We start from the raw sequence: 115,343 nt of genomic DNA, 5'->3' as shown, positions 1-115,343 counted from the left end.
TAAGGGCTGTTTTGTCCGGGTTCAGTCAGTGTACCGCGAGTTTCGCGGATTTGGTCGGCGCTTTGGTCATCCACATAGGCTTTCCCCTTTTGGATCAGCAGAATGGCGCGTTTGTACATTTCTTCAAAATAATTGGAAGCATAATGTTTTTCTTCCCATTCATAACCAAGCCACTTCACATCCTCCTGAATGGAGTTCACGTATTCCGTGTCTTCCTTCGCCGGATTGGTATCGTCGAAGCGCAGGTTCGTGCGTCCTCCGAATTCATCTCCCAGTGAGAAATTGATCCAGATGGCTTTGGCATGCCCAATGTGCAAATATCCGTTTGGTTCAGGCGGAAAGCGTGTAACAACCTCCTTTACCTTACCCGTTCGTAGGTCCTCTTCAATGACACTTTTAATAAAATTGGGGGGAGTGATCGGCTTCTCCACGCTAATCAACCTTTCTTCCGTATAATCTGTGTAAAACCTGTTCCCTTAAATATACCCTTTCACAACACATAACTCAATAAAATGAAAATCCATATACTCTCTACAGCAAAAAAAGGTGCAAGTTATGAAAAAGAGTTAACATTTTCGGTTAATAAATTCGTTATATTGTATATATCTTTTAATTTGTCCGGAAAAGGAGACCCACCCGTGTTAAAGCTGCTTATCGTAATCCTGCTGTCTATGCTGTTGTCCTCTTCCGTGATGACACCTGCACATCCTTCATCAAGCCCGATGACCCGTCCTGTGCAATCTCGTCCGTTAGCTGTCGCTCCGGAAGACTCATCCGTGAATTTATACGCTGTGAATCCGTCACAAGGACTTTTCCATTCAGCCGTGCTGGAAATCGGTCCGCAACGCCACACATTTGGATGGTCAGGTTCGGCAGATATCTCCACCGCACCACAGTTATATTACAAGGATGTTAACGGGGATGGTGTCCGTGAAGCCGTCGTAATCATTACACGTGCCTCGGGAACAGGGATCGAATTGCAGGAACTGCATATTGTTAACGCACAGACGATGGAGGAGTACGTGGTCGAATCAGCGGCAGAAGCCGTGTCCCGTCGCGTACAGAGCGTCGTGGAGCTGCGTGACCACAACCAGCAGGTGCATATCGCTGTCACGATTGACGGTGCCACCACATACAAGATGAATCCAAAAACGTCAGCGTTTTACGATGATCCTTCCCAATTTACGAAGCAGCTTGATTTCAGCTCTGTCGTGATGTACGATGCCGAACAGTCCTCTCTAAGAGCCGTCGTATCGGGCAGTGTATCGCCTACCGAATTTGTAGGTGATTTGAAGCTGAAGTATGTATACGAGCATGGGCGGTTCCAGGTGGGACCTATAGAATTTGAAGCTTCCTCTCCATTTTGACGACTTTCGCAGAATAAGGTAGCATGAGATTACATGCTAGACTGGCTGGTTTAGCGATTTTCCGAGTGAAAGAGGGGATCAATCATGTTTACATACGCATTGGACGAACGCACAGTCCTTCGGCCGCTCACCAAGGAGCATGTGCAGCCTCTGTTTGAGCTGATCGAAATGTCCCGTGACCGCTTGCGTCAATGGCTTCCATGGGTAGACTCTACCACGGAAATCAGCCACACTGAGCAGTTCGTACAGAGCGCCCTGAAACAAGCCGCAGAGAATGGCAGCCTGACCGCCGGCATCTGGATGGACAACGAGCTTGCTGGCATTATCAGCTACCATGGGATGAATTGGACTCACCGTTCGGTCAGCATTGGATACTGGCTTGGACACGGTTACGAAGGACAAGGCCTCATGACCAGCGCCTGCCGCGTATTCGTCGAATATGCATTGATGGAGCTGGATTTGCACCGGGTCGAAATCCGCTGCGCAACCACGAACCGCCGCAGTCGCGGTATTCCGGAACGTCTGGGCTTTGTGCTCGAAGGCATTGTACGTGAAGCAGAATTGCTGCCTGACGGCTACATGAACCACGCTGTGTACGGTATGCTCCAAAAGGAATGGAAACAGCTTCGATAACATTCCACCATACAAACAGCGCCGCAGTCTATAGAGTCTGCGGCGCTGTTTATTATGAGCAGGACATGAAAAACAAATGTTGCTGCTCGCGGCCTCCGGCCTATTTTAAGAAATAAGCCATTAACACATCATCCACAAATTGGCCTGCGATGTAAAACTCCTCATGCAGACGCCCTTCGATCGCGAAACCGCATTTTTCATAGAACATAAGGGCTTCCGTGTTACAGGAGAGTACCCGCAAACTTAATTTGCGTATGCCCTCAGCGGCAGCAATGTCCTTCATGGAGTTCATAAGCGCCGTTCCAATACCTTTACGATGATAATCGGGATGTACGGCTATATTGATTTCCAGCACATGGCGATTACTAGCCAACAGTGTTGGAGAACGAAATCCGACATACCCGCAGAGCACCCCCTGCTCAATGGCGACCAGTTGGGAACCCGGAGGCGAATTGCGTAAAAACTCCCCGCGCGACTTCCATGACAGTGAAGCAGGGGCCGTTCGTTCATTCCATACTAATTCATCCAGGGCAATCAGATCAGGAGCATCCTTCATCTCCGAATGACGTATCGTCAGGGGTTGACTTGTAAACAATTCCTTTCAATCCTTCCTGTGAAGGCTTTCATGAAGCAATAACTGTAGCTATCCGTCACTTATTGTACCATAATCACGGCTCATTACTGAACTTTTATTGGGACTTAAGAACTGGGAGTATCCACCTTGGTAGCGGCTTCGAAAACATCCAAATCATGCCGGGAACGGTTCAACCAGCTATGCAGGACAAAAAACAAAATCGACAACACCGCTACGCCTATGGCCAGCCAAAGTGCGGGCGGTAAACCACCGAAATCATACAGCCTTCCCATAATATAAGGCCCCAGTACCCGTCCGGCTGCGCCAATGCCCCCCACAAGTCCGATGTAAAAGGGCGCTCCTCGGCCTCCGTGATCAGACAGAAATGCCGGAACTGCAGGTGCAATCAGCATTTCTCCCAGTGTAGCCAGGACCATAGCGAATATCATCCCCGCATAGTTCTGCGTACCCAACATGATAATATAAGCCACCAGGTAAAATCCTCCGGCCCATGTCATTTGGGCTGAAGCATGCCGGGCATACAGACGTTTTATCCAGAAAATAATCGGCTGTGCAGCAAAAATAAGAATACCATTCAACGTCCACAAAAGCCCGTACATCGTTTTAGGCAAGCCCTGCTCGATAATAAATGGAGATACTCCCGTATTCCAGATGGAATTGCCAAACCATAAAAAAAGCGACCCCAGGCCAACAAACAGATACAGTCTGGTATCACGAAAAAGCAGCCCCGCCGATGATTCCTCTCTTTTCCTCACTGACTTGCTGAGATGAACTTCCCCCTCTTCCCGATCCACCCTGCTAAGATAGGACCAGAAAAATCCGGCAAATACCGCCGAGGTTACCCCGTTCATCACAAAGCTGAGCTGATAGGAAAGATCCGCCAGAACGCCGCTCAATCCCGTCCCTAAGGCCACTCCGATATTATTGGCGACATAAATAATATTAAACAGCTCACCCCGACGGTCAGCGAAACGAAAACCTACAAAGGCCTGAATGGCAGGCACAGATACCACATTAAAAAAGCCGATAAAGCCCATCATGATGACAAACGCAACCCAATGCCCACTGGTAAATGGAAGCGTGAGGAGTCCCAGCGCGTTCATAGCCAGTGAACCGACGATCAGTTTCTTGGCTCCAATACGGTGATACAGGGCTCCTCCCAGCACCTGACCAAAAATTCCACCCAGGGACTGCACTAAAATCGCAATCCCCGCATCTCCCATGCTGCGGTTCAGCTCGTCAAACACGTACATGCTGACCAGCGGCCACATCAGGGAGCTTCCGGCGGAATTAATCAGGCTGGCGACGAGAAATACTTTTACTTCTCTCGGATAAGATTCCAACCATTTCATATCTTTTATTTCTCCTTTAACATCTGACGCCATAAAAGGCATAAGCTCATTGACGCTTCACATTCACCACCGTTGAAAAGAAAGTTGCCCCCTGTCCCATATCTGACAATCGATCAGAGGTTAATGCATTGGCACGCTGTCTGTGCCCCTTGCCTTTCCACCATAGCCCTTGGCTAATCACTGTACCGGGCAGCATCAGATCGGTAACTTTGGCTTTCAGCTCATACGTTCCCCGATCATTCCATACGGTAACCAGATCCCCATCCACGATGTCTCTGGTCTGAGCATCCTCCGGGTGAATCTGCAGCAAAGGCTCCCGCTCCAATCGCTGATGCTTGGGCAAATTGGCGAAGGTGGAATTGAGAAAATTATGATTTGGCGGCGAAACAAACATCAGTGGAAACCGCTCATCCGCTAGCGGTCGCTGCTCTCCGTCATAGCCTTCGATCAGCGGCACATACGTAGGCATCGCGGGCAGACCCATTTGCTTCATCCGTTCCGAATACAGCTCAATCTTGCCCGAGGGCGTAGTTAGACGATCCAGATAAGCAGCTTTGGGCGACATATCCAGCTTTACAAAAGGCGACTCTTTTAAAGCTTCTAAAGTAACACCATTAAGATAAGGATTCGTTGGGTTATCCAGCGCGCCCACGATCATGTCTTCCTCACTTTCCGTAAATGCAGCTTCATCAAAGCCCATGGCTCGTCCGAGCAGACTAAACAGCTCATAGTTGCTTTTACTTTCTCCGAGCGGAGCAATGACTGGCCTCTGCATCTGGACATAGTGATGCCAGTAGGATTTGTACAGGTCTGTACCTTCAAAAGAAGACGCCGCAGGCAGCACAATATCCGCATAGCGGGCCGTATCGGTCAGGAACAGGTCATGCACGACCGTGAATAGATCCTCCCGTTCAAACCCCTGTGTCACCCGTTCCGTATTCGGTGCTACGACCACCGGATTGCTGCAATATACAAACAGCGCCTTGATTGGCGCATCCTTTTGCAGCAATGCTTCTCCGATCCGGTTCATGTTGATCACCCGGGCATCCGGGTTCCGGCGCAGATCCGGACGCTCCAGATTGGCGCTGTTAAATTTGGCATAAGCGCCATTGGAGCGCGATGCGCCTCCTCCGTGCTTCAGCCATTGTCCGGTGAGCGCGGGCAGGCATGTTACCGCGCGTACATTCATGCCGCCGTTATCATGATGCTGGAGCCCGTTGCCGATATTGATATATGCCGCTCGCGCCTGCCCGTACATCTCCGCCAGGCGAATGATATCCGCTACAGGTACACCCGTGATACGCGCAACCCGCTCCGGGGTGTACGCCTTAACATGCTCGCGTAGTTCCTCATGGCCTACCGTGTAGCGGCGTAAAAATTCATCGTCCGTTAGCCCTTGCTCGAACAGCACGTTCATTATTCCCAACGCGAGCGCCGTATCCGTTCCCGGGTATAAAGGAATGAACCAATCCGCCCATTGCGCCGTCCGGTTACGGTGAACATCAATAACAACCACCTTGGCGCCTTTTTTACGCGCCTTCTCGGCCAATACTACCTGATGCATGTTCGTGCTGATGACATTTCCACCCCATACAATAATCAGGTCTGCATCCTCTGTGTCCTCCGGGCTGGTGCCCCCTTTAAAACCCATGACAGATGCCCAGCCTTCATTCCCGGCTACGCTGCAAATCGTCTGATCCAGCTGGCTAGAGCCCAGCGCATTGAAAAAACGGCGATCCATTCCGTCCACACTCAATACGCCCATATTGCCATAAAAGCTGTAGGGGAGTATGGATTCCGGGCCGTCCGTACGAATCAGCTCCTTGAACCGACCCGTAATGGTATCGACTGCCTCTTCCCAGCTAATTCGTTCAAATTTCCCTGCTCCTTTGGGGCCTACACGCTTCAGCGGATAGAGCACACGCTCAGGGTCATATACCCGCTCCGTCATATTGCGAACTTTATTACAAATAGCCCCTTTTGTTATAGGATGATCCGGGTTGCCAGTTACCTTGACAATTTTTCCATTTTCCTTGTGAAGCAGGAGCCCGCACGTATCTGGGCAATCTAGCGGACACACAGCCGGAAAAATACCATCGGCCTGCTCCGTCATCTGCTGCCCCCTTTGTAAGTCTAGTTGAAGCGTAGCCTCAGAAGGCGCGCTGTTGCGATAGTCCATGATGTTGATGCTCCTTTCCGTTACCGTTTCCAAAAATTACACTGTACTTATCATATCTACAGCTATGAGCTATGGCAAGAGAAGGATTTTGCCAAGCAGCTTCCGACCGAAAGAGCCAAAAAATCCGCCTGCTGCATAGAGCAAAACGGATTTTCGAAAAAATCACAATTATTTTTTATAGCCTGTTTCATCATTGCTTACCAAGGGTAAAAGAGATCAAGGCATTATGGACGAGAGCACACTCATCCTCCATGCCAAATCATGGACCACTCCCAAACAAATCCGCCATGACAGGTTTCGTTCCCCCGGACCTGTCATGGCGGATTTGTTTTGTTCGATTCTGTCAACAGTAACTAATCAAGCGCGATCACTCAACGGATTGGGAGCAACCGAAGAAGTAGTCTGAGTTCCGCTCACTGGATGTGCATCGGAATGCGGCTTTTTCAAATAGGCTAACCAGTAAGCCCCAGCCACAAACAGGCTTCCTCCAACCAAATTCCCCAGCCAGACCGGAATAAAATTCATGATATAATCTGCCCATGAAAAATGGCCTGCAAAGATAGCCGCCGGAATGAGAAACATATTGGCCACAACGTGCTGAAAGCCGATAGCAACAAAGGCCATGGTAGGGAACCAAATCCCCATAATTTTTCCACCTATTGAATCCGTGCTATATGCCAGCCATACAGCCAGCGCTACCAGCCAGTTACATCCGATACCAGATATAAACGATTGCAAAAAGCTATCATGCAGCTTATGACCTGCCATATCCACTACTTTGTCCAAATAAGGGCCCGCTTCTGTCAGACCCAGCACATGGCCGAAGAAAAATGCAACAAATAACGCACCGACAAAATTACTGAGCGTAATAATGACCAGATTACGAAGCATGGCGCCAGTCTTAATCCGTCCTGCCCATCTCGCCAAAGGGACAGCCATCATATTGCCGGTCAGCAATTCTCCGCCGGCGATCAATACTAATACCAGTCCTACAGGGAACACAGCGGCTCCTATAAAGGTAGCAATACTCCCCCATTCCTTAGGTGCGCTTGCAATAACACGTATATCCAGCAAAAACCCGAGTGCAATGAATGCGCCTGCCAAAAATCCCAATACCACTGACACAGTCCACGGGTTGTTCGCTTTGGCTACTCCTGTTTCCACCGTCTTTTCGGCAATTTGCCCCGGTTTATAGCTTGCCATATGTTCCCGCTCCTTTAACATCTTTTTACTCTTATATTCTTCTTTTCATATTTTATTTAAAATCAGTGATTAAGTTTGTGAAAAAAATCACTTTTGTGGTTATTAAAAAAAACAGCCCTTGGATCAAGGACTGTTTTTCGTGTATTAATGCGTCTACCGCGCCACTAAGCACTTATAATTAATTATATTCTTCCTTTTCAACTGCTCCCAAGAACCAAAGAACTCCACCGAGACCGATTGCCGCCACAACTACAAGAAAAAGGATATAAAACAAACCCATTATCTACTCCCCCTAATCCTTATGCTCTCTATATTGTACTATAAGGATTCGTTCATACGTCGCAGATTGTTGACAAACTTATGAACAATGTCACAGACAAATCGAATTATACGGTAACTGGTTTTCGTTCAGTTAGCGAAGGCAATGCTTGCAATCCGGCTGCATTCAGGAAATTCCAAGGCTTGTTATAATGCGGCTGGAAGAAGAAATCGACAAAGGCCAGTTGGTCAATGGTCATATGATTTTGAATGGCCACAGATAGAGTGTTAATGGATTGTGTCAAATCCACCTTCGACATAATTTGAGCCCCAACAATTCTCCGTGTCTCCCGCTCATATACAACTTTCAGCAGCACCTTTTCAGAGGTTGGCATAAATTCAGGGCGATAGCTGTCCTCAATGGTTACAGCCTCGACACTCATTCCTTCGTCTACTGCCGCCGCTTCCGTCAGACCCGTTCCTGCAATATTGTCTTCATAAATTTTAATACCCGAGGTTCCTTGAGTTCCCATGTAGGCAATTGTCGGCTGTACCAGATTGCGTGCCACCAGCGTACCCATACGAACCGCGTTCGTCGCCAGTGGGATATAAGCCGTTTTGCCTGTTGGGTTGTAGCGAATTGCACAGCTGTCGCCTGCTGCAAACACGTCCGGGCAGCTGCTTTGCATATAATTGTCCACGATGATTGCACCGTTCGGCAGCATATCCACCTGACCTTTGAGCAAGTCTGTTTGAGGACGGAAGCCAATGCAGAGAATAACAAGCTCTGTTTCGTATTCTCCTTGGGAGGTCACGACTTTGCTCACCTTGCCATTCGTTCCCTCAAATCGACTCACGGTTTCACCCAGTACCAGCTTGATGCCGTGTTCTTTCAGAGAATTTTCAATCCGGTCTGTATACTCGTGGTCCAAATATTTATTCAATATACGATCAGCGCTGTCGATCAGCGTTACGTTTTTACCGTTCATTTGGAAAGCTTCCACCAGCTCAACACCGATGTATCCGGCTCCGACAACTGTGATGTTCTGCACGTGCTTGGCTTTCTCAATAATTTCGTTCGAATGATTATAGTTTTTACAGAGCAAAATATGATCAAGCTCAATGCCTTCCAGCTTCGGAATAATAGGCCAAGAGCCTGTCGTCACAATCAATTTATCAAATGTGTCCGTAAATTCTTCACCTGTTTGGAGATTACGTGCACGCAGCGTTTTGCTGGCTGTATCTACACTCGTCACATCATGAAGCATCTTGGTCACTACACCCATGTCAGCCAGCTGATCCGGGGATGAATAAAACAATCCGTGCGGATCCTTGACGACACCACCTACATACAGTGCAATACCACAAGATAAAAACGAAATATTATCATTGCGCTCGTAAACGGTAATTTCGGCATCTGGATAACATTTGGCTGTGTTGACAATTGCTGCCGTGCCTGCGTGTGTACATCCGATAACTGCTACTTTCATGTTGAATTCCTCCTTGGTGTGTGGGCATAATTGTATAATTATTGTGAATTGTTTCACGTTATCAGGTTGCCTTTTGTGATTTATTTCACTTCATGCACTCATTATAATGTGATCTTTTTCACATTACAATAGCTTTTTATGATATTCACAATTTGTCCACAATTAAAAAACAAGGATAGACAAAGCCTGTCATTTGATAAACGTCTCTTTTGCTTCATGTAGTTTTCCCTGTATGACTCTGATTATGCCCTTCAACCAGACTTTCAAAGAAGCAGCGGCCATCCAGCGAATGTGAAATACAGACAGCAAAAAAAGGCCCGTTTCCCGGAGAAATGCCGGAAATCAGACCCTTTTTTTAGACATATACTTTGGAATTAAAGCAAAGCTATCATAGCAATTGCTCAATGACCGTCTTCATGGCCTCTGGTGATTCCTTAGGCTCAAACCGGGCCACAGGCACGCCCTCACGGTTCACTATGAATTTCGTAAAATTCCATTGAATCGTACCATCTTCCTGCTCTCCAGGCTGCTGCTTCTTCAAATATTCAAACAGAGGCGCTGTATCTGGACCGTTGACATCCACTTTGGCGAATACCGGAAACGTAACTCCGTAATTCAGTTGGCAAAATTCAGCCGCTTCCTCGCTGCTGCCCGGCTCCTGACCGCCAAATTGGTTACAAGGGAAGCCTAATACAACCAAGCCCTGATCTTTATATTCGTCATAAAGCTTTTGCAGCTCCCCATATTGCGGAGTAAGTCCGCATTTGCTGGCAGTATTCGCAATAACCAGCACCTTGCCGGTGTAGGTGTCCAAAGGAACCTCCTGATTCGCTGGTGTAACGGCATGATGAGAATAGACAGACATACAGCATCCTCCTTAGTATCGCGTGGTTTAGGTTTCATAACCTATTTTACCCAAAACGTAACGGACATGCCAACATCCTATCCTCATAGGGCTTACCGTGATGTCAACACTTCGCGTCTACGCTCTTCACGCTCCGAAGCCGACATTCTTGGACAAGCATAACAATACCGCTGGCCTCCACCTGTCTTGTAATATTGGCAGCAGGACGGTTTCATGTACGTATTTTCACCGGGGCGGTAAGGATTGTCCAGTTCAACGAGACGAACGGTAAACGGGTTTCTTTTACGTCCGAATACCTCTCCCTCCAGCTCCCGCGTCACATAATCAAAATCTTGTTCAAAACGCTTCACATCCTGCGAATCGGTCAACATGGGCTGTATTCTGTCCTTAAAATACAACAAAGTCAACGGAATTTGTCCCCACATCTGTCCCATGGATACGCCTCCTGCCGCAGCCAATGCCTCCAATATGGGCCGCAGCTGCAAGCTGTAAAAGTCACGAAGCGCTTGCTGCGCTTGTTCGGATGAATGTTTCTCTCCGTCCTGTCGCGCATTATCCAGCTCTGTTGGGTCGATGACCTGCAAGCTAATAGAAGGGGAATTTCCTTCACAACAAATATGGATTCTGAGATTGGAAATGGACAGATCTAGCCTACGTTCACACAAGGACACCATAAAATGCTGGGCAAACACAAGACCACGCAACTGGTTCACCAAATACACAGCTGCGGTCAAAAGGTCTTCAGCTTGCAGAAGCTCACCATAATACTCCAATACTGAACGAGCCTTCTCCGGTTCAAGCCATTCTGCCACTGGCCCGGAATACACTGCATCTGCCGGCGTGTCTGTCACTATTTTCGCCAATTGCTCCAGCTGATCGTAATCCAGTGGTCTCATCTTGTGTCCCCTTTAGCCTCTTGCTGCAACCTTTGGTCTAGCTTCACGTCGCTCTCCAACAGAACCCGCCGACTGCTTCTCTTCCAAATTCATGTCCTTCACAGCCTGGCTTACCGTTGGCTGTCCAGCCAGAGCATACGGAAGACAGAGCGGTACACCCGTACGGGGGTCTGTTACGATATCCGCTTCAATGCCAAATACCTCACGCAGCACATCTGGGGACATAACCTCGGTTGGAGCTCCTACCGCCTCGGCCTTCCCTTTTTTGATCGCAATCATATGCTGAGCATACCGGGCCGCATGGTTCAAATCATGAACGACCATAACAATGGTGCGTTCTGCCGAAGTATTCAAATACTCTAGCAAATGCAGCACTTCCAGTTGATGCGCCATATCTAAAAACGTAGTCGGCTCATCGAGAAATAAAATATCCGTATCCTGCGCGAGTGCCATAGCAATCCATGCACGCTGACGCTGACCGCCGGAAAGCTGATCAATCGGGCGGTCGTGGAACTCGCTCATTCCCGTTACCTGAATCGCCCACTCTACCATTTTGCGGTCGTCGGCTTTCATGGAGCCAAAACCTTTTTGATAGGGAAAACGTCCGTAAGATACCAGTTCCGTCACGGTCAATCCTTCCGGTGCAGTCGGATTTTGCGGCAAAATAGCCAACTGCTTAGCCACCTCCCGGGTGGATTGCTTATGAATGGATTTACCGTCAAGCAGAACACTACCGCCTTTAGGATTCATGATGCGAGCCATCGTTTTCAGAATAGTGGACTTGCCGGAGCCATTTGCGCCCACCAATGCGGTGATTTTCCCTTGCGGTATTTCCACGTTCAGATCCTCTACAATCAACCGATCTTCATAAGCAATATCCAGATTTGCCGTTTTCAGACGAAACATTTGGAATCATCCCTTTCCCTTATCCAATATATAGCCACGGGCTTAACGCACGACATTCATCAAAACTTCATTCTATCTTTATATAATAAAGATATTGATAATCATTATCAAGTGTTAAGTGGCATATTCCCTTTAACATACGATTCAGATCACTAAATATGCCCTTAAAATAAGTGAATTTGAGGTTACATCTTTCAGTTAAAACCAATTTCCTCATAATTTAACTCCAATACTCAAATCTGCATCCTGAATATGTTGCATGTTTAAAGGCCTATTTGACTAATCACCCAATGAAGAATGTACTTTGGCACCTCACTTCTCCTTAATTGTCCTTTTAAGAGCTTTCGTCATAAAACAGGAGCCGCGCTGATCGCAACGGCTCCTGCTTTATTTCAATACATCTAATCTAATAATTAATGTTTATCAACTCTAAAGGCAACCCCAACAGGTTTAGACACCATCACATAACCTAAGAAGGAATCCCCCCACGGGTATGGATCATAAACTCCTAGTCTATGTTTCTCGTATCGTGGAAAAGCACTAATAACCCATCTTTCTCCCTTAGGAACTTTCACAGAGTATTCATCAGATAGCGAAAAACCCTGACTCAGACTAAATCCCATGCTGGCTTCTATTGCTTCAGCAGAACCCGAAATCGATCCCTCTACTTGGGCTGTGATTGAAGATGATACTGTAAGTTTTGCATCGCCAGGTCCATAATAAGTACTTACACGAAGTGCATTATTAGTATCAACCCAATAACCTTTATTTTCGTTAGTTTTAACGATTGGACCAATCCCCCATGACTGTGGGCTAACAATATCTTTTTTACCTTTTTCTTGCGTTAGATTATCATAATTGACATAATAGTAATAAACATCCTCCCCAACATTACTACTTGAGCCTGTATATTTGTATACTTGCCCATGGGTAGATGTTATTTCGTCCGTTTTTTCCCAGTTCCCTATTTCGGCTTGTATACTAGAAGATAACGGATTTGGTGCTTCACTTGCAGAAGCAAGGGCACCGTATGGGAGTAATAGCGCAGTCATTGCTGCCAATATTGCGGTTTTTGTCATTACTTTGAATGGTTTCATATTTTCTTAATTCTCCTTTTCCAAAAATAATTTTAGGGTGGTTGTCATTATGAGTAAATTCGAAAAAAAACTAATTAAGTATTTGTCGTACGGATTTGTGGTAGGTATATATTATTCCTTCATCAAAGGCCCAACACACTCATCTACAGTGAATGGTACAACTAAGTTCTTTACGTTACCTGCATCTGATTTTATTTTTGGTGCATTATCAACCTCATTTCTAGTAAGTCTTATTTTTGGATTTTTGTATTTTTTAGTGTTTTTGGCCAATAGAAGGAATAAATAAATTTTACCTCTATATTCCTAACTTGTTTATTACCTGTTTTTATCATTTTTTATACGTATACTTCCAAATGCAAAGAAGCCGTGCTGGTCGCAACGGCTCTCTTTTACTTTATTTCCCCTGAAGTTTTATATAGAGCCCCAGTTCTCTCCGGCTCCCGCCTAATGGCATCAAGACTGTACAGAAGACAGCCCAAATGCTTCAGCCATAAGACGTATCGACTTCAGCTTGGCGTCAAAATCGTGAATGATGCTCGCGACCATGACCTCTTGTGCATGATAGTCCTTGCTTAATTGCTCAATTTGACGCTTTACCTGATCGGGCGAACCAACCACCATACGCTTGCGATTTTCGCGAATACGCATCCGATCATATGGGGTATATGGATACACCAAGGCCTTTTCGACGGAAGGTGTTCCAGCCGAGCGCATGCCCTGCTCCAGCAGCACCAGGGACAAGTCCATGCTGGAAGCCAAACGGTTCGCTTCCTCTTCCGTATCCGCACAGATCGCAAATATAGCGACAAGTGAACGCGGCTGGTCACTATGCCGGGAAGGCTGGAAGCTCTCCTGATATCCCTTCATAGCTCCGGTGCCGCCTTCCCCGTTAATAAACTGGGCAAACGCAAAGCCCACGCCACGCTCGGCGGCCAGACCTGCACTATCACCGCTGGAGCCAAGCAGCCACATTTCCGGTGCTGTCTCTACGAGTGGCATCGCTTGTAAAGAGCCAAAGCGATGCTGGTTGCCTGTGCTGTCATGCAAATAGGCTAGCAGATCATCCAACTGCTCAGGGTACAGATCAACGCCGCCCCTCATTTTTCCTTCCTGCAAGGCTCTGGTAGCAATCGGCATCCCTCCCGGCGCTCGTCCGAGACCCAAATCAATGCGTCCCGGATACAGGCCCTCCAGTACCCGAAAATTTTCCGCTACTTTATAAGCACTGTAATGCGGTAGCATCACACCGCCCGATCCCACTCGAATCGTCCGGGTACGAGCGGCCAGATGCGAGATCAATACCTCCGGGCTGGAGCCAGCAAGATTAGAGGCAGCATGGTGCTCTGACACCCAAAAGCGATGATAACCCAAGCGCTCCGCCTCTATAGCAAGCTCAGCGGTCTTTTGTAATGCTTGCGCATGCGTCATGCCTTCCGATACCGGAGATTGGTCAAGAATGCTGAGTTTTATCATAAAAGTCTGACCTTTCTGTTGTGGAATAAGAATAGGCATTAATTATAGCACGCGAAGCCACAGTTACCCAAGAGGGATCAACATCGATTTCATACCGCAAAATATATTTTGGACTAAAAATTGGAAATATCTACTTTTCGTAGAGACTCGACTTCACTTGATCTGCTTCATAAAGATGCGAGCGCTTTTTAAAGAAACTGAACAGATGTGTAACGATTACTTTCAAGACCGCATAGCCTGGAACCGCCAGAATGATCCCTACTATGCCAAACAAATTGCCTGCTGTCAAAATAACAAAGATGATCGTGATCGGATGTACTCGAAGAGATTTGCCCATAATTTGCGGAGAAATAAATTTACCTTCAACGAGCTGAACAACCGTCCATACAATAACCATCTTGAGCAGCATTACCGGAGAGGTGACCAGAGCTACAATTAATGCAGGCGTAATGGCAATTACAGGCCCCAAGTAGGGAACAACGCTCGTAAAGGATGCAATGACTGCCAGCGTCAGAGAGTAGTCCAGCCCAATGATCAGATAACCGATATACAGCAGCGCCCCGATACAGAAGCTAACAATAATTTGTCCACGAATATACGAGCTGACCTGATGGTTCATTTCGGTCATAATGCGATCTGTCTCTTTACGAAACATTGGCGGGAACATCTTCAGGACCGACTGTGGCAGCTTGCGTCCATCTTTCAGCAAATAGAACAAAATAAATGGAACCGTAGCAATCGCAAGCACGGTTTCCGTGACTACTCCTACAAAGTTCCCTACACCTGTCCAGGCATTATTAATGAAGGCAGATAACTTTTCAGAAGCTTTGGAGGCCAGTTCAGACGGATTGATTTGAACCGTGTTCAGGAACTGGTTCACAAAGTCACTGCCAATTAATTTTTCAAACTGCACTTGTACTTGCTGGCTATATGCAGGCACATTTTGGATAAGGCCCTGTATTTGATCACGGATCACAGGTATCACCGATGTAATCACAACAGCAATAATCCCTATGATGAGCAAATACAGCACAATAATGGAGTAGATTCGCTTTACCTTATTGCGCTCCAGTACATCAATCAGTGGATTGAACAGATAGTACAGCACGCCGGACAAAATGACGGGAAGAATGATCGTTTTCAGCAGCACCATGACAGGGGTAAAAATGTATGAAATTTTGGTGAGCACCAGGATATTCAAGCCGATGAGCAGCAATACCAGCAGGAATAACACAAACTTGTTGTTCAAAAAGAACTTTTTGAATCGGTCTTTCCATGCCGGAGTCGTTTCCACATGACATTCTCCTTCTCTTAGGCAAATAAGTGTTCTATTTTCTTAATAGTTAAGATATATCTTTGCAACAAAATATACAAGTTTATACCCTCTATAAACACAAAAGCAAACAAAGCTGTACGAAAGCGTACGAACCTCGTTTGCTTTGGATGGTTATGGAGTATCATTTGTCGTGGTGACAGAATCTGTTGGCATGGCCGCAAGCTTGTTTTCCTGTTCAAAAAGATTTTGTATGAATCGCTTGAGCTTGCTTTCGTCCACCCCTAGTACCTGCGCCCCCTTGATTGTTTCCCCACGCACCAGCTCATTGGGTGGGATTTGCTGTTTGGCTATCGTTTTTGCGTCGATATTAAAACCTAATGAGGCCAGTTGCAGCATTTCCGTAGTACTCAGATTCGTTTCAATATAAGGAGAAATGCTATTTAAAATACTCGGTAGCTTAATCAATGACGAGGTCGACTGGATTTTGCCGCCCAGCTCGGTTATGAATTTACGCTGCCGTTCGGTCCGCGTAAAGTCGGAGGTTGCATCATGACGGAAGCGAACATATTGCAGGGCTGTTTTGCCGTCCATGTGCTGCATTCCCTTTTTCAGATCAATATCGAACTGGTGTTTATCCGCTTTGGACGTATAATGCATGTCTTTTTCAACATCTAAATCAATACCGCCCACAGCATCAACCAGCGCAATAAAGCCATTAAAATCAGTGTACACGTAGTATTGAATCGGTATGCCCAGCAGGTTGCTTACGGTCTGTCTGGTCAGATCCGGACCACCGTAGGAAAAGGCAGCATTCAATCGGCTTTTCCCATGTCCGGGAATATCGACGTACGTATCACGCAAAATCGACATCAGCGTAGCCTTCTTCGTGACTGGATCAACAGAAGCGACCATCACGGAGTCAGAGCGCCCTGAATCCTCCCCACGTGAATCGCCACCCAGCAGCAATATATTTACTCTCTCTGTTCCATCCCACTCCGGTGGGAGCGACACATCTACAGGTTGTACATTGGCTTGGCTTTCTGTTTGCGGATTGAATTTTGAATCCTGTCCGGAAGCGACCGAAATTTGATTCGTAAAATGATATATAGAGTAAGCATAATATCCACCCACTATAAGAACTACCGCAGCCACAGAAAGGCCTAACCATTTTAAAAATTTTCGCATATTTTCGGGTAACCTCGCTTTTATTCATCATTGTTCGGCTTTTAAAAGCATACCCTTCCTGCAAGTTGGCTGTCAATTAAGCCTATCTGTGCAAGCCTACCGAGAGGTCTGTCAAGTGGTCGTTGCTCGTGTGTCTGTTAAGACTTATTTCCAGGGTCTTTCTGCGTCAAGTTCTCAGCTTTGAGGTCGTCCGGATACCATGGATTCAAATGGACGAGCACCTCATACACTCTCGGTTCCTGCTTCATGACAGCCCGCTTGATCAGCCGGATAATATCGTGTCCCTGCTGAATCGTCAAAGTAGCATCCACTGAAGCGCGGATATCCACAATAATGTAATGGCCGTGTTCACGGGCACGGATACGGTCGATACGTTGAACCTCGGCTACACCAAGTGCGGCCGCGGCGTAGCTTTCGATTTCCTCAGGTGCAATGGCCTTCTCCATAAGTACGTCTATGGACTCACGGCCCATTTCCCACGCCAATTTCAGGACCAGCAATGCCACGACAAAGCCCGCAATCGGATCACCGTAGGATAAAATCGGAATACTCCAGTGCTCACCAATCAAACCGAGGCCGATCCCCAGCACAGCAGCCCCTGAGGCATACACATCAGCCAAATGATCCTTTGCCGTCGCAATGAGACCCTGACTATTCGCCGCTCTCCCGATACGAATCGTGTAAATATACAGCCACTGCTTCCAGAGCAGGGAGATGACTGCCGCCGCCAATGCTAATATATGCTCCTGCGGCATCGGCTCGAACAGCGCCGCAATGGAATGATAGCCGATGAATATGCCGGCCCCGAACAAGATGACTGCCACCACACTCGCACCGATCACTTCTGCCTTGCCGTGACCGTAAGGATGATCCTCATCCGGTGGCTGACTGGATATGCGCATCGCTCCCAACGCCGTTGCAGAGGCAATCACATCCCCGGCGTTATGCACACCGTCAGCCACCAGCACCTTACTGTTGAACATGAGTCCTGCAATGATTTTAATGCCGGTTAATAGGATGTTGCTAATCAGGCTGATCCATGCCGAGAACATGGCGCGCTTGCCCATATCCTGTTCCTGCATCATGTATAACCCCTCCATCATTTTCTTTAACAAGGTACTTCATTGCACGCGCTTCTGTTATTTCAAAGCAGCTCTGCTGCTTATTCCATCCTATGATACAGCCGCTTCAGATGGCATGAATGAAGATTACAATAGCCCCGGAAGATGAGCCTCTCCGGGGCTATTATGATAACCATAGCTGAGCATTCTATGAGAACGCTCCTGTATTATCTATCTGGACCGTCCACGACGGCCTCCCTGTCCTTGACCACCACGCGGACCGCCTTTGGCTTGTCCACCACGGCCTCCTTGCCCTCCGCGTGCGGAACCGCCGCTGCTGCGGTCGTATCCGCCGCGTTCGCTGCCTTGCCCTGCCGAGCGACCCCGGCCTCCGCGTGCGGAACCGCCGCTGCTGCGGTCGTATCCGCCACGGTCGCTGCTTTGCCCTGCCGAGCGACCCCGGCCTCCGCGTGCCGAACTGCCGCTGCTGCGGTCGTATCCGCCGCGTTCGCTGCTACTGCGGCTGGAGCGGCGCTCGCCGCCTGCACCGTCACGGCGGCCCGCCTGTTCACGGCCGCTGCCCCGGCGCCCGCCGCCGGAATCACCGCCGCCGAAGGAACGGCGGTCGTTTCTGCCCGAGCGGCGTTCTCCACCCTGCCGCTCAGATGTATCGGGAGCAGGTCTACGCTGCCCCCCGCCTTCACTGCTGGTGAATGTGACACCAGCCACCTTCTGGATGTTCCGAAGCTCTGGAACATCCCTCGGCGTGGCGAGCGTCACCGCCACACCTTTGCCTCCGGCACGGCCGGTACGCCCGATGCGGTGGATATAGCTTTCGGCATCCTGCGGCATATCATAGTTGAAGACATGTGTGACGCCTTCTACATCCAGGCCGCGTGCAGCAACATCGGTCGCTACGAGCAATTGAAGCTTCGCTTCACGGAACGCCTTCATCACCTGCTCACGCTTGTTCTGGGATAAATCTCCGTGAAGCTCACCGCTTGCGAAGCCCATCTCCTGCAGCTCCTCGTTCAGCTTGGCGGCACGGCGCTTCGTACGGCAAAAAATAACCGCCAAATACGGGCGGTCCGTATTCAGCATATCCACCAATGCCCGTTGCTTGCCTCGGTCTGTTGTTTGCACAACTACCTGACGGATTTGGCTTACCGGAACGGAAGAAGCAGATTTCACTTTGACATCTATCGGTTCATTCATATAGACACGAGCCAGCTTGCGGATGCCGGCTGGCATCGTTGCGGAGAAGAGCATCGTTTGTCTCCGATAAGGGACCTCCTGAAGAATCGTCTCTACATCGTTCAAAAAGCCCATGTGCAGCATTTGGTCAGCTTCATCCAGCACCAGCATTTTGACGCCGCCCAAATCCAGTGTGCCACGTCTCAGATGATCCAGCAGTCGTCCGGGTGTACCAATAATCAGTTGTGCGCCGCCTTTCAGCTTACGGAGCTGACGCTCTACATCCTGTCCTCCGTAAACAGCCAGTAATGATAAATTCGGCTCAATCGCCGCCAATCGTTTCGCTTCCTCCGTAATCTGGAGTGCCAGTTCACGCGTAGGCGCAATTACAAGTGCCTGCGGATAACGCTTTTCCAAATTCATTTTCTGTAAAATCGGCAGTAAAAACGCAAGCGTTTTACCTGTTCCTGTATGTGCCTCGGCAATAACATCCTGATCTTGCATCAACAGCGGAATCGATTCCTGCTGTACCGGGGTGGGCGCTGTAATTCCCTGCTCTTTCAAGACGTCTACCCAATGCTGCTCTACGCCTAATGCTGCAAAATTCTTCAAGTGGTATTCACTTCCCTTATCTGTATTCAATATGTGTCACGTAAAATAGGTTTCATGTGCCATATGACATCGATCGTTCCATAGTTCAGAATTCCCATTTTTGTATCGGAGCTCATTCTCCCCTTTTCAGGAAGGGAGCTTATCCGTTATCGTTGAATCTGTTCCTGTAACCAACATACGGCCGCAAGGCGGCTCAGGCCGTTCCATTTATGACTTTCCTAGTATACGCGAAGTTGAACAGGTTTCCAAACGATTTTAACGAACCATCCCAAAGTCAATGCAAAAGATGAATTCAATCTTCATGTCATATATTATGGTAAGAGAACGGGCAATTCATGAATAAAGGATGGATGTCCGTGGTTACACCAATACACCCTCAGGAGGTTGCAGCATATGCGTATTCAAGTTCAAAGCGTTAAAAAAACAAATAACGATTATCTTATTCAGTATCAAGCCGGAGGAGCGTTGCCGTTCGTTCCCCATGATATTGTTCTGATTCATGGCAAACAGTATTTTATTGGCACGATATTGAAGGTGGAGCCGGAACAGGCCCTTGTACGTATCAATCCACAATATGAAAACCAACTGACAGGCTCCATCGGGCTGGAGCTGGCCTTCTCTCCAACGGTTTCTATTCAGGGAGCGGATAGCATTGTAGAAAAACTGGGCTACTTTCCTCCCTTTCATTATGACCGAATTACGGCTGCCAATATGACGAAAGACCAGATTACACTAACGATTGAGCTATCCCCCGCTACCGTGCTGGTCCCCAAATCTCCGGATCTGGAGCCTTCGTCTGAGGCACCTGTCACCCCGGAGACTCCTGCCAAGGACGTTCCCCGTTACGCAGTAACTTTTACATTTCTGGAAACCAAAGAGCATGTATTAACTCCGGTAGAAGCAGAAAATATCATTTTGCAGCTTGATTTCCGTTATGAAGAAGCAGATATGGTCGTCGATATTGATGCATTATCAGGACTATCAGGCAGCTTTCTGTGCAGAGGCATCCGTGCGGAGATTGCGGAACTCAATGAATAGACAGGGGGCCCGCGAACTGCTGCTCACGCCTGATGAAGACTACGAGCTTGTTCGGAAGCAGATCTGGTGCTAGCTTTTGGAGCTAATTTCGTAGTGATGTATACATATTAATCAAGAAGCGGCCTTTGCACTGCTGTGCGCGCATAAAGATCAGCCTTTTGCACGACATGCCCTGGAGCAATTGCTGCAACATGAGGAATTCGGCGTATCGGCCAAACGGGAGCTGTCCACATAATCGACCATCAAAGGAGAATCACCCTACTTATGCGTGTAAAAATATTTATATTCATATTTATTATCGGAATTTTATGTGTGCCTGCCTATTTCATTATGAGAAGCTTTGGGTTATTTCAAGATGAGAAGGTGCTTGTACATTACAAGCTCGCCGTTGAGGTAAAGGGTAAAAAGTACGACGCCTGGCCTTTAATCAGCAGCTTTACCGCTATAGATAAAAAAGGAGACGATCGCCAGCTCTACTATCGGGTGGAGGACCCTGGCATAGAGTACCTGTTTCAGCTAGCCTATGGACAATATGAACTCAGACCCTCCAAGGAAAATCCTTTTCTGGATGGAGAAGTCCACTACACCATGGATCATCCCGAATATGTTCGTGAGGAAAAGCAGTATGAGAACGCAAATGACTACACGGTGTTAACCCATTTTTACAATCAACAGGAGCAAATGATCTACACCTACAACCCTGAAGCCAAACTCGACAAGGCATACGTTCGTTCCATCATCACCGCAGGGATGACTCGCACCACCGGTAGATCAAGTAGTACGGTGGAGGATAACTATATCAATATCAGCAAGCTATTCAAGGACAAGCTGGGAGTACATGTGAAGGTAGACGTGGATGAGGACAATAAAATCGTCACCCTGGCCATGACATGATCTCACAAACTTAGATTTATGGAGCAGTTCGATCGATTAAGAGACTTCTAACGAAGATTACTCAATGAGCAGAAGGAAGGGCTTACTGATGGCAGAAACACATGATCCTAAATGGGGACCCGCTTATTTGGAAGGATGGGTTGTACCCGAAAATCCGGAGGCATGGACCGAACAGGTATGGACAGGCAAACTCCGTTCACAGGCTGGACAAACGAAATTTCACATTTTTTATTATGGAGAGCTCATGGACGAGCTGATCACCGTAACCGAATTTGCACCGCAGCTCGTGATTGCAGAGGATGCAGCGACAGGCGAACAGATCGTGATTTTTGATGGAACCCGGCATGGTTACGATGCATTGTTGTGCGAAACATATACAGAGCAGCAGCAGAACCATCGTACTCCCCTGTTGCCTTATCTGGACGAAGATGGCGAGGATACCTTCGAGGTAAGCGTGACCGCTTTTTATAATGTTGATTGGGATGACGAGTTTTCAGACGATGTGGATGAGAATGGACAGCTGGAGCTGATCAACGGCGAACGATGCGATTTTGAAGAGGCGAAGCGAAACGGCTTTGATGCGATCAGTATTACGATTACCAGCGCTAAAGGTTTACAAACAGAGATCCTTCAGGAAGAACTGGCCTGACGATGATGTTCTAAAGAATCAAAAAAAAGCTGCGGCTACCGATTCTTCAGTAGATGCAGCTTTTTTATTTGGATTTGACATACAAGGCAGTTCAAAAGAAATCTCTACACTCTTTCTGCTACTTTTTTCTTCCGTAACATAACAAATATGTAGCCTCCTACTCCTCCTAAAACAGATGGAATTAACCACCCTAAACCTACATCATACAACGGAAGAAACTGGGTGAAAAAGTCATTAATTACTTTGATTTTTATTTCAGCAGCATTCAAGCCATCAAACAGACTAATGATAAAGGTTAATATCAAACTGCCTTGATATACTTCTGACTTTCCTTTAAATACGGGATGTAAAAACGTTAAAAATATTAGAGCAATAGTAATAGGATATATTGTCATTAATACTGGTATTGAAACCTTAATGAGCTGTGTTAAACCTATGTTGGCTACAAGGGTACTAAATACAGATAACATGACAGCTATTCTTTTATAAGAAATGTTCGGAAACAATCCATGGAAAAAGGTAGAGCAGGCAGTAATAAGCCCCACGCTTGTCGTTAAACACGCTACTGTAATCATTAAGCCTAATAGAATTGAACCGTAAGATCCAAAATAATAGGATGAAGCCTTAGCTAACACCTCAGCCCCATTTTCTAAAACCCCCAATTTTTCAACGCTGGAAGCTCCCATATATGAAAGAGACGTATAGATAAAAGCCAAGAGTATAACCGCAACAGTTATTGCCTTGACACAAATGATCATCAACTCTTTTTTAGTAGTAACTCCTCTTTCCTTAATGGCATCCACAATGATAATGCCAAAAATAAAGGCTGCAAGAGCATCCAATGTTAAATAACCCTCCTGGAAGCCTTTGAAAAAGACATGTGATGTATAACCCTCAACAGGTTCTTGAAATTTTCCAATCGGGTGAATAAGAGCTACTATTACAAGTAATCCAATGAATGTCAATTTAATGGGCGTTAAAACCTTGCCGATTACATCAATAATTTTTGTGGGGTTAAGTGATAACAAGCATGCAACCGCAAAAAAAAGGATCGTAAATACAAAAAGTGCCACAGGATTTGCATTGTTTGAAAAAAACGGTTTTACTCCGATTTCAAATGACACGCTACCGGTTCTAGGCATAGCGAAAAAAGGGCCGATGGCTAGATAAAGAATCGTTGTAAAGACATTACCGAATACGGGATGTACACGACTCGCTAAAGATTGCAAATTGCTTTTACCCGAAAACGCAAAGGCTGCGACGGCTAGCAAGGGTAAGCCAACTCCGGTAACCAGGAAACCCGCATTGGCTATCCATACATTCTTTCCGGCCATTTGACCAAGCATAGATGGAAAGATTAGATTCCCTGCGCCAAAAAATAAGGCAAATAGCATTGATCCTATAATGATAATAAAAGACAAAGAAACGTTTTTCGACATAATAAATCCTCCAACCATGAAATCACATGTAATAGGGCCTAGTTATAATCCATTCCTGTAATTGCTGAAATGCACGCTAATTTGCAGATAATCAATCAGGAGTCGAAAAATATAAACCCTACTCATTATATTTTTTCGTCTTCTAATATTCAATATATTACATAAAGATGTGTCAAAGGATGATGGGGTGCATCCGCAGTTGAAAACTATTCTTCGTTGAACATGTTTCGCACGATGAAGCTGGAGGATACGTATTCGCTGGATACCTGCTGCGAGCCTCCTTGCAGCACGTTGTGCCCAAAAAAGATAAACGCCGCATTGAGGCCGTACTTGAGCAGCTTGCAGATCTGGAGCTCGGTTAAACTTGTGGAACCGACATATGAGGACTCGCATGTACAGTGATATAAGGAGACGAGAGTTAGCCGCTTCGTCAGCGGCTCAGCCCTCGGAAAAAAGTATCTATAGTGAATGAAATCAATTCATCATTCGATCTTGTCACAGGAAGCTCAAAATTCAGGAGCAAGGAAGTCAATCCGTGCAGCATACTCCATACGGATCTGGCGATCAGGCGCTCATCTCCCTGAATGATGCTGCCTTCCTCCATAGCGGCTTGGAGTCCGGCTTCAAGCAACTCAAAGCCTTTAAAGCGGCCACTGTCAATAAGGCTGACCGGGCTTACGGACTCAAGGTCGCTGATGAACAGGATATTGTAATATTCCGGGTTGGCCATTCCAAAACGAACATAAGCATCAGATACCGTTTTCAGCCTATCCATGGCATTCAATCCCGCTGCCTCTGCTTCCTCCAGGCGCTGCTGGAGTGCCTGCAGAAACAAGGCATTTCCTTCTAGCAGCAGTTCACGCACAACAGCTTCCTTATTGGCAAAATAATGATAAATAGTCGTTGGTGAATATTCGATTTGATCCGCAATCTTGCGCATAGAGACTTCGGCGTACCCTTGGTTCAGGAACAGCGACCGGGCAGCCTCGATTATTTTTCGGCGGATCTCATTGCTTTCACGTTCTCGGCGTTTGATATGTTTCATGAGTAAATGTATTGTTCCTTTCTGCCTGCCCCAATTTGGCGGCGATACGATCAGCTTCCATTATACCCGAGCTCATAGACCCTTGAAACCCGCCCCCGGGCTGTGTCCAGGCTCCTACCAATGACAGACGATCCACAACGGATTTATGCTTCAGCCTTTTTATGCCTGACTGTCGGACCGTTTGCGCGTAACCATAGACAGCCCCGCCGGGATTGGCGGTATAGCGCTGCATCGTCCGCGGTGTGCCTAGCTCCGCCACCACCACTTTGCTGCCAAAACCCGGATACAGCTGTTCAAGGCGCTCCAATATCTGGCGTGTTACGGTTTCCTTTTTAGCTTTATATTCGGGACGTGTTGCAGGCCAGTTCTCCAATCTGTCCAAAAATGTAACTGCAATAACGCCTTTACCCGGTTCATTAAGTGTGGGGTCCATAGCGTTATAATTGGTAAGCATCCAGTTGCCTTTGGTATATTGGCCGCTCATCATGAATTCATAATCGGTCTCCGAATCCGGTACATCATTCAGAATTAAGTCTTCTTCGGTAATACCAAGCTCGTGAGGCTCGCATGATAGCCCGAGATACAACTGGGTAAGAGACGTCCCGGTCTCCAGCCTGCTGACAGCCTCCAGCTCACGACGGGCAGCAGCATGGTGCTCCAGCAGACGACCATAGGTATGGTGAGGACTGATCCCGGACACAATCCAATTAGCTTCATAGGCATCCCCTTTTTTCAGACGGACACCGACTGCTTTACCGCCTTCGAGCATAATTTCAGATACCTGACTACGCAGGTGTACCTCTCCACCGGCTGACTGAATCGCAGCCACCAGTGCATTGGATAAAGCCTGTGCGCCTCCTTGAATATAATACGTTCCCTCCAGATGATAGCCGATCCAGGGAGTAAAAAAGTACAAAGCCGAAAGCCGCTTCGGGGGCAAGCCATAATAAGGCCAAAGTGCGGTGAAAAATTCCGTAAATCGGTCAGACAGCCCAAACTGGCTTACAGCCTCCCAGGTGGTCATTTGCGTCCAGCGGAAGAAGGTTCCTGCTTTGAGCAGACCCGCTGCCTTACGCCAGCGACCGGGGGAAGAGGAAGAAAAGGCGGAGAAGCCTGCCCCAAAACGACGAATGCCTGCAAACAGCTTGTCGATAGCTGTCTGCTCAGCAGGGAACATGTCTTTGAGGAGCTGCACATAGTCCTGCATATCGGATGGGATATCAATGATCTGCCCTTCCCAACGAATCGAGTAAGGGTGCTTTTTGCGGAGAGGCACAATTCGCTGGTCCGCATTGCAGCCCTTTAACATCTGCCCGAAGCTCCCTTCCTCAAGTCCACCTACACCATGCAGAGATACATCAAAGGTATACCCCTTTCTTGTAAATTCAGTTGCAAACCCGCCAGCCAGCGTATGACTTTCAAAAACAGCGGTCCGGTAACCGAGCGCGGACAATCGCGCTGCACAGGACAAGCCTCCTAGTCCAGCGCCGATGACGATAACATCATATTTACTCATGGTTTCATCCCCTTTTTTAACATCGTTATTTTAATTAACACCGTTAACTCAAGAGGATTATATACCACAACATTCCTTTTGGGAAGAAGCTTTAGCTCCTTTTTATCATCCAGGATTTGGTCACTCCTTCGTTGCAAAAGTTGAATTTATTTAAAAAAACATCCAAAATTGTAGCGCTTTCACTTGTCAGATTTCAATGAAGATGCTATCCTTCAAGTGGGATTGTTACTGAAAAGGCAAAACCCGAGTACATTAGTGTTGTGTACCCGGAGTTTGCCTTTTTTTCATTTTATATGCATGCACCAAGATACAGACAAACATCCCAAACATGTAGTAAGCGCTTTCGAAAAATAACACCAAAGGAGATTAATCTCATGCAAAGAAGACGTTTCGCCCTTGTTCTACTATCTTTTGTGTTCCTGCTTACGATCTTTTACCCATCCTCCAGCTCTGCCGCAGCAGCAGCCGATGTTCCAGCGCCACAGGCTACCCTGCTTACTCAGGTACAGCCTCTGGGTGAGGTCGTATCTGCCGTTGTACTGAAATACAGCACCAATATTGACGGAGCATCCTTGTCCACTTCCAGCTTTCAGGTTCAATCTGTACTCAATGATGTATACACAGACAGAACCGTGACTGGTGTATATACCAATGATACCGGAGCCATCACCAACCGCAGTACCCATGGCAAATATGTCGTGATCGAGCTGGATACACAGGATAAAAATGCAAGCACCCTTACTTACGATGCAACAAGTGGTGTCAACCGCATCAATCCGTTGAATTATTACATTAGCCAAAAGAAAGATATTGCTACTCAAAAGAAAACAGTCGTTCCTGCTTCTGTGCAAACTGTAAAAGCAACTAATAAAGTGACACCCATTGTAGACGATTTCAAAAAAAACACCTTTGAAAATAAAAACGGCTACAAGCTGAACTACTTTACGTTTGAGCCTAAAGTAGAGCCTGGCAAAACCTACCCGCTGGTTGTATTCCTGCACGGAAACGGCGAACGCGGTGACGGAAACGGAGTCAACCTGCTGGCGAATGCCGGTGCTGTCACTTGGGCTTCTCCTGAGCAGCAAGCCAAACACCCATCCTTCGTAATCGCTCCACAAAGCCCGATTGACCTGGAGCATAAATTCATTTGGGCGGATGAGCCACGCAACAGCGTTGTAGCCGATTTGGTACGTGAAACGGCGTTAAAATATCCGATCGACACGAACCGAATCTATATCGTTGGTATTTCTCAAGGAGCTATGGGTACGTGGAGATTGCTGGAAAAAGATCTTGATCTGTTCGCCGCAGGTGTGCCGATTGCCGGTTTGACCAACTATGAAAAAGCCGTCAACATGTATGCGCCTGTTGATCCTAAACACGTCGAAGTACTGAAAAACGTTCCGATTTGGGCCTTCCATGCTGCAGACGATACTAGCGTAAGTCCTAAAAACTCGCAGGAAATGGTAGCTGCCATTAAAGCGCAAAACGGAAACCTCATTCATTTTACTGAATACGAGGCAGGAATGATCAAACCTGTAGGACACTTCTCCTGGGTTCCCGCTTTGCAAAATCAGGATATGATTGAATGGCTGTTTGCACAAAAGAAATAAATTTACAGGCCTGTTGATTAACCACTAAATGGTAGAAGAAGAGTCGTTCAGCAGAAAATAAAGAATTAGACTGAAAAATAAAGTGTTAGACTGACCTTGGTGTTAAGCTAACGGGCAGGTTAGTTTAAAAACAGCATTTAAAACTTGAAAAGTTAGCCTTATAGAAAAAGAAGCCTGAACTATGTTTCAGGCTTCTTCTACTGGTTTAAAAGTCAGCTCCTATGGAGACTGATTTCGAATCCTCAATTTGTTGTAGTAACTTGGTAAATTTATTGACAGCAATATGATATGCGTCAGAGCCGAGTAGTAAACGTTGTGGAGGATTGGGGGATTCTACAACGTTAATGATCGCACTCGCCAGCTTTTTTGGGTCTCCGGGTTCTTTTCCATGATTTACTCCATTCACAAAGTCGGAGACGAGAGGTTTATATTCCTCGATCGAAGATGTTGTTCTTGCTGCAGAACGGCCCGACCAATCCGTACGGAAACCACTTGGTTCGATCAAAGTAACGCGGATATTGAAAGGCTCTACTTCTTGAGCAAGCCCCTCAGAGACACCTTCAACTGCATATTTGGATGCGTTATAATAACCAACGCCAGGAGATGAAGCTAACCCGCCGATGGAGGAAATATTGATAATATGCCCAGAACGTTGGCTTCGCATTTGTGGTAAAACAGCATTCGTCATATGCATGAGGCCCCAAAAGTTGATTTCAAACATTTTGCGAGTTTCTTCTTCGACCGATTCTTCAACAGAGCCGAAATACCCAATACCCGCGTTGTTCACCAGAACGTCAATTCCACCAAACTTTTCTACTGCAGAAGTGAGGGCTTTTTCAATCTGATCGTTCTTAGTGACATCCAATTCAAGAGCTAAAGCATTTGGAGCATCGCCGACAAGATCAGAGATAGAATTAATATTTCGTGCAGTTACAACTACACTATATCCGGCTTTGATGGTTGCTTCCGCAAGCTCCCTGCCGAAACCAGTGGAGCATCCAGTAATAAACCAAACGTTTTTTTTGTTCATTTTGTTTTCTCCTTGTTTTAAATTTTTGATTACAAAGAGAACTATGAACGTTAGAGTAATATCTAAGTCAACTACTTATTTTTATGGTTCTAATTCCTTTATTAATTTAGCAGGAATTCCTCCAACAACACAGTTATCAGGAATGTCCTTTGTAACAACTGCCCCGGCAGCAATAACAACATTGTTTCCTATCGTGACTCCAGGAAGAATTACACAGTTGGCCCCAATCCATACGTCATTACCTATTTTCACGGGTTTTATTATCGACAGTTTTTCCCTTCTGCCTTTAACAGTCATAGGGTGGTTAACAGTAGAGATTGTGCTGTTCGGACCAATCATACAATAATCCCCAATTACAACTTCTCCAACATCAAGAATCGTAACGTTATAGTTGGAAAGGAAGTCCTCTCCCACATGGATGTTCTTTCCGACATCACAACGGAATGGCGCTTGCATATAAACATGGTTTTTACAAGAACCAAACAATTCTTTAATAGCTCTTTTCTGCTCTTCAAGATTTGAAGGATCTATCTCATTAAATTTATTACATAATCGAGTTGCATTCTCTTTTCTAGAAGCCACCTCGGGGTCAAGGAAACAAAATGGTTCACCAGCAAGAAGCTTTTCCATTTCTGATTTCAAATTTATACCTCCTATCAGTCATCTGTCGTGTAATATTAATACTTAGAGTAGACTCTAAGTCAATGGGAATTATGATGTGTGTAACATTTTGACTTAGAGATAACTCTAAGGTGTACTATTAACTAATATCTTCATTGCAGAGGGGGAGTATTCTTTGGGATACACAATCGGTGAAGTCGCCAATAAAATGGGGGTATCAGCCTATACATTACGCTTTTATGATAAGGAGGGGCTTTTACCCTTTGTTGATCGAAATAAATCGGGGAACAGGGACTTTAAAGAAAGTGATTTTGAATGGCTTGCTGTTATCACTTGTCTAAAAAACAGTGGGATGCCGGTAAAAAAAATCAGACAGTTTATTGATATGAGTATGGAGGGGGACGCTACATTACGACAAAGGCTCGAAGTATTTGAAAATCATAAAAAAACGGTTAATGATAAAATCTCTGAGCTCAATAAATACATGGAAAAAATAGATTATAAAATATGGTATTATCAAACGGCTATTGATGCTGGATCAGAAGCAATACATTCTCAGCAACCTTGTAAACTGGTTGAAGATTAACTAGAGAAGTATAGATCTTTCAGTTTAAGCAATTCAACTAACGGAGATGCTCGTCAATTTAGGAGTGCTAAACAGCTTGTTGCCTACGCAGGTCTTGATCCAAGTGTCTACAGTTCAGGTAAGTATACGGCCTCTAGAAATCGGATAACGAAGCGAGGATCCGAAAGACTTCGAAGAGCTCTATATTCAGCTGTTCAATGCGGACTACGTGGTGGAAAAAAATATCATATTAAGGGATTTAATATGATATGAAAAGAGGGCAAGCCCTACAAGGTGGTTGTGATTGCTTGCGCCAACAAGCTACTCCATCACGTTTACGCCATCCTTAAGAAAGACCAACCCTACCACATTTAATTCCCATAATTATCCATAATTCTTCACGCCAATGAAGGATTATTTGTTGTACTCAAAAAACAGTATATCAGTTTTTAAAATATTTTCCACACTGTAGCTTGACAACTATTAGCTGGTTTTCGAGTCCTAGTCTGCCGCTGTCTTCATTTTGCATGGTCAGTCTAATACTTAATTCTAGAAAGCTAACAGAATTTCACTTACAGGCTATATTACCTTTACTGCTTTCATCGACCTGCAGCGTCTTTATTGCCCTGCATTACACACATCATTACGCTTCATTTGCTCAAGTCTTCCTTCTTGCAACAAGCAGCATAATGAATGAAATTAAGACAATGGCAATCGTCCACGCCCAGGCCATCGTCTGATTCCCCGCATCGACAGCTACATAGATTGCCGTAGGCACCGTCTGTGTCTTATTCGGAATGTTCCCGGCAATCATCAGCGTCGCTCCAAACTCGCCAAGCGACCGTGCGAAGCCCAGTATCGCGGCGGTCAGCAGTGAAGGATAGGATAGCGGCAGCGTAATGTAGCGAAACACCTGCCATTCGCCAGCCCCTGCCGATCTGGCCGAGTCCTCCAGCGAGCGGTCCACCGCATCAAATGCCGTCTTCATTGTCTGATACACGAGCGGGAATGCCACCACGATAGACGCCAGCACCGCCGCCCACCAGGAGAAGATGACTGACGCGTGGAACAGCCATTCGATCCATTGCCCTAACCAGCTTCTGCGTCCCAGAATGACCAGTAGCAGGAACCCGACTACCGTCGGAGGCAGCACCAATGGAAGCATGAAGATGGTCTCCAGCACCAGCTTTCCACGTATGCGGCTTCGCTTTATCCAGCGGGCTGCCAGTACCCCCAGGACCAGTACGATCACACAGGACAGCGAAGCGACCTGCAGGGATAACTGTACCGGAGGCCAAAATTCCGCCCAGTTCACAGCAGTCAACGACTATTCCGCCTTACGGAAACCGTACTTTTCCATCACCTGGAGCGCAGGCTCGGTTTGCAAATAATCGTAGAATTGACGTGCATCCTCCTGATGACTGGTGGCAGCTACCAGTCCGAGAGGATAGGTAATCGGAGAATGAAGCTTGGAGTCCACTGTTAACGCAATGCTTGTATCCTTCGTGGAGAGTGCATCCGTCTTATATACGAAGCCTGCATCCGCATTACCTGTTGCTACGTACTGCAGCACCTGTCGCACATCCTTGGCTTGTACCAGCTTGGGCTCCAATTCACCCCACAGCTTTTGATTCGTTAACGCTTCCTGTGCATATTTCCCTGCAGGCACACTGTCCGGAATGCCAATCGCGACGGTCTTGATGTCTTTTCCCTTCAGGTCATCCAGTTTCTTGATCGCCACACCATCCTTAGCAGGAACGACTAATACCAGATCATTCGCGAGCAACGTGCTGCTCTTCTTGACAAGGGCTTTCTCCTCAAGCGCCTTCATGCTGGAGGTAGATGCAGAGATAAAGACGTCTGCGGGGGCTCCTTGCTCAATCTGACGCTGAAGTGCACCGGAGGCGCCGAAGTTAAAGTTCAGCTTCACATTTGGGTGCTCCTGCTCATATCCGGTCTTGATCTCATTCAGGGCGTCTGTCAGGCTTGCCGCTGCAGAGATCGTCAACTCCACCTGCTGCTGGTCCGGTGCCTTCGTGCCTGCTGTATTCTCCGTTGTTGCTTGTGCTACTGGTGCCGCCTCCTTTACAGGAGCTGCGGGCGCAGCACTCTGGGAACCGCAAGCAACTAACACCACTAGTGCCCATATAGCTACTAGACTTCCAATCGTAGACTTGATTCTTCTCAAATTCCATCCCCCGTTCAATCATATTTAGTTATAATTAGATATAACTTATATAAATTCATATCTCATTATAGCTATGAAGGTAATCCTTGTAAACCACCAAAGAGCCGTTGGCAAGTATCACTTATGCCTGTTTAGAAGCTTGATGTTCCTGACTTTTTCGCCAGCCTCTGTTATGCCGGATGATTTGGTGTACAATAGATGAGACACTGTGCATAATACATCACAGAAATTGTCACATTCCAATCATACTGTTATTAATGGAGGTCTATTATGAATTCTCCTGTATCCTATACGACTGAGGAAATAGCCAAGCTACTGAAGATATCCAAGCTGACCGTCTATGATCTGATCAAAAAAGGAGAGATCCCCTCGTACCGGGTAGGTAAGCAAATGCGGGTGGATGCCAGTGATCTCGAAGCTTACAAGCAGCGCTCCAAAAGTCAACTGCTGAAGCACGATCCATCACCCACGCCCATATCCGTGACGATCCCGCCACATTCGCTATCAGGCGGTTCGACGCAGAATTCCAGTACAGCAGTCATTACTGGCCAGGACATCAGCCTCGACATTCTCGTCAAGCATCTGGAAAGCCAACAGATGTCCATTCGCCCGCTCCGCTCATATGTGGGTAGTCTGGACAGCCTCATCTCTATGTACCAGGGCAAAGCAGACATCGTCAGTACGCATCTGTGGGACGGCGACAGCGGTGAGTATAATTTGCCTTATATTCGCAAAATCCTGAGCGGCTTCTCGTACCTCGTCATCCGTCTGTTATCCCGGCAAGCAGGGCTGTATGTTCAGACAGGGAATCCTCATGGCTTGCAGGACTGGAAGGACTTGGCGCTTCCGGGGCTGCGTTTGGCCAATCGCGAGAAAGGCTCCGGCGCACGCATCCTGCTCGACGAGCAGCTCCGTCTTCATCACATAGACCGCACTGCCTTGCTCGGATATGAAGACGAATCGACGCATCATATGGCTGTGGCAGGCAAGGTCGCCTCCGGCGAAGCCGATGTTGGTATCGGAATCGAGAAGGCCGCCAGTATTGTGGGGTCCGTGCAGTTTATTCCACTCATTCAGGAGCAATACGATATCGTCATGCTGCGCACATCAGAGCGACAGGAATTGATTGATCATATATTACAGATTCTTCATTCGGACAGCTTCCGGCGGGAACTGGGAGCCATTCAGGGATATGACCTTTCTGAGACAGGAAAGATCTTGCTAGAGACATAGTCCGAAGTACAAAACAACGCTCAGGAACAATCTTCCTGAGCGTTGGAGTCTATTATGGAATTAAATGTCGCTGTTAATGCTCAACGACTAAAACTAAAGCACCAGATTGGTTCAAAACCCGTCTGGCGCTTTTTTATAGCATCCAAAAAAAAGGCACCTGCCTTCCTGTGTTCACCATCAGGAGAGCAAGTGCAAAATTAAAACGAGGAGACTAAAAATTTGACACTGGTATTGCCATTTGCAGTTAACTTGGAAGCTCTAACTCGCGCGCTTCGTAGCTTTGATTGTTCTCAAAGCTCGTCTACGCATGACTTTGTTGGGACTGCTGAGTTGTCTTCGGACAGCTGCCACATCTGCTTTCGCCATGTGTACATACTCGCCCTATTCACTTAGGCTCATATTGGGAGTCTGTGCCTAAAGACTTAAATGATTATGATTCTCATTATCATTTAAGATTATATAATTAAATCTACTAGGATGCAAGAGTTTTTGGGGAAATATATGCCTTTATTACGGCGGTGTTCATTTCACCCTTTTACGCTTCTGTGTTACATTATATAAGTAAGACGAGAACATAAATTCGAAACAGAATTTACGTTCGCTATTTTTCATAGTCCTTTATTCCGAACTAAATCAAAGTCTATATCTTCCCGACATGTGTTCCATAACAATTCATCTGTAAGAAAACTTAATGCATCCATGTTGCGCAATCGTTCGACCAACTCGGTAATCACATCTATGTCCTCACGTTGTACATGTCTGGCAAGAGTGATGCCGCCTGTATCGCCGTCAACATATAGATGCGAATGATGTCTTTCCTTTTTTACATGTCGAAGAGTAAGCACGCTATTGTCGATCACATGACGTAACGGTCCTTGATCAGATAGCCTTCAAAAAGCTCATACATATGCGGAAGATCACAGGGACCAAGAATAAGGCTGACTTTTTCAAAATTACTTCTGTTCATTAGAATTTAGCTCCCTCTTATGATTTTAATTATTCACAGCAAAAAACTAACAGCTATTCACTTAAAAACTCGGGAATTTAAACCACGAGTATTACTCGTGTAGTTTTATTTTATTGCTACTGGAGTAAAACTTTGATAGATTTTATGATTTTCTTGCACTATGAAACAAAAGGAGAATCTAAATTATGGAGATTCAAAATAGATATCATTTTAAACTTGGTGATATTTTAGAAGAACTTGATATTTCCCGCAATAAACTGGCCGTAGAAGCAAAAATACGTCCGGCTACTGTAATAGATATGGTAAATGGCAAAACCAAAAGACTTGAACTGGAAACACTAGTCCATATACTTGATGCTTTGAATAGATTTGCCCGCCAGCGTAGATTTACTAGGACTATTACTCTTGCTGATATTGTAGAATATATACCTGAAGATGAGGCCCATGAATATTAATTCTGCATAGAGAGTAGCGTTATTTTCAATCAGCCTATACAAAGCAAAAAGACCCAACTGTTTGGCAGTCTGGGTCTTTTTGCTTTAAAGGAATCCATTATGCAAATATATAGATTTACAGCACTTAGAACTTAATTGCACTTTAAAATGACGTAATTAATTCACTTTGCCGCCCTCTACGACTAATTGATCCGTAAAGCCTTCTCCGTAAACGGAGGTCAGTGTGTCCTTATAGGCTTGATGCACGAAGTTTTCCTTGCCCAGTGTAGCCAGCTCATTGTTGATCCAGTCCAACAGCTCCTTATTTCCCTTCGCTACTGCGGGTGCAATCGTATCTTGACCACCAAAGGAAGGGATGGTTACCGTGAAGCCGGGGTTGGCCTTTGCCCAAGCGATCAGCTCTGTATTATCGTTGGCAATGGCGACGCCGCGTTTGTCCTTGAGGGCTGAGAAGATTTCTGTGTATTGATCGAATTTGAGCAGCTTGATGTCGGGATAATTTTTCGTAAAATAGGTTTCAGCCGTCGTTCCCTTGGCAACAATCAGCTTTTGATCCGAATTCCGCAATTGGTCTATCGTGGTGATTGGAGCGCTGTCGGGTGATACAATGCCAAAGGATAATTTCATATACGGGTTGGTAAAATCGACTTTTTCTTTACGCTCATCCGTTACAGTAAAATTAGCCATGATGATATCTACCTTGTTGGATTCCAAATAGGCGACCCGGCTGGCGGCATCCACCAGTACAAATTCCACCTTGGACTCGTCGCCCAAGAGATCTTTGGCAAACCGCTTCGCAATGTAGACGTCAAAGCCTTGATTCTTCCCTTCCGAATCCACGTAGCCAAAAGGCGGCTTATCCGCGAATACACCGATTCGAATCTTGCCATTCTTTTTAATGTCCTCAATCGAAGCAAATTTAGCCGAGCCTGAACTACCGTTGGTATCGCCGCCTCCTGCACATCCCGTCAAACCGACGAGCAGCAAGCTCAAAGCCAGTAATAACGTCGTGAACTTCATTCCTTTTCTCATCTGTATTCATCCCCCTGTTTTATTGGCATTTTGCATAATCCATCATCCGATTCCTCGTTCATGTGGTTTCGTACTGAAATATATCCAGAAAGTGCTGAGCACGCTCTGTTTGCGGTTGGGTAAAAAATTGCTGCGGGGTAGTCATTTCACATATCTGCCCTTGATCCATAAAAACGATACGATCTCCTACCGACTTGGCAAAGCCCATTTCATGCGTCACGATAATCATAGTCATGCCCTGTTGGGCCAGCTCTCGCATGACATCCAGCACCTCTCTGACCATTTCCGGGTCCAAGGATGCGGTGACCTCGTCAAAGAGCATAATTTCGGGGTTCATACACAGGGCGCGCACAATCGCAATCCGCTGCTTTTGCCCGCCTGATAATTGCCTTGGATACGCATCTTTGCGATCCAGCAGACCTACTCGCTCCAATAGCTGCTCCGCTTGCTCAAGTGCCTCCTGCTTGTTTCTTCGCTGAACTTTAAGCGGGCCAAGCAATATATTTTCCAAGACCGTCATATGCGGAAATAGCTCGTAGTTCTGGAACACCATGCCGATATGCTGCCGCACCTCACGCCAATTCACTTTTTTATCCGTCAGGTCCTGTCCTCTATAACGGATATCCCCACCCTGGACTGGCTCCAGACCATTGAGACATCGGAGAAGCGTGCTTTTTCCACATCCCGAAGGACCTAGAATAACCACGACTTCCCCTTGCGTTACGTCCAGATTAATCTGTTGCAGCACTTTTCGATCCCCGAAGCTTTTGTGCAGCCCTCGAATTTCCAGTAAAACCTCCACAGCCTCTCCCATGACACCCACCCCATCCTGCTAATTTTGCCATCTGCGTTCAAATCTTTTGGAAAGTCTGGATAACGGATAGCATACGAGAAAATACAATATGAAAATAAAGCCGTACACCCAAAAGGATGCCGAAGGCGCTTTGATTACACCAAGCTCAATAATCTGCTGCCCGACCTTGACCACTTCCACTACACCGATCAGCACTACTAATGACGTTGTTTTGATCATCCGTGTCGCCAGATTAATAGAACCCGGAAGCATTCGGCGCACCGCCTGGGGAATGAGCACATGACGGTATAATTGCCCATAGGTCAGCCCCAATGCCTGCCCGGATTCCACCTGATGCTTGGGCAGTGATTCCAGCGCACCACGAACGATGTCGCCAATCTCCGCCGCTCCCCACAGGCTGAATACGATAATGGCCGTTAATTCCCCGCTGATATTCACATTCAGCAAAGGAGTAAATCCAAAATACACGACATATAACCACACCAAAATCGGAATAATGCGAAATGTCTCCAAATAGAATCTCAGCACAAACCGAATCGGCCTTGATTTTAAGGTGCGCAGCAGCCCCATCAGGATGCCTAATAGAGTACCGATCATAATTGAAATAAACGCAATCTCCAGCGTAACGAGCAATCCCCCTAATAGACGCTCCAAATTGGAACCTTCAAAAAGCACATTAATCCCCGAACTCAGCATATCGCACCTTCCTTTCCACCCACGTCAGCAGCATCGACAAAGGTAAAAGCAGAACGAGATATGCCAGTACCAGCAGAATCAGCGATTCTGCCGTTTTGTAGTACATGCCGATCAGGTCTTTTGCCACATTCATCAGATCTAATAACGCAATGGCGCCAACAATGGATGTCTCCTTAAGCAGAAAAATCGCATTCGCTCCCAAGGACGGAATACTGATGGCAAAAGCCTGTGGCAAAATAACATATCTCGCCAGTTGTATCTTGGACAGTCCGAGACTCAGCCCGGATTCCGTCTGATTTTTGCTCACCGCTTCAATTCCACCACGGAACGCCTCGGCCATATAACCCCCACCCAAAAAGGTCATGCCCACAATGGCACACGTCATTTCGCTCATATGCAGACCTATTTTCGTAAACCCGTAATACAGAAAATACAACTGTACAAGCAGCGGTGTATTTCGGGAAAGCTCAATATAAGCTGCGATGATGCCGCTGATTCCCCTCACCTTGTAATACAGTACGATGCTGCACAGCAAACCGACGACGAGTGAAAACAGAATGGCAAAAAAGGCGATCTTCAACGTCAGCCACATGGCTTCTCCATATAACGGCAGGCTCTCTACAATAAACTCCCAGTCTAAGTTCATATGTGTATACCTTTCAATTTTCAATTATTCCTATGTATTTGCTATGCTTAACAACAATGATTGTATTCCTGCCCAATTATTACGTCAATACTCCGACGAAAATTTGTCATATTTATCTATGATTTAGGAATAAAATTATTGTTTTCTTTCAGAAATAAATAAAAAAAGCCCAAAATGGATAAATTCCAATTCAGGCTTTGATTTATGCTATACGATTCATCACACAAGCGGCTCTGTAACCAAGGGACCGCCGAGCTTCTCTACAATCAAACGGCTCTCCTCATTCAGCCCCCGCAGGGTGATGGATTTGCCGGATTTCGTGTATTTTTGCAACACCTTGCCAATGGCAGTAACCGCCGAGTGATCCCAAATATGCGAATGGCTAAAGTCCACCACAACATGCTTTGGATCATCTGCAGGTTCAAAATGATCGACAAAATGAGTGGTTGAAGCGAAAAACATCGGACCCGCAACATGGTACACCTTTTCATCGCTATCCTCTGTCACACTGATGCGGATTTTAGCCATTTTCCAGCCAAAATGCAATGCACTTAGCAGTACGCCTGCGATCACGCCCTTGGACAAATCATGCGTAGCCACCACGATGATCACCGTCATAACCATAATAAACGTGTCTGCCTTGGGTACCTTGGCAATATTTCGGAGTGCATTCCAGTCCACAGTCCCGATACATACCATGAACATGACGCCCACCAATGCGCCCATTGGCACTTCTTTTACAACCCCACCAAGCACTAACAGCAAAAAGGCCAAAAACACCCCAGCCGTGAAAGTGGACAAACGTCCTCTGCCGCCCGAGCTAACATTAATGACCGATTGCCCGATCATCGCACAACCGCCCATACCGCCAAAAAAGCCATTTATAAAGTTGGCAATCCCTTGCCCGCGAGCTTCCTGGTTTTTATCGCTTTTCGTCTCGGTCATTTCATCCAGAATACTGGCTGTCAGCAGAGACTCCAGCAATCCGACCAATGCCATCGTAAAGGAATACGGCAGTAAAATCCATAAAGTATGCCACGACCACTCAATTTGAGGCAAATGGAATGAAGGCAAGGAGCTGGTTAGCGTACCGATATCTCCTACGGTTTTCACATTCAATCCAAATACATACGTAATGATCGTCATAATGATAATGGCCGTCAATGGAGCAGGAATGCTTTTTGTGAATTTTGGTAAAATATACACAATGAGCAGCGTACCCGCTACCATCACATACATGATCCAGTTCGCTCCATGAAAATGGGTAAGCTGGGCCATAAAGACGAGGATCGCCAGTGCATTCACAAACCCGGTCATGACCGGCTGCGAAATAAAGCTGATAAAACGGCCTATTTTCAAAACACCCAGCAGCACCTGAATAATCCCTGCCAAAATGGTAGCTGCAAACAAATACTCCACGCCATGATCCTTCACCAAGCCGACCACCAGTACTGCTACCGCCCCGGTTGCTGCCGAGATCATCGCCGGGCGGCCGCCTGCAAAGGAAATGACAATGGCCATGGAGATGGAGGCGTACAGTCCGACCATGGGATTGACACCCGCTATGATCGAGAAGGCAATGGCCTCTGGAATCAGCGCCAGCGCCACGGTCATGCCCGCAAGTATATCGGCCCGGATATTACCGAACCATTGTTGTCTAAGATTCATACCGTCTCGTTCCAGCCTCCTATATTCACGGAGAGCAGCATATTTACCCGCAACCCGATGTCATTCGGGCATCCGTCCAGCGACCAATCGCAAAGACTCTCCTTCATTCAGCTCGTCTCTCTCAAACGAACCCGTCCGTTATATTCAGTCCATCATTATAACGTAAGGGATTCACGGAAACGAATTGGGTAAAAGGCTGTCTACGCAAAGAAACCACTTATTTTCTTGAAATATCACCTGTTTTCTTCATATATTTCGTTTTCTTATATTTAAAATTTTCGCAATTCCTGCACCAGCTCAGATAAGGCTTCATTTATATCAGGTTCGGAATTGTGCCGGAGCATATTTTCAAAGTCAGGGAGAGCCCGCTTTAACAGCTGATAGCTATAATCATAGTAGCTCCAAAATGCCATAGGATCATAGCCCCGTGCTTCCTCCTCTTCCCACTCCAGTTCATCTTCTTCGGGATCGCTGTTTTCAGGCCATAGATATTTTTCGTCCAATAGCATGGTCAGGGCTTCTACAGACTGCTGTGAATCGGCTTGTTCCTGTACCATCTCCAGCGCTCCGACGACCACATGATACAATTCCAGTTCACTCAGCGTAATACGTTCCGGCCCTCTCGTCTGTATATTGCGCAATAAGAAAAGCAACACCCACGGCGTAACTTGCCATAATGTACCTTGATGCTCAATCAGATTAGCGATTGCTGCATACTCCCCACCGGATATCAATTGCGGCAACTCCGTGCCCCTACCATAAGGAGTAGTCAGGCGGTGCCACGGCACATCTGTTATTTGGAGATGATGGATTGAAGTGGTATTGATCTTATAGGTATCCATGGCTCATCCTTTCCGGCAAGTATCTAAAATCTCCCTGATTTAAAGATAGAATACAATAAAAAGGCAACCATCAAGAGCGCCACGACAAAACCAATTTCAATAGCAGGCACATTCCACAGCACCGTCGCCTGGTGGTTCAACGATGAACCAATAATCAGGCCAACCATAATAATGCTGAACGCTAACAGTACAATGCTGAATGACAGGCGATTGCTGATCTGATCCAGCCTGCGCAGGAGCATTTCCAGCTCTGGTACGGTGACCTCCAGCTTGAGCTTGCCTTTGCTGATAATGGAGGCCAAATGCCGCGCCTGTCCAGGCAGCTCCATGAGCGTCTCCACCAGTTCGGTCGCACCGCCCAGCAGCTTGCCCCGAATGCGGCGACCACTGAAACGTTCCTTCAGCAGCTTGTTGCCGAAAGGCTCCGCCAATGCGATGATGCTGAGATCGGAGTCAAGCAATTCAACGACTCCCTCCAATGTCAGCAACGCCTTGCCCAGCAGCAGAACATCTGACGGCAGACCGATTCGATGGCGCTGTGCTGCACCAAACAGGTCGTTCAGAGCATCGCCAATGCTGACCTGTGAGAAAGGAACATCCGCGTAATCTTCGCGCATCTTGTCCAGATCGGCACGCAGCGCATTCAAATCGGTGGCCGGTTCGACCAGGCCCAGCCGTTCGATGGCCCGCACCATGGCATCGGTGTTTTTGCGCATCAATGCAATAATGAGGGAGGCCAGATGATTCCTCATCTCTTCACTTAGTCGCCCGGTCATGCCAAAGTCGAGGTAAGCGAGACGGCCATTTTTCAGGACAAGCAAATTCCCGGGATGAGGATCGGCATGAAAAAAGCCCTCTATAAAAATCTGATGCAGCATGCTGTTCACCAACTGCTGCGCCAGTTCTTTCAAGTTATATCCACGGCGTAACAACTCTTCGCGACTACCCAAATGGGTTCCTTCCAGAAACTCCATGGTCAGTATGCGGGAAGAGGTATGATCCCAATATATTTTCGGAATATAGATATGTGGGTCCTGCTCAAATTGGAGCGCGATCTTCTCTGTATTACGGGCCTCATGGTTGTAGTCCAGCTCCTGAATGAGCGATTTCCCCAGTTCCTCTACCATTTGGCGAAGCTGGTAACGCTCCACCCATTCCCAACGCTTGGCTGCCATTGCGGTCAATTCCCGCAAAATGTCCAAATCTCGTCGGATGATGCGGTTAACGCCTGGACGCTGGATTTTAATGGCGACCATCTCACCGCTGTGCAGCTTGCCCAGATGCACCTGTCCAATCGAAGCAGCAGCCAGCGGAACATCGTCAAAACGAGCCAGTATGCCCTCCAATGACGTGCCCAGCTCCTGCTCCAAAATGCCTCGCGCCATTTCAGGCGAAAAAGGCGGCACCTGATCCTGAAGCTTGACCAGCTCACGGATAATCGTCTCCGGCAGCAGGTCGGCACGCGTGCTTGCCAACTGCCCAAGCTTGATGAATGCAGGCCCCAGGTCCTCCAGCACCAGTCGTATCCGTTCACCCAGCGTTTTGGACTCGGGAGCTTCTCTCGTCAGCCATTTGCGTGGCAGTGACAGCAGCTGGAACAGGCCCATTTCTTCCACCATATAGCCAAAGCCATGACGCGCCAGCGCCATGGCAATTTCCCGGTAACGACCGGCATGCTTCATACGAACTGCCATTTAATCCAGCCGATTCGCTTCTTCGGCATCGCTCGAACCCGTAAGCGCAGCCTTTTCTTTTTCCAATTCTGCTACCTGTTTTTCCAATAATGCCACACGTTGCTCCAAACTTGCGACATCATTTTGGGTAGGTACTTCCAGCTCCTGCAAAATGCGGCTAATCTGCTCGCGGATCAGCGTTTTGAATTGGCTCTGTTCCTCTGCACCCCGTTCGATCAGACGATCGATCAGAGCTTTCGATTCTGAGGGCGCAAGTTCTCCCCGGCTTACAAGATCCTCGACGGCTTTTTCCACCTTTTCTTTGCTGACAATAGTGAGGCCCCATCCCAATGAGATGGCTTTTTTGAACAAATCGCTCATGATATATCCTCCCCTACCTGTGATTACCTATAGTATAACCTGAAAAGGGGAGCCGCATAAAGTTTGCAGCTCCCCTTCTCCTAAGAACGGTATTCGTTATATTTAACCCGGAAAACGTCCGGCCCACTTGGCAGCCTGAAGCAGCAGCTTGCGGTATCCCTCGTGCTGGAAGCTTGGCTGATTATGTCCAGGCATCAAGTAGACGACCCGACCCAAACCATAGGACAATGACCATGCTGCTGGCCACCACTGGCCCTCATACTCGTATTCCATCAACAGTGTTTTTTCTGTGAATGGGTCAAAATCAAAACGATACGGCTCCTCCTGGATCTCGAACGGTTCAATTCCTTCCATGATCGGGTGATCCGGCTCGGTTACCTTGAAGGAAAGCGGCCCCGCAGCCGGATGCCGCTGAAAACGTGCTCCCATCAGCTGTGCAATTTCATACCGTCCTTGCAGCGTAATTCCATTATGCAGCACAAGCAATCCGCCTCCGCCGCTGACGTAGGACAGCAGTCCTGCCGTTTGTTGAGGCGACAAAACCTCTTTGCGACTATCGCAGTACGAAATACATAGATCGAATGAGGCCAAATTTTCCTTGAGCAGCATCTTACGATTTTCGCTGCATTGTACCGTCATCCAATCTTGTAAAATATGGCTAATCTCTTCGTCCACCCCTTGCAGCGGGTGAAACTCCGGGTACGAATAATCTCCTAATAGCAATGCTTTTCTTCTGTCCATACTAATCCTCCTTGCCGGGCTTGTATATAAGGACTCTAAAGGCGTGCCCTGTGTCATTTATTTTGTTTGTGTGGTCAAATCGCGCTACAAATTTCGTTTGGCCCTCATCCATTTCACATAACAACGCCATCATTGTCCGAAGCTACAGCATATATAAATAATTCTACAGACCGCCTATGAAATCCTTTAGCAGAGGATTATAACATATACGTTCACTCGGAATAAACTTATTTTAAATTTATAAATATGAACGATGGCGATTCGGCCCGTTTATGGTATACTCGTAAGAAAAAAAGTGCTGTATTCTTTTCAAAAATGAAGCACTTTTTGTAAAATGTATGCTTGCGGTTGTAGAATTAATAAGCTTTGCTTCAAACTTATACGTTCTATAAATTTTAAAAACCGGGGAGGTTGCATGAATGAAAAGGACTGGAATGACCCGGCCCTTGGACAGCTTGGGACGAATTGTGCTTCCGAAAGAGTTGCGCATGACGATGGAGATTGACATCGGCGATCCATTAGAGTTTTTTATTGAAGACCAGACACTCATGCTCCGTAAGTACAAATCAACCAATTGCGTTTTTTGCGGTGCGGTTGATACCAACACCTATTTTAAAGATCAGTTTATTTGCGATGAATGTGCAGCCTCAATGAAAACGGAAGATTTGATTCCAGTCACGACGGCTGAAACCAATTCGCCTCCACTAAAGCAAAATATGCATATCAAAAAAATTTATCAGCGCACAGACGTTATTTTGGAGAAAATGAGAGAACTGATGGAGGAGCATCCCGCATCTTCACAAAAACAACTCGCCTCCATGCTTGGCGTGAGCCAGGGAAGAATTTCCCAACTGAAAAAGCTCATGTAGACAAGTCGTCAAAAAAGTAATGAATGCGCTTCCGTTACATGTAAGGTATATCCTGTCCACGTTTAAAAAAGCCGGGTCCTCAAAGGGACTCGGCTTTTGTTTGCGTTACGGCTGCAGTGAAGGGTTGGTTGCAAATCACTGACCATAAGCCCTGCATTTCTCCACCCAGCGTGCTGCCGCTTTAGGAAGAGAGGCCAGATGTATATGGGTGTAGGCTGCCAAAAGGTTCCCTTGCGCGTAGCCCTCGCTCTGGAGTCCACGCATCCCCTTGGTCTGATAGGCATAGGGGTAGGGAGTGGACGATTCATCGTAGGCCATCACCGAATAATGAAATTCATGGCCCCGAATTGTCTCTCCAGCCTCCAGCAACAGGCAATCCTGCAATGCGGTCGCTTCCCGATATCCCAATGCGGCCCGCTTCTCCTGCATTCGGACATCGGACGGAATGACTCCAGCCATGCGATGAACGCTGCCAGCACGATCCGTAAGTGTCCGCGCCAGCACCATGTAACCGCCACATTCAGCAAATATGGGCATATCCTGGCGTACTGCGCTGCGGATATCCTCCAAAAAGCCTGTATTGGCAGCGATAGCTGCGGCAAACTCCTCAGGAAAGCCGCCTCCCAGATATAGGCCACTGGCGTGCTGAGGAACGCGCTCTCCCGCCAGTGGACTAAAATAGGCAATTTCTGCTCCCGACTGACGCAGCAAGTCCAGATTCTCCGGGTAGTAGAAATTGAACGCCGCATCTTTGGCGACGGCAATGACGGGGCGCTCCCCGGTCGCGACCTGCGAGCCTTCCGCTGGAAGCCGATCCGGGGCAAATAATGGCTGCGCGGGCAGAGACAACGGCGGAGCCGAATCCGCCAATGCCCGCAGCGCCTCCAGATCGGTGCCCGCGCGGATCAACTCTGCCGCACGCTGGAAAAGCGGCTCCAGCTCGCCGCGTTCCACAGCAGGCACCAGACCCAGATGACGCTCGGGTATGTCCAGCCCGTCATCGCGCTTTAGCCAGCCGAGCACGGGGATACCGCACTCCTGCTCAATCGCCTTCCTGACGATGCTGTAATGCCCCTGGCTTCCGCAGCGATTTACGATCACGCCCGCAATGCGCAGCTTGGGCTCCAGGCGCTGAAAGCCGAGCACAATAGCGGCCGCGCTGCGTGCCATGCTGCGCACGTCGACAACCAGCAATACAGGGCTGTCAGTCAGCATGGCGATTTCGGCGGTCGACCCGGTATTGCTGAGCGGGTCCTTGCCGTCATACAAGCCCATGACGCCTTCAATCACGGAAATATCCGCCCCTTCGGAAGCACGGATAAAGGTTTCACGTACCGTATCCGCTGAGGTCATCCAGGAATCGAGATTACGGGAAGGCGTTCCGGTCGCGGCCGTATGATAGGTCGGATCAATATAATCCGGCCCGCACTTAAAACCCTGCACGCGCAGGCCGCTGTCGGCGAATGCCTTCATTAGCCCGAGGGTGACGGTCGTTTTGCCCGCACCGCTGCCCGTGCCGGCAACAACAATACGACTTCTGAGCGCTGTGGCAGACGGATCAGGCTGTACGGCCTGCTTCATGACGTCAGTCATAGGCAACCCGGGCTACGGACAGCGTCATATTGCCGCTTTTTTTCTTCTCCAGCAGCCAATGGTCTGCACCGGAAGACAACAGGGCTGAAGGCTCGCTAACTCCATATGCGCCGGTGTATTTGAAGACCGTTTCCGATGGATTGGGAAGCTGCACCGTGTTCAGCTCTGACGGGGTGTACGTCACCAGTTCCCAGCCGTATTTGGCGCAGAGGGCGAGCAGGCCCTCTTCATCCTTTTTCAAATCGATGGTGGCAATATTCCGCACGCTTTTTACAGACAAACGCAGCTCTTGCAAGGTGCCGAGTACGCCAGCCTCCAGTTCCTCCACATCCGTACCCCGATTACAGCCTATGCCAAGCACCAGGCTTTTGGGACGGTACAACACGCCGTTCGAAAGGAAACGCTCCTCTTCTTCCGGCTCCAGCAAACGGTCGCTAACGACCAACGCGGCGTTAAAGGGCTCTCGTGCTGCTTCTGCCATCGAAGAATATACCTTGATATGTGCAGGTACAGGCTTGTCGTAACGCCACCAGTTTCGTTCACCCGTCTCTTGTATGAGCGCGACAGGCTCCTCGTTCACCACAGCCGCACTTACTGGAGTGGCCTTGTCGAAGCTGTCGACCACCCAGCCCAATTCCCGACCCAACATGTCCACCGGAATCGTGCCCTGTACGTCCGATGCGGTTGTAATCACTGCACGTGCGCCCAGCACAGCAGCCACATGGCGGGTCAATTCATTGGCGCCGCCCAAATGGCCGGACAGTACGCTAATGACATGCTCTCCGCGATCATCAATGACGACTACAGCCGGGTCTACCTTTTTATCCACCAAAATCGGCGCAATCATGCGAACCACCGCACCGAGGGAAATAATTAAAATAATACCGTTATATTGTTTAAATAAATCCGGCAAAATCAGCTTGACCGAGCCTTCGAACAGTTGAATGCCGCGCTCCTGCTCGTCCCCTCGCTCAAACTTGGACATGTAATACACATCGGTGCCGGGAAAGCTGGCTCCCAAATGACGTGCCATTTCCACTCCATGCTTCGTGATCGCCACAGCGGCAAATGGATTACCCACCCGGCTTCACTCCCTTTCGGTAGCCATGGGTGAACGACTTGTCATACAGCTTGGAACGATGCGCATCCTTGTCCACCAGGCCCGGGTCGAGTGCCCAACCTGCCAAAATCATGGCATGCATCGTGATGCCCGCTGCACGCAGATCGGCTGGCAATTGGGCAAGCGTCGTGCGTACAATTTTCTGGTCCGGCCAGGTAGCGCGCTGCACAACCGCTACAGGAGTATCCTCGCTCCAGCCTGCCGCCAGAAACTCGGCAACCACCTTCTTCGCCAGCGTTGCGCTGAGAAATAGGGCCACTGTACAGTGATGGGATGCCAGGTCACGCAGCTTTTCCCGGTCCGGTACAGGTGTACGGCCTTCGGCTCGCGTCAGAATAACCGTCTGCGTCAGGTCAGGCACGGTCAGCTCTGCGCCCAGCACGGCCGCAGAAGCAAAGACCGAGCTGACACCCGGTATGATTTCGTAGGCGACTCCGCGCTGCTTCAGCAGCACCATTTGCTCCAGAATCGCACCGTACACTGCCGGATCACCTGTATGTACGCGGGCTACACTCCGTCCAGCCTGCACGGCCTCGCTCATAATCTCGACCTGCCGCTCCAGATCCATGCCCGAGCTTTGCAGTACCTGCGCCTCCGGCTTGGCTGTCGCAATCAACTCGTCGTTCACGAGTGAATCCGTGTACAATACAACATCGGCTGTGCGCAGAATTCGGGAGCCCTTTACCGTAATCAGCTCCGGATCGCCTGGCCCCGCTCCTACGATATATACTTTTGGCTCCAACGTCATTTGCTCACCACCATCAAACTCAAATATTCAAGCTCCTGTCCGCGCAGCTCTTGTGCATTACGCCACACCATTTCGTATGGAGACGTGACCTTGGTGATCACAGATGCACGATCCCCAAGATTGAGCTCATCCAGCACATCCAGAATCAAATCCAAGACCTTGGCAACCTTGATAAACACGACCGTATCGTGATTTTCAATCGCCCGTTTCATCGCTTCCCTGTCCTCCGTAGCCGGTATAATACCGACCTGCTGATCTCCGTCCGCCAAAGGCAATTCCAACGCTGCTGCCGCTCCCAACACGGATGAAATCCCTGGAATAGATACAATCGGCACCTCGGGATGGAGATCCTTCATAAGCCGCGCCAAGTGAATAAAGGTACTGTACAGATTGGGGTCTCCCTCTGTGACAAAGGCTACATCCTTGCCTTCACGCAGCGCTTCCCAGCAGGCAACCACTGTTTTGTTCCACTCCCGCTCCAGTACAACCGGGTCCTTGGTCATTGGGAAAATCAGCCCCAGCATCTCTTTCTCTTCCGGGTTTACGTACAATTCCACGATCTCATGGGCGTATGACTTGCCTCCCCGGCGCTTCTTCGGATAAGCCACAACTGCACATTCCTGAATCATGCGGTACGCCTTGACTGTAATCAGCTCGGGATCACCCGGCCCCACGCCTACGCCGTAAAGTGTTCCTGTTGCCGCCGTATTCATGCTGTCTCTCTCCCCCTCTTGATTTACCAGCTTTAACCCTCTGCTATTTCGTCAGTTACGTCCGCCGAAGGCTGTCCGGTAATGACGTATATCGGATTCAGTCCGTCAAAACGCGTCATATTTAAAATGGGCTTGCTGCGTGCCGTCTGCAGCAGTGTTACCGAAGTCTCCAGCCCTGCTGCCTGCATCGCCTTCATGCCATCATGCAATGTCTCAACGGTGGCGGCATTGACCACGATTCTTCCATCCGTGCGCAGACGGGAAGCGCACAGCCGAATCAGCTCTGCCAGTTCTCCCCCACTCCCGCCGATAAACACCGCATCCGGGTCCGGCAGTTCGTCCAGTCCGGCAGGCGCTTTGGCATGAATAACCAGAAAATCGGTGCGGAATTTGATTTTGTTTGCTTCCACATTCGCCAAATCGCCTTCATTTTTCTCAATGGCAAATACTTGCCCGTACTTGGCCAGCCGTGCACACTCCACAGCCACAGAGCCGGAGCCTGCCCCAATGTCCCATACGATGCTTCGCTCGGTCAGACGCAGCTCGGACAAGCTGAATACGCGTACTTCGCGTTTTGTGATCAGCCCTTTTTCCGGCTTGCGTTGATGAAATTCGGCATCCTCGAAGCCGAAGCCCCGACGAGGTGCTGGTACATCCGCGTCCTTGCGACGGCGCAAAATGACCACATTTAACGGTTGGAACACGCCCTGCGCCATTTCCTCCAGCGTATAATGCCGATACGTCTCGTCCGGTCCGCCCAAATGCTCGCCGACAAAGGCATCATATTCTGTCATGCCAAAATGCAACAGATAAGCGGCAACTGCGGCGGGATGATTGCGGTCATCTGTCAATAAAGCGACCTTATTCTGTCCGTCGATCCGCTGCGCCAGTCCGGTCATCGGACGACCGTGTACGCTTTCCAGCACTGCATCCTGCCAGCTTTCTCCCAGACGGGCAAACGCAAGCTGAACCGAGCTAAGATGCGGCATAATGTCCAGATGCTCGGCCCCCAGCTTGGTAGATAAATACCCTGCGATGCCAAAAAAAAGCGGATCGCCTGACGCGAGCACGACAATATCCTTGTCCTCACGCAAGCGTCCCAGTTCTTCCACTACGGCGGAAAAGCCGCTCTTTAAAGTTCGTTTTTCCCCTGTGGCTGCCTTGAAAAAGGCTAGCTGGCGCTCTCCACCAACCAGCAGGTCCGCACGCTCGATTCGCTCCAGCGTCTCCTGCGACAAACCTGCCGCTCCATTTTCACCGATGCCAATGACACGGATCACTCTACTCACCGACTCTCGCCCTCCCCAGTACGTTTCCTTTCAGCGTTACCAGTACCATTTCTACGACAATTCCACCGCCTGCATGCTCCAGACAATGCTGACATCCATAGATGCACAGCTTTTCAAAAAAGCTCAGCGCATTAGCCTCGGTCATCATATCAGCCACCTGCGTCGCGGTATTGGCTTCTGCCACTGCCGCTGCAAGCGACTCGTCCACACCTGCTTCGCGAGCGACCTTAGCTAGAAAGCCAAAGTCCACCGGGGCACTCTTGGAGTGAACCATCATGACGCCTTGAGCGACCTTGGACAGCTTGCCGGGCATGCCGACGAGAATAATCTTCTTCATTCCCAGTCGTTTGCCATGCTTGACTGCAAAGCCGACAAAGTCGCCCATCTGAATAAAGGCTTCTTCCGTCAGCTGATCGTACATTTGCATGGCATATTTTTCACTGCTGCCGCCTGTGGTCAGGACAATTTCCTGGCAGTTCATCGCTTGCGCAACCGATATGGCCTGCACGACACTGGCTTTATAAGCCGATGTGGAAAACGGAACCACCACACCGCGTGTACCCAATATGGAAATACCACCCAGAATGCCAAGCCGCCCGTTCAGCGTTTTCTTGGCGATTTCTTCGCCGTCCGGTACGCTGATGACGACACGGACGCCTTTGGCCGATCCGTGCTCCTCCAACACGCCTGTGACGGCCTCTGCAATCATCCGGCGCGGCACGGGATTGATTGCTGCTTCCCCGACGGGTACAGGCAGACCGGGCTTCGTTACCCGCCCCACGCCGATGCCGCCGTCCAGCTCAACGCCCGGCTCCTCGCGCCAGCTAACGGACGCGGTAATTCGCGCCTGATGCGTGGCATCCGGGTCATCGCCACCGTCCTTGATCGTCGTACAGGAAGCTTCGTCCGCGTTCAGCACAGGCTCGATCAGCTCAAACGCATGATCGAAGCCCGCTGGCAGCGATATCACCGCTTCCTTCGACGGAATGCCCGTGATGAGCATTTGCACCGCTCCTTTGGCTACTGCAGCTGCACAGGCTCCAGTCGTAAAGCCTGACCGCATCGGCTTGTCCGGCGCGGGAGCTTCACCGCTTTTCATCCGTTTGGGTCTGTCGGCGGACGCCGCTTCCTTTTCCATACCTATTCCTCCTTAACCTCTTCTACTGATCATGATCATGTTCCAATTCATTTCATGATACAGCAAACGGACAACCGCAGCTAGCGGACAGCCATTAAGGAGATCGCATTCAGTGCCGCTACAACAATCGTACTGCCGCCCTTGCGCCCAATATTCGTAATGAACGGAATATCGAGCTTGCGCAGCTCATCCTTCGACTCTGCTGCAGACACGAAGCCAACGGGCATCCCGATCACCAGTCCAGGCTTGGCCGCTCCTTCCTTGACCAAACGAATCAGCTCCAGCAGCGCAGTCGGCGCATTACCAATCGCATAGATGCCGCCTTCGCTAGCCTGAATCGCTTTGCGCATCGAAATAATGGCACGTGTCGTATTCAGCCTTTTCGCTTCTTCGATCACATCGGGGTCGGAAATATACACATGCACGTCCCCACCGAACTGACGGATACGATCCTTGCTGACCCCCGCTTGAATCATTTGCACATCGGCCACGACCTGCTGGCCTGCACGAATCGCTGCAATTCCGGCTTCAATCGCTTTCGGATGAAACACCATGCTACGGCCCAGCTCAAAATCAGCGGATGCGTGAATAACGCGCTGTACGACCGGATATTGCTCGGCTGTAAAAGGATGCTCGCCCAGCTCTTCTGTGATCATCTCGAAGCTTTTGCCCTCAATCTCCTGCGGTTGTACCGTTAACGGTTTAAAATCGGTTTTAAAATCCATCGTCTCTACCGCTCCTTATGAAAGATTAGAAAATTAAATTAGCTTAGAACATGAAAGTTACCTGTTGTTCCACTACGCAGTCGGATGGTGCTGCAAAAAACTGCGTATTTTAAGATAGCTATATTTTAAATACACGCCAGAAATCGCTCTGAATTTATCGGATTGACTAGGATCGACCAGCTCTCCATTGGATCATAGAGTCACGTCTTAGAGTGCAGGTCTCTATTCGGCAGTACGCAGGGCGTCAATCACTCCGTCAAAATAATCAAACACCGTACCAAATTCCACTTCCGGTCTGGAAATCAAAATGACATGAATGCCCAGTTCCAGTGCAGATTGCACCTTTTCATCTACAGCCCCTGTACGGCCACTTTCCTTGGTCACCATCACAGTTGTGCCAAAGTGCTTGTACAAGGCCTCGTTCATCTCGCGGGAGAAAGGTCCCTGAATGGCGATAATATTTTTTTGCTCCAGCCCGAGCTCGCTGCATTTCTCCATATTGTCCAGGCGCGGCAGCATACGTGCAACCAGACGAATATCCGGTTCTCCAAGCAAATGCCTGGTGAATGTACCGAGCGTCTTGCCGCCTGTTGTAAGCATGATGGAGCCTTTGAGCCGCTTCGCCTCCAGTGCAGCTTCCTCATAGGACGGTACAATGTGAAGCAACGGATGATTGTCGTACACCAGCCCCGCCCGCTCGTAGCGAATATAAGGTACTCCAGACTCGCGAGCGGCTGCCATGGCGTTCGCATGTGCTTCTTCTGCAAAAGGATGACTGGCATCCACGATGGCTTGCATGCCCAGTTCTCGAACCACTGCTGCCATTTCATCGGCTGTCATTCGACCTGTACGTACGTCCAGACCCACTTCGGACAAGCTGGCTGCTGCACTTTCCGTTACGACAGAGGTCAGCACCTTGAAGCCGTTAGCACGGATTTGCAGCGCTAATTCCCGCGCATCGCTCGTTCCACAAAGCATGAAAATCATGAGCCCTTCACCTGCCCGCTGCCAGCAATTCCGCTGCTGTCCACCACAGACGGCGTATGTGAATAATCGTGGTGGTGTTCATGATCATGGTCATTATGGCTGTGCGCATGAGCATGATCATGCTCGTGCCCGTGGTCATGTGAGTGTCCCTCATGGTGGTGATCGTGTCCATGGTCATGTCCATGATGATCATGATCGTGGTTATGTCCATGATGATCATGATCGTGGTTATGTCCATGATGATCATGGTGGTGATGGTGATCATGTCCGTGATCATGGTCATGATCGTGATGGTGGTGGTGATGCTCCTGCGCCTCCAAGCGGAACTGGCAGTTGTCGCAATTCGCAGCAACCTTGCCGAACAAGCCTTCATTCGCCCGCTCCAGCACCAGCTCGACCAGTTGCGGATGGAAACCAAAATACCCCCCGATTTCAACCTGCAATTCAGGATGAGCCTCGGCAAATTCCTCGGTCATTTCTCCGATGCGTTTAATCAGCACCCCCGTGAACAGAAAATATGGAAGTACGATAATTTTTTTGGCTCCCAATCGTACACAGCGTTCCAGGCCATCCGGGAAAGAAGGCTGCGTCACACCGATAAAGCAGCTCTCGACCCAGGTATAAGAAAGCTTCTCCCACAGTATGCGGCAGATTTTGAAGAAATCGCTGTTGGCATCGGGATCGCTGCTCCCGCGTCCCAATACGAGCACCGCCGTTTCTTCGTCCGTTGCCTCGCCGGATGCCTCTGCAGCGCTATTCATTCCCGCCGGAACTGCAACCGGACGAGCTTCTTTCAAACGGCTTAGCAGGATGCTAACGATTTTTTCGTGAACGCCAATCGGACGTCCATATACAAATTCCACTTGCGGATATTTCGCTTTCGCTCGGTCAATTGCCATCGGAATATCAATTTTGGCGTGCACTGCTGCGAACAAAATAATCGGCACAAGAACGACACGTGTCGCCCCTTTCTCCACACACGCCTGTACCCCTTCAGCAATACTGGGGCGTGCCAGCTCCAGGAAACAGGTTTCTACACACGTCCCCGGTACGCGAGCTGCTACCGCCTGCGCAAATTCCAACAGCTCCTCGTTCCCCTCCGGGTCCCGGCTTCCATGTCCAACCAACAATATTGCATTCACTGCTGTTTTTTCCTCCTCATGATAGGGATAGCCTGCATGACGCCCTATTTTATATATATGCTTGTGTCCGACTCATTAGGCTTCTGGTCCACTAATCACCACAAACCGCATTCACTTCTACCGTTGCAGGTGCATCTTCATGGTGGAAGCCAGCAACAACACCTACACGTTTGAAAAATTTATGAAAACGCTCGTTCGGATGCCCTTTTTCCTTGTACTCAGCGATGATATTTTCGACGACGTCTGTAATCTGTTCCCCCGGAATCCCTTCCGCTACAGGCTGGGCGGCATGAGCATTGCGGCCGAACTTTTTGCCGCCGAGGAAGAGATCGTATCCGCCCTTGCGGTAGACGATGCCGATATCCTCCAGCACCGCTCCATAGCAAGCCATACCGCAGCCGTTCAAAGCAATGCTGGTTTCTTTGGGTGCCTGCAATCCACCAAGCACAACCTGCAGATGCTCAGCCACAGGCACAGCGTCATCCTTCTCCATGTTGCAGAAGTCGCACGCCTTCACCTTAAATACGTCGCCAATGGGCATGACGATTAATCGCTCATCCCGCAACCGTCCAACCAGTTCCTCAGGATCTGCGCACGGTACGCGCAGCACGATCTGATGATCCGGCGTATACTCCAGCTCGCCATCATCCCCTGCTATCTCCGCGAGCAGGGCCATCTGGCGAGCGGTGAACTTTTTGTTTCCCACGCCAGGGGAAACACCCACCTCGAACAGCGCCGGCTTGCCAAAGCCGCCCGTCGCTGTCCCGGCCGCAGCCCCAGCTCCGGCCATGGCTGTCGCCCCATGGGCGCCCGCGGCGGGCGCTTGCCCGCTCCAGCGCGTGTTGGCTTCGCCCGGCAGCCTGCCGCCCACAGCGAGGCGGCCCAACGCCTCGGCTGCCAGCGATGCCGGGGCCGCCCCGGCTTGCGCCGCAGACGGCGCGGCCTGCACGGCAGCTACCGCTTGCGGGCGGGCCTGCGTGGCAACCGCAGCGGCAGCACCGCTCGCGGAAGGTCCGGGCGCGGCTGGAGCTGCGCCAGCCTGCGGCGCATTCAGCGCGCGATCCTCTTGCGCGCCCAGCGACCACGGCTCCGCTTCCGTGCGGAGCCGCTGATGCGGTTTGAGCGCCTGCTCGCTCGCATCGAGCGTATACTTGCGCTGATATCCACGCGGCGTTACAATCAGGCCGTCATATACCATCGTCGAGGTATTGCCGATGATTACGGTCGTCAGCATCCCGATGTCATGGTTCAGCATATCCTCCAGTGTCGTCACAATCACCTGCTGACGTTCACGGTAAGCACTCTTAACCAGTCCAACCGGAGTCTGCGGATCACGATAGCGCAGCAGAATGGACTGCGTTTCAACAATTTGGCGTGTACGCCGACCACTGCGCGGATTGTATAATGCGATGACAAAATCCGCCGAAGCTGCGGCTTCCACACGCTTCACAATCGTTTCCCACGGGGTCAGATGATCACTCAGGCTGATCGTGCAGGCATCATGCATAACTGGCGCACCCAGCAATGAAGCGCAGGATTGAATGGCCGAGATTCCCGGCACGACTTCTACCTCAACCCCGTCCTCACGGCGCCAGCCCTTTTGCATCAGCACTTCATACACCAGCCCGGCCATACCATACACACCTGCGTCTCCACTGGAAATCACGGCTACCTTTTTGCCCATCTCTGCCTGTCGAACCGCCTCCTGTGCACGGCTCACTTCCTCTGTCATCCCTGTGCGTACAATCTCTTGTCCGTTCAACAACGGACGGATCAGATCCACGTAAGTGTTATAGCCGATAATGACCTCACTCTCGGCCAGCGCATCCAATGCCCGTTTTGTGATATGTTCCATATCTCCCGGTCCAAATCCGATCACCAGCAATTTTCCTAATGGACTCATCGTGTTCCTCCTCCTGTATCTCAAAAAACCCCCATCCTGCCCGGATGGGGTTCCCATGTACGCATCTTCTCACCAGACAAACAGATGCAAGCAGACATTTTTTGTCTCCCTCCATCCTGCTGTTGTTTTCCATCCGTCCGCTTACGCTTCAAACGCTTCTGAACATTCATGTCCACGTAAAGCTGCAACCAACATGGAAAAGCAACCTGTGCCTGGTTCCTGATTTCGTACACCCATCCTCTCCGCGAAGGTTATCGGTGCATACAGATCAAGGTAGGTCTCCTGACTTGGCATCAATAGATCTTTTCGTCTTCCCCGTTTTTCGCGAGTGACAACTTGAAAAAATCCTCTTCCTTACAGTGGCGGGACCGCTCGGGATTTGCACCCGATTCCCTGTTACCCTTTGCTTAGTCGCAAAGGCACCTTGTCTATCCGCTATTTGATTATGGGTCTTATCATAACCTTGCCTCAATCAGTTGTGCAAGCACGAAAAACGCTTTATTTCAAGTTCTCCGCCTTATTTTTTAGCATATGCATCAATTCATCCGGGTCCGCAGAGATGCTCAGCAGTGATGGATGCTCAGCCCCGGTAAAACCCTCCTGCACACTATGACGCACCATTTCCACCAACGGGTCAAAATATCCGCTCACATTCAGCAGACCAATTGGCTTGCGATGAATGCCGATTTGCGCCCAGCACAGCACCTCGAACAGTTCCTCAAAGGTCCCCAGACCGCCCGGAAGGGCAATAAACGCATCGGCCATGTCGCTCATTGCCGCTTTGCGTTCATGCATATTGGCAACCTCTATAAATTCGGTAACCCCTCGATGAATAATTTCCGCATCAAATAACAGAGTTGGCATGATGCCGGTGACCTGGCCACCGCCCGCCAGCATTCCATTTGCCACCTCGCCCATCAGCCCCCTGCTGGAGCCTCCGTAGACCAGGCGGACATGATGTCGGGCCATAGCCTCTCCCAGCTTGCCTGCCGCCTCAAGATATACCGATGAATGTCCAGGCCTGGACCCGGCAAATACACAAATAGAATTCACAAACGCTCAGCTCCTGTCCTAGTAGCATGCATCGAAAACGTATTCATTATATGAGATAAATATTTTCGCTATAACAAAAAATACTGACGCTGCATGTTCAACAAAAAAAGATAAAGGCCTCGTAGACCCTTATCTTTATTTTACGCTTGATCACATATCAGTGACCATTCACAACTTCCAGACCGAAGCCATGCGCCGAAGCGCTATGCTCAAAATATTTCCCCAGCTCGACCATCATCGCGCCCATACGCTCTTCTACCGGAAAGACGATTCGTTCAATTCCTTCCTCCAGCATGGACTGTGCGGTCACTTTGCCTACCGACACGGCAATAACATCCTGGCGGAAAGCCTCCAGCAAATCGTCCATACGGTTCTGTGCTCTGGCATATTGACACAAAAAGCGGATTTGCGGGCCACTGGTAAACGTAACTGCATCAACTTTGCGATTCAAGACATCTGCCAGCAATGCTTGCAAATTCGCTTCCTCGGGTGGAATATGCTTATAAGGAAGCACCTGCCGAGTTACAGCCCCCTGCTCGTCCAGCCATTTCACCAACCGCGGGGCCGGATCACCGTGCAGCTGCAGCAGCACTTCCTTCCCCTTCAGATCATACGGGGCAAAAGCCCGTGTCAACCCGGTCAAGCTTCCATCCTCGTCTCGTACATCCGGCGTGAAGCCCCGCTTTTTGAGTTCATTGACCGTCTTGTAGCCACGCGCCGCAATTTTCGAGGAATGTAGCAGTTCCATAATCTGCTCTGCCACGCCCATATCCTCCGCCATATCAAACAACGCGTCCAGCCCCATACCTGTCGTAAAAATGTTCCAGTCCGGCGGCTGCTTCACCCACGATACCACCGCGTTGCGCAGCTCAATATCATCCAGAAAAACCGTGCCCTGGGCCGGACGCAGCACTGGCTCGCCCCCCATTTTCGCAACCAGCAATGCCATTTCGTCTGCTTTACGGGGACCAGCAAGGGCAACTCTCTTGCCTGCCATGCGTTGTGCCATCCTGTTCCCTCCCTTGTAAAAATCATACTCCTTTCTACCAAGTATACAATTAGAGGGCCGAAAGACAAATAAAAATTACTTTTCCGATGAATACAGTAAACTTATAAGTTAGCTTTTCCTGTTCTACTTGCCTGCTGGCTTTCTTGCTGATTCGTGCTGACTTGCTGACCCGTGCTATCCTGCTTCTCTCCAGATGGCTTATGATGTTCGCTATCTTTTTCAGGCTTGGGTCGGAGCAGCAGCCAAAGCACAAAGGGCATGACAACAAAGAAAGCAATCATCACCACGGTCCATTCCCGGCTGAAATCATAAATTTGGACGATATTAGAGAACAACATAAAGGAGCAGACGTAACCCAGCAAACCCATAGGCCAAACCATCAGCCCCCCAAAAATATGGACAAACATGCGCTTAACCGTCAAACTGATGACGTACAAATCAACCCCGATTTTCGTAAGCAAGGTCGGTACGGTCAGTGCACCCACAAACAAGTCGAACCGATCCAGAAAGTCGGATAACTGCAACTGACGCGCCAGTTCATACGTAGGATAAAATAGCCGCGACAAGATAGGAACACCAATAACCAGTTCCTCCAGCAGCACGATTATAATCATAAAAACGGTTCCGATTAAATGTCCAAGCCACGCACTGCGGGCATTGTAGCTCCGTCCAGGAAGGATAAAGGGCAATATTATGAGGTCTGCCATATAGCCAAGCATCCGCCAGCTGCCTTTGACTACTCCACCTATATCCGGGTGTAAAAACGGCCTCATTGCTGAAAAATCTATATTGTGTCCGAAAAAAAGCGGCATCGTCAGCAGCGTCAGAATCAACGCAGGTACGGTAAATTCCGTCATACTCACGATGGTTCTGATTCCGCCTTTAGCCATAAACACCAAGGTCAACAGCATAATAAGAGATATGACGACAATCGGAGTCATCGGCAAAAGGACCACCTCCACCAGATCCGTAATAATCCTTAAATCCCTGGCGAAAATGATCAGAAATAAAATAAGATACACCGCAAGCAGCATGCGCCCCAGCATGGGGTGAGAGCTGACGATGGCCTGCAGCAGATCCTGATCCGGAAACCGCCGCTTCAGCTTCAACATCGCCCAGATCGGAAAGCATATGAGGATAGCAGCTATTGCGCAGGTCCAATAGGCATGCTGCTGCGCGTAATCTGCCGCCTGCGTCGGAGCATGCACCAGGGTAATACTAACCTCCATTAACACACTAAGCAACACGATTTGTCTGGTTGTGAACTGTTTCATACAGGAAATCCTCCTTTTTCCACAGGCATTCTCATTCGTTACAACGTAGGAGGGAGCCACATATCAATGAAACGGCTCAGCCATGTGGCCACATAAACAGAGCTCTTCGTCGAGGTTCCGTAAATCCAGATGCCAATGCTAATGACATACAACACACGTGAGACCCAGCGATTGACAGCAGGTGCGGAATTCAGACTTTTGCGGTCAATCAGATACATGAACAGCATAGCGAGTACTAAGGGGAACAGAAATACTTTATTCATTTTGGACTTGCTCCTTTTTGATCCCGAATGGTTTGGTGACCGCACCGATATTCTCTATATGCACAATCGGGTCTATGACGACCTCCACCTTGGGGTACAGTTGCTCCCATTGAGGTTTAATCCGTTTCCATTCATCCGGACGACTCATAATGATAGCCCTTCCCAAACCAAGTACGTCTGAATGGTACTTTTGCTGAATAAGCCGAACAGCCTCACCCAGCTCCTTCTTGATCTCTTGGGCAACCTGCTGCTCCAGCCACTTCAAATTTCCTCCATTAGATATATCGAAGGTTGTCTCATCCTCCCTTACATTCCCGTTGCAGTTCAATTGAACGGTCATTCGAATATCATTTCCTCGAATATAAGGCTTGATTTGCACATTATTCTCGATGAGGTGCACAGACAGATAACCAGAGCCTTTAGGAGGGGGGATGAATATTTCCGTCTCCTTGGCCTGTCCCATGCCCAATAGCAGAAACCGGCTCAGATGGTTATCAATCATTCCGGTTAATCTGTCTTTGCGAAATACAGCCAACCCATCCACCTGGATATTCGTCTTCTTGTCTTTTATAGTGGCAGGGCCATTTTTCACCAGGGACATCACCGGCACAGCCGGGTCCATGCCTTCCATCAGGATTGAATTCATCAGCAGCTTGATGGAGCGGGGGTTTTTCATGTATGAAAAGTTGAGCTCACGCACCATCTCCGCCGGATATTGCTCGATCGGGGCGTCCGCCTGAAGCACATCCAAGGATGCTCCCTTCGTTATGACAACCAGAGAAGACAGACGGTTCTGCGGAATACGCGCCAATACGTCCATCATTTTGCTGATCCCTTCCCGTGCCAATGCCTCGCCAAACAACAGCACCCGGCGATGGGAGAAATTCAACGTTCGTGAAACTCCCCGCTGTTCCTCGGCGCTTGCTCCCCGAAAGCTTGGGCCTATCTTGGACTCCAGGTAATAAGATTTGTTCCCTCTTGTACCTCCTCCACCTCCTGTGCTTCCCGAAGATCCGAGCTGTCCGGGAAGAGCAATTTGCATCGTCACACGGTATTGATCCCCTTCCTTATCCAGCCCGGTACCCATTACAAAGGCCACGTCGTTCACTTCACGACGATCCCAGCATCCACCCAAAAGAACAGAACAAAGCAGCAGACAGCTCAGTATTGCCGCTTTACGTATTTTCCCTGCATTGGAGCCTTTGGGCTTCATCACCATCCCTCCTCGGTTGCGGGTGATCCATTCATCTTCTCTTTTTCTCGTTTGTTGTTGTCATTGCCAATCCATGAAGGACGTTTGATCATTTTCCACCAAGGTGCACGCACAACAATGTCCTTTTGATCGTTATGGTTATATGGACTGTAACCACTCATATAAGGCACTCCAAACGACGTTAGCTTGGTTAAATGTGTAGCGATCAGCGTGGTCGCGATAATGATTCCAAATAGCCCAAACACACCTGCCATCAGCATAATCGGGAACCGTAACAGGCGAATCGTAATGGCAAAGTTAAAACGCGGAATCGTAAACGAAGCAATCCCCGTGAGGGACACAACGATAACTATGGGGGCCGACACAATTCCCGCCTGTACAGAGGCTTGACCGATAACGAGCGCGCCGAGGATACTGACAGCCTGGCCGACCGTTTTGGGGAGACGAATCCCCGCTTCCCGTAACGCCTCAAAGGAAATCTCCATAATCAATGCTTCCACCAAGGCGGGGAAAGGGATCGTTTCACGCGCCGCCGCAATGCTCAAAATGAGCGTCGTCGGTAGCATATCCTGATGGTAGGTTGTGACCGCTACATATAATGCAGGCAAATAGAGGGCTAATATGAGAAAAAGAAACCGAATCCAGCGCACCACATTACTGATGAAAAAACGCTCGTAATAGTCTTCGCTCGCTTGCATCATCTGCCACATCGTGACTGGCCCAATCAGGGCAAAGGGCGTTCCATCTACAAAAATGGCAAAACGTCCTTCCAGCAATTGCGCGGTAACCGTATCCGGACGTTCCGTGTATTCCATTTCCGGAAACGGTGAAAACGGGTGGTCCTCAATCAGTTCCTCAATGTATCCTGTCTCCAGCACACCATCTATTTTGATATCGCTGAGCCTTTTTTTTACATCCTCCACCAGCTTCGGATCTATGATGCCCTCGATATAGGTAAGTACAACACTTGTTTGGGTTTCTGTTCCCATGGTCATGCTGTGCATCTTGAGCTTGGAGGTTTTCAGCTTGAAACGCAGCAAAGCCGTATTAACGCGGATGGTCTCGGTAAATCCTTCACGCGGCCCGCGAATAACCGCTTCGGTCTGCGGTTCCTCCACGCCACGGCGAACGCCTCCCTTGGCACTGAAGATATACGCACGAGGCGTACCGTCTACGAACAAGGCGGCATTGCCGTCCAGTATTGCCGCCGATACCATTTTCCATTGGTCCATCGTTTTGGTCTGGGACATAGAAATCCGTGTTTCATCCAGCGGGTCCAATGTACCGTTGACTTCCGGGTCCTTAAGCATCATGCCCAAAATGAAAGGCCGCAGGATATGATCCTGCAAATCCTCCGATTTCACCGTGCCTTCAACATAAGCCAACATCCCTTTGCGCTCAGGGGAAATCATTAGTTCTCGATAAACGATATCAGAGCAATCCTTGAAAATATCACGCAAAGCAGTCAAATTATTTTCCAGACTGCTCCGCAGCGGCTGTTCCAGCCAGGGTGGTTCAGGCAGTCCTTTAAGAGCATTGGTATTTTGTGTCTTACGATCCGCAGCCCGAATCGTCCGCCGGCTCCACGGTAATCTCGGCAGCTTGGGAAAGTGTACTTTCTTCATCGTTATCCCCCTCTACGAATAAGCCGAACAGGTATATGACTTGTAGGATGTACCAGCCTGCAAAGGATTATGTATCCAATAAGCACAAAAAGAAGACTCCAGTTCCACTTCAAGGTGGTTCTGGAGTCTTCTTTTAATCTGAGCTTAAAAGTTACCTATGCGCAACTGCGTAGTCGGATGGTGCTTCCCATCGCCACCGCCCCGCTTGCACAGCACCATTCCGACTACTTCGTTTTCGATATACATTTTTTATTTCTCTCGTTTTGACAATGCAAAATTGATTATTTCCCCTGTTATAAGTCCAGCCAAAAAAGTATAAACCATCATAGCATTCAACTTATACCCCAGTGCATAAGAAACTCCTAGACACACTGCATAGCCTAGCAAAATACTTGCATCACGTTTTAATAATTTTTTCACGGAGTGCACCCAATAGGGTATGGCTGTGAACTAAAGAACTTCGCAGAGTCAGCCGTACCAATTACTTTGTTTCGTGAAGCATCTTGATAAAACACAGTATGGTTAGCGTAGGGGATAGCTTCGCATTTTCTAGGATATGAATATTGATAAATCGTATAATAAGATTGGGTATTCAAACTTGCTCCAGCACCTATAATTACAAGAATGGTTGATACAGGAGCTTTAGTAACCGTTGATATTATCCCTGCTGCAAAAACTATCCCTACATTCACCCAATCATACGAGTAATCAAACTTGCCTACAAAGGTTCCACCTGAAGGAACAGCATTTAACGAAAAATCAGAACGGCTCTCTTTAACATTAAAGTTCTCCTGTTTTACTCCGTCAATCAGCAAAGTTTGATCTTGTGGGAAAAACTCAATTTTAGTTGTTTTTCCATTCTCAACAATAGTCGTTATTCTATGATTGTCATCATTAAAGTTAGTTGTTACAGTCGCCTCACCACGATCAGTCTGAATAACTTCTGTCTGAACTAGGTTTACCTCTGATTTGGTAATTTGTTCAGCATTACCCACCGAAGGTAAAACAGTTGCGCAGAGGAATACTGATGCCAATAAAGGGACGAACACTTTCTTGAAAATTTTCATAAACAAATTTCCCCCTATACAATTATTTCAAACAATTGTAAATTCTATAACTTCTTTAGCGAGAAGTAAGGGGAAATTTGTCGAACATTAAATCAATTAAAAAAGCCAATTTAATTTCAGGAAAAGTATTTAATTAACAATAAATTTTACTTAAAAAGACTCATACCAGTTATTGTTGCAAACTAATATAAGCCCTATCTGAAATTAAATTTAGATATTAGGAGGGATTGTGCTCACAAACTCATAAACACCTACTATACGTTTAGCCGGGTAATCCGGATTTTCAAATACAGTTATGGAATATCCTTGTGGTTTATTAGTTATAGAATTAATAACATCTTTTGGTAACCCCTTTTTTAGCGAAGCTTTGATATCAACTTGGTATTTCAGATTATCATCATCTGAAATTAATTCTTCACCCTTCACTGGTATAGTTTCAGGTAAAGTATAATATTTAGCTAAACTTTCTGGAACACTTATATAGAAATAATATGGATGTTTACCTTCCAATATATATTTTCTAGGCTTGTCTCCAAATTTATAAGTTACACGAAAGGAGACTGAGTTGTCAGAGGAATCGTGAGACATTTTAAAATCATAGACAATAAAGGCGTTAGGGTCTTCAAAATGAGTCCCCGTTAAAAAAGGCTCGCTCATTTCATTGTTCTGATTTTCATTTTTTTCTTCACTTTTGCTCTTGTTTGTCTCATTGTTCACATTATTGCTAGGATTAAGATTTTTATTATCTGTAACCATCTCTTTAGTATTACTGCTACAGGCAACAAGAGTTATAATTACAAATACTAAAATCCATAAACTGGTTTTTCTTAAAATGATCTCTGTCACCCCCTTGAAGTATAAAAAGGAAACCAGTTTGGATAATTGGTTTCCTATAAAATTGTTAGAACTATTACAATTTTTCACAAATATACTATCGGAAAAATCTGAAGTAGTCCAATTTCCAGAGTTATAAGTACTGCTAACAACCACACCAGAATTATTAGCTGCTACTTAACTCTAAATAACTCCTCAAAAAAGTAAAAGTACTGTGGCGGTTTCAGTGTATTTACCACATCCACCATGAACAAATTGAAAGAAAGAATGTTATATTCCAAAAAAGCTGGTGGGTAAGAATAACAGACAATGTCTGCAGCAACTTTTTTGAGCTTTTCTGGTATAAATGTAAATATTCTAAGTCCAGATGTGTTCGTGGGAGGTATGACTTCACCGTACGGCTCTGTCAAATGGGCTGAAATCGCAGTCGAAGTGTTACCCAAAACCAACAAAAAAACATAATCCCCTCCCATATCTAACACGGTCAAAGACTAATTTCACTATAGCCGCAAGGGTTGTGTCTGCTTTAGCAAATTGATACGTTGGGAAAAATGAAAGCTTTACAAATGTATCCCTTATCTCCATCTACTTTAAATTCAAAATGATCAACGAAAAAAGCTCTGCCGACCAATTTAGGTTAGCAGAGCTTTTTTTATTACTCGACTATTTATTTTTTTCTGAATATGAACATCCCAATAAGTGCAACAACTATTATAGCGGGAATTCTCCATGAATTCGGTAGAAATTTTGTTAACCATAGGGCGGCAAATACTGTAGCTATCGCTAAGTAGCCTAAGCGTTCAGACGGTTCAAATTTCTTCCTATTGAAGAATACATTCAAATAGCCTATCGGTGGGGCTATGATGATCATTAAAATTATGACTATTGGCTTTAAATACCACTTTCTTTTTTCCATTCTTCCTCCGTCATTCATCGTTGTTAATCACAGTTATTAAAGGAATATTGCTCCGATAGCTCTAGCGATAATATCAGCTAACCATCCCGCTACACCTAAATACTGCATAGCCTGTGATAGCGCATCTTCAATACTGCCACTGAAATCTGTGACCACATCTAAAGCCTTTATTAGCGCATCGACTTTGACAACATTAATAAGATTCTTTTTGACACTATCACTTACGGGAAGCCAATCGATCGTTGTTTTTATAACATTATCAATTTTGCTTGCCTGTGATTTAAGGGCCGCCTTTATTCCTTTAATTGTCCAGGAAACTTTACCTTGCGTCGTTACATCTCCATTAAGACTTGGATCAGCACCGTTAATTACTGGTGGCACAACACCTTCCGGTTGATTGGCGGATTCGTTATATGTAGAAGAAGTCACAGATGTACTTGCAGCAGAAGCGGAAAATGGAGACACAACAGAAAATAGCAGGGCAGCAGTAGCAGAGCTTAACATGATTTTTTTCGTTAATGCATTTACACTCATTTCAAACTCTCCTTTTTATTGTATTTACGTCTATTATTATATAATTATTCACATGTCGAAGTAAGAGGAATAAAAGCACAAGGATATAAATAGTCAGAAAGAACCAGTCTAAAATCCTTATAAATTGCATCATACCAACATATTAAATCTAAAATTTTAATTTAATTCACTAATTCAATTCGTTACTTTATACCTAATAGAATGCTATTTCGTATTATCAGGTTAGCCAGAATCTGCTGGTTGGCCTTTTTATGGTTGATGTATAGCAACTGGACGATGAGGGCGAGTTTGACTATATCAGTTGCAAAGAGAGGGGGGTTAGTGATAGTACATTTCGTAGATTAAAGTATAAACCTATCAACATACTGAGGACTGCATTGAATCTTAACGTTATAACAGAAAATATATAGATATCCAAATTGTATAAAAGCAAAAGTCGAAGATCAGTTTTCTTCGACTTTTTGCTACTTTAGTCTTCTACAAAACGGATATATGGACGTTGGAAATATCTTTGGTCGGACACGAAAAAATATTCCTTTCCTACCACAAGTGAAGGGATAACGGACTTTGATGATATATATAATTTTTTAATCTTGCCTCCGTTAGAGGTATCGCTCTGGATGACTAAGTAATCATCTTTAACTTCGACTAATTTAGCGGTTTCACTTAAATGAGATCCTGAATAATAATAAATACAACCAATGATTAGAGAAAAAAATGCAATTTTTAAAATAAATGCTGAAATTTTATTTCTTGTTACTAACATTAGAATATAACCTCCAATAATTACTCATTATACTATATCTATGATAATATTGGTAGGATTGCCCATAGTTTTATTGAAAAATTACAATAATAAACTTATAATGCAAGAGAAGACAAACAAATGTAAAAAATAGCTAACTAATTTATAATAGCTGTTTTTTGAACATGCTTTATTAGTCATAAGAACATACTAGTAATCTTACATAACCATCCTGATTAATAAAGTCCACTCTTGTCTTGGAAAGAAGGGGATCACTCTATTTAATCAGAACAAGGCTTCATCTGATTACAAAAGACCACTTCTATACTGTTTCTTCTTTCAATTCCACTCTTGACAAATTGATGGAAATCGCAAGAAAAATTCAAGAATAACAAGATAGTCAAGTCAAAAACACAAGCGCATGTGCTTGTGTTTTTGTTTTTTCCCTGAATCACTTTGTAGCTTAATTTATTTATTAGGGAGGGAACATCTTGTTCCACGATCAGGAGACAGGAAAAAGAAGGTAGCCAAAGAGGGTTGCTGTATACATTGTGACAACCCATCAACGCATGTTTCGTTGGGGATTAGATTCTGTGCTATTTCAATCCACGCACTCGTATAGAGTGCGACTTGGCTGATGCAAAAAACTCATCCGGCGAGACGGAATTTCAATCCACGCACTCATATAGAGTGCGACTAAAAAAGTTGATGGTTATCTACTTAACTCCGTTATTTCAATCCACGCACTCATATAGAGTGCGACTAGCGCCACCCAACATATAAGCCCAGGTGATGAAATTTCAATCCACGCACTCGTATAGAGTGCGACTGGCAGCGGAACCGTATAAGTAAATTCAGAGGCAGCATTTCAATCCACGCACTCGTATAGAGTGCGACGTTGAAATAATGTTCGGAAATGAGTGGTGATATATTTCAATCCACGCACTCGTATAGAGTGCGACCAAACTTATGCCAGCTGCCCACAGCGTCCAGCACATATTTCAATCCACGCACTCGTATAGAGTGCGACCTGCAAAAGATGGTCATAGGCACCTCATTTTCAGATTTCAATCCACGCACTCGTATAGAGTGCGACCCGTAGTAGCCGATTGGATCACCCTTTACGATACCTAATTTCAATCCACGCACTCGTATAGAGTGCGACCCTTGTCTCTACGAAAGGAATTACGGATAACAGATATATTTCAATCCACGCACTCGTATAGAGTGCGACGTTCTACGCTATTCCACTTGACATTTTTCACTTATTTCAATCCACGCACTCGTATAGAGTGCGACTGCAAAAGATGGTCATAGGCACCTCATTTTCAGATTTCAATCCACGCACTCGTATAGAGTGCGACTTGAACACAATAATATCATCCTTTTTTCATACAGATTTCAATCCACGCACTCGTATAGAGTGCGACATAGGGGCATAAGATAGCGAACAAGCAACGGGGGAATTTCAATCCACGCACTCGTATAGAGTGCGACTACATAAAAAAAATGGCCATTTTTTTCGTATACAATTTCAATCCACGCACTCGTATAGAGTGCGACTTAGCCATCCAATCAACCATTTTAGGAGTAAGAATTTCAATCCACGCACTCGTATAGAGTGCGACGACAACGCAAAAAGGCCCCTGACTCGACTATTAATCATTTCAATCCACGCACTCGTATAGAGTGCGACCGCCAGGCTCTTGTACATAGAAAGCGTCCGTATTATTTCAATCCACGCACTCGTATAGAGTGCGACTTTAACCCGGATTCGATCTAATATAACGTACCGTATATTTCAATCCACGCACTCGTATAGAGTGCGACAATTTTCGCGGTGGTTCCAGGTTCTTGGTGAAACAATTTCAATCCACGCACTCGTATAGAGTGCGACTACCATAGCGAAATATTTCCCTTTTTCTTCGGAAAGATATTTCAATCCACGCACTCGTATAGAGTGCGACGCCAATCAAAACGCCAGAATCTGAGTAAAATGCAACGCATTTCAATCCACGCACTCGTATAGAGTGCGACTAAAATAAGACCGAATACGATAATGGATATGTGCAATTTCAATCCACGCACTCGTATAGAGTGCGACGTGTATTGAAATTTGCATTTCTTAGATTAATCTAAATTTCAATCCACGCACTCGTATAGAGTGCGACCAAGGTACGCTGTCCGCTGACCTCTACAGCCAGACGATTTCAATCCACGCACTCGTATAGAGTGCGACAGCGAAAATGGAGAGATTCATACCCCAATGGTATCAATCTCACACATTCCCGTAATAAACGATACCGAAAAGGGCTGGATCAAGCGTTGACTTTTATCGCCAACACCCTTTCCAAGCCTTTTTCGACAAAATTCGAGGTGCGAAGGACCTGGGGTTTTTATGTGAGCTTCACATTCGCACCTTACTTGGACAGCCACTTCAAAAACTCAATATAAAATAGTGTTAATCTCCCCAATACTCCTCGGGATGATATTCAATTTTAGAATCAGCTTCGAGCGTAAGCTCGCCTGTCTGATCATTATATTTCACGCTTTCCGGGGTTACGTAATACCAATGCTTCACGATGGATTTATCCTCCGGTGTTACAAAACGAAATACGTTCAGTTCTCCGCTATAACGTACAATCGCCTCGGCCGTCTCACGCGGAAGCTCTTGAAGTGTGAAGCAAAAGAGGCCATCCGTCGTTTCCAGACGGCAATCGAATACCTGCTTGCGGCTGTCAGCAAAGCTACGACCCGTGACAGCATGCTTGATCAGCCAAGTTTCCTGCTGCGCCATGGCGCGCACCTCCCTTTTAAGGTAAATCTATCAGCATGTAAAATACAGGCTCCTGTGCCTCCAGCAACAGCTTCGGCTCCTGCTCAATCCGGGCCGAGTCACGCTCTTGCAGAATATGTTGACCGTTCACACGAAGTGAGCCTTCGATGATGAACAAGAACACACGTCTTCCCTCAGCCTGTGTGAATTCCAGACGCTCTCCAGCCTGAAGCTTGCTTAAATAAATCGTCAAATCCTGATGGATGGCAGCGATTTCGCCCTCCGTGCCCGGAACACGATTCCCGGCAACGACAGGCAAAAGCTGGCCGTGCAATCGCTCAGGGTTGAACGCTGTAGCCTCATATGATGGCTCCAGCCCTCTCGTGTGCGGGCTAAACCACAATTGCAGTAAACAGACATCCTCCGTTTGCGAAGCGTTGTGCTCCGTATGGACGATGCCGCGGCCCGCTGACATCCGCTGAATGCCTCCAAAACGGGTCACCGCCTCATGTCCACGGTTGTCCTCATGACGCAGCTCTCCATAAAGTACGATGGAGACAATCTCCATGTCACTGTGCGGATGCGCCCCAAAGCCCCTTCCCGGTGCGATGACATCGTCATTACAGACGCGCATAGGGCCAAACGCTGTATTGTTCTCATCCTGATACTCCGCGAATGAAAAGCTGTGACTCCCCCGCAGCCAGCCCTTATCGAAGCTGAATCGCGATGCAGCCGGATATATTGTGAACATAATAGCCCTCCTTCAAGAAGAAAAATGAGATCGAATCCTTCTCAATTGTACCCGAGCCCAAGCGATAAAGCTACGCCTGAATCTGAGCGATAATTTCATCGATAAAGGACTGCAAGGTACTGGTAACATAGGCTTCCTTGCGACGGATAAACACCGTTGTCACTTCATTGTACGGCTCTGGCAGCGCATGACAATGCACATGTCCCTGGGCCCTCAGCCCGCTGATCGAAGACTCGGGGAACACGGTCATTCCGATACCAGCCGCCACGCTGCCGACAATCGTCTCAAACGTCCCAAACTCCATAATCTGCTTGGGGATAATTCCCTCCATCTTGAGCCAGGTTTCCAGCCGCTCCCGGTACCCGCACCCTTTTTTATATAAAAGGAGCGGACGGGTTGTAATATCCTCTACGGAAAAGTCATCTCCCTGGGAAACGAGGACCAGCTTTTCCTGAAAGACATCAAACTGTTCGATAAGGGGATGTTTCACTGGTCCGGTCACAAAGGCTCCATCCAGCCTCATTTCTGCAACCTCCTGCACCAGATGCTCTGTAACCCCGGCCTTGAGCGACAGCTCAACATCCGGGTAGTGGCTGTAGTAAGCATGCAAAATCGAAGGTAATGCAACCACCGTCTCCACAATGCCGATCTCCAGCACTCCCGAAGGTGTCGAAGTACTCTGAAACGCATGCTTCATCTCCTCAAATTGCGACAAAATGCTCTTCGTATATTGCAGCAGACGCTTCCCCTCCGCATTGAGGATCATGCCCCGCTTATGTCTATAAAATAAAGGCGTTTGCAGCTCCTTTTCCAACAGCTTGATTCTGGCCGTCACATTGGACTGAACATAGCTAAGCTCGGCTGCCGCCTTGCTGACACTGCCATGAGCAGCTACGGTCTGGAAAATGTTCAAATCGTTCAAATCCACTACTGCTCCCCCTTAATGTAAAGGGCAAGACCGCCAAAATTAACGCGCCTTGTCACTTATGATCATTTTAAATGATCATAATGTTTATTTTCAATCATTTTACCGTCAGCTTCCCATCCTTTATGATGTGTCCATAAGATATGTCCGCTGAGGCCGGCAAGGAGGAGCTTTTTTTCACCATGAATAAACAAATCATGACCGGATCGTTATTGTGTCTGATCGCCAGCATGTCCTGGGGCGCCATGTTTCCGGTTTCGCACATTGCCTTACAACAAGTCAATCCGCTGTATTTTTCGTTTTTACGTTATTTTGTCGTTGCGCTCATTCTGATCGTGCTGCTGTGGCTCAAAGAGGGACGGGCTGCCTTTCGCTTTGAGGGCGGGGGCAAGAAATTGCTTTTCTTCGGTACGATGGGATTTACCATCTACAATATGGCCGTTTTCCAGGGACAACACTGGATGGGGGCAGCAGGCACCATTGTAGCTTCTATTATGGAAGTTCTGATGCCGATGATCTCGATTGCCATGATATGGACCCTGACTCGTAAAATGCCTCCGAAATATACGCTGATCAGTATGGTGATCGCATTGGCTGGAGCAATACTTGTGATTACGAACGGAAAATGGACCTTCTTCACGCTTGCCGGGCAGCATTTGCTGCCGCTGCTGCTCATTTTTGCAGGGGTCGTCGGGTGGGTCGTGTATTCCATGGGAGGCAGCCACTTTGCAGGCTGGTCCACTCTTCGCTATTCGACCTTAACCTGCCTGCTCGGAACCCTTGTTTCCTTCGTCGTTGTCACCGTTTCCTCTGCCTTCCATTGGATTGCAGTGCCGGACTGGCAGGATGTATGGTCAGTTAAATACGAAATGAGCTTTATGATTCTGCTTCCAGGACTTGCAGCCTTGCTGAGCTGGAATGCCGGAATCCGCAAGCTGTCTCCGCTGAACGGAATTCTATTCATTAACTTTGTACCGATTACTACGCTCGTGCTTATGTACTTCCAAGGCTATGCCATCAGCCAATTCGAGCTGTACGGGACATTGCTGGTCATCTTTGCACTAGTGCTGAACAACATGGTTCAAAGAAATACGCTACGCACCTCCAGCACTTCAAGCCGTATCCGTTTCCGCTTGGATCGACGCAAATTATTCCAAAGATAGTGCCTAATCTATAATGAGCCATACATTGTGGCAAAAAGCATAAAAGCGCATGGACAAGGAGAATAAACTCCTGTATCCGTGCGCTTTTATCGTTTATTATTTTTCTCCGACCCGGAAGCGTCCAACCAGCTCACGCAGTTCCTCAGCCATTTGGCTCAGATCCGCTGAGGAAGAAGCAATTTCCTCGATAGAAGCAAGCTGCTGTTCAGCTGCCGCTGAGATCGACTCGGTGTTGCCCGCTGCCTCGTTCGAAATATGGGAAATATCGCTCATAATACTCACGACACCTGCGGCACCCCGGGCCATTTCCTGTGTCACTCCGGTAATATCATTGATATGCTCCGTCGCTAGTTCCACAGCCTGACTGATTTCCGCAAAAGACTGCTCAGACGTGCTTACTGAATCTATCCCTTCTGTAACCCGTGTTCGCGCTTGGCGCATAGCCGTCAAAGCATGTTCCATATCCATTTGCATGGCCTCAATACGCTCTGAAATCAAGGTCGCTGATTTGGCAGATTCCTCAGCCAGCTTGCGTACCTCCGTAGCAACCACAGCAAAGCCTTTGCCATGATCGCCAGCACGTGCCGCCTCAATGGATGCATTTAGCGCCAGCAGGTTCGTTTGCTTGGCAATACCGGATATGACGCCGATAATATTCTCAATTTCGCCAGAGCGTTCACTCAGGGAATCCATCGCATGTCCGAGATCGTTAACGGTCTCGTCGATATCATGCATCTTCTGTACAGCTCGCGTAGCTGCCTTGCTGCCTGCTTGTGCGGACTCTGCGTTGCTTTTCACCTGTTCAGATACGCCCACCATACGCTCGGATACGTTTACTGCCTGCTGAGCAAGCTCTTCCATGCTTACAGAGCCATGTTTGACACTCTGAGCCTGACGCTCGCTGCCTACTGCTACTTCCTGAATAGCTATGGTGACATGCTCAATGGCTTGAGTCGTCTGATCGGCCCCCGAAGCCAATTCCTCTGCCGAAGAGCTTACCCGATCTGTGGTTTCGTGTACGCTTCGAATCATCGTGCGCAAGCTATCCACCATCGTTTGGAAGTGGGAAGACAGCTGACCCACCTCATCGGTTTTCCCTGTCTCCAAATCGCCTGTCAAATCCCCTTCACTGATCTGCTCTGCCGATTTTTGCAGTTTGCGGATCGGCACCAGGACGGAACGGGTAATCAGGAAGATCGCAATAAGTGCAAGCACCAACGAGGCTGCCAGCACAAAAATGGTTACGTAACGCATGGCGGCGGTGGCATCGCTAATTTCGGATTGATAGAAGGTTCCTGCAATTTTCCAGCCGGTTTCCTTATTCGTTACATAGTTCAGGTACTTCTCTTGGCCTTCATACACATATGTATATTGCCCGCTCTGCGCAGCATACATATCATTAATAAAGCTTGCATCGAGAGTTGTACCCGGCTTAATCGTAGGGTGGACCACAAATTTTTTCGTATGATCCAAAATAATGATATATCCCTCTTGCCCCACTTTGATGGAAGCCAGTTTACGTACACTCTCCAGATTCAGAGAAATCCCGATAACTCCGGACTGGTCGGAGAGCGTTTGAGATACCACGACAACAGGAATACCGGATGAATTTATTACGACAGGGGTAATTGCCACTTTACCAGGCTGCTTCATCGCTTCGATATACCAGTCCCGCTTGCGGGGATCATATGTACCTTCGTCCTCTTTAGGCACCCCCCGAATCATCAAGCCATCTGGAGTACCGACAAAAATATCGGTCGCATCCTCGTGCAGACCTATGTATTGGATCAGCTTGGGCTGAATCAACGGGCTGTTTCGACCATCAATCATGGAGCCATCGAGTCCCTTAGCCAAATAACCCACATCTTTGATTTTACTGGAAAGTGAGTATTCGATTACCGAATTAGCTGTCACTACTCCCTGATTTGCACTGCTGTAGAGCTGCTTCTCCATAGCATTAAACGATGAATTATAAGTCGCGATAGATATACTTAAGCTCGGAACCAACAAAATAAGCAGAAAACCTAAAACAAGCTTGTTTCTGAGTGTCCAAATGGTCGTTCTCTTTCGCATTTTTCCCATGTGTTTTTCCCCTTTACTTGAAAAGCTATGTTTTAATTACACTCATGGAAGTTATATCGGTCAAGTGCAGCAAATGATTTACAGCTATATTTCACAAATGGGCAAAATAAAAAACCGCGCCCTGAGACCAAGGGCGCGGTTCATATGATAAATTAGACCTGTACGTTACTATTTTCTGTCTTTTTACGACCAAACAACTGATCCACCGCCAGAAAACGTCCACCAACAAGTGCTTGCTGAAGGCTAGTGAACAGAACCAGCAGATCAAATTCAATCGAGCCGAAAGGCTGTCCCTTTTTAGCCGTCAGCAATACACCGATCATCACGATGGTCAATGCTGCTCCGGCAATTCGTGTTCCGATGCCCAGAACTAGTGCAATACCGCCAACCAGCTCAACCGTAGCGACCACAGGAGCCAACCAGCCAGGAAGTCCGATACTTTGGAAGAAGCCAGAGGTTCCGTCCAGTCCCTGAAATTTTTGTGAACCGTGAACAATGAAAATGACCCCTGTAAAGATTCGTACCAACAGTAATCCAATATTCGTAAGTGTTTGATTCATATGCTCATCTCCTTTAGGTTGTATACAGTTTAGGTAATCAACACTACAATGTGTAGTGTATTACATATCAATAATCGGTAGCGCATAAAGCGCCACCCATTAGGATATATCTTGCCAAACTACATTAACGCCAGTGCAAACATAAGCGTCAGCATCACTAGCACATAGCTGGAAAACATAATCGAACGCCAGGGCATTGGAATGATCGGCTCTAGCTGCGGGTCTAGAATACGTGAGATTCGGTAGTTAATAGACGTTTCTGCAAAAGAGGAGCAAGCGGCGGAGTTTACCAGGCGGGTCTTGGCAGGCTTCATACTCAGAAGCTTGAGCAACGCGCTTCCAATCCCAACCGGTGAACCGGCTCGATTAATTGCTTCATTGTCGGCTAAAATTTCACGGGCTATCTTATATTGGTTGGTAATATGACGCAGCACCGGCAAGTAGAACAGCAGGGTGGCACATATTTGCAGCATCCATGTCTTCAATGGATCATAATGTTTCATATGATGCGCTTCATGGTATATGACAGCCTCCTCCTCGTGTTTGTCCAGTACGGACAACAATGCGGAGGATAATACAATGCGCGGCTTCCATAATCCCATGGTGAAGGCAGCAGGCTTGGCATAATCTATGACCCAAATCCGGTCAGCTCCGAGTTCACGATATCGTTCACCCAGTGCCCCCGTCAGCGGCAGGTCACGCATTCGGTGCAGTCTGCGGAAAGCTGCCCTCGTGGCCATACACTGTCGGACCGCTTCGCACCCGGCGATGCCGAAGGTAAGAAAGACGAGCCCGCTAAGCGCATCCACCATGTAGCCGATTCCATAATTTTGCAATAGACTTCTGCAAATTTGAAACACGTTAAAATTCAATTTCCAGCCGAAAACATGCTGCCCGGCGTACATACCCATCTGTATAAGGGCGAAACCCGAAATCAAGGCGCCTGCTGTAAACAGTAATTTAGAACGTGTTTTCCACATCGTCTACATATCCTTTTTCCATTGTTTAATTTTTTGTTCCAGACGTTCGATCAGCACGGGATCAGCCATCTCCAGAGCATCAATCATATGATTGACAGCGAGTGGACCAAATTCATCCACCAATTCGTGACTCAGCTCCTTGGATTGTTCATCCATGAACTCTTCCCTGCTTAGAACCGGGCGATATAAAGACGTTCTTCCGTGAATACTCTTACTCAGTATTCCCTTTTCCACCAAACGATTCATAACGGTCATCACCGTATTGAAGTTAAAGTCACGGTCCCCCTTCAACGCGGTCTGCACTTCTTTGATACTCCGATCCGAAGTGGACCATAAAATATCCATGATTTTGGCTTCCAGAGGTCCGAAAAAACGGTTAAGTCCGGTTTCGCCAGCTTTAAAATTCAGTCGTTTCATAAGAAGCACCTCACACTACCGATTGTAGTGTATGCACCCTGATAAAGTCAACTGTCTCACCTTGTGTCCGTTTCCTCAAGGAATTCATATATCTCCGCCGAATGTCTTCATCCGGCGGAAATTCGTCAGCTTTGATGACCTTCAGTTCAATCTGCCAATCTGTAGCCTACGCCTCTTACCGTCGCAATATATTCAGGCTCGGCAGGTCGGTCATCCAGCTTCTTGCGCAAACTTTTGACATGCACGTCTACAACGTTGCTGCCACCTACAAAATCCGTCTCCCAGATATCGTGCATCATTTGCTCACGGGAGATCACTTTGCCTTGCGCATCAATCAGCTTCAACAGCAAATCGTATTCTGTTTTGGTCAAACTCAATTGTTTTTCTTCTTTGTATACTAGCATTTTATCACGGTCAATCCAAATATCCTTGAACATCGTGCGACGGCTGGCCTGCCCTGCCTGACGGGAAGCTGCCGGATGACGTACAATCATCCGTTCGATATCATGCACCATGTGATTGGAAGCCAGCGGCCATACCAGAACCTCTTCGGAAGGAAGCAGTTCATGCGCTTGTACAGCCGACCGATCCTGAACCACATACATGACGGGGGTGTCTTTCATATGCTCTGCCGCAAGACGATTGCGGAAATCCAGCAACTCACTACGTGTATCGGCAGCAGTCAAATCGTAAATCAACAGATCACTTCCCAAATGGCGCTGCACTTCCGGCTCCCAGCGATGGAACACCATCACATCAAAGCATGCGTCTGACAATGTACGTACCAAGCCATGAACTACACCCGGAACCGAGCTGATCAGAACGAGGCGACGTGTGGTTGGGCAGTACAACGGCTCATTGGAAGGAACCGTCCGCAACACAGGAGCAGAGGGAGTCGATAACATCGTTGTCCAGTTCCCCTTTACCCGTCTGGGCATCTCAGCTGCTTTGAAACGATTCGTTATTTGATTCGCTTGCTTTGGCATTCCTTACACACTCCTCCGAATACAACATGGGCATGGGCAATGGCATATCCCGTTTCATGCGCAACCGTCTCGGTCCAATCGTCTGGAACCTCGCTCATCACCTCATCTACTCGTCCGCATACCTGACAAATAATATGCTGATGATCGTCCATCCGTCCGTCATAACGACTGGCAGCTTCCCCCAGCTTCAACTCACGGATTAATTCCTTATCTGTTAAATAGCGCAGCGAATTATATACCGTACCATAGGCTAGATTATATCCACGCTCCATTAACCGATTCATAACATCAGCCGCAGTAGGATGATCATGGGCCTCACGAACCACATCGTACACCGCTTGGCGTTGCGAGGTTAAATTTAAGGTTCTCATACCGCATCTCCCTTAACTAATCCAGATTATATTTATACTTAACTAGTAATCACAATAACATTTAATTTAGAATAAGTATAAATCTTAATTTATTCCAAGTCAATGGGGTCGGATAAATTGAGTTACTTGTATTTCGGAAGTATGCTCAATCCATTCCCAGTTATGTACTAGATATAAGGGCGAAACATTATAACCCACACTGGCGTAATAAATTTAATAAATTCTTCATTTTGAAGCCTAATGTCAGTTTTTTTTGATAAAATGAAGGAATATGCCTCTCGGGAGGGTTTAGCATCTTGTTCAGTACTTTTTTTGTGAATATCTGTATCCTCGTTACCTTTTTGTACATAACCGGCCTCATATCACAAAGATATAAAATCCGTCTACACACCTTAAAGCGCAAGGTACATTGGATCGGGGGCGCTCTTTTTGGATGCTATGGCATTGTCTTGATGTACTATTCGTTCCACGTTGGTTTTAATACGATTGCCGATCTTCGTCATCTGGCTATTATAGCTACCGCGACTTACATTGGCGGTCCAGCTGCGCTCATCGCTACCCTTTTTGTGTGCTTAGGCAGATTATTGCTGTTTGGTGTTACCACACAGGCCATTGTAGGCGCCTTTTTTATGATGCTCGTGGGCATAGGCTGCGCTTTGCTGTCACATCTGTCCTGGTCCCGTTTGCCTAAGCTGGTCATTATGAATATTTTCGCTTTGGGTGTTATCTTTTTCCCTTTCATGATTAATTTGAATAATAATATAGATGCTGTCCTGCACGTTTATCCGCTCCATTTTGTGATTTCTATGGCAGGTGGATTTCTTCTATATCTCATTGCTGAGTCAATCAATACCTCTAATGAGCTATTGCTTCGTCTGGAGCACACCTCCTATACAGACCATCTCACCAATTTAAGCAACAGAAGGCAGCTTGAATCTTCACTGGAAGAGCAGCTTCCCCGGGCTCGTCAACGTCACGAGCACCTATCTGTACTGGTGCTGGATATTGATCACTTCAAGGAAGTGAACGATACCTATGGTCATGCTGCGGGAGATGCCGTGCTGCGCCAGCTTGGACAGATTTTGATTGACAAATGTCGCTCTAATGACATAGTCACCCGCAGCGGGGGAGAGGAATTCACCGTGCTTTTACCGAATTGTACTTTTCAGCAAGCACTGCGCATAGCGAATCAGATTCTTAGCGGCGTAAATCAGTACGAGTTTGTTCTGGCGGACAGGCCTATTCTTAAAGTCACCGTATCGATCGGCGTGACAACCTTTCCTGATACCGGGGGAGATATATCCGGGGCGGCTCTGCTGGAGCAGGCGGATAAAGCATTATACGAAGCTAAACATGCAGGGCGTAACCGGATTTGCTCGTATGAAATATAGAATAGCCGATACAATCCTCTTTTGGGGAGTTGTATCGGCTATTATCATTTTGAATAAAAATGTGCTATTCACTTTTGGAAGATGCCTCGTTATCCTTGCCTTCATTATGGCTGCAGCTGCCCACTGCAAGTGTTGTACGCTTGGCGAGTGAAGCCAGTGTATGAGACTCCCATACCTCCAGCATACGGCGTTCGCTCTCGGCTAATATTTCAGATACAGCGATCGCCAGCTCCCCACAAAAAGGGTTCGTCTCCGGTTCATGCATCATACCCGGGAAAATCGGATCACCTATTTCAATGGCGTGATATATATCCGCGAGTGTAATATGGTCTGCCGAACGGGTCAGCACATAGCCTCCCTCACGGCCCTCGCGTGCTGCGATTAATTCTGCCTGTACAAGTCGCGTCAGCACCCTGCGTACCAGGGTTACTTCACAGTCAATGGAGCGGGCAATCGATCCGCTGGCACAGAGCTCTCCATGCTTTTCCAAATAGACAAGCGCCTTTACCGCCACCCCAAGCCATCTGGGCGTTGCGGTGCGTAGTCTTTTTTCACTATTCAAATGAAATGACACCCCTAAGCTGTAGAAACTTCGATGAATGCATTGTACGTGAAGTCAGAAGTAAGTTCAAGCCTGCGGACCAGAATCTCCTATAGAACAGCAAGCGTCCAAAATAAAATGACTTAACCGCACCTCCCCACTCAACCACAGGTACACATCATGTACGCCCGAGATTGGACACAGCGCTTCGGCGAGCGTCATCCATGCTTGCGCTCCTCCTGTATTGCCCACGTTCATACAGGCCACTGCTTCGCTATCCGGCGTATCCAAACTCAGCTCAATAACTGCGTCGCTGCTATTGCCTGACACGCGGCATTGAAATTCAGCCGTGCTCGCCGTCCCCCATTCCACGCCGTGAAAAGCGATCCAGCCAGGATACTGAGGTGAATACGGACGTACACAGGCCTCCGTTTGCTCCTTGCTTTCATCCAGCAGAATATTGGCACAATCATCAAAGTTCTCAGCGCGAATGCTCCGTCCGGCTTGACGGGGTGGAATGACTTCACCTCGAACGTTCACAGGATGCTCCAGCCGGATATCCGTTGAAGAAGCGCCTGCCAGCAGGGTGTATTCGCCAGCTTCAACGCAATAGCGATCCCGTGTAACATCCCAGATTGCCCAATCCTTCACTTGAATCGTAAAAGCAATCGTTCGCGTCTCCCCCGGCTCTAAGCGGACACGTTGAAATCCGCACAAGGTCTTCAACGGCCGCTTGACCCGCGAAGCTCCAGGCCGTACATATAGCTGTACAACCTCCTCGCCGGCAGCTACGCCCCGATGGGTCACATCCACCCACACCTGAAGAGTATCCGTGGCATCCAGTGCAGCAATGGAGCTTACATTGCCCGCTCCATCCTCTGTAGCCGCCCATTCGCTTGCACCAGACGCTTGGGCATTTGTGCGCAGCTTGCTATATTCAAATGGCGAGTATGTCAGCCCGTGACCGAACGCGTACAAGGGTTCACCTTCATAATACTGATAGGTACGGCCGCCACGAATAATATCATAATCTTTGATGTCGCCCAATTGCTCCTCGCTCTGATACCATGTCATGTTCAACCGACCCGCGGGCGCATAATCACCGAATAGGACATCGGCTACTGCCGTACCATGCTCTTGACCCGCATGAGACGTGTATACGATCGCAGGGATATGCTCCTGAACCCAGGGAATGGCAAACGGGTAGCTGCCTGTCAAAACCACAATCGTATTCGGATTGACACGGTACACCTCCTCGATAAGCCGCTGCTGGGAAGCTGCCAGCTCCAAGCCTGGGCGGTCATTCTCTTCTTTGCCGTTAATGAGCGGGTGATTGCCAACAAATACAATCGCTGTATCTGCCGCTTGCGCAGCGGCTATCGCCTCCGCTAAACCATCCGACACCGTTTCTACCTGGAACGTCGCATGGCCCTGCCCTGAGGCCGTTGAGACTGTCGAGGCGTTACCTGCTACAGCGTTGGGAACGGAGCTTGTGGTCTCCACTGCCTTTAATGAGCCCTCCGCCCCAGCTACCACAGGCTTGCCGTTCCATGTCGTCCACACACACTTCCCTTTTTCAACAGGAGTCAGTCCGAACACTTCTTTAACATACCAGCCATAGGCCTCTTCAGCTGTCACACGAAGCGTTTCTTCATCGCTCGTCATATAAGCACCCAGATGCTCATCGGCTAACGTCACGCTTCCATAGCCCCAATCCGTCATGGTTAATACCGTCGGCTCTCCATCATGGGACAGCCGCATTTCGCCGGAAGGATCGACTGTAAGCTTCGCCCCGTCAGCCGCCGCCGTTAGGACCACACGATCCTTGGCATCGCGGTACATGACGCGTTCCTTCGTGTCCTCGCTTTCCAGCTTGGCGCGAATCGCTTCCAGAGGTGTCACCCGATAAGGCAATGTACCGGAATACCAGTCGCGGTACACCTCATTGCCGAGCGTACCGATCACGGCTACCTTGCCACATTGCGCAGGGTCCAGCGGCAAGAGCCCGCGCTCATTTTTGAGCAGCACGACCTGCTCCCTTGCCGCACGCAGCGACAATTCACGGGCTTGCTCCGTCATTAGATGCTCTTCCCCGATCAATGCATAGGGATTGTCTGCCGCCGGATCAAACTCTCCCAAACGGAATCGGACACGGAACGTATGGAATAGTGCCCGATCCAGATCTGCCTCCTCCAGCGTTCCTTGCGCCAACGCCTCACGGATGGCCTGCTTGGAAAGCTCCGCATCATCTGTTATGCTGTCAATTCCCGCTCGAATGGATTCGGCTACACCCGGCGTATGAGAGTCATAATACTGGTGGTCGTTGGCAATCCCCATGACGTCACCCGCATCACTAACGACAAAGCCATCCATCCCCCATTCGCCCCTGACAATATCGTTAACCCCATGATATAACGTCGCAGGCGTTCCATTAATCAGGTTATAGGAGGTCATCATGGACTGGGCTCCACCTTCCGTAAAAGGCTTTTCGAAGGCCCTCAGATAATATTCTCTCAGGTTCCGCGGATCTATGCTGGAAGAGCCACTTCCCCGATCCACTTCATTATTGTTGCCCAGGAAATGCTTTAACGTCGCAACCGCCTTCAAATAGACCGGATGATCGCCCTGTATTCCCTTAACTAGCTCCTTCGATAGCTCCCCTGTCAAATACGGGTCCTCGCCATAGGCTTCCTCGTTCCGTCCCCATCTTGGGTCACGCTCCATATCCACCGTAGGTGCCCACAGGGTCAGGCCGTTTAACTTCGGATCACGGCGGTAATAGACACGTGCCTCATCTCCGATCACAGAGCCAATCTGCCGCATCAATTCCGTATCCCATGTACACGCCAATCCTACGGGCTGAGGAAATGAAGTCGCCTCACCCAGCCAGGCTATACCGTGTGCCGCTTCCGTACCGTGCTTGTACGCCGCGACTCCCAAACGATCAATGGCAGGCTGATATTGCAGCATGGATTCAATCTTTTCCTCCAAGGTTAGCCGGGACACTAAATCTCGTACACGCTCATCCAGATGAATCTTCGGATCTTGAAATAAATATTCGATATCCGTTGTTTCATGACTCATATCCGTCATCTCCTTATCCCATTCAAAATATGATGAAAAGGCCTACATGAAAGCGTTTCAATCTATCATAGCGAAAAAGGAGAAGCCCGGCAACAATTCCGAAATCCTCCTAATATTGGATGAAAAAGAAGCCATAGCAAAAAAACAAAAAAAGTTATTTTCCCCTGCAATATTCAAAGCAAAAAATGATATTTTTTGGTATAATCAGGATATATCGCGAAAGGAGGAAGCAAGGATGAAAAATACCGGAATGACACGGCCTCTGGACCAATTGGGGCGAATTGTACTTCCTAAGGAAATGCGCACCACGATGGATATCAATATTGGTGATTCGCTTGAGTTTTTCGTAAATGAAGAAGGATTTGTGTTAAGAAAGTATACCGGAGTCTCCTGCAAATTTTGCGGCACAGTTGATCATTTAACTTATTTTCGAGACAGCTTTATTTGCGCAGACTGCATCCAGGTATTAAAGACAGAGGAAAATGTACATGCCACCAGCACCGATGCCATCCATGCTCAAGAACATGTCAAACCGATCCAAACCAATACAACCTGGCGGCCTAAGCAATCCAGAGTGCAACAGGGTGAAATGGTAAAAAAGCTCCGCAAGCTGATTCAGGAACATCCAAACCTGCCACAAAAAGTTTATGCCGAAATGCTCGATATTTCCCAGGGCCGGGTGTCTCAGCTAAAAAAGTTGCTCTAGACCCACAATTCTATATTTTTTTTCATCACGTATTCCATAGTCAGGTATAGAGTAAAGAGCGTATCTACAGATGTGTTCTTTACTCTATGCCTGACTTTTTTTGTGCTCCGCGCCTCCACATGGATGTGACAATAGTCACATACTCTCGTAACATCCCTATATACAATATATAGATCGAAACAATTACTTAGAACACAATATCATCAATATGTTGTTTTTGTGAAAATAATATATATTTTACTATATGGAGGGTTTTACGATGAAAGTGCTGGAGGAACATCAATTATACGATATCGGCGAGCGGGTCATAGGGGCACAAGATCTGGACATGCTGCGCGAGAATGCAAACCTGAACGGAGAATCATTCAGCGGCAAAATGAGCAAGCTCGGCTCCGAGTATGCCAAATGGTATGCGCGCTTGCGTGTGCTTCCGCCTGAACTGACGAACGCCATTGACCACGGATATGTATATGTTCACGATTTGGACCAATATGCGCTCGGAACTACGAATTGTATCTTTATCCCTTTTGGTCGTTTGCTGCAAGACGGCTTTAATACAGGCAATGGCTCTGTGCGCACACCGCAAACGATCATGTCCGCTATGGCACTGGTCGCTATCATATTCCAGTCCCAGCAAAACAGCCAATTCGGGGGAGTCTCCGCCAATAAAATAGATTGGGACCTTGCTCCTTATGTTGCCCGGTCCTTCCGCAAGCACTTGCGTAAGGGACTCCGGCTGTTTGAGGAAGAGATTATGCCTGCGCTGTCTGAGGATGAACTACATATAGCCAATACCCAATTGCAGGCAATCTGCCCTCGTTCCTATGCATTTGCATGCGAAGAAACGAAAACAGAGACCCGGCAGGCCGCTGAATCGCTCATTCATAACCTGAACACCATGAGCAGTCGGGCGGGGGGACAAATTCCGTTCACTTCACTGAATTACGGGATGTGTACTTCTGCTGAAGGACGGCTTGTCTCGCAATCGCTGCTGGAAGCCACGATTCGCGGCCTGGGCAGCGGGGAAACTCCTATTTTTCCACAGCATATTTTCCAATGTAAAAAAGGAGTCAATCAAGCAGAGGGCGATATCAACTACGATCTGTTCTTAAAGGCTGTAGAATGCTCCAGCAAACGGATGTATCCCAATTTTGTAAATGTGGATGCTACCTTCAACCTGCCCTTTTACCGCGCAGATGACCCGGATACCATCATTGCAACGATGGGCTGCCGTACCCGCACCATTGCTGACCGTTTCGGCAGAAACCGTCAAAGCGGCAAGGGGAATCTCTCGTTTAATACCATTAATCTGGTGCGTCTCGGCATTGAATATGGCATTTGCACAGGCAAGCGCAAGCTGCCTGACCGGGATGGCTTTGATGCCAAACTGGAAGAGGTTATGCGCATTGCTGTGGATGGACTCATGCATCGCTATCATATCCAAACCAGCCAGCCTGCCAAAGCGTCAGACTTTATGATGCGCGAAGGCGTATGGGAAGGTGGAGATAAGCTGGAGCCGAATGAACAAGTGGGAAGCGTGCTCAAGCACGGTACGCTGTCGCTCGGATTTATCGGGTTAGCCGAATGCATGAAGGCACTGTATGGCAAGCATCACGGAGAGGATGACGCTGTATACCGTGAGGCTCAGCGAGTCATCACTTCCATGCGCGTGTATTGCGACCGGATGAGTGAACATTACAACCTGAACATTACATTGTTCGCTACACCTGCCGAAGGCTTGTCCGGCAAGTTCACACTGCTGGACCAACGTGATTTTGGAATTATTCCCGAGGTGAATGATCGAGAATACTACACGAATTCTTTCCATATACCTGTGTATTACACGCTGCCAGCTGCCCGTAAAATCAGTTTGGAGGCTCCGTTCCATAATCTGTGCAACGCTGGCGCGATTTCGTACATCGAACTGGACGGCAATGCGCGGAATAACCCGGATGCGTTTCTTAAAATTGTGCAGTACGCACTTGGTCAGAACATCGGCTACTTCTCCATCAACCATCCGGTAGACCGCTGCACGGACTGCGGCTATGAAGGAATTATCGGGACAAGCTGTCCCCAATGTGGCACAGACGAGGAACACACGCACTTTCAACGTTTGCGTCGGGTAACCGGATATCTGACAGGTGATTATACCGTTCGCTTCAATGCTGCCAAGCAAGCCGAAGTTCGCGACCGGGTGAAGCATAAGTGAATTTGTGCGGCTATATTCCGGAATCTCTGAACGAAGGGTACGGCCTGCGCACCGTCGTGTTCATTAGTGGCTGCCGCCATGCCTGTCCCGGCTGCTTCAATCCGGCGTCGTGGAACTTCCGCGCAGGTGAGCCATTCACGCCCGAACGACAACAGGAAGTCATCCGTGACATCATGGACAATCCGTTGTTGGACGGACTGACTCTCTGCGGAGGAGACCCGTTTTTCTCCGCGCAGGAATGCTCGCAATTTGTACGTGACTTCCGCGCAGCCTGTCCTGATCGAAACGTGTGGGCTTATACGGGTTTTGTCTATGAGGATTTGCTCGCAGATCAGGCTCGACGGGAGCTGGCGCTGCTATGCGATGTAATTGTGGATGGACCTTTTGTAGAGCAACAAAAGGACCTGACTCTCCGCTTCCGGGGCAGTCGCAATCAGCGTCTGGTGGATGTAAAAGCCAGTATTCAGGCAGGTCATGCCGTTTCATTAGCTTGAGATCATTTTGTACTCTGCCAAATGTTATATCCTAAGACAAGTCCCCCACTATAGGGAAGGCTTGTCTTTTTTCTATTGCGCATCCCGTCAGTTTCACTTATGATGATGAACAAGTATACGAGTGCATAAATATTCGTCATACCTTAATTGCATAGCTTGGAGATAGGTGTCTGTTCTATTCAGTTCAGACTTAAAAGGGAAGCCGGTGCAAATCCGGCACGGTCCCGCCACTGTATACGGGGAATTTTCAGCTATTCATATATCCACTGGTTCACACACAGACCGGGAAGGATTGCTGAAAATCATGATCCGTGAGTCAGGAGACCTGCCTATTTCAACAACATCGCAAGTACCTACGGGAGATAGGGAGGTGTTAAGAGCAGTCGCCGTATTTTTGATTTTTCTAATCACGGAGGCATTCTTTCCCCTACTCATTTTTAAGCCTGGGGGATGGAATGCCTTTTTTGGTACGTAAAAATAAACTGGTTGCCAGCTAGGAGGAAAAGCACATGTCTATTAACGAACGGCCTGCATTGTCCGACTTGATTAGCAGTAATCTGGGTTATCCCCGTATCGGCGGAAACCGGGAATGGAAGAAAGCACTGGAACGCTTTTGGAACGGCAGTATAGACGAAAGCGAACTGCATAGTGAGATGAAAAGATTGCGTCTGGAGCATCTGAGCAAGCAGCAAGACAAGGGAATTGACCTCATTCCTGTCGGAGACTTCTCTTATTACGATCACATGCTTGATACATCCGTAATGTTTGGCCTGGTGCCAGAACGTTTCAACTATCGGCCCGCAGGCCCGGTTCCTCTATCTGTTTATTTCGGGATCGCTCGTGGGCAAAAGGGGGCTACCGCCAGTGAAATGACCAAATGGCTGAATACCAATTACCACTACATCGTGCCCGAATTGGCAAATGCAGCCCCGGTACTCACCGAAAACAAACCCTTGCAGGCTTATCGTGAGGCCAAGCAGGAGCTGGGCATTGAAGGCAAGCCGGTCCTCATCGGTCCTTATTCATTCGTGGCCCTGTCCAAAGGCTATGACCGTAAAGATCTAGCCACAATTGTACGAAGCTTCCTGCCGTTGTATACCCGTGTCCTGTCTGAGCTAGCAGCGGAAGGTGTTCAGTGGGTTCAGATCGATGAACCTGTCCTGACCACCTTATTCCCGGCTGAGGATTTGGACATTATTCAGGAAGCCTATGAGACTTTGACCCAAGCGGCACCAGCCTTAAACATTATGCTGCAAACCTACTTTGGCAGCCTGGAGCATTATAAACACCTGTCCACCCTTCCGGTACAGGGTTTGGGTCTTGATTTTGTGCATGATGATGGCGAAAATCTTCAGCATGTACTGCAGCATGGCTTTCCTGCAGGGAAAACGCTGGGCGCTGGAGTCGTTGACGGACGCAACATATGGCGCAGTGATCTGAAGGCCGTAGCTGCGCTGCTCAGTCAGCTGGCGGAACAGACAAGCCCCACACAGCTGATCGTACAGCCGTCATGCAGCCTGCTGCACGTGCCGGTCAGTCTGGAAGCAGAGCAAAAGCTGGACATAGAGCTGGTGCATGCGCTGGCCTTTGCCGATGAAAAGCTCGAGGAAATCGCTGCTCTGACAGCTGCACTTGGCGAGCGCAATCCATCCGCTCTTGCGCAGGTTGAACAAAGCGCAGATGCGGTAGCCCGCTTCAACAGCTCAGCGGCACGTGTACAGACGGCTACCGATATGGCCGCACTGCTGGCCAAAGAGCCTCAGTCACGCAGCGTTCCTTTCGCCCAGCGTCGTGCGATTCAGCAGGATAAGCTGAAGCTGCCTCCACTGCCTACAACGACCATCGGCAGCTTCCCGCAAACCGCCGAGATTCGCAAAGCTCGTCTGCAATATCGCAAAGGAGAATGGTCTGCCGAGCAGTACCGGACATTCATCCAGCAGCAAATCAAGGAATGGATTGATATTCAAGAGGAAATTGGCATTGACGTGCTTGTACACGGGGAATTTGAACGAACAGACATGGTTGAATTTTTTGGCGAGAAGCTAAAAGGCTTTGCTTTTACGCAAAACGGTTGGGTGCAATCCTACGGCTCCCGATGCGTCAAACCGCCGATTATATACGGGGACGTTTTGTTCGATCAACCCATGACTGTGGAAGAAACAGCCTTCGCTCAATCCTTGACTTCCAAACCTGTTAAAGGGATGCTTACAGGCCCTGTGACCATTTTAAACTGGTCCTTCGAACGTAATGATATTCCGCGCAGCCAGGTTGCTTTGCAGCTAGCGCTGGCATTGCGGGCAGAGGTAGAGGCACTGGAACAAGCGGGCATAGGCATGATTCAGGTCGATGAGCCCGCAATTCGCGAAGGACTTCCGCTGAAAAAAGAGCAACAACAAGCGTATCTGGACTGGGCGGTTCAAGCCTTCCTTGTGACCACAGCCACCGTTGAGCCTGCGACCCAAATCCATACACACATGTGCTATTCCGAATTTCAGCATATGATCCAGTCCATCTCCGATATGGATGCCGACGTTATATCTATTGAAACCTCGCGAAGCCACGGAGAACTGATTGTCAGCTTTGAGGATCAGGTATACGACAAAGGCATCGGCCTAGGGGTGTATGATATCCATAGCCCGCGCATTCCCGATGTGGCCGAAATGCTAAGTATGATCCAGCGTGCTCTGCGCGTCCTGCCATCAGATTTGTTCTGGGTTAATCCGGACTGTGGCCTGAAAACCCGCACCAAGGAGGAATCTATCGCCGCATTACGGCAAATGGTGCTGGCCGCTCAAGCCGCCCGGGATGCGTTGGCTGTATCCAATTGATTTTTGTACATTTTCGTACCACCGCTATTATTCTCACAATATTCCATTCCCCTTTCCGGTCCTTTCAGCTAAAGTCCGGAAGGGGGATGGTTCCCACTCCAGCCTTCCCTCCCTCTCATAAAAAGAGATCTTTAACTCTGTCGAATACTTTGCAATCTATCATTTTAATAAATGAAATTAAAGGAACGTTCTATTTGCACATTTAAGCAACATTCGAGATATTTCTAAATAGAACTACTTTCTTCTACAACATTCGCTAATTATTGAGCCCTGGAAGGGCGAAAACCAGTCATTTTTCACGAAAGATTTACTTAATAAAAATTTAATACCTTGCATTAATCAGTACATGATGTTAAATTATACCTGACTACTGTTCCATGATTAGTACCTTGAAAAATTAAGACAAACACACACGTTTCTTCCCCTTATTCCGAACGACATCTATGAATCATCAATAACATCCAGGAAGGGAGCACCGCTCGTGAATGTGAACATCCAATTCAAAAAAGGGGTGCTTGAACTGTGCGTTCTGGTCCTAATTGGTCGCAAGGACCGATATGGCTACGAATTGGCTCAAGCCGTTTCCCGTCATATCGAAGTAGCCGAAGGGGCTTTATATCCACTGCTTCGCCGTCTGGTATCAGAGGGATACTGCACAACCTATTTACAGGCATCGACTGAGGGACCCCCCCGTAAATATTATCGTCTGACCGATACAGGCAACCACTATACGACAATACTTACACGGGAATGGAATGATTTTGTCCATCATGTCGCAAGCCTACTGGAGGAAGGAAACAACAGCTATTAACAAGAAATGGACCACGGTAGATATACACTCGGGTAATGTAACACTTCAAAATGCCTTCGCACAAAATACATCCATCACCGCTAGTTCAGGCAATGCCGAAATTACTAACCTTCAAAATACCCACCTGTCGCAAAATAAACATCCGGCAATTTTACAGCCAATCAGGTTAAGCAGGCTTCCTCATTGGAGGCGAGGTTTGGTTCAAGGAACTTATACTTGTATAATGTAACTATGTACTCAAATGCACAGACCGTTATGTATTCTATTAAGGAGGAGACTGGATGGAACTTAAAAATAAAACAGCTATTATTACGGGGGCCAGCAAAGGAATTGGCAAAGCAATTGCCGAAACCTTGGCCAAGGAAGGCGTTAATCTGGGTTTAATTTCACGCACATTGGCTGATCTGCAAAAATTGCAGGATTCGCTGAGTAGTACATACGGCGTGAAGGTGGTAAGCGCTGCTGCAGATATATCGGATCGCGCACAGGCTGCTGCTGCTGTAGCTTCGCTGGAGCACGAGTTGGGCGCTGTCGATATTTTGATCAACAACGCAGGAATCGCTACCTTCGGTACAGTCGCGGATATGGACCCTGAAGAGTGGGAGCGTATTATTCGCGTCAATTTGTTAGGGACCTATTATGTTACACACGCGGCTCTCCCAAGCATGCTGGCACAACAGAGCGGAAATATTATCAACATTTCCTCTACAGCAGGAGAACGGGGCTTTGCAACAGGCTCGGCGTATTGCGCATCCAAGTTCGCTTTGATGGGCTTCACGGAAGCACTGATGCAGGAAGTTCGCAAATCCAACATTCGCGTTACCGCGCTGACCCCAAGCACCGTCAATACAGAATTGGCGGCAAACGCAGGCTTGCCTATTGGCGACGAAGACCGCATGCTTCAGCCGCAGGATTTGGCCGATTTGACATTGGCCGCATTGAAGCTGCCTTCGCGGGTTCAATTAAAAGTAGCCGGTATTTGGACAACCAACCCACAGTAATTCGACACGACATCTTAGATTCATTGGCTGTATCATGCTCCGGTAGTAGGCGTAACTGTACGTCATGCCGGAGCTTTTTTTAAGCATAGTCCACCAAAACAAACTGCAATATAAGCGCTTTGTACTTCCAGCATACATAACATACCATTTTCGCAACCACAAGCGCATTTCATGAAAGGGGAAAAAAATGATGAAAAACACTGGAATGACACGACCTTTAGACCATTTGGGCCGTATTGTGCTACCCAAGGAGCTACGCAATTCCATGAATATTAATATTGGTGATGCTCTCGATTTTTTTATTACTCCGGAGGGCTTGATGATTCGCAAGTATACGGGGGTTTCTTGTTATTTTTGTAGTGCCGTAGATAACTTGAGCTATTTCAGAGACCACCTCATATGTCATAGTTGTATTGAAGCCCTGAAAAGCGGCAATCCTTCCAGTCATTCGCATGAAGCCCATCCTGCCCCTCCCAAGAAGAGAAGGAATTACAGAAATCAGAATGAACTCCTGAATAAATTAAAACAGCTCATACAGGAGCACCCTGATGTATCTCAAAAAGAATTAGCTGAAATGCTCGAACTGTCTCAGGGACGTGTATCACAGCTTAAAAAACTTCTGCCTTGAATGGCTCTTATCGTCCCCCGTTTGGTCCTGTCACACAAAAAAAGAGCTGCGAGCTCTAGGGGTGATCATTCTCATGCAATGACAGATTGTTCTATAACCGGGACCCAATAGGCCAGCAAGGACTCGTCTATTACGGCAGATATAAACGCTGCTTCGATTTCAGGCATCAGTCTAAGCGCATAGTTCCATGCATTTTCTTCAATATGCAGTACAAGCCGTTGCCGGGTCCCTATCTCACTCTCTTGCTCCAGCACATCGGGGAGATTCACGAGCACAGCATCAGCAGCGTGTCCTATCTCATGGGCAAGCATAACCGTAAGTTACAAAGGAGGATACCATGTCAGAGGATTATTACGTAGGCTGGGGAACGCTCGCCCTCATTAATGCTGGCTTGGCACAGTCCAAAAATCGGAGTAGGCTAAATTGGTTCCTGCTCTCGCTGTTGATCGGCCCGCTAGCCACACTATTTATCGTTGTATGGGATAAACTGGAGCCCTAGTCCGGGTTTATTTGTAGCTATTCCGTTATCCGGAGTGAAAAGGGCAGCCTTGCGGCTTCGCTTGAACTCCAAAATTCGGCTTCACATGCCGGTTATCGTAAGAGCTGTGAAAAATATGCGTTGTCGCCGGGGATAACGGCGGGATCAGCCATGTCCAATCACCTGTCAGCTCACGCCCAGCCTTGGCTTCCCGTTCCTCAAACAGCCGGAATTGTGCCGCTGCGGTATGGTGGTCCACAATGCTGACTCCTGCTTTTTTAAAAGAATGCAGCACGGCAATATTCAATTCCACCAGCGCCCGATCGCGCCACAGCGTTGTTTCGCTGGTAGTATCCAGCCCCATCAGCTCAGCCACCTGTGGCAGCATGTTATAGCGGAAGGTATCCGCAAAATTGCGGGCACCGATTTCTGTTCCCATATACCAGCCGTTAAACGGAGCCGCAGTATAGACGATACCGCCAATCTCCAGCGTCATGTCCGCAATCATAGGTACCGCATACCAACGCAACCCCAGTGAGGCCAAATCCGAAAGCTCCGGATGCTCAATGGCTACCTCCAGCACCAGATGCTTGGGAATCTCAAATAGCTTGGGCGGCTGTCCACCCGCTTCCACAACCAGTGGCAAAATATCAAAAGGAGTCATGGCTCCCTGCCATCCCATATCTCTACAAGCCTTGGTAAAATCCAGCGAGATCGGGTCCCCGATCACCCCTTCTTCGGTTTCATAGCCGGCATAACGGATAAGCTGATGATTCCAGATGCGAATATTCGGCAACCCTGGTTTGGATGCGCGAAATACAGTCAGCGTCGGCTTGATTTTACCGCCATTCGTCCCTATGCGTATATGCTCCAACAACTCGTTTGCCACTTCCTCTGCATCTGACACGTTACGAGCATCCCTCACCAAAAGCTTGTCCCAAAACAAGCGCCCGATGCAACGATTGCTATTGCGCCAAGCCATGAGTGCCCCGTGCTCCAGCTCTTCAAACGTGTGATCATACATTCCAGTAGTCTCTATATCTTGACGAATACTAAGAAGCCGGGCTTCCGCTTCATCGCGGCTTCTGCCCAGCTCCTCATAACATGTATATATAAACTGCTCCGCTTCATGCAAAAGCTGTTGGTTCACTTCCATAGCATACACCCCATCCCGGTAGCTCTATGATTCATGAGCCTGTGGTTTTCCACGTCTTCTCGTCATTATACTCCAGTGGCAGACTGGAACCAACGGGATGTGTGCTTGTTCACCTGATCTCCATATCCGTGGAAATTTATCCCAATCCCTTATCCCAAATACGCACTGAGCATCCAGATATGTTTATCTACCGCTTCTCTCAAACCATTAAGAAGATCCTCAGTCGCTTTATCATGTGCCACATCCGCCGCTTCCATACCGTTAGCCAGTTCACCAGTAATGGTTTTGAAATCGGCAACAACGGACTTTACCATATCCTCGGCTGTTTGCTCACCTGTAGACTCCTGAATAGCCGACAATTGCAAATGCTCCTTCAAGGTAGCAGCCGGACGGCCACCAATGGCCAGCAGACGTTCAGCAATCGTATCCAGATTGGCTGTCGCTTCATTATAAAGCTCCTCAAATTTAGCATGCAATGTGAAGAAGTTAGGACCTTTTACGTACCAGTGAAAATAATGCAGCTTCGTGTACAACACGGACCAGGTAGCTACCTGACGGTTCAATGCCTTATGCAAATCTTGAATAGCCTCTTGTGTAGGTTGTGCGTTCGTATGATTTAGTGTACTCATGTTAAAATCCCCTCTCGTTATCATTTAAAATATAGTTGGTGTAAAGCTTGGATGCTCGTTAACAGTAGTGTCTGATTTTCTTCTAAATCCCATGCGTGAATCCAATAAATATTCATCAATTAATTTAGACTTAATCTAAATCCTGTTTTAATTATAACACGGTATCGATGTTTTTCAAGACTTTATTCGTGTTTAATCATGAAGATTATATGAAGTTCCAATTCGTTTAAAATTCACTGGTTTTTCGCTTCATTTAGTGATTGCATGGCAAACTCTACCGGTACATCTTCACCTGGATCGCCTAGAAAACTAAAAAAGAGAAACCCTGGCCTTCACAAAGACCGGGTTTCTCGACAAGCTGGAGAGCCGACCCACATGGGGGTCGGCTCAACTATTATTCTTGTATTTTGGAAGGTTCCACGATTAAAGGTACAACCTTGCCTGCGTTGACATCAATCAGGCCGTGATCGGTAATTTTCAAGGCCGGGCTGACCGGCAGAGAATGCGTGCTCAGCGACATGATTGGATTGTAATGGCGGTAGCCCAGTGACAGCATGGCTGAACGCAGCTCCTTCACTTGGGCCGCAACCATTTCCAGCGGTCCTTCTGTTAAAATCCCGCCTACGGTTAACGGCAAATGGGAAAGCACCTTGCCATTTTCAACTACACAAAAGCCGCCTTGGCTGGAAAGAACCGTCTTCGCGGCCAATACCATATCCTGCTTGTTATGCCCTACAACCAACAGGTTATGGTTATCGTGCGAATAGGTGGTTGCCACCGCGCCCCGTTTAATCGTATCTCCCCCGATCAAACCGTAGGCACGGTTGCCGTTTTTGCCATACCGTTCAAACGTAGCGATAAGTCCGTGCTCACCATGTTCCCATATCAACTCACCCTGCTCCACTTGGATAGGTGCAATCTGCTCGCTTGTAAAGGTCGATCCATCCTTGACCATCATGATACGGCATTGATGCGTTCCATCAGCTACATCCATCTCTACAGTAAAATCCTGCTCCGTGAGCGGCTCCAGCTTGACACTTTGATAAAAATGGTCAGGGAAGCGGTGTTGCATCAATCCCTGATGGTATTCCTCGAATTTATCAAATACCTTGTTCCCGTCCTTATAGACTTGGTCCACATCAAACTGGCCAAGATCGGACAGCAATACAAAATCAGCTATTTTTCCCGGTGCAATCGTTCCACGATCATGCATGCGCATTCGTCCCGCCGGAGTAAAGGTAGCCGCATAAATGGCGTCCTCAGGCTTCATCCCCATCCGGATCGCTTTACCTACAATATGATTCAGATGTCCTCGCTCCACGAAGGAGTCCGGCATCACATCATCTGTTACGAAGCAAAAATGCTGTGCCACATCTTCCTGGATCAGGTAATCCATCACCTCAGGAGTCATGGATTTTTCCTGAATCTCAATAAACATCCCTGCGGCCATCCGTGCCTTCATACCTTCAATGCTTTGATGCGTATGGTCCGAACCAATTCCCGCATAGATCAACTGATGCAGGTCCAAATCCAACAGCTTCGGAGTATGACCTTCAATAATCAGCTCCGGGTAATGCTCACGAACATGGCGTAAGATGCGATTCGTTTTGCTGTCCGGGTTACGGATCACATCCACATAGTTCATAATCTCACCCAGGCAAATCATCTCGCCGGTTTGCAGCAGCGCATCAATCTCAGGAATATCTATCTCGCCCCCTGAGGTTTCGAGCGGCGTTGCCGGGACAGAGCTTGGAATACTGTAAAACATATCAGCCACGCAATCCTTGCTGGCTTCCATCATTTCCTGAATTCCTTCCAGTCCAAAAACATTCGCCATTTCGTGTGGCTCCGGTACAATCGTCGTCACACCGTTGCGAATGAGTCCATAGGAAAAAGTGGCTGGTGTCACCATCGTACTTTCAATGTGCAAATGAATGTCGATCAAGCCGGGAATCATATATTTCCCGTGCCCCTCCACAATTTCAGCAACCTCGAAAGACTCCAGACCACGCTGACCAATATACATAAACTTGCCGTCAAGTATAGCAACGTTGCCTACTTCAAACGTCTTATAATAACTGTTATACACCTTAACTTGTAAAATCATTTTGTCTGCACGCATGATGTATCTCCTTCATGGAACCCGCTGATTATTGGACCAGCACCATTTTATCTGCCGGAAAATGCAGAGTAACCCGTTGACCACTGAGGTAAGGCGTATCCATTTCCTGATTGGCGGTAAAGCTTCCCTTCGCCGTTTCTACCACATATTGATAGCTGCGTCCCAGGTACGTACTTACCTTAATGATGCCCGGAAGCTCATTTTCCCCCGTCTCATTGCCTTCTGTACGAATGACCAAATCATCCGGGCGAATAGCACCCTGACGAGCACCCGGTTGAGCTGTACCCTGATTACGAGCAACGCTGAACGATAGATCTCCTGTATGGAGTCGAATATGATCTCCTTCTTCAATACGTTCGTCAAAGGCCAGAAAATTATTAAATCCGATAAAACGGGCAACAAATTCGGTCGTTGGATATTTAAAAATGGTCGACGGCGCATCCAGTTGCTCGATATTCCCCTTATTCATAATCGCAACCTGGTCAGAGATCGAAAAACATTCCTCCTGATCGTGCGATACATATACGGTAGTAATCCCCAATTCCTGTTGAATACGGCGGATTTCTACACGCATATTCACACGCAGGTTAGCATCCAGGTTGCTCAGCGGTTCGTCAAACAGCAGCAGGTCGGGTTCAATCACAAGTGCCCGGGCAATCGCGACACGTTGACGTTGCCCTCCTGACAATTCACCGGGGAAGCGCTTTTCGAAGCCCCCCAGACTGACCGTTTCCAGCATATTCATCACACGGCGTTTTACATCATCTTCCTTTACCTTGCGCAAGCGCAGTCCAAAGGCAACATTATCAAAAACAGATAAATGCGGAAAGAGTGCATAGCTTTGGAATACAAAACCGAAATTCCGTTTGTTGACCGGAACCCGAGTATAATCCTTATCCCCAAACAAAAATGTTCCTTGTTTAGCTTCGAGAAATCCTGCAATGAGACGCAGCGTAGTCGTTTTGCCACAACCACTCGGTCCGAGCAACGAAAGCAGTTGCCCCCGTTCGAGCTGCAAATCGAAATCCTGCAAGATCAGTTGGTTGTCATAAGCGACCGATACGCGATCCAGAGTAAGCAGTGCCATTAGGTTAAAGCCTCCATTACCTTTTAGTGAAGTAAGACAATCCCATCAGTCGTTCGATCAAGAACATAAGGATACCGGTCAAAATCATCAGCATAACTGAAATGGCTGCAATCGTCGGGTCAAAATAATTTTCGACGTAGGTCAGCATTTGAATAGGCAGAGTGCTGAAGCCCGGTCCTGTCATGAAGACGGAAATGTCGACATTGTTGAATGATTCCAGAAAGGCAATCAGGATAGCCGCAATAATACCTGAACGGATGTTAGGCAGAACCACCTTGAAAAAGGTTTCTAGCCGTCCAGCTCCCAAACTGAGCGCTGCTTCCTCAATCGCAAAATCAAAGTTAGACAAGCTGGAGGCAATGACCCGTATAATGAACGGCAGCATAATCACTGTATGTCCGATTAAAAGTCCGGCGTATACCGGCAAATGATACACAATGATCAGATAGCGCAGCAGGGTAAAGCCAAGAACAATGCCCGGTATGAGCAGCGGGGATAGGAATAGAGCATTCAGCGCATCCTTCCCGCGAAATGAAAAACGACTAAGCGCATAAGCAGCAGGCATACCAATCAGCAACGCCATGATGTTACCCAACAAAGAGACGACAATCGACGTTTTGAACGTGGACATGAACAAGTCCACCTCAAAAATGTTCTCATACCAGCGCAAGGAGAAGCCCTGCGGCGGAAATTTTAATACCGTGCCCGGCTCGAAAGAAGTGACCGATATGATCAACAGCGGACCGAGCAGAAAGATGAAGACCAGCAGGCTAAAGAAGCCTAGTCCGTAATGTTTCTCCCGCATATCCACCTACCCCTTCGGATTGAGTTTATGGGCCGTCTTATTTAAGAGACCGACCACGATAAATGTAATGACAATCATAATAGTTGCAATAACGGAGGCTAAAAACCAGTCGTTCAGCGTCATCGCGTTCTGATACAAAAATGTAGCGATAACTCGCTGCTTGCCACCAAGCAATGCTGGTGTCGTATAGGCAGTCAGGCTGCCAACGAAAACAAGAATGCTTCCGATGATCAGACCCGGCACTGACAGCGGAAATACAATTTTACGAAATGCGCTGAACCTTGAAGCTCCGAGGCTCTGAGCAGCATGAACGAGATCACCGTCGATATTTTCAAGTACACCGATCAGTGAAATAATCATCAGCGGCAAAAACAAATGAACCAGACCAATAATCATCGCCGCCGGGGTGTACAAAATATTCAATGGCTCGTCCACGATTTCCAAACCGAGGAGCACGTTATTTAACAAACCTTTGCGGCCCAAAATGACCATCCAGCTGAATGACCTCACCACTGGGCTCGTCAACAAGGGAAAGATAGCCAGCGCCAGTAAAATTCCTTTACGACGCGGAGCCTTTTGCGAGATATAATAAGCTGTTGGGAAGCCCATCAACACACACACAAGTGTCGTAACAACACTAACTTCCAGCGTAGTCAGCAATATTTTCAGAAAATAAGGGTCCTTGAAGAAATGGAGATAGCCTTCTAGGGTGAAAGAGCTGTTCTGTACGAAGGTCGAACCGATCGTCAGCACAATCGGAATGACCATGAACACCGCCAGAAAGAGCAGACCTGGCAGCAGCAGCCAATACAAGTATGTTTTCTTCATGGGTAGCTCCTTGCGGTTATCAAAATATTATTCCTTGTTCAGCACCTGGATAAATAATTCCAGAAAAGCTTCGCTATCCACCTGCTCGCACACATTCATGTTGGGTCTATGATTGAGACGGTTCTGCACATCGCCCACCGTTTGTCCATCACACAAGCGGCTGGAGGTTTCCACGTCGACATACAGCAGCGAGGTTTCTACCAGCCTCGAATCCAGCGCGACGCCCACGGCAAGCGGATCATGAAGCGCACATGCTTTTACCCCGTTGCGTTCCTCATATCGTTTGGTGTAGACGGCTGTGCTTTCAGCCACATAGTTGCGAATGGCCGGATCGGTCAGGCGGGCAATATGATCCGCTGTTAGCAGCGCTTTCCGTGTTACATCCAGTCCAACCTGTACCAGCCGTTTAAATCCGGCATGAAATACGATCCGCGCCGCTTCAGGGTCGGCATACATGTTGTATTCGGCCACAGGCGTAATATTGCCGCAGCCGTGAATAACACCGCCCATAAAAACAACTTGATCGACGCGTTCCGTCAGCTCGGGGCACTTCAGCAACGCCAGCGCCAGATTGGTGAGCGGACCGGTGCAAATGAGCGTCACTTCTCCCGGAAGAGCCATCACTGTGTCAATGATGATATCTGGAGCAAAACCTTCGGACTCCGATATGGCCGGGATCACTTTACTCAATGCGCCCCCGATCCCGTCTTCTCCATGTACACGGTGCTCATGCAGCCCTTTACGTATTAACGGTGCCTCTGCCCCCCGATAAACCGGAATATCCGGTCTATCCAAAAGGTCGAGGATTTTGCATGTGTTCAATGTTGCTTGTTTCAGCGAAACATTGCCACACACCGTAGTAATCGCCTGGATATCCAGCTGACCACTTTTAGCTGCCAGTAAAATACCTAACGCATCATCAATACCTGTATCTACATCTAATATGACTTTTTTCATTATTGTGCAACTTCCCGGTTCCAGCGGTCTGTCCAAGCCTTCATATGGTCGTTAACGAATTTCATATCCAGCTTGGTCAGCTTGTTCACCACATCTGTACCGTACGTAATTCCTTCTGTATCAGCACCGGACAGTACCACCTGCGTGTTCACCGGAGAATCCACTTTCGCCTTGGCAGACTTCTCTTGAACTTCCTTACTCAGCTGCCAGTTGATAAATTCCTCAGCCAGCTCCTTTTGGTCGGAGCCTTTCACTACATTAATCGTGTTCATTACTGCATAAGCACCTTCACTTGGAGCTACAAATTTCGCCCCTGGCACAGCTGCCTGCAAATCTTTGAAGTACATTTCCATAATCGGCCCGCCTGCGATTTCCTGCTGGCTGAACATGTTGACGAACTCGGATGTTTTACTATAAAACTTAACGATATTCGGGCTCAGCTCTTTCAGCTTCCCGAAAGCTTGATCTTCATTAAACTCCTTACTACCCGCTACCTTGGAGGCTGCATCTACCATCATCGGTCCAGCTGTTGCTGTAATGTTCGGCAATGTCACGTTTCCTTTAAACTCACTGCCCCACAGATCAGCCCAAGAGGTTACATTCTTTTTCACCAATTCCGGGTTGTAGGCAATACCGAGACGGCCCACCGTATAAGCAGGGCCATAATCCTCGCCCAGCGGTGCTTTTGCAATATCATAGATTTGATTCAAGTTTGGCACCTTGCTGCGATCCAGCTTTTCAAACAGCCCCTGTTGAATCCCTTGTTGCGCATAATAATCAGACAGATAGATCAGATCGACATCCGTACTTCCTTGACTGATTTTATTCAACCGCTCTGCGTTATTTCCAATTTCCACGACAATATCCACGTTATGTTCTTTTTCAAAGGGCTCGTATACTTCTTTATTGAAAAAGTCTTCGGAAAAGCCCCACGTGGAAATGACCAGCTTCTTTTTCCCATCAGCTGAGCTGCTTTTTCCATCTGTCTGACCGCCAGTAGCATTGCTGCCGCAACCTGCCAGTACCACAGATGCCAAGGTCACAGCCACGAATCCTTTAAACCATTTTTTCATTAGAAACTCCCCCTGTTTGTTAATTTCTCACACCTAATGACACAAAAAAGAAAAGTACTCTTGTAAAACAAGAATACTTTTCTTCGTAAACAAAGAATAAGTTGATCCCGCTGCGCGTTATAACAGGTTCTCCCCTCAGATAGATCCGAAGCGAAAAGCCGAATATCCAATTGTATTAGGATTCCTTCAGTATGATGTTCGTGATTGCCCACTGCGTTGCTGAATCGTAATCGCGCAGTAGAGCTTCAATATCGAGCCCCATATCCTCAACCAGCTTTTCGCGAAGTCTTTTTTTATACAGCATGGACATTCGGAAATCCACTTCCAGCTTCAAGCCGGGGGCTTCCACTTCCAATGCCGCCGAGCGTGGAGAACGCCGGTGCTTCGCCACAAAGGAAACTATGTTGTTCTCAACGGTGGCCCGCAACAGCGTGGTCCCGAAGCCGAACAGTTCCTTCGAAACTTCATTGTAAATCTGGCACATCCGCTTCTTGCTTTCGTTACTGTCGAGCAGCGTCATGAACCCACCCTCATCAGCATATTACGTACAATCAATCTTTCAACACGATAGATTATACATAAATATAGGATAAATAGCAATCATAATCCCTGATTCAATAACATATGATGCGAAAAAGCGAACAATATGTCGAACTTTGTAGAGGTTTAGAATATTTTCGCGTTTTTTGGTCTGAGATATCATAACCACCTTTTTCGTCTCCATTCCGGGAGAATAATTTTTCTCTTCTACTATATATGTAGTTTGAATACGTCATTTCTTCCAAGCACATTTAACCGTACTCCGCTGGAATCCCCCCACACGGTGTACGGTTTATTTTATAATATGTAGCTAACTGCGCTGGACTGGAGACTTTTTATGAAAAAACTGATTGAATCAATGAGGATACTACAAGGGCAGCCGGCCACAGCAGCATAAAATTCGCTATAATATACGCCTTCTTAAAGGCATAACGATGATAAAAATACCAACAGCTCCATGAAATGAATACTCCTAACGGGTAGCTCATCAGGATATAGACAAAAATATAGCTGATCATGTGATCTCCGGCTGTCGGTGCATCAAAGGAAAATACAGCTATTGCGGTTACCTATCACCATTGAGCAGCACGTTTGCGTTTCTCTTCCCGTCGATCAGCTTCTTCCATTTTGCGAATATAACGTTTCAACTGCTCTTTATGCTCGTCCAATTCTTGTATTCGTACAGTTGTTCCCTGGAGAAATGCCTCCATTTTACGTGTTAATTCAGCAGCCGATTCGCCCCGCCAGTCTTGCAGACGACCATAAATATTTCTCATCTGCTGCTCTTGATGCTGAAGTCTTTGCTTGAGCTGCTCGCACTGCTGTACAGCCCTCCGCAGATCCCCCAGGCTCAAAGATATTCTGCTCATCTCTTTTGCCTCCTGTTGTGTTCTTCCAGTTGATGATCTATTTACTGATCCACCATCGTAAATTCCTGGCCCTTGCGATCTATATACTCCGCGATCTCCGTAATTGATTCCTGGTACCAGCGATTAATCCGATCCAACGTCGCCGTTGCACTATACGCAATCGGGGTCAAAGACTGACTTTCACTGGTGCCGATATGAGCCTGAAACAACTGGATGGATGCTCGGGTATCGCTGGAAAACCCATGCAAGCTGGAACGCATCTGATTGGCGGCATGCTTTAGCTCCTCGGGTGTTAATTGAATTGTTCCTCCATTTTTGTTGCCCACAAAATAAGCCCCGCGTTGCCCTGCTCCCATGATATTCACTCCCAATGCAGTAGCAGCAAGATGCCCGAAAGCACCCATTTGACCACCGTAGTGTTCAACCAAATCGCCCATAACTTCCTTAAATTTTGCCTCGGCCGCAAGCCTTTGCTCGTATGCCTGTAATCGTGGGTTGCCCTCTACCAGTTGTCCGTCCATCGTGTACAATGGATTGCTGATATTTCCATCTGCATTAAATGAAAAATAATCCATGCTATGTGTTGTTTCTCCCATTATCGAATTATAGAACTTTGTAATGGGATCTTGTTGCATCATAGGCAGCGTAATCGGGACGTAAACAATGTGAGACCATTTGGGTCCCAAAAAAAAGTCGGCCCACTTATTTTCTCTTTTGATCGGTAACGAAACAGGAATAGTAAATTTGGCTTCATTAGCGGTTTTATAATCATTATTTATAAAGTAGGTTGTACCCACATGCGGCTTTGCATCCTTAGCTCCCGAACCGATGGTATCTTTCGGATTGACATAAGCGACATTCGTCTTTTGAAAATCTCCGTTTTTCACCTTCTTTTGAAGATCATCCGGTAACAAATGTACAATGCTTGGTGCATTATAACTGACCGAGGACAGCCCGTTCCGTACCGCAACATATTCCGCCTCCGCTCCTCCCAGAGAATGACCTGTGGTAGATATTTCAGCAGAAGGATATTGCTTCTTCACTACATCATACAGATTTTGAGCTTGTGTAAATTGATTATTCTGGTACTGTGCCTCATATTGATGAAATGCACTTTGCACTTGTGGCGGGAGTTTGTCCACCTCTCCCTTGTTATTTTCATAATATTGATGGACTTCCTCCAACGTTTTAGCACGACCACCAACGACATCGTTAATATCGGTCCCCCAGTCCATCGCCACACTCCACTTTGGACGATCAGGCGGCTCAGTACCTCTATAACCTATAATCACCTGATCGGTTTTTTCGTTATAAAAAACCGTCGCATCAAAACCTGAGCCATTAGTGTCATGCAGCATGGCCCCTTCAGGTTCAATAATCTTCCAGTCGGGAACAACCCTGCTTTTTGAGTCTTTAGCAGTCAACTCCCGGTCATATATTCTATCCGCAATGGTCCAATATGTTTTATCGCTAATAAAAGTCAAATCATTCCCACCTTGTCTATTATGTAAATATATTATAGAGTTATGAAAAAAGGTGATTACCAGAAAAGGAGAATTGTAACTTGAACAGAAAAACCCCACTAATTCTGGCACTTATTTTAATGGTTATGTACTTAGGAGGCTGTTCCAACTTGTCTAACAACGAAAAAAAAGAATTAGTAGATGTCGCTACTCCTATCGGCGTGAAATTTATCAAAGAACACTATGATGCCGATTTCATATTAAAGGATTATGTTGTAGATGATCCGGCCGTCCACTCAAGGATATATCTGTATGGATACATTAAAGGTCACGAAGACAGCAAAATTACGATTTACTATAACTATAAAACGAAAGAAGTCATCGATGTCTCCGGGCCGGATTGGTTTATCGACAGTGAGGTTCCCAAATACAAGGCCCCTTCTTCCTAAGAAGGGTTTTTTATAAAAAAATCCATTTTTTAAAATAGGTTATTGCCGATAGTAAAGTCTAATTTTTCCCATATTAAGAAGTAGTATTATTATAGTGCATCCTATTTACGAGGGATATAGCCGAGAGGAAAAATAAGTATAAAGTCATTGGAGACAGTATATCTGGTCATAGTACATAGTTTCCGTAAAATAGGTCTTTGTAACCGTATGTTAGTAGAAGATTGCACAGATAAACGCAGAAAAGGCTCCTGAGGAGCCTCTTCCAGTTGTCACAAGACACATTTACCGTTTTTCACTTTTGGTATTATGCTGATTTACATAAATAAAAGGATATTCGCCTCTGCTTATTTTACGTTTCCATTCTTGAATTATATCTTCCTGGGTTGGCGGTTGCTCATTCACGACTGCTCCAGTAGTTACTTTAGCCATAACTAATTACCTCTCACGATGGATTTAATTATTGCGTCTTTATTTTTTCTCCAGTCATTTTGATGTTACCATCCATTTCTACCAGACTCGTTTTACATTTTAAACCGATGGCATCTTTCGCTGTGACTTGTATTGTGTTACCCGCATTGAACATCAGGTTTCCATCGGCTTTTACACGGATGTCTTTCTTGCTCCGCAATTCGATCCCATGGTCGTCCAGCAGCCGAATCACTACTTCATCATTATTCCCGGTGATTAAAATTTCATTTTTCCACTTTATATACCTTCTCCTTTGTTAGGAATGCTAGAAAAATCGTATCTCCGACATACAGGTATCGTGATAATTGGTTCCTCGCTCTACTGTCTCAATCGTTATTTTCACGAATGAGGTATGAATGGGGTTATCAAGAAATTGGTTGCTTATAAAATCATTATCTATCATCAAAGTCTGCCCATTTGAAAACTCCAGTTTCATTCGTTTAACTCTATTATTTACTTGGAAAGCATTAGATGACTTAGCTAAACCATTAATAAGCTCAAACCCCTTCAGTTCTTGCATAGAGCCGAAATCAATTTTGATCCACTCCCCAATTCCGTCTCCCTTAACTCCTTCGCACCAAGCTGTGCTTGCATCTCCATCCATGATGCTCCCGGCAGTATAAGAGTTCCCTGCTTGGTCTGAAAGTGTAGATGAAGCAATAATTTTCTGTGCCGTGATGTTTTTTCGATATTTCATTAAATCCGTTGTTGTTTGTACCCATTGTGTAGGGGACACGTTATAGCCTATCCTGTGGAATACATTGGAGTATTTTATAGGCAGACCTGTTTGGATGTCTCGTTGTTGCATTTCACCCTTCGAGTTCAAATAAGCAACCCTGTGGTTATCCGAAGTTATAACAGGAGATTCTGTGGCTTTCATTAGTAACTTCTTCTCCCCAGTCCTGATATCCAACATATATGTCTTATCCCTCTCGTAGGAAGAGAGAACCAATTGATCGTTATAAAGCCACTGTTCAATCTGTATTCCTTCTAATCCTAGCTTGATTTGTTGGATTAGCTTGTTCTTGGACAAGTCATAGATCAATACATTATGGCTACTATCTAGAAGAGCAAATTGGTTACTGTCAGGCGAAAATACTGGAAAATGAATATGAGAGCCATCATTTAAATGCCCCAATGCCTTAGTTATCTGCTTCTGGTTTATATAATAAAAAAAGTTACCATCCTCTGTATAAACACATTTACGTAAATCAGGAGACATAACGGCGTAGTCCCTATTCGGCACCTTAAATTCATACATTTTCTTAGTGGTAGATAAATCAAAGATTTTGATGATTAAATAATTCAAATCCTGCGACTCTCTAAATAAAGCAATACGCCTGCCATCATCCGAGAACCCAGCCAGATACAACTCATATTCAGGATACGTCTCACCTTCACTTGCATGTAATTTACCTATAATGTCGTACAAATCAATATAGGTGTTGCCTGTAGGATCATCCATATCAGTGAGATATTCCATGGGCATATTTCCATTTTCCGCTTCAAAAAGCAACCAATTTATAGCTCTTTTTGTTGGAGGAAGTTTCTTGGGCTGCGGGACTGAACTGTGGTCTTCATTTAGACCTTGCACTACTTGGCTTTTACTCGATTGCATGCAGCCGCATAGGATGGAAAATATCATAATGAGCAACGCAATTTTATTTATCCGCACCATAGATTTTTCCCATTTTCTACAATTCATCATAATAACTTCAGCTCACCTATACAAGTATTTGGGAGGTCCGCGCCCTTTTTCACTTCCAGGATGGTAATCTTAACGAAAGAAGTTCGTATAGGTTCATCAAACTTGAAACGTGTATCATTGTTCTCAAGCACTAATGATTGTCCATCCGAGAAATCAAGCTTCATTTTTTGGATTGTATTCATGTCTAAATACTTATTGTTAACCCACATAGTGCCATCAACCATCTCTATACCTCTGACCTCTTGAGTTGAACCCAAATCTAATGTTACCGTTTCTCCTACTCCGCCTGTCTTAGATCCTTCACACCAAGGGGTTAAATTATTATCGTCCGTTAAATTGTTCACACTAAAAGAACGATTCCCCTGATTAGGCAGTGTGGAAGAGGCCGTAATTTTTTTCACTTCGACCTTGTTGCTATACTTCATATAATTGATTTTTGTTTCGATCCACTGTATTGGAACAACCCAACTTCCTTCACCATCCATAATGGACGAAATATCCTCTTTTTTTCCACTAGCTACATCAATCATGAACATTTTTACAACCTCATCATCTGACAGTACTAATTTTTTTTGATCGGGGGATAAAATAAAATCACCCTCATTTTTAGTTATAAACTGTACTTTTCCAGTGTGTATATCTAGTGAATAAATATTGTTTATGAAAGTATGGTCATTTTTATAAGTGCTATAAATAAGTTTATTCCCCTGACCCCATTGCATAATACCCGAGACATCAGTGCCTGCAAGCAGGCGTTTTGTACCACTATCGCCAGACAGATCAAGCATTACGATCCCTGACTGATCATCCACAAAATAAAACTTGGTGTTATCTGGTGAAAACACTCCTTGACCATGAGAAATATTGCTCACGTCTGCTTTGCCCTTTTCATTCTTCACTTCTGTAGTTCGTTTACTTATTGCATCATATAAATACAAATGCCCGTTCATTACATATAAATATTTACGTAAATCAGAAGAGACAACAGGATATTGAGCAGTTGGCGGCAATTTAAACTCTCGCTCTTTTACTTCCGCATCCAGATTGTACACTTCAATAATGAGTGACTCCTCTGGTTGCTCCCCATAAACATCTCTTATAATCGCCATGTGACTGCCGTCACTTGTTATTTCTCCAACATATACTTGTGAGCCGTGATATTTTATACGTTCTTCCCGAGTTTGCATGGTGTCAATCAGGTCGTCGATACGGATATTAGTTTTTCCAGTAGAATCATCTAAATTGGTTAAGAATTGAACTCGATCTTCTACTCCTTCTTGACCATTTAAAAGCCAACTTGCCTTCTTTTCAGTCCCCTTTGCAGCATCCTGATTTACCTTAACTTCATTACTTGATGGTATATTGGGGGACTGCGAAGATGTAACAATGTCCCCCCCTGTGGTTGCTGTACATGCAGACAACAGCACTGAAAATACAATAATCAAAGCCGCTTTTATATAACGCATGATTTCCCCTCTCTTCTACACTCTCTATAAGGTTTCCTTATTAAGCGGGTTATCTCAATTTCATTATGTAATTCTTTGAAAAAGGCTTTTTATCTGAATCCATTTCACTAGGCTTTGTTTCATTAGCACCTCTTTTGCGTAGGTCTCACGAAAGTGCTCTAGTGCTTCCAGTCTATTCATAATCCCACCTCTAAACCTATTATATAGAATATTTACATGATATTACTGGTGCTATCCTCCTATTTTATTACACTTTTTTCATATGATGAAATTTTAAATGAAGGCGTGAAAAACTTTGAAAATCACTAATTATTTTCACGAATGTGTATTCATATGCTCCGTACCTATCAAAAAGAGCTCCCTCCTAGACCTATATGATGAAGGTTTGCGCAAGCGAATAGGTAAATCGAAGTAGAAGGCTCGGGCTGCCTGGAAACAAAAAACCCGTGACGGATAACGTCACGGGTTACGGGTTTTGATATATAGTGCTTTGCAGATAGATTGCATTTTCATTCCAAGCCGCACACATAGGCACGGCGAGGCTTAGTAACGTTTGGGAGCAGCCTGCTTGGCTAAATCTGTCATATACGTAAAAAAGGCTTCCGGGTCTGTATCATATACCAGGTTTACAGGACGACCTTCCGCCTGCTCCACCGTTCTGCCCTGGCTTGGACCTTCAGCGATGACGCTGCAATGCACCGTCTTTTTCTTGACAATGTCCGGGCGTCCGACAGATGCAGTGGTCAGAACATCCCACAGAAAGTATGTTGAATTCGTTTCACTATAAACGAGCGGCGGACAGCCTGCGTAGCAATTGCCCAGAAAATCCACGCCCTCATAGCGGCGCTCGGCAGCCCAACGGTTGCGTACGGCTGGCGTCAATGGTACTTTGCTTGTGCTTTCCAGTGCCACCAGATCAATCGTAATGCCGCTTTGCCATACACGGTAAGCCGCTTCGGGGTCCCAGAACACATTCCACTCTGCTGTGCCGTCATGCTCTGGCTCCTCTACATTCCCTTTTTCAAAGGTGCCGCCCATCCATACCAGCTTTTCAATCTTGGCTTCAATGTCCGGTGCCTCATCCAGCGCACGTGCCAGATCGGTTAGCGGTCCGGTAAACAGCAACAGCGTTTTACCCTCGGCTCCGCGCACCTTTTCGATCAGATGTTGATGAGCCGGCAGGGATGAAAGCGGCGCTTCCATGCGCCCCGATTCATTCAACACCGGTAATGCATCCACATAAAAGGAATGTATACGCCAAGCGGCAGGAAATGGATTCTTACCGCGTGAATTGGATTTAGCAACTTCCACAGGCCCTTTATTTTGTCCAAAACGATCAATAATTTTACGGCTGGCATCCGTTGCGGGCTCCAGGTAGCCATCCGCTGGAATAACAGATACTCCGGTCAAATGAACCTGCTCCATCTGAAGCAGCATAAACAGGGATACCAGATCATCTACTCCACCATCATGATTAAAATAAACGTTTGTCTGACTCATCTGTCTCTTCCTTCCTTTATCCCCGTAAAACAGGCTTGTTCTTATCGGCATCATTCTTAATTATGCCTGATCGCTGCACAGGAGTAAATGTGCTGGTGATCAGTTATGTATGCTTCAAATTTTATGCAATTACTTTTATAATTTAATGAATAGCAGAGAAGAAGGTGCAGCCTATGGTGTCCAATCTGAACGAACCCGGGGATAGTTTACATGCCATCATTGAAAAATTGCGCAGAGAGCTTATTTCAAAGGCACAGTACACCTCATTTACCGACCCTTCCATTATAGAGTTAAGCCAACGTCTGGATCATTATGTAGTCCTTGCTCAACTGAAAAAAAAGGGCAACTACAACTAATGCCTCCTTTCTCTCCGCTACAGAATCCCCTCTCAGGGCCTTATTTCACATATAAAATGCCTGTTTCCCTATCCGTCCCTGAGCCGCTTCTGCGGTTCAGGGACGGATAGGGAAATCCTGGTCATATGTCCATTCCACCAGCGCGAGACATCACAGAGGGAGGCAGATTCAGTGATGTCCTCGTATTTGCTTACCCTTCCACCTTCGCTCCATAGGATCGAGCCACGGCTACGGCCTGCTGCATATCCAGCTTGGCTCCAGTGATATTCAAATCTTTAAAATTCACACCATCCATCTTCGCGCCACGCAGGTCCGTTCCCTGAAGATGTGCTTTATGCAATCTTGCGTGAGTAAGATCCGCTTCGCGCAAATCTGCCTTTTCCAAATTACATTCGGACAGGTCTGCTTCTTTGAAGCGTATTTTTCGCAAATCCTGCTTCCTTAAATCCGCATGACGCAGGTTCGTGTAAGACCAGTCTCCACCCGTAATCGTAATCCCGTCCATATTGGCCCCCGCAAAATCTGAGCCCACCAGCTTGCAGTTGTCAAACCGGGCTACAAACAAATTGGCACTGGTGAATAGACAATTTGTAAAAGCAGACTCCTTGTAATGAGAGGCATTCAGAATGGCTCCGGTAAAATCACAGTCCACAAAAGTGCAGCCTTCCATGAGCGACTCATTCATCTCCACCCCTCGAAAACGGCATCGGGTAAACTCACAATTCGTCCACTCGCCTTCCCTGGCATCCATCGAGCCAAAATCACGGTTTTCATAAACCTCATTTGCATAAAAGAACATGCTTATCTCCCCTATTCCCTGTCTCAAAATCAGGCGCTCAGCTTTTCGGAAAGGACCGCTCAAAGCCGCTTTTCATTTTCCCAAGCAAGGTCTTCATCGTCTCATGATCCTGTGCTGTAAACTCCGCCATACATGACCGGATCAGCTTGGTGTAATAAGGACCTACCGTTCTCAGCAGCTCTCGTCCGGCCTCCTTTAATCCGATGGTCACCATCCGTCCGTCACTCTCGTGAGCCACGCGCTCGATCATATCATCCCGCTCCAGCCCATCAATCAGCCCTGTCATGGTTCCCCGTGTGACATCAGCCTTTTCAGCCAGCTCCGATGGCGTCATTCGATGCGGTGCATAAAAATGTAGCAGGCTCAGGACAATGACCCGACCCTGTGAGGCCCCCAGCCTGGTAAGATCCGTATCCATTTCTCTGAAAATACTGCTAGCCAAGCGCGCAAAAGTCACGAAAGTCTCCATATTGTCCACTTCGGCCTCCTCTTGACCAAAACGGCGCAGCACCCCGCGTATGGAGTCATTATGAAAATTAAAATTCATAGTCTGTCCATTCCTTCCCTAATCCCGCTTGTTCCACCAAACGATAGCTCCTCCATTCCTCCGGCAGCAAAGAAGCATACGGCTCCTTGGCAAATCGATCATCTACCAGAACCAGCAGGCCTTCGTCCTGCTCTGTACGGATAAGTCTGCCTCCTGCCTGAAGGACTTTATTCATCCCAGGGTATACATACGCATAGTTAAAGCCGTTCCGTCCTTGCTCCGCAAAGTATTCGCGCAGCACATCCCGCTCTGCGCCGATTTGCGGCAATCCAACACCAACAACCACGACCCCGTTCAAGCGATCTCCCGGTAAGTCGACCCCTTCGGCAAATACACCACCCAGCACGGCGAAGCCGAGCAAGGTGCGCTCCTGTCCAGGCTGGAATGCCTCCAGAAAGCGATCGCGCTCCGGTTCGGTCATACCCGGACTTTGCACCAACGTATCTGCCGGCACATCCCGAATCATAAACTCCTCGTATACCTCACGCAGATACGGATAGGACGGGAAAAACACGAGGATGTTCCCTTTACGTTCCTCTGCCAGTCCGGCCAGCATATTCACAATCGCTCCCTTTGAGCGCTCGCGGTCCCGATAACGGATAGAGAGCGGCAATAGACGTACATCCCATTGCTCCTGATGGAAGGGAGAGGGAACCTGCAGCGTATAGTCCTCCTCCTTCGCTCCCAGCATGTCCCGGTAATAAGCAAGCGGCGTCAATGTTGCGGAGAAATATATAGTTGAGCGATAGCCCTTAATAGCCTGTCCGAGCAAATGCGAAGGATCAAGGCAAAATAGCTTGACCCGCACTTCACTGCGTCCCGCTTCAATACCCGCTCTAATATAGGTAACGTAGCGTTCATCGTACAATGCGGCAATTCGCAGCATATTTTGAGCGGCAAAGTACGTATCCAGAAGCATCGCATAAGCTGCACCTGTACTGCTCGCATGCTGGGCACCGCTCACGCTGCCCCTCGTTACCAGTTCACGTTCGGCTGCTTCCACAAATGGCACCAGCAGCTCCAGCAACTCTTGCGGTGCGGACGCCTCCACTGCTTTTCCTGCATCCGCATGCAATTTACGCAGCGTAATCATATGCGCGTTCACTGCGCTCGCAGCCGCGGCAGTCTCCGGGCTGAGCAGTTTAAATTCCCTTTTCAGCTCCAGAAAAGGCGACTTCAGCATTTCCGCCGAAAACATTTCCCGGCCGCGTTCCACCAGGTTATGCGCCTCGTCCACCAATACAACGCCTTTTCGCTTGTGCTCCTCCAGCAATCTCTTCAAAGAAATACGCGGGTCGAAAACATAGTTATAATCACTGATTATACCATCCGAGGCATACGCTACATCCAGTGAAAATTCAAAGGGACATACCCTATGCTTGCGCGCATAATGCTCAATCACCGCCCGAGTCATTAATGTCTCATTGGCTAAAATATCGGACACCGCACCGTTGATTCGGTCATAATAGCCCTCGCACATGCTGCATGCTCCGGCATCACAATCATTTTCATCCTTAAAGCAAATTTTATCCTTTGCAGTCAAGGTCACCACGTGCACATGCAGCCCTTGAGTCTGCATTTTGGCATACGCTTCTTCTGCTGCTGCGCGGGTCGTGGTACGAGCCGTCACATAATATACCCGGCTCACCACCCCTTCGCCGATGGCCTTGATGGCAGGAAACAAGGTGGATATTGTTTTACCGATACCCGTGGGCGCTTTGGCAAACAGGTTGACCCCTTCAGCAATCGTTTTGTACACCGAACCCGCGAGAGTCCGCTGGCCAGAACGATACGTGTCAAAGGGAAAGTCCAACGTGCCAATACTGGCATCCCGCTTCTCCGCATGCGCTCTCAGCAGAAATGCATAGGGTGCATAGCCGGCAATCATCTCCTGTGCAAAGGATTCCAGTTCAGCAAAGGACAGCTGCCGCCTAAATCGGCGAATGTCTTCACTGTGTGCCTGTACATAAGTAAGCTGTACCTGCATGGTATGATGCTGCTCCTCACGAGCAATCATATAAGCGTATAAGAACGCTTGCGCCCAATGTACAGGTTGACCATCCCCCTGAATTTCTTCCAGGGGCAGAGATATCGACTTGATCTCATCAACCGTCCATACACCATCCAGCTGAATCAACCCGTCACAGCGGCCTTCGACAATAAACAATGCATCCTGATATGGAATTTCCGTGCGCAAATATACCTCTTTGCGGTCATGCTCCCTATAGCCTTTCTGGATTACCTGATGCACGCGAGTTCCTTCCAGCATACTGCTGTTGGAGCGGAAACCACTGTGAATGCTACCGCTCCGATGCACATATTCCACAAGTGGACGCACTGATATGTGAATTGCTTCCTTCATACGATCACCCGTTCCGGTCATAGTCCCTTCACTTTACCACGAAGATAAAGGAAACGTAAGGGACATAAGCATTGTTTGTGGTCAATTACTATTCACTCGCACTTATTTTTTACCGAAATATAGAAATGAGACTTATTACTTTATTCTCAACAGTGTCCAACTCACATTACAGCATAAAGGATAGGGTTATGTTAAAAGAATTAATTAACAATTTCGCTTTATTAACAAGCTTCTTATTCTTTGGGAATTTGCTATCACGAAAATACGAGCGTTACCTGGAAAAACATAAATATATCCATCGGGTAATGAACGGCTTAATGTTGGGACTGTTTGGTATTCTTTTAATGATGACCGGTTTATGGATCAACGGGCATTTTGTGGTCGATCTGCGCCAATTGGCTATTATCATATCTGTTTATATGGGAGGAACCATATCCGGTCTGTTGACCGCCCTGATCATAAGCCTGTACCGTATTTACATCACCGGTGGTTGGACAGATGTTTCTCTGACCGCTACTGTCAATTGCTTCATGACACTTGGCATTTCACTTATCTTCCTTCGAGGAAAATCCCTAACACTCCGCAAATGGATGTCAGCCGTGCTTGGAGCTGCTGTTATATCGCTGTTATCTGCTTTCTTTGTGGTTAATCCTCCTGATAATGAAACGATTATAATAGTCATAACCGTTAGATTGCTTGGTGGCCTGTTCACTTATTTTATGATGTCCCATATCAAAAAAACAGAACGGGCCATTCATCTGCTCGAAGAGGCTGCGAATCGGGACCATTTAACCGGATTATACAGTCCGCGCGCTTTCGATGCGCTATTTGAAGAGGTCTTTCATACTTCCAAGGCTACTAAACAACCCTTTGGACTCGTGATGCTGGATATTGACCATTTTAAAAAAATTAATGATACTTATGGTCATTTGAACGGCGATACTGTCTTGAGCCAATTAGGAATTCTGTTAAACCGGGAGTTTACAATAAGAGCATACCCCTCGCGAAAAGGCGGCGAAGAATTTGCCATTCTGATTGGAGATTGCGACAGCCAGAAGGCAGCAAGCCTTGCCGAGAAGATTCGAAAAGCTGTGGAACATGGACCATTCCAACTGAATGACGGAACCATCGTTCCCCTGACAGTATCTGTCGGAGCAGGCAGTTTTCCTGCCATTACAGCGGATAAATTATTGGAGAAAGTGGATGACGCTCTATATGAGGCCAAACGTTCAGGGCGCAATCGGGTAGAGCTGGCAAAACCATGATGATTAGTCGCTAAATGTCAGGTAAGCTGGATTATTGTTAATAAAATGTGGTAAACTGGAAAAAACATCGTTATAAAGACTCTTCTGCCGCTAGTGAAGACATGCCTTACAATCGACATGGGGGGTGGGCTTTTTGAACCTCGAACAATTGGAAAAACTCATGGAAAAAGAACGCCGCGAATTGAATCGCATGGCTAACTTACACGGATTAAAGGATGAACGAGTATTGGACAAATCCTCCAGGCTTGACCGAATTATGGACAAATACCTTCACACCAAGCGAGCGGTAAACCAAAACAATCAGGCACATTCATAGACGCAAGCTGCATCGCTGCCCATAAGGGCAGCTTTTATTATGGGCTACTTGCTGCCATACTCCGTCCGCAGCAGCTCCTGCGTGAACGATATCCATTCTCTGGCTGCAAAGGACAGGTAACGATCCTTCTGCCAGATCATTCCCAAATGCCAGGGGATGACGGGGTCCACCAACGGAAGAATACGCAAGCGCTCGGAATCCAGATCCCGGCAAATGGCTTCCGGCAATAGCGCTATCCCCAGGTTCGCAGCAACCATTTCACTGATGAGATCCCATTGTGAGCTTTCATAGACTACACGCGGCTGAAAGCCGGCACGGACACACTCCGCAATGATACGATCATGCAGCGTAAAATCCTCGCGGAACAGCACAAACGCTTCCTCCGCCAGCGCGGATAACGGTACCTCCTTGCACTCAGCCAATGCATGCGTAGGGTGAACGAGCAGATTCAACTTTTCCTCCACAAATAGAAACGTCTCAAACATATCTTCACTTGCAGGCAGCACAATCACTCCGATATCCAATACCCCGGCTCCTACGTCCCGCTCCACTTTCTTCGCTCCGTCCTCGAACAATTGAATGGTCACATCGGGATAGGCCTTGTGAAACTCCCCAATGACACTCGGAAAAAAGCTTGATCCAACCATCGGCGGCAGGCCGATACGGATATGCCCTTTTTTCAGGTTCATCAAATCACTCAGCTCCGAGGACAAGCTTTGAAAGGACTTCACAATCGCTTGAGCCTGAAGCTCAATCACCTTCCCCGCATCCGTCAGCTCGATTCTTTTACCAATTCGATCGAACAAGGTAACACCCAGCTCATCCTCCAGGCTTTTAATCGTCTTACTGATCGTCGGCTGTGTAATGAACATGCTCTGGGCCGCCTTTGTAAAGCTGCGCAGCCGCGCGACTTCTAAAAAATATTGTAAATGTCGGATATCCAAACCTGCACCTTCTTCCATAGACAAACGGAATACCTTTTATTCTTTATATGCATTTTACTCATGAAAGCTGGTGATGTAAAATTTCATTACAGTTTGAAAATAACGAAATTCAAAGATAGGAGTTAATATATATGAAAAGCTTCATACGCGGTGTCCTCCAGATTGCCGTCCTGATGGCCTTTTCACTCATCCTGAACGCGGCAGTTTCCTGGCTCCACCTGCCTGTACCCGGTAGCATTGTCGGTATGGTAATCCTTTTTATTCTGCTGCAAACCGGTTTGGTCCGACTAAGCTGGATTGAGGTTGG

110 protein-coding genes, 2 pseudogenes, 1 CRISPR repeat array and 2 riboswitches (2 of these 115 only partly in view) are annotated in these 115,343 nt (G+C 47.4%); of the genes and pseudogenes, 26 read left to right on the top strand and 86 right to left on the bottom strand.

Features of this window, described 5'->3' with window-relative positions; all coding sequences use genetic code 11:
• Positions 1–431 carry the 5' portion of a glutamine--tRNA ligase/YqeY domain fusion protein gene (locus B4V02_RS01805; RefSeq protein ID WP_007432788.1) on the bottom strand. 1,249 nt of this gene lie to the left of the window's left edge, so 431 of the gene's 1,680 nt are visible here — the first part of the coding sequence; it begins with the start codon at positions 429–431; its stop codon lies off the left edge, out of view.
• Positions 432–638: 207 nt separating this feature from the next.
• Between B4V02_RS01805 and B4V02_RS01800 the strand changes: the two genes are divergently transcribed.
• Complete coding sequence (locus B4V02_RS01800) at positions 639–1,367, top strand: copper amine oxidase (protein WP_094153561.1); 729 nt, start codon at positions 639–641, stop codon at positions 1,365–1,367.
• 84 nt (positions 1,368–1,451) lie between these two features.
• Complete coding sequence (locus B4V02_RS01795; protein WP_007432790.1) at positions 1,452–2,000, top strand: GNAT family N-acetyltransferase; 549 nt, start codon at positions 1,452–1,454, stop codon at positions 1,998–2,000.
• A gap of 100 nt (positions 2,001–2,100) precedes the next feature.
• On the opposite strand, the gene B4V02_RS01790 is transcribed toward B4V02_RS01795, so the two are convergent.
• The 14 genes from B4V02_RS01790 to B4V02_RS01725 all read right to left on the bottom strand — a co-directional run bounded on the left by B4V02_RS01790 (position 2,101) and on the right by B4V02_RS01725 (position 19,642).
• On the bottom strand, positions 2,101–2,595 hold the full coding sequence (locus tag B4V02_RS01790; protein ID WP_007432791.1) for a GNAT family N-acetyltransferase: 495 nt from the start codon (positions 2,593–2,595) through the stop codon (positions 2,101–2,103).
• Positions 2,596–2,699: 104 nt separating this feature from the next.
• Complete coding sequence (locus B4V02_RS01785; protein WP_094153560.1) at positions 2,700–3,947, bottom strand: MFS transporter; 1,248 nt, start codon at positions 3,945–3,947, stop codon at positions 2,700–2,702.
• A gap of 46 nt (positions 3,948–3,993) precedes the next feature.
• Positions 3,994–6,126, bottom strand: a complete 2,133-nt coding sequence (locus B4V02_RS01780; RefSeq protein WP_094153559.1) for a molybdopterin-containing oxidoreductase family protein — start codon at positions 6,124–6,126, stop codon at positions 3,994–3,996.
• A 357-nt stretch (positions 6,127–6,483) separates the two neighbouring features.
• Positions 6,484–7,329 (bottom strand): formate/nitrite transporter family protein, encoded by an 846-nt coding sequence (locus tag B4V02_RS01775; protein WP_094153558.1) that lies wholly within the window; start codon positions 7,327–7,329, stop codon positions 6,484–6,486.
• Between the two features lie 386 nt (positions 7,330–7,715).
• Entirely contained in the window at positions 7,716–9,077 is a 1,362-nt protein-coding gene (locus B4V02_RS01770; RefSeq protein WP_094153557.1) for an FAD-dependent oxidoreductase, read from the bottom strand.
• 388 nt (positions 9,078–9,465) lie between these two features.
• A complete protein-coding gene (locus B4V02_RS01765; RefSeq protein ID WP_094153556.1) occupies positions 9,466–9,942 on the bottom strand; it encodes a glutathione peroxidase in 477 nt (158 codons plus the stop codon).
• Positions 9,943–10,034: 92 nt separating this feature from the next.
• The gene (locus tag B4V02_RS01760) at positions 10,035–10,838 is read right to left on the bottom strand and encodes a (2Fe-2S)-binding protein (RefSeq protein WP_094153555.1); all 804 of its coding nucleotides are present in this window, start codon (positions 10,836–10,838) and stop codon (positions 10,035–10,037) included.
• A 12-nt stretch (positions 10,839–10,850) separates the two neighbouring features.
• Complete coding sequence (locus B4V02_RS01755; protein WP_094153554.1) at positions 10,851–11,744, bottom strand: ABC transporter ATP-binding protein; 894 nt, start codon at positions 11,742–11,744, stop codon at positions 10,851–10,853.
• A gap of 413 nt (positions 11,745–12,157) precedes the next feature.
• Complete coding sequence (locus tag B4V02_RS01750) at positions 12,158–12,841, bottom strand: hypothetical protein (RefSeq protein WP_094153553.1); 684 nt, start codon at positions 12,839–12,841, stop codon at positions 12,158–12,160.
• 453 nt (positions 12,842–13,294) lie between these two features.
• On the bottom strand, positions 13,295–14,314 hold the full coding sequence (locus B4V02_RS01745) for an LLM class flavin-dependent oxidoreductase (RefSeq protein ID WP_094153552.1): 1,020 nt from the start codon (positions 14,312–14,314) through the stop codon (positions 13,295–13,297).
• A gap of 130 nt (positions 14,315–14,444) precedes the next feature.
• Positions 14,445–15,608, bottom strand: coding sequence for an AI-2E family transporter (locus tag B4V02_RS01740; protein ID WP_094153551.1), 1,164 nt, complete (start codon positions 15,606–15,608; stop codon positions 14,445–14,447).
• Between the two features lie 153 nt (positions 15,609–15,761).
• Positions 15,762–16,775: an LCP family protein gene (locus B4V02_RS01735; RefSeq protein WP_094153550.1), complete on the bottom strand. Its 1,014-nt coding sequence runs from the start codon at positions 16,773–16,775 to the stop codon at positions 15,762–15,764.
• A gap of 137 nt (positions 16,776–16,912) precedes the next feature.
• Positions 16,913–17,857 (bottom strand): cation diffusion facilitator family transporter, encoded by a 945-nt coding sequence (locus B4V02_RS01730; RefSeq protein ID WP_094156921.1) that lies wholly within the window; start codon positions 17,855–17,857, stop codon positions 16,913–16,915.
• A 210-nt stretch (positions 17,858–18,067) separates the two neighbouring features.
• Positions 18,068–19,642, bottom strand: a complete 1,575-nt coding sequence (locus B4V02_RS01725; RefSeq protein ID WP_094153549.1) for a DEAD/DEAH box helicase — start codon at positions 19,640–19,642, stop codon at positions 18,068–18,070.
• A 393-nt stretch (positions 19,643–20,035) separates the two neighbouring features.
• Between B4V02_RS01725 and B4V02_RS01720 the strand changes: the two genes are divergently transcribed.
• The 3 genes from B4V02_RS01720 to B4V02_RS01710 all read left to right on the top strand — a co-directional run bounded on the left by B4V02_RS01720 (position 20,036) and on the right by B4V02_RS01710 (position 22,223).
• Positions 20,036–20,680 (top strand): immunity 50 family protein, encoded by a 645-nt coding sequence (locus B4V02_RS01720; protein WP_094153548.1) that lies wholly within the window; start codon positions 20,036–20,038, stop codon positions 20,678–20,680.
• Positions 20,681–20,944: 264 nt separating this feature from the next.
• Positions 20,945–21,574: a hypothetical protein gene (locus B4V02_RS01715; protein WP_007432807.1), complete on the top strand. Its 630-nt coding sequence runs from the start codon at positions 20,945–20,947 to the stop codon at positions 21,572–21,574.
• An 88-nt stretch (positions 21,575–21,662) separates the two neighbouring features.
• Positions 21,663–22,223 carry a hypothetical protein gene (locus B4V02_RS01710; RefSeq protein WP_094153547.1) on the top strand — a complete coding sequence of 187 codons (561 nt, stop codon included), beginning with the start codon at positions 21,663–21,665 and terminating at the stop codon, positions 22,221–22,223.
• Between the two features lie 104 nt (positions 22,224–22,327).
• Here the strand turns inward: B4V02_RS01710 and brnQ are convergent, their stop codons facing one another.
• The 3 genes from brnQ to B4V02_RS01695 form a co-directional block, all read right to left on the bottom strand.
• Complete coding sequence (gene brnQ / locus B4V02_RS01705) at positions 22,328–23,662, bottom strand: branched-chain amino acid transport system II carrier protein (RefSeq protein WP_094153546.1); 1,335 nt, start codon at positions 23,660–23,662, stop codon at positions 22,328–22,330.
• Positions 23,663–24,092: 430 nt separating this feature from the next.
• On the bottom strand, positions 24,093–24,707 hold the full coding sequence (locus tag B4V02_RS01700) for a TetR/AcrR family transcriptional regulator (protein WP_094153545.1): 615 nt from the start codon (positions 24,705–24,707) through the stop codon (positions 24,093–24,095).
• The gene (locus B4V02_RS01695) at positions 24,679–26,223 is read right to left on the bottom strand and encodes a phytoene desaturase family protein (protein ID WP_094153544.1); all 1,545 of its coding nucleotides are present in this window, start codon (positions 26,221–26,223) and stop codon (positions 24,679–24,681) included. The genes B4V02_RS01700 and B4V02_RS01695 overlap by 29 nt, the downstream gene beginning before the upstream one ends.
• 374 nt (positions 26,224–26,597) lie before the next feature.
• Here B4V02_RS01695 and B4V02_RS01690 point away from each other — a divergent pair, with 374 nt between their 5' ends.
• Positions 26,598–27,833, top strand: coding sequence for a PHB depolymerase family esterase (locus B4V02_RS01690; RefSeq protein WP_094153543.1), 1,236 nt, complete (start codon positions 26,598–26,600; stop codon positions 27,831–27,833).
• Positions 27,834–28,038: 205 nt separating this feature from the next.
• On the opposite strand, the gene B4V02_RS01685 is transcribed toward B4V02_RS01690, so the two are convergent.
• On the bottom strand, positions 28,039–28,863 hold the full coding sequence (locus B4V02_RS01685; protein ID WP_094153542.1) for an oxidoreductase: 825 nt from the start codon (positions 28,861–28,863) through the stop codon (positions 28,039–28,041).
• A gap of 81 nt (positions 28,864–28,944) precedes the next feature.
• On the bottom strand, positions 28,945–29,505 hold the full coding sequence (locus tag B4V02_RS01680; RefSeq protein ID WP_198286474.1) for a sugar O-acetyltransferase: 561 nt from the start codon (positions 29,503–29,505) through the stop codon (positions 28,945–28,947).
• Between the two features lie 154 nt (positions 29,506–29,659).
• Between B4V02_RS01680 and B4V02_RS01675 the strand changes: the two genes are divergently transcribed.
• Together B4V02_RS01675 and B4V02_RS27165 are read left to right on the top strand one after the other, a co-directional pair.
• Positions 29,660–30,070, top strand: coding sequence for a MerR family transcriptional regulator (locus B4V02_RS01675; RefSeq protein ID WP_007432815.1), 411 nt, complete (start codon positions 29,660–29,662; stop codon positions 30,068–30,070).
• Between the two features lie 42 nt (positions 30,071–30,112).
• Positions 30,113–30,424 (top strand): annotated as a pseudogene (locus tag B4V02_RS27165) (transposase); the annotation flags it as partial.
• Positions 30,425–30,707: 283 nt separating this feature from the next.
• Here B4V02_RS27165 and modB read toward each other — a convergent pair.
• On the bottom strand, positions 30,708–31,373 hold the full coding sequence (modB, locus tag B4V02_RS01665) for a molybdate ABC transporter permease subunit (protein ID WP_007432816.1): 666 nt from the start codon (positions 31,371–31,373) through the stop codon (positions 30,708–30,710).
• A gap of 3 nt (positions 31,374–31,376) precedes the next feature.
• Positions 31,377–32,237 (bottom strand): molybdate ABC transporter substrate-binding protein, encoded by an 861-nt coding sequence (gene modA, locus B4V02_RS01660; RefSeq protein ID WP_094153541.1) that lies wholly within the window; start codon positions 32,235–32,237, stop codon positions 31,377–31,379.
• Positions 32,238–32,507: 270 nt separating this feature from the next.
• Between modA and B4V02_RS01655 the strand changes: the two genes are divergently transcribed.
• The gene (locus B4V02_RS01655) at positions 32,508–33,470 is read left to right on the top strand and encodes a substrate-binding domain-containing protein (RefSeq protein ID WP_094153540.1); all 963 of its coding nucleotides are present in this window, start codon (positions 32,508–32,510) and stop codon (positions 33,468–33,470) included.
• Between the two features lie 258 nt (positions 33,471–33,728).
• Here B4V02_RS01655 and B4V02_RS26065 read toward each other — a convergent pair whose 3' ends face one another.
• A complete protein-coding gene (locus B4V02_RS26065) occupies positions 33,729–33,836 on the bottom strand; it encodes a putative metal homeostasis protein (protein ID WP_167383739.1) in 108 nt (35 codons plus the stop codon).
• Between the two features lie 242 nt (positions 33,837–34,078).
• Positions 34,079–34,437: pseudogene (locus B4V02_RS01650) on the bottom strand (hypothetical protein).
• 185 nt (positions 34,438–34,622) lie between these two features.
• Between B4V02_RS01650 and B4V02_RS01645 the strand changes: the two are divergent.
• Positions 34,623–34,892: a helix-turn-helix domain-containing protein gene (locus B4V02_RS01645; protein ID WP_094153539.1), complete on the top strand. Its 270-nt coding sequence runs from the start codon at positions 34,623–34,625 to the stop codon at positions 34,890–34,892.
• 156 nt (positions 34,893–35,048) lie between these two features.
• On the opposite strand, the gene B4V02_RS01640 is transcribed toward B4V02_RS01645, so the two are convergent.
• The 9 genes from B4V02_RS01640 to B4V02_RS01600 all read right to left on the bottom strand — a co-directional run bounded on the left by B4V02_RS01640 (position 35,049) and on the right by B4V02_RS01600 (position 43,385).
• Entirely contained in the window at positions 35,049–35,924 is an 876-nt protein-coding gene (locus B4V02_RS01640; protein WP_094153538.1) for a cysteine ABC transporter substrate-binding protein, read from the bottom strand.
• A gap of 58 nt (positions 35,925–35,982) precedes the next feature.
• Positions 35,983–36,738, bottom strand: coding sequence for an amino acid ABC transporter ATP-binding protein (locus B4V02_RS01635; protein ID WP_094153537.1), 756 nt, complete (start codon positions 36,736–36,738; stop codon positions 35,983–35,985).
• 18 nt (positions 36,739–36,756) lie between these two features.
• Positions 36,757–37,434: an amino acid ABC transporter permease gene (locus B4V02_RS01630; RefSeq protein ID WP_094153536.1), complete on the bottom strand. Its 678-nt coding sequence runs from the start codon at positions 37,432–37,434 to the stop codon at positions 36,757–36,759.
• Complete coding sequence (locus B4V02_RS01625; RefSeq protein WP_094153535.1) at positions 37,415–38,080, bottom strand: amino acid ABC transporter permease; 666 nt, start codon at positions 38,078–38,080, stop codon at positions 37,415–37,417. The genes B4V02_RS01630 and B4V02_RS01625 overlap by 20 nt, the downstream gene beginning before the upstream one ends.
• A 219-nt stretch (positions 38,081–38,299) precedes the next feature.
• On the bottom strand, positions 38,300–39,748 hold the full coding sequence (locus tag B4V02_RS01620; protein ID WP_094153534.1) for a SulP family inorganic anion transporter: 1,449 nt from the start codon (positions 39,746–39,748) through the stop codon (positions 38,300–38,302).
• A 269-nt stretch (positions 39,749–40,017) separates the two neighbouring features.
• Positions 40,018–40,590 (bottom strand): hypothetical protein, encoded by a 573-nt coding sequence (locus B4V02_RS01615; RefSeq protein ID WP_094153533.1) that lies wholly within the window; start codon positions 40,588–40,590, stop codon positions 40,018–40,020.
• 23 nt (positions 40,591–40,613) lie between these two features.
• The gene (locus B4V02_RS01610; RefSeq protein ID WP_094153532.1) at positions 40,614–42,284 is read right to left on the bottom strand and encodes an ABC1 kinase family protein; all 1,671 of its coding nucleotides are present in this window, start codon (positions 42,282–42,284) and stop codon (positions 40,614–40,616) included.
• Positions 42,285–42,644 carry a phasin family protein gene (locus tag B4V02_RS01605; protein WP_007432830.1) on the bottom strand — a complete coding sequence of 120 codons (360 nt, stop codon included), beginning with the start codon at positions 42,642–42,644 and terminating at the stop codon, positions 42,285–42,287.
• Positions 42,645–42,746: 102 nt separating this feature from the next.
• Positions 42,747–43,385 carry a ThuA domain-containing protein gene (locus B4V02_RS01600; RefSeq protein ID WP_007432831.1) on the bottom strand — a complete coding sequence of 213 codons (639 nt, stop codon included), beginning with the start codon at positions 43,383–43,385 and terminating at the stop codon, positions 42,747–42,749.
• A 419-nt stretch (positions 43,386–43,804) separates the two neighbouring features.
• On the opposite strand from B4V02_RS01600, the gene B4V02_RS01595 reads away from it, so the two are divergent.
• Complete coding sequence (locus B4V02_RS01595; protein ID WP_094153531.1) at positions 43,805–44,254, top strand: AbrB/MazE/SpoVT family DNA-binding domain-containing protein; 450 nt, start codon at positions 43,805–43,807, stop codon at positions 44,252–44,254.
• A 135-nt stretch (positions 44,255–44,389) separates the two neighbouring features.
• Here the strand turns inward: B4V02_RS01595 and B4V02_RS01590 are convergent, their stop codons facing one another.
• From B4V02_RS01590 to B4V02_RS01470, 24 genes are all read right to left on the bottom strand, one after another.
• Positions 44,390–45,847 (bottom strand): cobyrinic acid a,c-diamide synthase CobB, encoded by a 1,458-nt coding sequence (locus B4V02_RS01590; protein ID WP_094153530.1) that lies wholly within the window; start codon positions 45,845–45,847, stop codon positions 44,390–44,392.
• Positions 45,840–46,928, bottom strand: a complete 1,089-nt coding sequence (locus tag B4V02_RS01585) for a cobalt-precorrin 5A hydrolase (RefSeq protein WP_094153529.1) — start codon at positions 46,926–46,928, stop codon at positions 45,840–45,842. The genes B4V02_RS01590 and B4V02_RS01585 overlap by 8 nt, the downstream gene beginning before the upstream one ends.
• Positions 46,921–47,715, bottom strand: a complete 795-nt coding sequence (gene cobM / locus B4V02_RS01580) for a precorrin-4 C(11)-methyltransferase (protein WP_007432838.1) — start codon at positions 47,713–47,715, stop codon at positions 46,921–46,923. Before cobM ends, B4V02_RS01585 begins: the two co-directional genes overlap by 8 nt.
• The gene (cobI, locus tag B4V02_RS01575; protein WP_094153528.1) at positions 47,712–48,428 is read right to left on the bottom strand and encodes a precorrin-2 C(20)-methyltransferase; all 717 of its coding nucleotides are present in this window, start codon (positions 48,426–48,428) and stop codon (positions 47,712–47,714) included. Before cobI ends, cobM begins: the two co-directional genes overlap by 4 nt.
• Before the next feature lie 32 nt (positions 48,429–48,460).
• Positions 48,461–49,717: a precorrin-6y C5,15-methyltransferase (decarboxylating) subunit CbiE gene (gene cbiE, locus B4V02_RS01570; protein ID WP_094153527.1), complete on the bottom strand. Its 1,257-nt coding sequence runs from the start codon at positions 49,715–49,717 to the stop codon at positions 48,461–48,463.
• Positions 49,710–50,855: a cobalt-precorrin-5B (C(1))-methyltransferase gene (locus B4V02_RS01565; protein WP_094153526.1), complete on the bottom strand. Its 1,146-nt coding sequence runs from the start codon at positions 50,853–50,855 to the stop codon at positions 49,710–49,712. Before B4V02_RS01565 ends, cbiE begins: the two co-directional genes overlap by 8 nt.
• A gap of 80 nt (positions 50,856–50,935) precedes the next feature.
• Entirely contained in the window at positions 50,936–51,580 is a 645-nt protein-coding gene (locus tag B4V02_RS01560) for a precorrin-8X methylmutase (protein ID WP_094153525.1), read from the bottom strand.
• Positions 51,581–51,802: 222 nt separating this feature from the next.
• Positions 51,803–52,567, bottom strand: a complete 765-nt coding sequence (gene cobK / locus B4V02_RS01555) for a precorrin-6A reductase (RefSeq protein WP_094153524.1) — start codon at positions 52,565–52,567, stop codon at positions 51,803–51,805.
• Positions 52,564–53,709 (bottom strand): sirohydrochlorin chelatase, encoded by a 1,146-nt coding sequence (locus tag B4V02_RS01550; RefSeq protein WP_094153523.1) that lies wholly within the window; start codon positions 53,707–53,709, stop codon positions 52,564–52,566. The genes cobK and B4V02_RS01550 overlap by 4 nt, the downstream gene beginning before the upstream one ends.
• A gap of 91 nt (positions 53,710–53,800) precedes the next feature.
• Positions 53,801–55,612 carry a precorrin-3B C(17)-methyltransferase gene (gene cobJ / locus B4V02_RS01545; protein ID WP_094153522.1) on the bottom strand — a complete coding sequence of 604 codons (1,812 nt, stop codon included), beginning with the start codon at positions 55,610–55,612 and terminating at the stop codon, positions 53,801–53,803.
• Positions 55,613–55,867: 255 nt separating this feature from the next.
• A riboswitch (cobalamin riboswitch) is annotated at positions 55,868–56,053 on the bottom strand.
• A 57-nt stretch (positions 56,054–56,110) separates the two neighbouring features.
• Positions 56,111–56,665, bottom strand: a complete 555-nt coding sequence (locus B4V02_RS01535) for an LOG family protein (protein WP_094153520.1) — start codon at positions 56,663–56,665, stop codon at positions 56,111–56,113.
• A 157-nt stretch (positions 56,666–56,822) separates the two neighbouring features.
• Positions 56,823–57,674: a uroporphyrinogen-III synthase gene (locus B4V02_RS01530; RefSeq protein WP_094153519.1), complete on the bottom strand. Its 852-nt coding sequence runs from the start codon at positions 57,672–57,674 to the stop codon at positions 56,823–56,825.
• A 101-nt stretch (positions 57,675–57,775) separates the two neighbouring features.
• The gene (locus tag B4V02_RS01525) at positions 57,776–58,948 is read right to left on the bottom strand and encodes a GerAB/ArcD/ProY family transporter (RefSeq protein ID WP_094153518.1); all 1,173 of its coding nucleotides are present in this window, start codon (positions 58,946–58,948) and stop codon (positions 57,776–57,778) included.
• Positions 58,949–58,986: 38 nt separating this feature from the next.
• The gene (locus tag B4V02_RS01520) at positions 58,987–59,211 is read right to left on the bottom strand and encodes a hypothetical protein (RefSeq protein ID WP_068497500.1); all 225 of its coding nucleotides are present in this window, start codon (positions 59,209–59,211) and stop codon (positions 58,987–58,989) included.
• On the bottom strand, positions 59,204–60,424 hold the full coding sequence (locus B4V02_RS01515) for a Ger(x)C family spore germination protein (protein ID WP_094153517.1): 1,221 nt from the start codon (positions 60,422–60,424) through the stop codon (positions 59,204–59,206). The genes B4V02_RS01520 and B4V02_RS01515 overlap by 8 nt, the downstream gene beginning before the upstream one ends.
• Positions 60,424–62,049 carry a spore germination protein gene (locus B4V02_RS01510; protein ID WP_094153516.1) on the bottom strand — a complete coding sequence of 542 codons (1,626 nt, stop codon included), beginning with the start codon at positions 62,047–62,049 and terminating at the stop codon, positions 60,424–60,426. Before B4V02_RS01510 ends, B4V02_RS01515 begins: the two co-directional genes overlap by 1 nt.
• Before the next feature lie 249 nt (positions 62,050–62,298).
• Entirely contained in the window at positions 62,299–62,469 is a 171-nt protein-coding gene (locus B4V02_RS26060) for a hypothetical protein (protein ID WP_167383738.1), read from the bottom strand.
• Positions 62,466–63,116, bottom strand: a complete 651-nt coding sequence (locus B4V02_RS01505; RefSeq protein ID WP_094153515.1) for a hypothetical protein — start codon at positions 63,114–63,116, stop codon at positions 62,466–62,468. The genes B4V02_RS26060 and B4V02_RS01505 overlap by 4 nt, the downstream gene beginning before the upstream one ends.
• 210 nt (positions 63,117–63,326) lie before the next feature.
• Positions 63,327–63,962 (bottom strand): hypothetical protein, encoded by a 636-nt coding sequence (locus tag B4V02_RS01500; RefSeq protein ID WP_244188434.1) that lies wholly within the window; start codon positions 63,960–63,962, stop codon positions 63,327–63,329.
• Positions 63,963–64,902: 940 nt separating this feature from the next.
• Positions 64,903–65,400, bottom strand: a complete 498-nt coding sequence (locus B4V02_RS01490; RefSeq protein ID WP_094153514.1) for a hypothetical protein — start codon at positions 65,398–65,400, stop codon at positions 64,903–64,905.
• A gap of 469 nt (positions 65,401–65,869) precedes the next feature.
• Positions 65,870–66,166, bottom strand: a complete 297-nt coding sequence (locus B4V02_RS01485; RefSeq protein WP_094153513.1) for a hypothetical protein — start codon at positions 66,164–66,166, stop codon at positions 65,870–65,872.
• Between the two features lie 577 nt (positions 66,167–66,743).
• Positions 66,744–68,384: direct repeats of the CRISPR family, unit length 32 nt; unit sequence ATTTCAATCCACGCACTCGTATAGAGTGCGAC.
• Positions 68,385–68,606: 222 nt separating this feature from the next.
• Positions 68,607–68,942: a hypothetical protein gene (locus B4V02_RS01480; protein WP_007432857.1), complete on the bottom strand. Its 336-nt coding sequence runs from the start codon at positions 68,940–68,942 to the stop codon at positions 68,607–68,609.
• A 16-nt stretch (positions 68,943–68,958) separates the two neighbouring features.
• Positions 68,959–69,672, bottom strand: a complete 714-nt coding sequence (locus tag B4V02_RS01475) for a pirin family protein (protein ID WP_007432858.1) — start codon at positions 69,670–69,672, stop codon at positions 68,959–68,961.
• A gap of 70 nt (positions 69,673–69,742) precedes the next feature.
• On the bottom strand, positions 69,743–70,600 hold the full coding sequence (locus B4V02_RS01470) for a LysR family transcriptional regulator (RefSeq protein ID WP_094153512.1): 858 nt from the start codon (positions 70,598–70,600) through the stop codon (positions 69,743–69,745).
• A gap of 179 nt (positions 70,601–70,779) precedes the next feature.
• Here B4V02_RS01470 and B4V02_RS01465 point away from each other — a divergent pair, with 179 nt between their 5' ends.
• Positions 70,780–71,760, top strand: coding sequence for a DMT family transporter (locus tag B4V02_RS01465; protein WP_167383737.1), 981 nt, complete (start codon positions 70,780–70,782; stop codon positions 71,758–71,760).
• A gap of 96 nt (positions 71,761–71,856) precedes the next feature.
• Here B4V02_RS01465 and B4V02_RS01460 read toward each other — a convergent pair whose 3' ends face one another.
• The 6 genes from B4V02_RS01460 to B4V02_RS01435 form a co-directional block, all read right to left on the bottom strand.
• On the bottom strand, positions 71,857–73,842 hold the full coding sequence (locus B4V02_RS01460) for a methyl-accepting chemotaxis protein (RefSeq protein WP_094153510.1): 1,986 nt from the start codon (positions 73,840–73,842) through the stop codon (positions 71,857–71,859).
• Positions 73,843–73,994: 152 nt separating this feature from the next.
• On the bottom strand, positions 73,995–74,402 hold the full coding sequence (locus B4V02_RS01455; RefSeq protein ID WP_094153509.1) for a DoxX family protein: 408 nt from the start codon (positions 74,400–74,402) through the stop codon (positions 73,995–73,997).
• A 119-nt stretch (positions 74,403–74,521) separates the two neighbouring features.
• Positions 74,522–75,382 (bottom strand): M56 family metallopeptidase, encoded by an 861-nt coding sequence (locus B4V02_RS01450; RefSeq protein WP_094153508.1) that lies wholly within the window; start codon positions 75,380–75,382, stop codon positions 74,522–74,524.
• 3 nt (positions 75,383–75,385) lie between these two features.
• Positions 75,386–75,799, bottom strand: coding sequence for a BlaI/MecI/CopY family transcriptional regulator (locus B4V02_RS01445; protein ID WP_007432864.1), 414 nt, complete (start codon positions 75,797–75,799; stop codon positions 75,386–75,388).
• Between the two features lie 146 nt (positions 75,800–75,945).
• Positions 75,946–76,785, bottom strand: coding sequence for a response regulator transcription factor (locus B4V02_RS01440; RefSeq protein ID WP_094153507.1), 840 nt, complete (start codon positions 76,783–76,785; stop codon positions 75,946–75,948).
• Positions 76,761–77,156, bottom strand: coding sequence for a Fur family transcriptional regulator (locus B4V02_RS01435; protein WP_007432866.1), 396 nt, complete (start codon positions 77,154–77,156; stop codon positions 76,761–76,763). The genes B4V02_RS01440 and B4V02_RS01435 overlap by 25 nt, the downstream gene beginning before the upstream one ends.
• Before the next feature lie 296 nt (positions 77,157–77,452).
• Here B4V02_RS01435 and B4V02_RS01430 point away from each other — a divergent pair, with 296 nt between their 5' ends.
• Positions 77,453–78,547, top strand: a complete 1,095-nt coding sequence (locus B4V02_RS01430) for a GGDEF domain-containing protein (RefSeq protein ID WP_094153506.1) — start codon at positions 77,453–77,455, stop codon at positions 78,545–78,547.
• Positions 78,548–78,611: 64 nt separating this feature from the next.
• Here B4V02_RS01430 and B4V02_RS01425 read toward each other — a convergent pair whose 3' ends face one another.
• Both B4V02_RS01425 and B4V02_RS01420 read right to left on the bottom strand, forming a co-directional pair.
• Entirely contained in the window at positions 78,612–79,109 is a 498-nt protein-coding gene (locus B4V02_RS01425) for an RrF2 family transcriptional regulator (protein WP_094153505.1), read from the bottom strand.
• Positions 79,110–79,175: 66 nt separating this feature from the next.
• Entirely contained in the window at positions 79,176–82,172 is a 2,997-nt protein-coding gene (locus B4V02_RS01420; protein WP_094153504.1) for a glycoside hydrolase family 3 C-terminal domain-containing protein, read from the bottom strand.
• A 235-nt stretch (positions 82,173–82,407) separates the two neighbouring features.
• Here B4V02_RS01420 and B4V02_RS01415 point away from each other — a divergent pair, with 235 nt between their 5' ends.
• The 7 genes from B4V02_RS01415 to B4V02_RS01380 all read left to right on the top strand — a co-directional run bounded on the left by B4V02_RS01415 (position 82,408) and on the right by B4V02_RS01380 (position 90,849).
• Complete coding sequence (locus tag B4V02_RS01415; RefSeq protein WP_007432871.1) at positions 82,408–82,878, top strand: AbrB/MazE/SpoVT family DNA-binding domain-containing protein; 471 nt, start codon at positions 82,408–82,410, stop codon at positions 82,876–82,878.
• Positions 82,879–83,137: 259 nt separating this feature from the next.
• Positions 83,138–85,087 carry an anaerobic ribonucleoside triphosphate reductase gene (locus tag B4V02_RS01410; protein WP_094153503.1) on the top strand — a complete coding sequence of 650 codons (1,950 nt, stop codon included), beginning with the start codon at positions 83,138–83,140 and terminating at the stop codon, positions 85,085–85,087.
• A complete protein-coding gene (nrdG, locus tag B4V02_RS01405) occupies positions 85,084–85,581 on the top strand; it encodes an anaerobic ribonucleoside-triphosphate reductase activating protein (protein WP_094153502.1) in 498 nt (165 codons plus the stop codon). The genes B4V02_RS01410 and nrdG overlap by 4 nt, the downstream gene beginning before the upstream one ends.
• A 147-nt stretch (positions 85,582–85,728) precedes the next feature.
• Positions 85,729–85,928, top strand: a riboswitch (cobalamin riboswitch).
• 162 nt (positions 85,929–86,090) lie between these two features.
• Entirely contained in the window at positions 86,091–88,409 is a 2,319-nt protein-coding gene (metE, locus tag B4V02_RS01400; RefSeq protein WP_094153501.1) for a 5-methyltetrahydropteroyltriglutamate--homocysteine S-methyltransferase, read from the top strand.
• Positions 88,410–88,890: 481 nt separating this feature from the next.
• A complete protein-coding gene (locus tag B4V02_RS01395; RefSeq protein WP_007432875.1) occupies positions 88,891–89,220 on the top strand; it encodes a PadR family transcriptional regulator in 330 nt (109 codons plus the stop codon).
• A gap of 281 nt (positions 89,221–89,501) precedes the next feature.
• On the top strand, positions 89,502–90,221 hold the full coding sequence (locus B4V02_RS01385; protein WP_007432876.1) for a 3-ketoacyl-ACP reductase: 720 nt from the start codon (positions 89,502–89,504) through the stop codon (positions 90,219–90,221).
• Positions 90,222–90,411: 190 nt separating this feature from the next.
• Complete coding sequence (locus tag B4V02_RS01380) at positions 90,412–90,849, top strand: AbrB/MazE/SpoVT family DNA-binding domain-containing protein (RefSeq protein WP_094153500.1); 438 nt, start codon at positions 90,412–90,414, stop codon at positions 90,847–90,849.
• Between the two features lie 71 nt (positions 90,850–90,920).
• On the opposite strand, the gene B4V02_RS01375 is transcribed toward B4V02_RS01380, so the two are convergent.
• Complete coding sequence (locus tag B4V02_RS01375) at positions 90,921–91,160, bottom strand: hypothetical protein (protein ID WP_094153499.1); 240 nt, start codon at positions 91,158–91,160, stop codon at positions 90,921–90,923.
• 26 nt (positions 91,161–91,186) lie between these two features.
• On the opposite strand from B4V02_RS01375, the gene B4V02_RS26055 reads away from it, so the two are divergent.
• Positions 91,187–91,348, top strand: coding sequence for a hypothetical protein (locus B4V02_RS26055; RefSeq protein WP_167383736.1), 162 nt, complete (start codon positions 91,187–91,189; stop codon positions 91,346–91,348).
• Between the two features lie 25 nt (positions 91,349–91,373).
• Here the strand turns inward: B4V02_RS26055 and B4V02_RS01370 are convergent, their stop codons facing one another.
• From B4V02_RS01370 to B4V02_RS01315, 11 genes are all read right to left on the bottom strand, one after another.
• Positions 91,374–92,483 carry a nitric oxide synthase oxygenase gene (locus B4V02_RS01370; RefSeq protein WP_094153498.1) on the bottom strand — a complete coding sequence of 370 codons (1,110 nt, stop codon included), beginning with the start codon at positions 92,481–92,483 and terminating at the stop codon, positions 91,374–91,376.
• Positions 92,484–92,632: 149 nt separating this feature from the next.
• The gene (locus tag B4V02_RS01365) at positions 92,633–93,112 is read right to left on the bottom strand and encodes a Dps family protein (RefSeq protein WP_094153497.1); all 480 of its coding nucleotides are present in this window, start codon (positions 93,110–93,112) and stop codon (positions 92,633–92,635) included.
• Positions 93,113–93,506: 394 nt separating this feature from the next.
• On the bottom strand, positions 93,507–95,234 hold the full coding sequence (locus B4V02_RS01360; RefSeq protein WP_094153496.1) for an adenine deaminase C-terminal domain-containing protein: 1,728 nt from the start codon (positions 95,232–95,234) through the stop codon (positions 93,507–93,509).
• 28 nt (positions 95,235–95,262) lie between these two features.
• Entirely contained in the window at positions 95,263–96,321 is a 1,059-nt protein-coding gene (locus tag B4V02_RS01355; protein ID WP_007432885.1) for an ABC transporter ATP-binding protein, read from the bottom strand.
• A gap of 16 nt (positions 96,322–96,337) precedes the next feature.
• Entirely contained in the window at positions 96,338–97,126 is a 789-nt protein-coding gene (locus B4V02_RS01350) for an ABC transporter permease (RefSeq protein ID WP_007432886.1), read from the bottom strand.
• A gap of 6 nt (positions 97,127–97,132) precedes the next feature.
• Positions 97,133–97,954: an ABC transporter permease gene (locus B4V02_RS01345; protein WP_094153495.1), complete on the bottom strand. Its 822-nt coding sequence runs from the start codon at positions 97,952–97,954 to the stop codon at positions 97,133–97,135.
• 27 nt (positions 97,955–97,981) lie between these two features.
• Positions 97,982–98,911, bottom strand: coding sequence for a nucleoside hydrolase (locus B4V02_RS01340; protein WP_007432888.1), 930 nt, complete (start codon positions 98,909–98,911; stop codon positions 97,982–97,984).
• On the bottom strand, positions 98,911–99,984 hold the full coding sequence (locus B4V02_RS01335) for an ABC transporter substrate-binding protein (RefSeq protein ID WP_094153494.1): 1,074 nt from the start codon (positions 99,982–99,984) through the stop codon (positions 98,911–98,913). The genes B4V02_RS01340 and B4V02_RS01335 overlap by 1 nt, the downstream gene beginning before the upstream one ends.
• A gap of 175 nt (positions 99,985–100,159) precedes the next feature.
• Positions 100,160–100,504, bottom strand: coding sequence for a hypothetical protein (locus B4V02_RS01330; RefSeq protein ID WP_007432890.1), 345 nt, complete (start codon positions 100,502–100,504; stop codon positions 100,160–100,162).
• A 592-nt stretch (positions 100,505–101,096) separates the two neighbouring features.
• On the bottom strand, positions 101,097–101,393 hold the full coding sequence (locus tag B4V02_RS01320; RefSeq protein WP_007432891.1) for a WXG100 family type VII secretion target: 297 nt from the start codon (positions 101,391–101,393) through the stop codon (positions 101,097–101,099).
• Positions 101,394–101,434: 41 nt separating this feature from the next.
• Positions 101,435–102,877: a lipase family protein gene (locus tag B4V02_RS01315; RefSeq protein WP_094153493.1), complete on the bottom strand. Its 1,443-nt coding sequence runs from the start codon at positions 102,875–102,877 to the stop codon at positions 101,435–101,437.
• A gap of 80 nt (positions 102,878–102,957) precedes the next feature.
• Here B4V02_RS01315 and B4V02_RS01310 point away from each other — a divergent pair, with 80 nt between their 5' ends.
• Positions 102,958–103,305: a hypothetical protein gene (locus B4V02_RS01310; RefSeq protein WP_094153492.1), complete on the top strand. Its 348-nt coding sequence runs from the start codon at positions 102,958–102,960 to the stop codon at positions 103,303–103,305.
• 282 nt (positions 103,306–103,587) lie between these two features.
• On the opposite strand, the gene B4V02_RS26050 is transcribed toward B4V02_RS01310, so the two are convergent.
• The 5 genes from B4V02_RS26050 to B4V02_RS01290 form a co-directional block, all read right to left on the bottom strand.
• A complete protein-coding gene (locus tag B4V02_RS26050) occupies positions 103,588–103,734 on the bottom strand; it encodes a hypothetical protein (RefSeq protein WP_167383735.1) in 147 nt (48 codons plus the stop codon).
• A gap of 28 nt (positions 103,735–103,762) precedes the next feature.
• Positions 103,763–103,966: a hypothetical protein gene (locus B4V02_RS01305; protein WP_244188433.1), complete on the bottom strand. Its 204-nt coding sequence runs from the start codon at positions 103,964–103,966 to the stop codon at positions 103,763–103,765.
• A 72-nt stretch (positions 103,967–104,038) separates the two neighbouring features.
• Positions 104,039–105,481: an NADase-type glycan-binding domain-containing protein gene (locus B4V02_RS01300; protein ID WP_244188432.1), complete on the bottom strand. Its 1,443-nt coding sequence runs from the start codon at positions 105,479–105,481 to the stop codon at positions 104,039–104,041.
• Entirely contained in the window at positions 105,478–106,947 is a 1,470-nt protein-coding gene (locus tag B4V02_RS01295; protein WP_094153491.1) for an NADase-type glycan-binding domain-containing protein, read from the bottom strand. Before B4V02_RS01295 ends, B4V02_RS01300 begins: the two co-directional genes overlap by 4 nt.
• A 543-nt stretch (positions 106,948–107,490) precedes the next feature.
• Positions 107,491–108,447 (bottom strand): nucleoside hydrolase, encoded by a 957-nt coding sequence (locus tag B4V02_RS01290; RefSeq protein WP_007432899.1) that lies wholly within the window; start codon positions 108,445–108,447, stop codon positions 107,491–107,493.
• A gap of 173 nt (positions 108,448–108,620) precedes the next feature.
• On the opposite strand from B4V02_RS01290, the gene B4V02_RS01285 reads away from it, so the two are divergent.
• The gene (locus B4V02_RS01285) at positions 108,621–108,803 is read left to right on the top strand and encodes an aspartyl-phosphate phosphatase Spo0E family protein (RefSeq protein ID WP_094153490.1); all 183 of its coding nucleotides are present in this window, start codon (positions 108,621–108,623) and stop codon (positions 108,801–108,803) included.
• Between the two features lie 190 nt (positions 108,804–108,993).
• Here the strand turns inward: B4V02_RS01285 and B4V02_RS01280 are convergent, their stop codons facing one another.
• Genes B4V02_RS01280 through B4V02_RS01270 form a run of 3 tightly spaced genes read right to left on the bottom strand, consistent with a single transcriptional unit; the run spans position 108,994 to position 112,532 of the window.
• A complete protein-coding gene (locus tag B4V02_RS01280) occupies positions 108,994–109,602 on the bottom strand; it encodes a pentapeptide repeat-containing protein (RefSeq protein ID WP_094153489.1) in 609 nt (202 codons plus the stop codon).
• Between the two features lie 37 nt (positions 109,603–109,639).
• The gene (locus tag B4V02_RS01275; RefSeq protein ID WP_094153488.1) at positions 109,640–110,149 is read right to left on the bottom strand and encodes a MarR family winged helix-turn-helix transcriptional regulator; all 510 of its coding nucleotides are present in this window, start codon (positions 110,147–110,149) and stop codon (positions 109,640–109,642) included.
• On the bottom strand, positions 110,139–112,532 hold the full coding sequence (locus tag B4V02_RS01270) for an ATP-dependent DNA helicase (RefSeq protein WP_094153487.1): 2,394 nt from the start codon (positions 112,530–112,532) through the stop codon (positions 110,139–110,141). The genes B4V02_RS01275 and B4V02_RS01270 overlap by 11 nt, the downstream gene beginning before the upstream one ends.
• Before the next feature lie 56 nt (positions 112,533–112,588).
• Here B4V02_RS01270 and B4V02_RS01265 point away from each other — a divergent pair, with 56 nt between their 5' ends.
• Positions 112,589–113,776, top strand: coding sequence for a diguanylate cyclase (locus B4V02_RS01265; RefSeq protein ID WP_244188520.1), 1,188 nt, complete (start codon positions 112,589–112,591; stop codon positions 113,774–113,776).
• A 133-nt stretch (positions 113,777–113,909) separates the two neighbouring features.
• Positions 113,910–114,092 (top strand): aspartyl-phosphate phosphatase Spo0E family protein, encoded by a 183-nt coding sequence (locus tag B4V02_RS01260; RefSeq protein WP_007432905.1) that lies wholly within the window; start codon positions 113,910–113,912, stop codon positions 114,090–114,092.
• A gap of 44 nt (positions 114,093–114,136) precedes the next feature.
• On the opposite strand, the gene cidR is transcribed toward B4V02_RS01260, so the two are convergent.
• The gene (gene cidR, locus B4V02_RS01255; protein WP_007432906.1) at positions 114,137–115,036 is read right to left on the bottom strand and encodes a cidABC operon transcriptional activator CidR; all 900 of its coding nucleotides are present in this window, start codon (positions 115,034–115,036) and stop codon (positions 114,137–114,139) included.
• A gap of 131 nt (positions 115,037–115,167) precedes the next feature.
• Between cidR and B4V02_RS01250 the strand changes: the two genes are divergently transcribed.
• On the top strand, positions 115,168–115,343 hold the start of the coding sequence (locus B4V02_RS01250) for a CidA/LrgA family protein (RefSeq protein WP_007432907.1). 196 nt of this gene lie beyond the right edge of the window; 176 of the gene's 372 nt are visible here — the first part of the coding sequence; the start codon lies at positions 115,168–115,170; its stop codon lies off the right edge, out of view.

The sequence above is a fragment of the Paenibacillus kribbensis genome, assembly GCF_002240415.1.
GTDB classification, from domain to species: domain Bacteria; phylum Bacillota; class Bacilli; order Paenibacillales; family Paenibacillaceae; genus Paenibacillus; species Paenibacillus kribbensis.
The sequence above is the reverse complement of the archived record's forward strand: the minus strand, read 5'-3'. Positions and strand labels throughout refer to the sequence as shown.

Coding starts and splice junctions, on each gene's coding strand:
- B4V02_RS01795 (WP_007432790.1), top strand. CDS start 1,452: ATGTTTACATACGCATTGGACGAACGCACAGTCCTTCGGCCGCTCACC.
- B4V02_RS01785 (WP_094153560.1), bottom strand. CDS start 3,947: ATGAAATGGTTGGAATCTTATCCGAGAGAAGTAAAAGTATTTCTCGTC.
- B4V02_RS01780 (WP_094153559.1), bottom strand. CDS start 6,126: ATGGACTATCGCAACAGCGCGCCTTCTGAGGCTACGCTTCAACTAGAC.
- B4V02_RS01775 (WP_094153558.1), bottom strand. CDS start 7,329: ATGGCAAGCTATAAACCGGGGCAAATTGCCGAAAAGACGGTGGAAACA.
- B4V02_RS01770 (WP_094153557.1), bottom strand. CDS start 9,077: ATGAAAGTAGCAGTTATCGGATGTACACACGCAGGCACGGCAGCAATT.
- B4V02_RS01765 (WP_094153556.1), bottom strand. CDS start 9,942: ATGTCTGTCTATTCTCATCATGCCGTTACACCAGCGAATCAGGAGGTT.
- B4V02_RS01760 (WP_094153555.1), bottom strand. CDS start 10,838: ATGAGACCACTGGATTACGATCAGCTGGAGCAATTGGCGAAAATAGTG.
- B4V02_RS01755 (WP_094153554.1), bottom strand. CDS start 11,744: ATGTTTCGTCTGAAAACGGCAAATCTGGATATTGCTTATGAAGATCGG.
- B4V02_RS01750 (WP_094153553.1), bottom strand. CDS start 12,841: ATGAAACCATTCAAAGTAATGACAAAAACCGCAATATTGGCAGCAATG.
- B4V02_RS01745 (WP_094153552.1), bottom strand. CDS start 14,314: ATGATAAAACTCAGCATTCTTGACCAATCTCCGGTATCGGAAGGCATG.
- B4V02_RS01735 (WP_094153550.1), bottom strand. CDS start 16,775: ATGCGAAAATTTTTAAAATGGTTAGGCCTTTCTGTGGCTGCGGTAGTT.
- B4V02_RS01730 (WP_094156921.1), bottom strand. CDS start 17,857: ATGCAGGAACAGGATATGGGCAAGCGCGCCATGTTCTCGGCATGGATC.
- B4V02_RS01720 (WP_094153548.1), top strand. CDS start 20,036: ATGCGTATTCAAGTTCAAAGCGTTAAAAAAACAAATAACGATTATCTT.
- B4V02_RS01715 (WP_007432807.1), top strand. CDS start 20,945: ATGCGTGTAAAAATATTTATATTCATATTTATTATCGGAATTTTATGT.
- B4V02_RS01710 (WP_094153547.1), top strand. CDS start 21,663: ATGGCAGAAACACATGATCCTAAATGGGGACCCGCTTATTTGGAAGGA.
- brnQ (WP_094153546.1), bottom strand. CDS start 23,662: ATGTCGAAAAACGTTTCTTTGTCTTTTATTATCATTATAGGATCAATG.
- B4V02_RS01700 (WP_094153545.1), bottom strand. CDS start 24,707: ATGAAACATATCAAACGCCGAGAACGTGAAAGCAATGAGATCCGCCGA.
- B4V02_RS01695 (WP_094153544.1), bottom strand. CDS start 26,223: ATGAGTAAATATGATGTTATCGTCATCGGCGCTGGACTAGGAGGCTTG.
- B4V02_RS01690 (WP_094153543.1), top strand. CDS start 26,598: ATGCAAAGAAGACGTTTCGCCCTTGTTCTACTATCTTTTGTGTTCCTG.
- B4V02_RS01685 (WP_094153542.1), bottom strand. CDS start 28,863: ATGAACAAAAAAAACGTTTGGTTTATTACTGGATGCTCCACTGGTTTC.
- B4V02_RS01655 (WP_094153540.1), top strand. CDS start 32,508: ATGAATTCTCCTGTATCCTATACGACTGAGGAAATAGCCAAGCTACTG.
- B4V02_RS26065 (WP_167383739.1), bottom strand. CDS start 33,836: ATGGCGAAAGCAGATGTGGCAGCTGTCCGAAGACAACTCAGCAGTCCC.
- B4V02_RS01645 (WP_094153539.1), top strand. CDS start 34,623: ATGGAGATTCAAAATAGATATCATTTTAAACTTGGTGATATTTTAGAA.
- B4V02_RS01640 (WP_094153538.1), bottom strand. CDS start 35,924: ATGAGAAAAGGAATGAAGTTCACGACGTTATTACTGGCTTTGAGCTTG.
- B4V02_RS01635 (WP_094153537.1), bottom strand. CDS start 36,738: ATGGGAGAGGCTGTGGAGGTTTTACTGGAAATTCGAGGGCTGCACAAA.
- B4V02_RS01630 (WP_094153536.1), bottom strand. CDS start 37,434: ATGCTGAGTTCGGGGATTAATGTGCTTTTTGAAGGTTCCAATTTGGAG.
- B4V02_RS01625 (WP_094153535.1), bottom strand. CDS start 38,080: ATGAACTTAGACTGGGAGTTTATTGTAGAGAGCCTGCCGTTATATGGA.
- B4V02_RS01620 (WP_094153534.1), bottom strand. CDS start 39,748: ATGAATCTTAGACAACAATGGTTCGGTAATATCCGGGCCGATATACTT.
- B4V02_RS01615 (WP_094153533.1), bottom strand. CDS start 40,590: ATGGATACCTATAAGATCAATACCACTTCAATCCATCATCTCCAAATA.
- B4V02_RS01610 (WP_094153532.1), bottom strand. CDS start 42,284: ATGGCAGTTCGTATGAAGCATGCCGGTCGTTACCGGGAAATTGCCATG.
- B4V02_RS01605 (WP_007432830.1), bottom strand. CDS start 42,644: ATGAGCGATTTGTTCAAAAAAGCCATCTCATTGGGATGGGGCCTCACT.
- B4V02_RS01600 (WP_007432831.1), bottom strand. CDS start 43,385: ATGGACAGAAGAAAAGCATTGCTATTAGGAGATTATTCGTACCCGGAG.
- B4V02_RS01595 (WP_094153531.1), top strand. CDS start 43,805: ATGAAAAGGACTGGAATGACCCGGCCCTTGGACAGCTTGGGACGAATT.
- B4V02_RS01590 (WP_094153530.1), bottom strand. CDS start 45,847: ATGACTGACGTCATGAAGCAGGCCGTACAGCCTGATCCGTCTGCCACA.
- cobM (WP_007432838.1), bottom strand. CDS start 47,715: ATGACGTTGGAGCCAAAAGTATATATCGTAGGAGCGGGGCCAGGCGAT.
- cobI (WP_094153528.1), bottom strand. CDS start 48,428: ATGAATACGGCGGCAACAGGAACACTTTACGGCGTAGGCGTGGGGCCG.
- B4V02_RS01565 (WP_094153526.1), bottom strand. CDS start 50,855: ATGGAAAAGGAAGCGGCGTCCGCCGACAGACCCAAACGGATGAAAAGC.
- B4V02_RS01560 (WP_094153525.1), bottom strand. CDS start 51,580: ATGGATTTTAAAACCGATTTTAAACCGTTAACGGTACAACCGCAGGAG.
- cobK (WP_094153524.1), bottom strand. CDS start 52,567: ATGATTTTCATGCTTTGTGGAACGAGCGATGCGCGGGAATTAGCGCTG.
- cobJ (WP_094153522.1), bottom strand. CDS start 55,612: ATGAGTCCATTAGGAAAATTGCTGGTGATCGGATTTGGACCGGGAGAT.
- B4V02_RS01530 (WP_094153519.1), bottom strand. CDS start 57,674: ATGGCACAACGCATGGCAGGCAAGAGAGTTGCCCTTGCTGGTCCCCGT.
- B4V02_RS01525 (WP_094153518.1), bottom strand. CDS start 58,948: ATGAAACAGTTCACAACCAGACAAATCGTGTTGCTTAGTGTGTTAATG.
- B4V02_RS01520 (WP_068497500.1), bottom strand. CDS start 59,211: ATGAATAAAGTATTTCTGTTCCCCTTAGTACTCGCTATGCTGTTCATG.
- B4V02_RS01515 (WP_094153517.1), bottom strand. CDS start 60,424: ATGAAGCCCAAAGGCTCCAATGCAGGGAAAATACGTAAAGCGGCAATA.
- B4V02_RS01510 (WP_094153516.1), bottom strand. CDS start 62,049: ATGAAGAAAGTACACTTTCCCAAGCTGCCGAGATTACCGTGGAGCCGG.
- B4V02_RS01505 (WP_094153515.1), bottom strand. CDS start 63,116: ATGAAAATTTTCAAGAAAGTGTTCGTCCCTTTATTGGCATCAGTATTC.
- B4V02_RS01490 (WP_094153514.1), bottom strand. CDS start 65,400: ATGAGTGTAAATGCATTAACGAAAAAAATCATGTTAAGCTCTGCTACT.
- B4V02_RS01485 (WP_094153513.1), bottom strand. CDS start 66,166: ATGTTAGTAACAAGAAATAAAATTTCAGCATTTATTTTAAAAATTGCA.
- B4V02_RS01480 (WP_007432857.1), bottom strand. CDS start 68,942: ATGGCGCAGCAGGAAACTTGGCTGATCAAGCATGCTGTCACGGGTCGT.
- B4V02_RS01475 (WP_007432858.1), bottom strand. CDS start 69,672: ATGTTCACAATATATCCGGCTGCATCGCGATTCAGCTTCGATAAGGGC.
- B4V02_RS01465 (WP_167383737.1), top strand. CDS start 70,780: ATGAATAAACAAATCATGACCGGATCGTTATTGTGTCTGATCGCCAGC.
- B4V02_RS01460 (WP_094153510.1), bottom strand. CDS start 73,842: ATGGGAAAAATGCGAAAGAGAACGACCATTTGGACACTCAGAAACAAG.
- B4V02_RS01455 (WP_094153509.1), bottom strand. CDS start 74,402: ATGAATCAAACACTTACGAATATTGGATTACTGTTGGTACGAATCTTT.
- B4V02_RS01450 (WP_094153508.1), bottom strand. CDS start 75,382: ATGTGGAAAACACGTTCTAAATTACTGTTTACAGCAGGCGCCTTGATT.
- B4V02_RS01445 (WP_007432864.1), bottom strand. CDS start 75,799: ATGAAACGACTGAATTTTAAAGCTGGCGAAACCGGACTTAACCGTTTT.
- B4V02_RS01440 (WP_094153507.1), bottom strand. CDS start 76,785: ATGCCAAAGCAAGCGAATCAAATAACGAATCGTTTCAAAGCAGCTGAG.
- B4V02_RS01435 (WP_007432866.1), bottom strand. CDS start 77,156: ATGAGAACCTTAAATTTAACCTCGCAACGCCAAGCGGTGTACGATGTG.
- B4V02_RS01420 (WP_094153504.1), bottom strand. CDS start 82,172: ATGAGTCATGAAACAACGGATATCGAATATTTATTTCAAGATCCGAAG.
- B4V02_RS01415 (WP_007432871.1), top strand. CDS start 82,408: ATGAAAAATACCGGAATGACACGGCCTCTGGACCAATTGGGGCGAATT.
- B4V02_RS01410 (WP_094153503.1), top strand. CDS start 83,138: ATGAAAGTGCTGGAGGAACATCAATTATACGATATCGGCGAGCGGGTC.
- metE (WP_094153501.1), top strand. CDS start 86,091: ATGTCTATTAACGAACGGCCTGCATTGTCCGACTTGATTAGCAGTAAT.
- B4V02_RS01385 (WP_007432876.1), top strand. CDS start 89,502: ATGGAACTTAAAAATAAAACAGCTATTATTACGGGGGCCAGCAAAGGA.
- B4V02_RS01380 (WP_094153500.1), top strand. CDS start 90,412: ATGAAAAACACTGGAATGACACGACCTTTAGACCATTTGGGCCGTATT.
- B4V02_RS01375 (WP_094153499.1), bottom strand. CDS start 91,160: ATGCTTGCCCATGAGATAGGACACGCTGCTGATGCTGTGCTCGTGAAT.
- B4V02_RS26055 (WP_167383736.1), top strand. CDS start 91,187: ATGTCAGAGGATTATTACGTAGGCTGGGGAACGCTCGCCCTCATTAAT.
- B4V02_RS01370 (WP_094153498.1), bottom strand. CDS start 92,483: ATGGAAGTGAACCAACAGCTTTTGCATGAAGCGGAGCAGTTTATATAT.
- B4V02_RS01365 (WP_094153497.1), bottom strand. CDS start 93,112: ATGAGTACACTAAATCATACGAACGCACAACCTACACAAGAGGCTATT.
- B4V02_RS01360 (WP_094153496.1), bottom strand. CDS start 95,234: ATGCGTGCAGACAAAATGATTTTACAAGTTAAGGTGTATAACAGTTAT.
- B4V02_RS01355 (WP_007432885.1), bottom strand. CDS start 96,321: ATGGCACTGCTTACTCTGGATCGCGTATCGGTCGCTTATGACAACCAA.
- B4V02_RS01350 (WP_007432886.1), bottom strand. CDS start 97,126: ATGCGGGAGAAACATTACGGACTAGGCTTCTTTAGCCTGCTGGTCTTC.
- B4V02_RS01345 (WP_094153495.1), bottom strand. CDS start 97,954: ATGAAGAAAACATACTTGTATTGGCTGCTGCTGCCAGGTCTGCTCTTT.
- B4V02_RS01340 (WP_007432888.1), bottom strand. CDS start 98,911: ATGAAAAAAGTCATATTAGATGTAGATACAGGTATTGATGATGCGTTA.
- B4V02_RS01335 (WP_094153494.1), bottom strand. CDS start 99,984: ATGAAAAAATGGTTTAAAGGATTCGTGGCTGTGACCTTGGCATCTGTG.
- B4V02_RS01330 (WP_007432890.1), bottom strand. CDS start 100,504: ATGACGCTGCTCGACAGTAACGAAAGCAAGAAGCGGATGTGCCAGATT.
- B4V02_RS01320 (WP_007432891.1), bottom strand. CDS start 101,393: ATGAGCAGAATATCTTTGAGCCTGGGGGATCTGCGGAGGGCTGTACAG.
- B4V02_RS26050 (WP_167383735.1), bottom strand. CDS start 103,734: ATGGCTAAAGTAACTACTGGAGCAGTCGTGAATGAGCAACCGCCAACC.
- B4V02_RS01300 (WP_244188432.1), bottom strand. CDS start 105,481: ATGATGAATTGTAGAAAATGGGAAAAATCTATGGTGCGGATAAATAAA.
- B4V02_RS01295 (WP_094153491.1), bottom strand. CDS start 106,947: ATGCGTTATATAAAAGCGGCTTTGATTATTGTATTTTCAGTGCTGTTG.
- B4V02_RS01290 (WP_007432899.1), bottom strand. CDS start 108,447: ATGAGTCAGACAAACGTTTATTTTAATCATGATGGTGGAGTAGATGAT.
- B4V02_RS01285 (WP_094153490.1), top strand. CDS start 108,621: ATGGTGTCCAATCTGAACGAACCCGGGGATAGTTTACATGCCATCATT.
- B4V02_RS01280 (WP_094153489.1), bottom strand. CDS start 109,602: ATGTTCTTTTATGCAAATGAGGTTTATGAAAACCGTGATTTTGGCTCG.
- B4V02_RS01275 (WP_094153488.1), bottom strand. CDS start 110,149: ATGAATTTTAATTTTCATAATGACTCCATACGCGGGGTGCTGCGCCGT.
- B4V02_RS01270 (WP_094153487.1), bottom strand. CDS start 112,532: ATGACCGGAACGGGTGATCGTATGAAGGAAGCAATTCACATATCAGTG.